Genomic DNA, 115343 nt, shown 5'->3' with positions numbered 1-115343 from the left:
TGCGTAAGATTCCGGCGATCCTGGCCACCGTCGCCCTCGCGGGCCTCGGCGTCATCGTCCCCACGGCCACCGCGCAGGCGGCCGTGGGCTGCAGTGACAACTACACGAACATGCCGTCCGGATACATGGCCGCCTACAACGGCGCCAACTGCGAGGAAGAGCTCGGCAGGTCTGCGGGCGACGACTTGAACTGGGGCAACAGCACCGGCTCCTTCCAGGGCTGGGAAGACAACGAGGCGTCGTCCATCCTCAACAAGGGGAACGACTACGAGGTCAAGTTCTACAGCCTGGCGGACTATGCGGGCGGCCACATCTGCCTGTCGAGGGACGAGGCATACGCCTCCGACCTCTCCAACGACCGCATGCACAACGAGGTCCACGCGAACAACACCATCAGTTCGCACGAGTGGGTGAGCGCGAGCCGCTGCTCCGAGTGGGCCACGTGACCAGTTGGTCATGAGTGGCACAGTGCTCTGATGGTCCTGGTGGGCGCGGCGGTCTCCGTCGCGCCCACCAGGCCTGTGCGGGAAGGACTGGCGGCGGCCCCCTCACCTGTCTTGAAGGAATTCTGAAGCGGCCGGCGTCATGCTCCGCCCCGACCAGATACCGGCCATCTGCCGCCGGTTCGGGGGTGAGCGACGCGATGCGGAGGGCAGAGGGCTGGATACCGTATCGCTGTTCGATCGGCGGGTCGCGGCGGTCGAGGTCCGGGAGTGCGGAGAGCCGCTGATCGATCTGCGCGAGGTCGACGCGCTGCGGCTGGACCGGCGGCCGGCCGGCCGGCGCGACGACGCACCCGTCAGGCTGCGGCTCGGCGTCGTCGACCGCCTGGTCACCGCGCAGACGCTGCTCCCGGCGGGCTTGCGCCTGTACGTGGCCCGGGGCCACCACCCGGAACCGCCGGAGTCCCCACACGCCACGGGCGCCGCCGTCGACCTCACCCTGTGCACCGCCGAGGGCGTCCCCCTGTGGGTGGGGTCCGATCCCCGGGGCGCGCGGTCACCGCACCGCACCGTGGAGGTGTCAGCCCCTGATCCCGTCGCCGCCGAGAATCGCGGACACCTGCGGAGAGCCATGACTGTGGCGGGGTTCATCAACTACCCTGCCGTATGGCGGCATTGGTCCTACGGTGATCGTTACTGGGCTTGCGTGACGGGGATACGGTTCGCAGGCTATGGCCCGGTTCGAGGGCCGGGCCGCCGCTCCGGGTGACCCCGCCGCGACAACAGGCGGTCGTACCGGCGACGTTGTGGGGGCAACGTGTTTCAGATCCGACTGCTCGGCCCGGTCGAAGTCCATGCGGCACACCAGTCGATTCCGCTGGGCGGCAGCAAACCGCGCGCCCTGCTCGCGGCCCTGGCGCTGGAACAGGGTCATGTGATCTCCACCGAGCGCCTCATCGACGTCGTCTGGGAGCACGACCCTCCTGACAGTGCCCGCGCCCTCATCCAGACGTACGTATCGACCCTGCGCAGGGCGTTCTCCGACGCCGGCCATCCCGAGGTGATCGCCTCCCGGAAGCCGGGATACGCGGTCCTGCCGGGAGCGGTGACGGTCGACGCCGCGCACTTCGCCGCCCTCCTGGCCGAGGCGAGGCGGCATGCCGAGGCCCGGGAACTCGTCCCGGCGGCCGCGCTGCTGCTCGACGCGGTGGCCCTGTGGCGGGGGCCCGCCCTTTCCGGTGTGGAAGGGTCGCTGATGTCGGGCGAGGCCGGAAGGCTCGACGAGCTGCGGGTCACGGCTCTGGAGGAGCGCTTCGGTGTGGAGCTGGCGCTGGGCCGGCTCGATCACCTGGCCGAGCTGACCGGGCTTGTCGCGCGGCACCCGGCCAACGAGCGGCTGCGCGGGCAGCTCATGGTGACGCTGTACCGGCTGGGGCGTCAGGCGGACGCGCTGGCCTGCTACCGGGAGGGACGGGCCGCGCTCGTCGAGGAGCTGGGCATCGAACCCGGCCAGGAACTCGCCGCCCTGCATGATGCCCTGCTGCGCGGCGACGGCGACGGAGCGTCCGGGGCACGGGCGCTGTGGCCCTTCCAGCCGCACCAACCAGTCCGGCCTCTCCAACCGCCTTCATCGCTCCAGGCGCTCCAGGCGCTCCAGCCGCACCAGTCCAGCCCGCCGCTCCAAGCACGAGCTCCCGCGCACCTTCCCCCCGCCCCCGCCGACTTCACCGGCCGCACGGAGGAACTGGCCACCCTGACCCGCGCCCTCACCGAGAGCGCGGACTGCCTCCATGTCGTGACGGGCCCGGGCGGCAGCGGGAAGTCGACGCTGGCGGCGTACGCGGCCCACCAGGTCGCCGTCTCCTTCCCGGACGGCCAGCTCCACGCCGAGCTGCGCGGTCTCGCCGACACCCCCGCCGAGCCCGCCGTGGTCCTGGGAAGGTTTCTGCGCTCCCTCGGTGTGGACGCCGAGCGGCTGCCGGACAGCCTGCAGGAACGTACGGAGCTGTACCGCACCCTGCTCGCCGACCGCCGCCTGCTGATCGTCCTCGACGACGCCGCCGACGAGCGGCAGGTCAGGCCGCTGCTCCCGGGCGGCCCTGGCTGCACCGTCCTCGTCACCTCGCGCGACCGGCTCGGCGGACTGGCCGGAGCCAGGCTCGTCGAACTGGACGTGCTGGCACCGGCCGAGGCCCTGGAGCTCCTCGCCCGTATCGTCGGTCCTGAGCGGGTCGCGGCCGAACCACAGGCCGCCGCCGGCATCCTGTCCGCCTGCGGCAACCTGCCCCTGGCCATCCGTATCGCCGGCGCGCGACTCGCCACCAGGAGCCGGCTGCCGCTGAAGGTCCTCGCCGACCGGCTGACCGACGAGCGCCGACTGCTCGACGAGCTGGCCGTGGGCGACCTCGCGGTGCGCAGCACGATCGGACTCAGCTTCCAGTCCCTGGACCGGCTGCCCAGGGCAGCCCTGGAGCGCATGGGATTCTTCGGTCTCCCCGAGTTCTCACCCTGGGTCGTCGGCCGCCTGCTCGACATTCCGGAGCCGGAAGCCCAGCGCCTGCTCGAACTACTCGTGGACACCCAGCTCGTCACCTTCGCGGGGGTGGACCGGACAGGTCTCTGGCGCTATCGCCTCCACGACCTGGTACGGATCTTCGCCCGGGAGCAGGCCGAGGCCTCCGAGTCGGCCTTCGAGCTGTTCGAGGCCGTCGCCCGCGTCTTCCGCGGCTGGATCTCCCTGCTGCACCGGATCGCCGCGAGCAGTCCGTCGCCCCAGGTCAGCTGGCGTCCTGCCGCGCCGCAGCCGCTGGGGACGATGTCGGACGAGGTCGGCGACCGGGTCCTGCGCGACCTCGCCCTCGGGGACGCCTTCGGCTGGTTCGACGGCGACCAGGCGGCGCTGACCGTGGCCGTCGACCGCGCCGCCGCGATGGGCCTGGACCACCTCGTGTGCGACCTGGTCTCGGCGTACAACACCGTGGATCTGCGTACCAACCACTTCGGGTTCCGGACCCGGATCACCGGCGCCGCGCTGGCCGCGGCGCGGCGCATGCAGGACCAACGGTGCGAGGCCGCCATGCTGGCCGAGCTGGCCCAGCTCTGCTACGACCAGGACCGGTTCACCGACGCACGGTGCCACTTCGGCGAGGCGCTCAGCAGATTCCGTGCCCTGCACGACGTGCGGGGACAGGCCTTCGCCCTGGCCGGCCTCGGCACGGCATGCCGTGAGCCCGGACGTCTGACCGAGGCGGTCCACTTCCTCGACCAGGCCGCCACGCTGCTGCACGCCCTCGACGACCACCGCGGCGTCGGCCACGTCCTGCGGACCCGGGCATCGGTACGGCTGGAGCAGGGGGAGTACGGTGCTGTTCGCGCCGACCTCGACACGGCGCTCGACGCGTTCCGCAAGGGTGGCAGCCGCCGCGGCCTGGCGCTGACCCTGCGCTCGATGGGCCTGTACCACCGGGCCGTGGGCGAGTACGAGGCCTCACTGGGCCTGTGCGCCGAGTCGGCCGCGATCTTCGCCGAGCTCGGCGACGAGTTCATGCACTCGTACGCGGTCCGTGCCCATGCCAAGGCACAGATGCGGCTCGGCCACCGGACGGAGGCGCTGCCCCGACTCGAACGGGCACTGGCCACGGCACGCGCCTGCCACGACCGCTTCGGACAGGCGGTCACCCTGCGGGTCATCGGGCAGCTCCATCTGGCCGACTCACGCCTCGACCTGGCGCGGAGCTGTCTGGACGCGGCCACGTCCATGTGGGATGCCATGGACACCCCTCTCTGGCGGGCACGCACGGAGTATGACCTCTCCTTGGTGCACGAGGCCCGCGGTGAGACCGAGGCCGCCCTGGCGGCTCGGACGCATGCCCTGGTCGTCTTCCGGGAGCACGGCGCGCGGGAGTACGCGGAGCTCAACGCCGCTGTAGAGGCGCCTGCAGGTTCCTTGAAGGGCAGTTGAAGAGGCGGCGCGGAACCTTCTCGGTGAGAAGCAGCCACCTCACCGAGAAGGACAGCCACCCATGCGTACTCCGCTCAGACGCGTCACCGCCGCTCTCACCACACTCTTCGCCCTGGGCAGCCTGGCCGTCGGCACCACCGTGATCTCCGAGGTCGCGGCTCCGTCGGCCGCGTACGCCGCGGCGTCGTCCACGGTCGGCGGCTCGATCACCCGGACCGAGATACTCGACCGGGCGAAGTGGTGGATCGACACCTACGGCGTCATCTACAGCCAGAACCAGTCAGACGCGAAGGCCTCGGTCACCGGCGAGAAGTACCGCCCGGACTGCTCCGGCTTCGTGTCCATGGCCTGGCGGCTCCCCAAGAAGAGCGACGGATGGGACCGCAACACAGGTGACCTCGACGCCTTCGGGGACACCACGTACGTCTCCCTGGACAGCCTGCAGCCGGGTGACGCGATCCTCGGCAGCGGCCATGTCGCCCTCTTCGACAAGTGGACGGACTCCAGTAAGACGCAGATGTGGGTCTACGAGGAGTACAGCACCGGCGACGCCGGCCACCACGTCATCAAGACCAAGGCGCACTACTCCTCCAACAACTTCAAGGGCCTGCGCTACGACAAGGCCACCAAGCCGGGGAAGGCCGAGCCGGCCACCGCGTACGACCAGGGTGACGGCACCATGCGGATCTACCGCTGGACCTCCACCGGCAGCGCCTTCGACCGCGCCACCGACTACGACTCCGCCAGCTTCTCCCTCGCCAACGTCGATGACCGCATGGCCTCCGGCGACGTCAACGGGGACGGCAAGGACGACGTCGTCATGGCCTACCAGTACAACGACGGCACCTACGGCCTCTACACCTTCCTGAACGGCAGGACGTACGACGGCATCTGGTTCACCGGCGGCAGCTACAACCTCGGCAAGGTCGGCGGACGCCTCGTCCTCGGCGACTGGAACGGCGACGGCAAGGACGAGCCGGCCATGGCCTACGACCAGGGCGACGGCACCATGCGGATCAACCGCTGGACCTCCACCGGCAGCAGCTTCAACCGCGCCACCGACTACGACTCCGCCAGCTTCTCCCTCGCCAACGTCGGCGACCGCATGGCCTCCGGCGACACCAACGGGGACGGCAAGGACGACATCGTCATGGCCTACCAGTACAACGACGGCACCTGGGGCCTCTACACCTGGCTCAACGGCCTCACCTACGACGGCATCTGGTACACCGGCGGCAGCTACAACCTCGGCAAGGTCGGCGGACGCCTCGTCCTCGGCGACTGGAACGGCGACAGCAAGGCGGAACCGGCCACCGCGTACGACCAGGGTGACGGCACCATGCGGATCAACCGCTGGACCTCCACCGGCAGCAGCTTCAACCGCGCCACCGACTACGACTCCGCCAGCTTCTCCCTCGCCAACGTCGATGACCGCATGGCCTCCGGCGACACCAACGGGGACGGCAAGGACGACATCGTCATGGCCTACCAGTACAACGACGGCACCTGGGGCCTCTACACCTGGCTCAACGGCCTCAACTACGACGGCATCTGGTACACCGGCGGCAGCTACAACCTCGCCAAGGTCGGCGGACGCCTCGTCCTCGGCGACTGGTAAGCGCCCCTTGCGAGAACCGCACCACGGACTGCGCTGACAGGAGGCCGGGCTGCCATTGAGCGGCCCGGCCCCTCCCTCGCCGCGCCACCGCTCAGCCGCACCGCGTGCGTCGCCGGGCGGGGCAGCAGATCCGGTCCCGACAGGCGCGGCTCACTTCCCGCCGGGTCATCCGTCATCACGAACGGCCCCGGATACCGCCCGAGGGGGCGTCAACAAGGGCGCAGAATTCAGCACGGTGTGGGGCGTGTCACACGCAGGAGCCGCGGGATCGCCGTGGGATCATCGCCGTGGTTCCACACCCAGGTTCCACCTAAAACCCCAGGTCAAGAAGGTTCGGGCCCGGCGACACAAGCCAGGGGCGCCCGCTTCGCCTCACCAACGTGAGGTGAGCGCCGCACGCGAAACCACCCCTCCAGGGGCGTTTTCGCAGGTCAGAACGTTTTTCTGTGGTGGGGCGGGTGGGACTCGAACCCATTTCGGTGACGCGCCTCACCTACGACGATGCCGAAGGGCCGGACATTTCTATCCGTTTCCATCCGGCTGCATCCCCCTCGATCCTGCTCGATCGAGAACCGTGCAGCGTTCGCTGCACCGCTGTCGCCGCTCCCCTGCTCCTGCGGAACTCGGGACGACTCTGCCCGCTGGCGGTCCCCGTCATCACTGCGCGAGCCGCCAGGGTCCGTCCGCGCACCAGCCAGGTGCACTCGGCGCGAGCCGTCACGCTACGTAATGCATCTGCCGCTGGCACGTCGGCTCGTTCCCGGCCACCGGCAGCTGGCTCGTCAGCGCGTGCCGGTCTCCGGTTCGGGCTGGGGCAGCTCGTCCAGGTCGAGGGTGAAGGTACGTCCGTCGGCCAGGTCGATGGGGAGATTGCCGGTTCCGTACTTGTGCGTGTGCGCCGCGATGTATCCGGTTCCGGTGGGCTGGGTGTGGACGACGACCTCCGCCGCATACGGGTCGACCACCAGGTAGACGGGGATGCCGTAGCGGCCGTACTTGGCGGTGCAGTCGTCGTAGTCCGCATCCACCCGGGTTCGAGCCGTGCGATCTGAGGGGGCTCCGCCGTGGTTGCCGCGGCCTTCGGTGACGAGTAGCCGCGGCGCGCAGTGGTCCCGGAGTCGTCCTCCAAGCCGACCCGTGCGAGGAAGTCGGGGGCGGTCACGGAGAAGTCCAGACCCGTCGTCGTCCCCGCCGGCTCCAGCGTGCACGAGCACCCGCAGGCCGCCTTCGTGCCCCCGCCTCCAGGGCCTGCCCCGCCGCCAGCGCGGACAGGGGTACGGCGGCGGCCGGACCGGGCTCGGGCGGCACACTCGCCTAGACCCACCCGAGAAGGTCCAGCTCGGCAGGCCACGTCGCCGTCGGGCTGCCGCAGGTCGGGGTGGAGGAGTACCAGAAGTCGGCGCGGTTCCTGGCCGACGCCTGGCGGTGCACGCGGGTGTCCGTGCTGCCGGACGGCCCCGGCCGGGTGGTGATCCGGGGCGTGCGCTCCGACCCCCTGACCACGCCGACCGCACACCAGCCGACCGGCCGGCCGCCCACGGATCTGACGCGCTGGGAGCTGGGCGTGGACGAGTACGCCGCCAAGGTGTGCGTGTCTTTGGCCAACGTGCCCGGCGTGACCGTGGCCGGCACCCCCGGCTCGGGCAAGACCTCGACGGTCAACAAGTTCGTCTGCGACTTCTCACCCTCCCCGGCCGTGCAGATCGTGACTGCGGACGGCAAGGTGTCCCGCGCCTCCGAGGGCGACTACGCCGACCTGGTCAAGCGAATGTTCACGTTCTGCGGGGACGACCTCGACGAAGCCAACGCGCTGTTCAAGCGGCTGGTGGAGCTGCGTCGACGCCGGTCCTCAACCATCCGTGACGTGCTGGGCGTGAAGAACATGTGGCACGTCGGCCCCTCGCCGCAGTGGCCGCTCACGGTCCTGATCATCGATGAGGCGCATACGTACTTCCGTGAGTACAAGGGCAGCGACGCCGAGACGAAACGTTTGGGCGTCCTGACGGCGGAGAACGCCCGGCTGGTAGAGGACCTGGTCAAGAAGGGCCGCAGCGTCGGCACCCTGGTGATCCTGATCAGCCAGAAGACCACCGGTGACGCTCTGCCTACCTTCATCCGCGACGTGTGCCCCATCGGGTTGTCGTTCGCGCAGAAGACCGTGAAAGCCGCGGTGGCCGCGCTGGGCGACGACATCCGCAACTGGCCCGACGCCAGCCCGGTCACCTTGCAGGACCCCGCCTACGTCGGCGTCGCGGTGATGGCGATGCGGGGCCGCCCCGGCTACACCCGCATCCGCACCCCCTACGTCTCCGACGCCGACGCCGCCCGCGTCGCCGAGGACACCTCGCACCTGACCGCTGATCCGGATCTGTGCCTGGACACTCTTCTCCGCTCGACCGGTCGGACGGCAACACCCCCGTCCCCACTCACCAAGTGACGCCAAAAAGTACACTCCAGAAAGGATGTTGAAGGCATGGCGGAGGAACGGTTCACCCGGTGCACCGTGACCGTGGTCATGGCGGTCATCACCGCGCTGGCCTTCGTCTTCTCCTTCGGCAACGTCTGGGCGCTCGCCCTGCGGCTCGGCGTCCCCCGCCCCATTGCGCCGCTGATCGCTCCCATGGTGGACCTGTCAGTCGTCGGGCTACTGGTCGCGCTGCGCTTCCTCGCCCTGCGCGGCGTCCCGAAGGCGGAGTTGCGGGCCGGTACCCGGCTGCTGCACCTGTGCGGCCTGCTCACCCTCGCCCTGAACACCGCCGAACCCCTGCTGACCGGACGCTACGGACGGGCCTGCCTGGACACCGTCGCCCCGCTCCTGCTCCTCGGCTGGGGCCACGTCGGTCCCGCCTTCCTCGCCCAGTTCCACACCCACACCCGCCCCACCCCGCGTCTGGAGACCGCCCCCACCCCTACTCCTGAGCCGGTGCCCGACGAAGTGCCCTCGCCCGAACCGGTACCCACGATGACCGTCCCGGCCGTCGTCACTGCTCCGGCCGAGGAACTGGAGCCTGCTCCGGCTCCGGCCGCCGTTCCACCGGTCGCCGTCGCCAAGACGGCTCGTCCCGCCCCCGGCCCGGCCCTGCCGGCCGCCCTGCTGGACGCGGCCCGGCGCATCGCGGACGCCCACCGCGCCGAGCACGGCTCACCGATCAGCGCCGCCCACCTGGGAACGCGTATGGGCGTCGCCCTGCCGGTGGCCACCGCCGCACTCGCTCAGCTCTGAGCCCCGGCCCTCACCGGCCGCATCCCCCTCGCTGAACCCACGCCCGCTCCCGGGGCTGGTTCGTCATGCCCCGAGCAACACCAACACGCCTCCTTGACGGACTAGTTGTTGCTCGGGGCCCCACCCGAAAGAAGGGACACGCCCCGAATGGTCACCCTGGACCTGCGCCACGTGGCAAGCCCCGCCGTACGGGACCTCCTCCACCTCGTCAACCACCCCGACTTCGACCGCACACAGCAGCAGATCGAACGCCTCGGCGGCTGCACCGAACCCGTCCGACTGACCGGCCACACCACCACCCTCGACACCACGACCGGTGAAGTCCTGCGCTCCTACACCACCGACACCGAGCCCACCGGCAGCCTGCTCACCGCGTGCGGAAACCGCCGCGCCTCCCGCTGCCCAGCCTGCTCCCGCATCTACGCCGCCGACACCTACCACCTCATCCGCGCCGGCCTCTCCGGCGGCAAGACCGTGCCCGACACCGTCCGCACCCACCCCCGCGTCTTCGTCACCCTCACCCCGCCGTCCTTCGGCCCCGTCCACAACCGCCTCACCACCCCCGGCGGCGACATCCGTCCCTGCCGCTGCCGCAAGCTCCACGAACTTAACGACGCCCTGATCGGGACGCCGCTCAACCCCGCGACGTACGACTACGAAGGCGCGGTCCTGTTCAACGCCCACGCCTCCACCCTGTGGGCCCGCTTCACCACCTACCTGCGCCGCGAGATCGCCGCCGGGCTCGGCATGACCCAGAAGGCCGCGCACGCGGTCCTGCGGCTCTCCTTCGCGAAGGTCGCCGAATATCAGCAGCGCGGCCTGGTCCACTTCCACGCCGTCATCCGCCTCGACGGCCCCGACGGCAACACCACGTCCCCGCCGCCGTACGCCACCATCGCCATACTCACCAAGGCCGCCCGCGCAGCCGCAGCACGGGTCCGCGTCACGGTCGAGTCGGATGCGACCGGGGATCGCGAACTCGGCTGGGGCGAACAGTTCGACGTACGCGAGATCGCCTCCTTCGGCACCGACGCCGAATTCACCGACCAGGCGGTTGCCGCCTACGTGGCGAAGTACGCCACCAAGTCCGCCGACGCCTCCGGCACCCTCGACCGCGCCCTGTTCTGCCGCCCCTGCCAGGGACGCGGCGCCATCCTCCTGCCCCACGGAACCCCGCTCCCCTGCACCACCTGCGACGGAACCGGACAGGCCCGCCCGCTGCCCCGCCTCGCCGTCGCCCGGCACGTGCGACAGATGATCCGCACCTGCTGGGAGCTCGGCAGGCTGCCGGAATTCACCGCCCTCAAGCTCTGGAAGTGGGCACACATGCTCGGCTTCCGGGGCCACTTCTCCACCAAGTCCCGCCGCTACTCCACCACCCTGGGCGCGTTGCGGGCCGCCCGCCGCGCCTGGCGCACCGAACAGGCCCGCGTCCACGCCGGCCTGCCCGAGCCCGACCTGGACACCACCCTCGTCGTCGGCCACTGGGCCTACCAGGGCTCGGGCTACAGCCCCGGCGGCGCGCTCCTCGCCGCCCACGTCTGGCACCGCCGGGAACTGGAACGCCGGTTCGTCGCCGAAGGTGGCTGCGGATGAACGCGCAGGAACCCGCCCCGATCCGGCGGCGACTGAGTACGCCGGAAGAGCTGCTGACTGTGCCCCAGGTCATGGAACGCCTCCAGCTCGGCCGCTCCGCCGTCTACGACCTGCTCCGCACCCGCCAGCTCGCCTCGATCACCCTCGGCCGCGCCCGCCGTATCCCCGCCCACGCGCTGGCCGACTTCATCCGCACCCGCCTCGACCAGGAAGCCGCCTGATGACCACGCCCCGAGACACCTCCGCCCCCCGCCGCGTCCGCGCCAACGGCGACGGAACCGTCTACCAGCGCAAAGACGGCCGCTGGGAAGCCGCCGGATACGTCCTCGCCCCCGGCAACACCCGCCGCCGGGTCCGCGTCTACGGCACCACCCGCAAGGAAGCCCTGGCCAAGCTCACCGAGAAGATCGCCACCAGCAACCGCGGCCTCCCCGTCCCCTCTGCACAGGGCAGCGTGGCCGCATACCTGACGTACTGGCTGGAGAACGTCGCCGTCCACCACCTCCGCGAAACCACCCACACCCGCTACACGGCCTGCGTCGACCGGTACCTCATCCCGGGCCTGGGCAAGAAGAAGCTGGCCAAGCTCACCGCCAAGGACGTTCGCACCTGGCTCAACCAGCTCCGCACCGCGTGCCAGTGCTGCGCGCGTGGCATCGATGCAAGCCGTGATGAGCCCCGTTGCTGCGCCGTCGGAACGTGCTGCTCCAAGCGGCTGTCTCCGCTGACGCTCACCTACATCCACTCCGTGCTCAAGTCCGCCCTGGAGCACGCCGTCCGCGAGGAAGAGATCCCGCGCAACGTCGCCCGCAACGTCCGCACCGGCACCCCGCGGCCCCAGCGCTTCGAACCTTTCACCGCCGACGAAGCCCGCCGGCTCCTCACCACCGCCCAGGGTCACCGGTTGCACGCGCTGTTCGAACTCGCCCTCCACACCGGACTCCGCAAGGGCGAACTCCTCGGCCTGCGCTGGGAAGACCTCGACCTCGACGCGGGCACCGCCGCGATCCGCCGCACCTTGCAGCGCACCGCCGCAGGCGGGCTCACCACGCTGCCCACCAAGACGCGGGCCTCCGAGCGCCGCATCGCGCTTCCCACCCGCTGCGTCCAGTCGCTGGAGCTCCACCATGAGCAGCAGAAGGGCGAGCGTGATGCCGCGGGCACCACGTGGCAGCACGACGGGCACGTGTTCACCACGGCGCAGGGCCGACCGATCGACCCGACCAACCTCACCCGCGCCTTCATCACGCTCCTCCGCAAGGCTGGCCTCCGCCGCATCCGCTTCCACGACCTCCGGCACTCGACTGCCACTCTGCTCCTGGAGCAGGGGGTTGAGCTGGTCGTGATCAAGGAACTTCTCGGTCACGCCCACATCGGCGTCACCGCCACCGTCTACGCGCACGTCCGACTCCGCCTCCAGCGAGACGCCATCGACACCCTCAGCACCGCACTCGGCAGCCCGGAGACCACCAAGACGGTCAGCTCCGACGGCGACGAGCCGCCACCCTGCGCCGCCCTCGTCCGCTGACGTTGCCGTCAACTACTGCCGTCACCCCACGCAGAAGCCCCGCCAGGACGCACCTGGCGGGGCTTCATCTTTGCTGAGGCTATCTGACTTGAGTGCGATGAAATCGCTTTGAGCAACCACGTCTTGCGACTCAGCATTCGCAGAGTTTAACGCTCCGTAAACATCTTACGGAGATTCCCCGTCAGGTGTTCACGAATGCGGAACCCCTCTTGACCAGAGTAAGGCAGGTTTTCAACAAACGAAACCCTGACCAATTCCCTGACTGCGCAATCGCCATGCACGTACGCATCCTCGATGAAATTGATCAACCGAATCCCGGTGGCTTCCTCGGTCGAACTCTGGCCAGCCTCACTGAACAAACCTACCGCCCATCGGACGACGTCTGCCAGGAAAACATGGGAGAGGAACTCCTCGTAGAACTCCACATGCTCGGCATGCAAGCTCTCAAGCTGTGGAAAGTTCTGAAGGAGGCCATGAAAGAACTGATCTTCGTTCATCTCCATCAATTCCCTGCGAGGGCCGACTTGAGGTCGGCAAGTAGGCTTCTCGCCACGATCAAGTCGTGCGGGTCGCCGTCTCTGTGATTCCTTGATATCCACTTATTCAGCGCCTTGGCGTACTGGTTCCCCTTGGCTACATGGTTGCGGCCATGTACGAGTTGACCTGAGCTGAGCTCCTCGCGAATCGCCGACATCGTCGTACCATCTCCAGTTCGGGCCGTATTAGTCGTCCCCTTATAGAGATCGTCAACCAAGTTCTGAAGCTTGGAATCAGAGACGCTTGGCGTTGGCAGGATGCCGCAGTTGCTGTTGTGAACGAGTACCGGCGTCTTGCCCGCGAGCACATAGTACGTGTGCAGGTCATCGACGGTGAGGTTGTACGTGCGGGCGCGCTCACTGAAGGCCTTGTTGGCCGTGACGACAACCGTATCACCGCTGTCGGTGAGGAGAGTCATTCCGGGCTTGAGGTCGTCGGCCTCTATCCAGTCACGCTCAGATGGCGACCAGAAGGGGTGCTCATACGTTGCCGTTAGCTGTTCGACTCCGTTCTCTGTGGCGATAGACAGGGCATTGAAGTGCTTATCGGCCTCAGTCCTTATGAGTCGAGTGACTTCACGCGGCTCAGTCTCCCCGGTTATAGGGTCAGCTGCTAGAACAAGGTCACCGAGGCGAACATCCTCAATGTCCTTGACCGTCCCATCTCCCATGAGAACGCCTGTACCGGCAAGGAAGCAGTTACAGCCGGGCTTTTCGGGTGCCTTCTTCGAGTCGCCGAGGTCGTCGGCCTTCTTCACCTTAAACAGCCTGAGGAGCTTGAGGGTCTTGAGCAAGGGAAGCTCCGTTGCCGTCCATCCGCAATTCGCATTGATTCCGGGAGACTTTACGCATCCCTCGACTGCCTTAAAGTCGGGAAGAAAGAACTTTAGGGTCTCGAGTGCCGGATCGGTATGCGTTGACGGCGGATAGGGTCCGGGGGTCGGAGCAGCGTTGGGGCTTGGAGAGGGGGTAGGTCCACTGTTCGAAGCTCCGTCGCCGCCTCCACCGCCACCGCCTCCGTCGCCGCCTCCACCGCCACCGCCTCCGCCGCCGTTAGTGCCTGCATTCGTACGCTTCGGCGGCTTCGGTGTTTCGCCTGGCGTGGTGTTCTCGCAGTTCGCGCACGGACGGGTGGGGCAGTCTATTTCGGCGCACATGCCGGTCGGGTCGCTTGTGGTGACTGGGCTGTTGTTGGCGTAGCTGTATCCGTTGAGGGACTGGGGACTGTCAATCGCCAAGATCGGGTCGACGCTGATGAATTGGCCGAGGTTGGTGTCGTATTCGCGTGCGCCGATGTGGGTGAGGCCTGTGGTGTTGTCGATGTCGCCGCCGACGAAGCCCTTGGTGCCAGGCCAGAAGTAGGGGGTAGCTCCGCGCTGCCCACCGTAGGGAAGGCTCTTGCGGCGGTTGACCGCGAGGCTGCTAGCCGCGATGGACAGGGTGTTGGTGTTGTGGTGGTCGGAGACCAGGATTCGGACGCTGTTGTCCTTGCTTGTGCGGATCTCGGAGCCGCCGGGCACGCTGTAGTAGCGGGTGCCGTTGGAGATGGTGGCCGCGGTGGTGTCGACCTTGCGGGTGAGTTCGAGCTCTTGGCCGCCAGGCAGGTACAGGGTGGTCTTGGCCGGGTCCCGCTTGAGGATGCGGGTGCCTTCCGCGTCGTAGAGGAACGACGTGGCCTGACCGGAGATGCTCGATGTCTTGAGCTTGCCTTCCTCGTTCCAGGTCAGGTCCTGGACCGAGCCGCTGGCGGAGGTCTTCTTGGTGAGATTGCCGGTGGTGTCGTAGGTGTAGGTGTCGATTCCGGCCGCGCCGCCACTCGCGGTGACGGTGCGTACAGCGTGAGCCTGGGCGGCCCCGGCGGTGGTGGGGTAGGCATAGGTGCGGGTGGTGTTCGCTGTGATCGAGCCCGCCTTGTGCTGGGTCTCGGTCTTGCGCTGGCCGGTGTCCGTGAACGTCCAGGACGTCCGGTACGGGTCGGTCGTGCCCAGATTCGGGGTGCCGGTGCCGTTGACGGACTTTGTGAGGCAGTCGTCACCGGACGACCAGGCGTCGGTGAGACGGCGGGCCCAGTCGTAGGTGAAGCACTGGTCGTCGGTGATGGTGCCGTCGTTCTGCGCGTCCCGGATCGACGTGATGTTGCCGGCCTGGTCGTAGCCGTAGTCGATCCTGGACAGGGTGGCGGGGCCGGTGGCCTCGCGGTTGATCTGATTCTTGATCAGACGCCGGGTCGACGTCTCGTAGGTGAGGGTCTGGGTGACCAGCCTGCCGAGGTTGCCGAGCTGGGCCTGGGCCAGTTCACCGAAGGGGGTGTAGCCGGCGCCTCGCAGGTAGGCGTGGTCGAGCGAGCTGTCGACGATCGCGAGGGTGTCGTTCGCGCCGTAGTGGTTGGTGACCGTCTCTGCGGGCAGGTCGGTCGTGGCATTGGTGTTGTTGGTGCTGTACGTCGCCGTCAGCGGCATACCGCTGACCGGTGTCGCAGTGGTGGCCACGGTGTAGGTGCCGGCGAGAAGCTCCTCGCCGGTGACCTTGGGAACGGTCACCTTGGTACCTGCTGGCTGACCGGTCGTGCTGTAGCCGGTGACTTCGGTGGTGTAGGCGGCGCTCGCTTTGTCTATGTCGTATCGGGTCGACTTGTGAGGAAGACCCTTGCCACCCGTGGCGGTGTCGTAGGTCCACTCGGCGAGCTTGGTGCCGTCGGCGGAGCCGACGTGCAGGGTGGTCTTGCGGCCCAGCTCGTCGTAGGTGGTCGCCAGGGTGCCACGCGAGTCCGTGGTGGTGTCCGCGCGCCCGTTGGCGTCGTAGTGGGTGGTGGAGTTCCTTGTCCGGGTCAGCTGTGGTCAGCTGGCGACCGCGCAGGTCGTAGGTGTAGCGCCACGTGTTCCGCTCGGAGGAGTCGGTGAGGGACGCAAGCAGGCCAGCTGCGTTGTACGTGCGCGTGGTCTTCTCGTACTGGGTCGTGGCCGCGCCCGGGACGGGGTTGCGGTCCTTGTACTGCCGCTCCTCGACGGTCCGGCCACGCACGTCCGTCAGGGTGAGAGTCGCGGTGCCGCCGTTGGGCGGAACGCTGGCGGTCCAGTAGTCGCCGTAAGTGTTGGTGGTCTCCCACGGCGGACTATACGGATTGTTCAGGGAGAGCTGGGAGACCGCGGAGACACGACCGCGGCCGTCGTACTTCGTCTCGAACGCCTGCGGTACCTGGTTCGGAACGACGGTGAACATCGAAGTCGTCGAGACGGCGACGCTGTTGTAGTACGGGGCATTGGTCCGAAACGCGCGGCCGTGGGTGTCGTAGTAAGTGTCGCTGACAACTCGTCCATTGACGCCGAGGGAGTCCGTCTGGGTCTGGCGAGCGCGGAGCAGGGAGTCGTAATAGGTGACGCTGGTGCCCCACAGGCCGTCCTCGTAGAGAGTCTTGGTGACGACGGTGGAGGGGGCGGTTGAGGAAAGGTTGTAGGTGAAGGTGACGTTGGGCGGAAGGGTCTTCGCCCGCCCCGTGCTCCATCCCTTGGTCAGGCGGCCCAGGGTGTCGTAGTCGCTGCTACTCGTGCGGCCGTTGGCATCCGTTGTGCTCAGGGCAAGACCACGCAGGCCGTCAAAGACCGTGGAGGACTCGTGGTTCTTGACGTTGGAGACCTTCACCGTGGTCGGCTGGGCACCGGCGGCCGGAGTGTACGTGGTGGTGACGGGCTGGTCGTCCTGGCCCTTGGCGGCGAGGACACGACCGTACTGGTCATAGGTGGCCTGGGCGACAGTCTCCCACACGGGTGTGTTGTCGCTCTCGTGCCGGGCGAGCTGCTCGATCTTAGTGGCGTTGGCCTTGCCCGCGTCCGGGGTGGCGCCGAGGGTCTTTCCGTCGTAGTACGTGCGGATGCTGCTGGTGATCTCGCCGGGGCGGGTCAGGCAGGCGGTGTTGTCCGAGGTGGTGACCTCGCTGGGGTAGGAGATCCGCCAGTTGGTGGTGTCCGGGGTGACGTAGTCGGTCACCGTGCAGCGGGCTTCGACGGTGCCCGCACCGTCGTCGGTCTGCTTGGTGAGAAGACCGTAGGTGGTGTCGTAGGTGCGGGTGGTGGTGAGGGTGCGCCAGGTGGTCCGGTCGTCGAGAAGGGTGCCGCTCTTCTCGGTCGCGGTGCCGGACAGATACGCCGTCTTCGCCGGGAGCGTGGGGGCCGGGTCTTCGGGCTTGTCTGGGTCGGTGATGCCCTTGACCGGCTGGGTGGCGGTGGCCTCGGATTGCCACGGGATATAGGTCGTCCGGGCGACGATCTTTCCTGCGGCGCCCTCGACGTCCCAGGTGTTGGAGCTGGCGACACGGCCCGCGAAGTCTTCGCGGTCGGTTATGCCGTTGATGGTGGCGGCCGGGCGAGTACTGCCGTCGGCGAGGGTGTCGCCCGCCATGCCGGTGAAGTGGACCTTGGAGGTCCTCACTCGGTTGGTGTCGCCGCCGCTGAAGGTGTTGACGGTGACGTAGCCGCGGAAGACGTTCCATGTGCGGTGCTTGTCGAGGGTGAACTCGCTGGTGTCACGCCGCCAGTGCGGGCCGCCGGAGTAGGTGTAAGAGGTGGTTTTGATCGGAGAGCCGCTGCCACCGGTGGTGTCGTCTTCGTCGATGCGGGTGACAAGGTACTTGTGGAACCAGTCCCTGGTCTCCTTCACCGCTCCGTCCGGGGTCCACCAAGCCGGGAAGCAGCGCATGTTGTTGGCATCTGCTGTAGGCAGGTTGGTGGGGGTGCACTGGGGCGCGGTGTAGGTGACGAGGGTCTGGCCACCGGTCTCGTTGGTGATCTTGGTGATGCGCTTGCGGTTGAGCGCGGGCCGGCCTTCGGCGGCGTCGACCCGGTTGGCCATGAGCACGCCCTCGAATATGACCGGGTTCAGCTTGATGTCCGCGGTGGGTCCGGCCTTGCCGGTGCGCTGGACGGAGTCGAGCCACATGGCCGGGGTGGAGGTGTCACCAGTCGCCGGGAAGGACTGGTCCAAGGCCCAGCTGTCGACGCCGACCATGCCGGTGCCGACCAGGGAGAAGGTGTTGATCCCCGTCAGGCGCTGCTTGGACCAGAACGATGGCGAGGCTTGAAGGCACTGGGTGCCGGAGGTGCAGTTGAGGTCGACGGGGGTGTCGGGAAAGTTGGCCTTGGTGAAGGCGCAGTCCGTCTCCTTGCAGCGCGGTGCGGTCGTGAAGCTGACACGGCCGGCCGGGTTGGTGGTGCTATACACGGCGCCGGCGCGCAGACCGTAATCGATGCGGTCGAGGTAGCCGCCGCGAGTGTAGGCCTTCGGATCGTCGATCTTGCTGTTCTGCGCGTAGTAGCCCCGTTCCTTGGTGTAGTACAGGGCCATGGCGTTGTCGTGGGGGTCGACGACGTAGTCGAGGTTCCAGCGCCAGCCCTGCTGCTCGGCGGAGGAGGCGAAGTCCGTGGCGTGTCCCTGCTCACCGCTGTGGTTGCCGTAGACCGGGACGGAGAAGACGGAGTTCGTTTCGGTCTTTCCGTCCGCCCAGCCGGGAAGACGGTTCTTGCCGAACCAGTACTGGGTGCCGTCGAGGGTGGTTACCTTCCAGTACTCGAAGTCCTCATCCCCGGAGTCCTCGACCCCGGAATGGTTCGGCTTGGTGTCGTATACGCGCTCGACGAGGGAGCCGTCGTCGCTCTCTAGCTTCCAGGTCTTCCTGCCGGCGTCCCAGATCAGCTCGCTGGAGGAGCCGTTGAGGGAGAGTGTGGCGTTCTCTGACTTCCAGCACAGGTCGCCGGACTTGACGGTTTCGTTGTTGCCGCCCTGCTTGTCGTTCTCGCAGGAGGCGTAGCGGCGTTCGATGAAGCCGGGCGAGTACTCCCAGCCCTCACCGATCCAGGACGCCTGGTTATTGGTCGAGGCGGTACGGCCGTCGACGGAGGAGGAGTTGTAGGACAGGGCAACGTTGGGCGTCAGAACACCGGGCGCGGCGGGGACGTCGATGGGTACGGTCCAGCCGAAGCCGCCGGAGTTGCCGCCCGCCGACCACGTTCCGGACGGTGCCAGGGAGGACGCCTTGTAGGAACCGTCGCTGCCGCTGGCGCCGGCAGTGGCGGCCAGAACGGTGACACCCGTCGTGCTGGCGGTGAATGCAGTGGGCGCCGCTGCCGTGGTCTTCGCCGACTCGGCGGCGCTGCCCTTCGTGGGCGAGGGCGCGGTGAGTGTGGCGGTGAGGGTGTGGTCGCTGGTGTTGTTCTCGGTGGCCAGCGGGGTCTGCTTGCGGCACTCAGGTTTGTCCGGAGACGTCAGAGCGCACGCGGGAAGGGTGACCAGCCGCAGGCGGGAGGACCAGCCGGCGGCGTAGGCGCCACGGATGGAGCTGTAGTCGACTTCGATCTCGACCGGACCGGCGGACGGGGCCGTCGCGTCCGTGGGACGTACGGCCAGGAGCAGACCGTCGACACCGGCCGCACGAGCGGCGGCACGGTCCTTGACTGATACCTCCGTCTTCCCCGGGGCTGCGGCGTTCTTCGAGGCGCGGGTGGAGGGCGCGGAAAGACGGATGGGCAGACCTCCGACCATCCGGGCTCCGCTAGCCGCGGTGTGCGGAGTAAGTGCCTCGGTGGCGGCAGTGGGCCAGCTGACGGCCGGTGCCTTCCACGGCGTGGACGGCTGCGGCTTCCTGTGACCCTGCGGCTTGAAGTCGGTTCCCTCGACGGACTCGGTCTTCGGCACCGCCGGTATTCCGGGTCGCTCGCCTGGTGCCGACCAGGTCGGAGCGGTGAGAAGGGAAACGCTCAGTGCCACAGTGAGTGTGCCGACTATTCCTGTCTGCATCGACAGGCTGCTTCGTCTTCTTCTGCACCTATAAATGGGCATGGCGAAGCCATTACGGAACAACATAGAAAGATCCCCACCCCGGTAGTACACAAAAGTTTGATGATCAAGCGGATCCAACACGACGCCACAGGCTCTCCACAACTACAAGCGAGAGGTTGCGCTCCAGTTCGTCAGGTCTAGACCGCCCTTTCTCGGGGCGAGTCTTGCCAAGTCCGGCCAAGGCTCCAGACAGCTGCTTTAGGGATGACTGCTGGCGCAAGCCGCATCTCAACGGCACCTGCCTGCCCCTCGCTCACGCACACTCGCTCCACTTAGGGAGATTCTTGCCAGCGGGTTGCGTATGAGTTGCGACTTGTGGAGACCTGGTGATCGGAATGTGCCTCCCGCAGGTTAGAGTGCCCGCCCAGGAGGAGCAGGAATTGTTTCCGCCGATGAGGAATGTTGCGCTCTCCGGAAAGGCATCAGTTCATGAGAACGACCAGATTCAGACGCGGACGCAAAGGGTTGGCGCTGGCGATAGCCGCGGCAGTGGTCCTGCCGGCTTCCGCTGCAGTCGCCCTGCCCGCCACTTCGTCTGCGGCCGCGCCCTCGACGGCAGAGACGGAGACGTCTCCGACGCCGTCCGCACTGTTCGAAGAGGTCGCCTTCGAGGAGGCGGCCAAGACGGGCAAGGTCATCGAGATCCTTGACCGCCGGGAGGAGAGCACCGAGTACTTCGCCAACCCCGGCGGTTCGACCACGCGCCGGTCCTACGGCATCCCGAAGTGGACGCGGTACGACGGCATGTGGCGTCTGACTGACGCCAAGCTCGTGCGGCAGTCCGATGGATCGGTCGCGCCGACGGCTCCCAGCTTCCCGATCACCTTCTCCGGCGGCGGTGACCAGCCGCTGGCGACGATGGCCAAGAAGGGCAAGAAGCTTGCTCTGACCTGGCCCACCGCACTTCCCGAACCGGTCCTGGACGGCACCACCGCCACGTATTCGTCGGTCCTTCCCGGTGTCGACCTCAAGCTCACCGCCGAGGTTGATGGCTTCGCCCAGCACCTGGTCATCCACACTCCCGAGGCCGCCGCCAACCCGGCATTGAAGAGCGTCGAACTCGGCCTGGTGACCGACGGTGTCACCCTCACCGAAGGGGCCGGCGGCAAGCTGCAGGCCAAGGACGGGAACGGCGAGACCGTCTTCAGTGCGCCCAGCCCCAAGATGTGGGAGCAGCCCGCGGTCCCGGCCGATGAGTCGTCCGGGACCACGTCGAGGACAGCAAGGCTCTCCGCCGCCTCCGAGCCGGTGCAGCCCGACAGCGCGCCAGTGAACGTGGACATCAGGGCCGACACGCTGACCCTGACGCCCGACGCCGAACTGCTGGCCTCCGCCGACCAGTTCCCGCTGGTCATCGACCCCGTCTTCTCGGGCGGATACCGCGAGAAGTGGGCTGTGGTGTACTCGGCCACACCCAACGCCGCCTACCCCAACGGCTCGGGCTGGAACTCCTCCAACCCGGAAGACGAACCCCGGGTCGGCTTCAACGACACGGGCAACACCGCGTCGTTCTTCGCCATGAACACCAACGGCCTCGAAGGCGCGACCATCAACAGCGCCACGTTCGCCGTCATGCAGACCCACTCCTACGTCTGCGAAGACTCCGCCGCAGGCCCGACCGAACTGTGGTCCGCCGGCGGTATCGTCGAGACCACCCCGACCTGGAACACCCAGGTCTGGGGCGACAAGCTCGACTCCCGTACCTTCGCGGGGGGCAACAACAATTGCCCAGAGACGGCAGGTGACGTCGGCAAGGACTTCTTCAGTGAGGCACTGAAGGCGTTCGTCCAGGAGGCCGCCGACAAGCACTGGGGCACCGCCACCTTCGGCCTGCGCCCGCCGGCCAGCTACCTGGGCAACCACAACGCCTACAAGCGGTTCAGGAACAACCCGGTGCTCGAGGTCGACTACAACTACGAGCCCGTCGTCACCGCCAAGGCCGCCTACGAGGGCTACTACGTCGAGTCCGGCGACGGAAACGTCCCCGTGGCCTGCGGCGGACGCATCGGCAACAGCGGCATCAGCCTGACCGCCAAGGTGAAGGACCAGGACAGCGGCCAGGTCACCGCCAACTTCCGCGTCAGGAACTCCAGCGGCACCTCCCTCACGTTCGCCCCCAACGAGAACCACGACATCGTTTACGGATCCGGCGAAGCCACCGTCACCATGCAGGCCCGCAACCTGCCCAACGGCACCTACACGTGGACCGTGTACGCCACGGACAACGAAGGCACCAGCAGCGCCGTGACGGCCCCGTGTTCCTTCTCCGTCGACCGGATCGGTCCCGATAAGCCGGTGACCGTCTACGACATGGACGGCACCTTTGCCGGCCAGTCCACCGACAGCTACAAGGCCCGTGTACCGCGACAGTTCAAGTTCACCAACCCGGTGAGCGACGTCGACGGATACTGCTTTGCGATGGACCGCCCCCTGTCCGCCGCTTCGACACCCCGCTGCCCCAACGGCACCTGGGTGGACGCTGGCACGGACGCCAAGCACACCGCCACGGTGACCATCACACCGTTCGACCATCCCGTCAGCACGATCAACGTCATCGCCTACGACAAGTTCGGCAACCGCTCTCCCGTTGCCAACGGCGACGACCAAGTCAACCTCACCACGACGAAACCGTCGTTCGTGTACGAGACCAACACCAATCCCGTAGACAACAAGTACGTAGCCGACCGGCCCGGTGACCTCGACGGCGACGGGTTCGCCGACTTTGTCGCGACCGACCCCGACGGCAAGCTCTGGTTCTACGGCGGCGACGGCCACCTCGGCTCCCCGGAGGCCCGGGAGATCGCCGGATACGGCGGCTGGACCGGCGCGCTCATCGCCCACCGCGGGGACCTGAAGGGCATGAGGTCCCGCGATTCGGTACCCGACGGCTACGAGGACTTCCTCGTCCGCCTGCCCGACAACAAGCTCTACGTATACCCCGGCAACGGCGTGGGCACGCCCTGGGTCTACACCCGCAAGGAACTCGGGCACCCGTCCCAGAAAGAGGACTGGCGTGGCCTGCGCCAGATGCTCCTTCCCGGCAACGTCGACGGAAAGCTCGGCAACGACCTCATCACCGTGGAATGCATCTGGGACGATGTGAACCTTCCACCGGAGAAGCGGAAGTGCGTCAACGCCCGTCTCATCCTGTACAGCGGCAACTGGATCGGCGGCGGCAGCAACGGCGGCCAAAACCAGACGGCGCCCTTCAACTGGGGCGCCCCTATCACCCTGGGTACCGGCGGCTGGCGCGACCTCACCAACCTCGCCGTCAGCGATGTCAACGGCGACTCCTACGCCGACCTCGTCGCCCGCGACCCCAGCGACGGCACGCTTTACCTTTACCGCGGCTGTGTCAACGACGCCGTCTCGTGCCCCGGCAGCGCCTACACGTTCCTCCCCCGCACCGTGTACGGCAGCGGCGGCTGGAACCAGCGGCCCTACCTGGCCTCTCCAGGCAACACACAGGGCACCCTGCAAAACGCCACGGTAGTGGAGCCGGCGTCGCCGGACATTCCCGGCTCCGTGGATGTGACGCACCAGTACAAGCGGTTCATTCCGACCGCAGGCCAGGAAGCCGGCGACATCTGGGCCACCACCCCTGCGGACCCCGACACCCCCGTCGAGTACGTCGACGCCGCCGGCATCGCGAAGAGCATCCTTTGTCCCTCTGGATGCCTGCTCATCTACCCCGGTGGCAAGACCTCGCACGGCGCACCGCGCCTCGCGGGGACCGCCGGATGGGCTACGACCATCCGCGGCATCTTCTAGCCGGCCATCAGTCTTGACGGCAGGCGTGGCACGTCTCCCCCGAGGCGTGGCACGCCTGCCGTCAAGCAAGGCCTTCGTCACCACCACAACCCAGCCGCAGCGCCACATCGCCGCGGACACCCACACCCCTGCGAAGGACTCATGAGACGTCTCATCCGCCGCACGGCCACGCTCGCCGCGGCCGCCGGTCTCCTCACTGCGGGAACCCTCCTCGCCCCGCCCACCGCATCCGCGGCCGACGAGCTGCGCCTGACGGGATACGACGTGGTGGCAGGGCCGGGCTCCATGCCCCGCTTCTTCCCGATCATCGAGTCGGGCACGACCCTCTGGGGGAAGGTCGTCATCACCGTCGGCACGAAGCCGATGACCGATCCCGCGGGCGCCGGGGCAGGACTCCCCAAGGGATACCTCGTCCACGCCAACAGTTGCACCCAGCCCGCCGGATACACGGGCGTCTTCGTCTGTGAAACGCCGATGACCGGCGACCCCGACGCCACCGTCCCCGCCGACGCCACCGACACCACCCTGTACTGGGGCTTCGCCTACATGCCGGACGGTGGCAATCTCGCCACGGCGGTGAAGGAGGCCCGCAGCGCGGGCAGCCTCCCGGCGGACGGGGGGCGCGGCACTGCCAAGGTCACGGTCAAGTCCGCTGCATCCGCCGCACTCAACACCGTCGCCTTCGACACCCCGCCCGTCCCGGACGGCGGCACGGTCCGACAGCAGCTCCGCATCCACGCCGCGGACGCCGGAACGCTCGCCCTGCGCTTCACCAAAGCCCCGGGCCAGCTCCTCAGGGCTACGCCGGTCATCCGCCTCGGCAAGCCGACCCCCGACGCGGGCGCCGAATGCAGCGTGCCCATTCCCGAACTCGACTCGGGGACAGCTGGGGCCAATCTGTACTGCGAGCTCGAACCCGGCGATCACGTCATCAGCTACGAGCTCACCAGCGCGCCGGGCCAGTACGCCCAGAAGTACGTGGCCTACACCAACTACAACCTCTACACCGCTGCCACTCCCCCCGAGGCCGACGTCCGCCAGACCAGCGCCCCGTTCACCGTCCAGGGCAGCCCGGTCCGCCCCTTCCACGGGCTCATGGCCCGCGACAGCACCGGCAAGCTGTGGAAGTACTCCGGCACGCGCAACGCCGAAGCGCCGCTCGCCTTCCGGGACCTGATCGGATCCGGCTGGCAGGCGTACACGGCCCTCACCTCGTTGTCCCCCTCCACGCAGGCCCCCTACGTCCCCGGCAGCGTGAAGCCGTCCGCCGTCACCCGGGGCCTGGGCGACGTCGTCGCCCGCGACTCCTCCGGCACCCTCTGGTACTACGACCGCCAGCTCGTCGCCGACAAGCCCTTCGCACCCCGCGTCCGCGTCGGCACCGGCTGGAACACCTACGATCGCATCAACGGCGCCGGTGACCTCGACCGGGACGGGTACGTCGACCTCCTCGCCCGCGACAAGGCCGGCGTGCTGTGGCTGTACAAGGGGACCGGCCGACTGGTCGACGGCAATCGGTTCAAAGCGCGGGGCCGAGTCGGCGCGGGCTGGGGCGGTTACGACCGGCTCGCCGGCGGCGACGATCTGACCGGCGACGGGCGCCCCGACCTCCTGGCCCGGGACAAGGCCGGTGTCATGTGGCTATACAAGGGCACGGGTAGCGGTACGGCCCCGTACGCCTCCCGGACCCGTGTCGGCGCGGGCTGGGGCGGTTACGACCAGCTCGTCGTCACCGGCGACCTCACCGACGACGGCCGCGCCGACGCGGTCGCCCGCGACAGGGCGGGCGTCCTCTGGCTCTACAAGGGCACCGGCAAGGCGACCGCCCCGTTCGCCTCCCGGACCAGGATCGGCGGCGGCTGGGGCGAGTTCAACCACCTGTTCTGACACCAACGGCACCACCACAAGCGGCCGGGGCTTCTACTCCTGACCAAAGGCTGTGAAGCTCCGGCCCCCTCCACGACCATCAAGGCTCCGCTCACCACTTGCTCAACGCGCAAGCGGTGGATCGTGGATCAGGGCCTCGTCGCTCGGCGGGGCCCGCTTCTTCCGGTACCCGTCCATGCCGTACCCCTCCCTGCGGGTGGTCGATGCCGTCGCTGTCGACAGCGGGGTCGGCGGCGAGCTTGCGGGCGATCGTCAGCCAGTCCACGCCGGCGAGGCGGCGCGCGATGGCGTCCGAGCGGCAGCGCGCGATGCCCGCACACGCGGCCTTGCCGTGCGTCCCACGTCGAGGTCCTTCGCGGCTCAGATGCGCCCCCAACCTCACAGGGCATTACAGCTAGGGCGTCGAGACGATGACACAGGACTCTCGGGACCGCGCTGGAGCGCATGCAGGGGAGGGCGGCGAAGCCCCGTCATCTCAACGGCCCCCGCACCCCTGCCGACAAGCGTCCGCCCGTCTGACCGCCAGAGCGTCGACAAGGGTGAAGATATTCGGCGTGGTGTGCGGCGTGTCACACCCGGGAGCCGTGGGATCGCCGTGGGATCATCGACCCGACTCCACATCCACACTGCACCCGAAACCGCAGGTCAAGAAGGTACGACCCCTGCAAGGCAGGCCGGGTGCGCTCGCTTCGCCGCACCGATGAGAGGCGATCGCTGCACGCGGAAACACCCCTTCAGGGGCGTTTTCGCAGGTCAGAACGTTTTTCTGTGGTGGGGCGGGTGGGACTCGAACCCACGGCCGACGGATTATGAGTCCGCTGCTCTAACCGGCTGAGCTACCGCCCCGAACGGTGAGGCGCGTACATGTGTGCGCGCCGTCTGCCGCAGCATAGCCGCTCATACGATCTCCTGCTCCGGAAGATCGGCTCTGCTGACCATGTAGACCACGCCCCGCCGCGCATGGTTCCCCGACACGCGAAAAAGGACCCCGAAGGGTCCTCTTCGTTCTGCTCCCCCGACTGGACTCGAACCAGTAACCTGCCGGTTAACAGCCGGCTGCTCTGCCAATTGAGCTACAGGGGATCGCGCTCCCCCGACTGGACTCGAACCAGTAACCTGCCGGTTAACAGCCGGCTGCTCTGCCAATTGAGCTACAGGGGATTGCTGCGTTGCACCGAACGTACCCAGTCCGGCCGAACCGGGAGGGCGCTTGCTCGCTGCGAGACATACATTAGCGCAAGCAGGGGGGTGCTCCGCCAATCGGTATCCCCAGGGCCTCCAGGGAAGGATCGCAGCCGTGCGGTACAAGCTGACGTTCGTCGTGGGACTCGCCCTCGGTTACGTGGTCGGCACGCGGGCCGGACGCGAGCGCTACGAGCAGATGAAGAAGTCCGCGAGGGACCTCGCGCAGAACCCCGCCGTCCGCAACGCCGCCGAGTCGGCGGCCCAGACCGGGCGCGAGGTCGCGGGCAAGGCCATGCACGCCGTGAGCGACACGATGGGCGACAGGCTGCCGTCGTCCGTGACGGACCGGGTCCACGCGCTGCGCGACCGCGGCCGGAGTAACGGGCGCGTCGAGGAAGACGACTGGGGCACCAGCAACACCTGATCCCCGTTCCGCCCCCGCGTGCGGCAGAATCACCTGTCATGGGGATAGTCGCCGGACTGGACAGCTCTGCTGGGTTCACACGCATCGTCGTCTGTGACGCGGACACGGGCGCCGTGCTGCGCCAGGGATACGCCCCCCACCAGGGCGACCCGAAGGCGGCCGAGGTCGATCCGCAGACCTGGCTGCTCTCCCTCGGGGAGGCCGCCACCGGCGGGCTCCTGGAGGGCGTGCAGGCCATCGGCGTCTCCGCCCAGCAGCACGGGCTCGTACCGCTCGACGCGCAGGGCGGTCTCGTGCGGCCCGCGCTCGTCGGCAACGACAAGCGGGCGCAGGTCGCCGCCGCCGATCTCGTCGAGTCGCTCGGCGGGCGCCAGGCGTGGGCCGAGGCCGTCGGCTGTGTGCCGGGCGCCGGGCAGCCGGTCGCCAAGCTGCGCTGGCTGGCCCGTACGGAACCCGAGAACGCGCAGCGGATCGCGATGGTCCTCCAGCCTCACGACTGGCTCGTCTGGCAGCTCCTCGGGCGGCCCGCGCGGCGCATCACCGACCGCGGCGCCGCCTCCGGCACCGGCTACTGGTCGGCCGGCACCGGCGCGTACCGCCCCGATCTCGTGGAACTCGCGCTCGGCCACCAGGCCGTACTGCCCGAGGTCCTCGGCCCGGCCGAGGCCGCCGGCACCACCCCCGAGGGGCTGCTCATCTCCGCCGGTACGGGCGAGACGATGGCCGCCGCCCTCGGGCTCGGGCTCGGCCACGGCGACGCGGTCGTCTCGCTCGGCGCCTCCGGCTCCGTGATGGCCGTGCACCACGAGGCCCTCGCCGATCCGAGCGGCATGATCACCTCGTTCGCCGACGCCACCGGCATGCACCTGCCCGTCGTCGCCACCTCCAACGCCGTACGGACGCTGCGCGGCACCGCCGAGATGCTGGGAGCGGAATCTCTCGAGGAGCTTTCCGCGCTCGCCCTGAAGTCGACGCCGGGCGCCTCCGGGCTCGTCCTGCTGCCCTATCTGGAGGGCGAGCGGACCCCGGCCCTGCCGCACGCCGCGGGCACGCTCAGCGGGCTGCGGCGCGAGTCGATGAAGCCCGAGCACCTGGCGCGGGCCGCGTTCGAGGGCATGCTCTGCGCGCTCGCCGACGCCCTGGACGTCCTGCGCGGCCGCGGGGTCGAGGTGCGGCGGATCTTCCTCCTCGGCGCCGCGGCCGGCCTCCCTGCCGTACAGGCCCTCGCACCGGCCCTCTTCGGCGCGCAGGTCGTCGTCCCCCAGCCGGCCGACTACGCGGCGCTCGGCGCCGCCCGGCAGGCCGCCTGGGCCCTCGGGGTCGCGCGGGGCACGCTGTCGCCGTCCGCTCCCCCCGCCTGGCAGGGGGCCGCCGCGCAGGTCCTGGAGGCGGGCGGTGACGAGCCGGCCGCGGGGCAGGCCGTGCGGCAGCAGTACGTGGCGACTCGGGAGCAGATCCACCCCGGCGCGTTCGACGCCTAGGACCCACACCCCCGGTTCGTAAAGTCTTCGCCAGGGCTCGCACCGCACCCCGAAACCGAGTCGTCTCGCGGAGGGGTGCGGGCGATAGTAGGTCCCGTGCTCATAAGACTTCTCCGAACCCACCTGCGGCCCTACCGAAAACCCATCGCGCTGCTCGTCCTGCTCCAGTTCCTGCAGACCTGCGCGAGCCTCTACCTGCCGACCCTGAACGCGGACATCATCGACAACGGTGTCGTCAACGGGGACACCGGCTACATCCTGCGTTTCGGCGCGCTGATGGTCGGCGTCTCCGTCGTGCAGGTCGTCTGCAACATCGGGGCCGTGTACTACGGCGCTCGGACGGCGTCCGCACTCGGCCGGGACGTGCGCGGTGCGATCTTCGACCGCGTGCAGTCCTTCTCCGCACGGGAGCTGGGGCACTTCGGCGCGCCCTCGCTGATCACCCGTACGACCAATGACGTGCAGCAGGTCCAGATGCTGGTCCTGATGGCGTTCACCCTGATGGTCTCCGCGCCGATCATGTGTGTCGGCGGCATCGTGATGGCGCTCGGTCAGGACGTGCCGCTGTCGGCCGTGCTGCTCGCGGTGGTGCCGGTCCTCGGTGTCTCCGTGACCCTCATCGTGCGGAGGATGCGGCCGCTCTTCCGGACCATGCAGGAGCGCCTCGACACCGTGAACCGGGTGCTGCGCGAGCAGATCACCGGCAACCGCGTCATCCGGGCCTTCGTGAAGGACGGGTACGAGGAGGAGCGGTTCCGCCGGGCCAACGCCGATCTGACCGACGTGTCGATGTCGACCGGCCGGCTGATGGCGCTGATGTTCCCGGTCGTGATGACCGTCGTGAACGTCTCCAGCGTGGCCGTCGTCTGGTTCGGCGCGCACCGCATCGACAGCGGCGGGATGCAGATCGGTGCGCTGACGGCCTTCCTCGCCTATCTGATGCAGATCGTGATGGCCGTCATGATGGCCACCTTCATGTTCATGATGGTGCCGCGTGCCGAGGTGTGCGCCGAGCGCATCGAGGAGGTCCTCGCGACCGAGTCCAGCGTCGTACCGCCGGCCGAGCCGGTGACGACCCTCGACCGGCGCGGGCACCTGGAGGTCAGGAGCGCGGACTTCCGGTACCCGGGCGCCGAGGAGTCGGTCCTGAAGGACGTCGGGCTCGTCGCCCGGCCCGGGGAGACCACCGCGATCATCGGGTCCACGGGCAGCGGCAAGTCGACGCTCCTCGGGCTCGTCCCGCGGCTCTTCGACGCGACCGGCGGCGAGGTCCTCGTCGACGGCGTCGACGTGCGGAAGCTCGACCCGGCCCTGATGGCGAGGACCGTGAGCCTGGTGCCGCAGAAGCCGTACCTGTTCTCCGGGACGGTGGCGACGAACCTGCGGTACGGGAAGCCGGACGCGTCCGACGAGGAGCTCTGGCACGCCCTGGAGGTCGCCCAGGCCGCCGACTTCGTCCGCAAGCTCGAGAACGGGCTTGACGCCCCGATCGCGCAGGGCGGCACGAACGTCTCCGGCGGTCAGCGGCAGCGGCTCGCGATCGCGCGGACGCTGGTGCGGAAGCCGGAGATCTACCTCTTCGACGACTCCTTCTCCGCCCTGGACTACGAGACCGACGCCCTGCTGCGCGAGGCGCTCCGGCGGGAGACGGCGGACTCGACGGTGGTGATCGTCGCCCAGCGGGTGGCGACCATCCGGGACGCCGACCGGATCGTCGTCCTCGACGAGGGCCGGGTCGTCGGCACGGGCCGGCACCAGGAGCTGATGGCGGAGAACGAGACGTACCGGGAGATCGTGCTCTCCCAGCTGACCGAGGCGGAGGCAGCCTGATGGCCGGTCCTGGCGGACGCATGATGGCCGGTGGCGGCCCCGACCAGCGGTCGATGGACTTCAAGGGCTCGGGCAAGCGGCTGCTCAAGCAGCTGGCGCCCGAGCGCGCCACGCTCTGGGTGATGCTGCTCGCGGGTGTGCTGTCGGTGGCGGCCTCCGTGGTCGGGCCGAAGATCCTCGGCAAGGCGACGGACCTCGTCTTCGCGGGTGTCGTCGGGCGGCAGACGGCCGATGTGGCCTCCACGAAGGCGGAGGCGATCGCGGGGCTCCGCGCGTCGGGCGACTCCGGCATGGCGGACATGCTGTCCGGGGTCGACTTCATCCCCGGGCAGGGCATCGACTTCGGCGCGGTCGGCGAGGTCCTGCTCTGGGTCCTCGTGATCTACGTGGCGGCGGGGCTGCTCATGCTGGTCTCGACCCGTCTGTCGATCAAGGTGATCAACCGGACGGTCTTCCGCATGCGCGAGGACGTCCAGACGAAGCTGGCGCGGCTGCCGCTGTCGTACTTCGACAAGGCGAAGCGCGGCGAGGTGCTGTCCCGGGCGACCAACGACATCGACAACATCTCGCAGACGCTCCAGCAGTCGATGGGCCAGCTGATCAACTCGCTGCTCACGATCGTCGGCGTGCTCGCGATGATGTTCTGGATCTCGCCGCTGCTCGCGCTGGTGGCGCTGGTGACGGTGCCGGTCTCGGTCTTCGTCGCGGCGAGGATCGGCAAGCGCTCGCAGCCGCACTTCGTGCAGCAGTGGAAGTCCACGGGCACGCTCAACGCGCACGTGGAGGAGATGTACACCGGGCACAACCTGGTGAAGGTCTTCGGCCGGCAGGACGAGTCCGCGAAGGACTTCCGCGAGCAGAACGAGGCGCTGTACGAGGCCGGGTTCAAGGCGCAGTTCAACAGCGGTGTGATGCAGCCGGTGATGTTCTTCGTCTCGAACATCAACTACGTCCTGGTGGCCGTGGTCGGCGGTCTGCGGGTGGCGAGCGGCACGCTCTCCATCGGTGACGTGCAGGCCTTCATCCAGTACTCCCGCCAGTTCTCGATGCCGCTGACACAGGTCGCGTCGATGGCGAACCTGGTGCAGTCGGGCGTGGCCTCGGCGGAGCGGATCTTCGAGCTCCTCGACGCCGAGGAGCAGGAGCCGGATGCCCCGCGGAGCGAGCACCCGGCGGACCTCATGGGCAAGGTCGCCCTGGAGGGGGTGTCCTTCCGGTACGAGGAGGACAAGCCGCTCATCGAGGACCTGTCGCTCACCGTGGAGCCGGGGCAGACGGTCGCGATCGTCGGCCCGACGGGCGCCGGCAAGACGACCCTGGTCAACCTCCTCATGCGGTTCTACGAGGTGACGGGCGGCCGCATCACCCTGGACGGGACGGACATCGCGAAGATGTCCCGCGAGGACCTGCGGAAGGGCATCGGCATGGTCCTCCAGGACACGTGGCTCTTCGGCGGGACCATCGCGGACAACATCGCGTACGGCACGACGCGCGACGTGACCCGGGCGGAGATCGAGGAGGCGGCGCGGGCCGCGCACGCCGACCGGTTCGTCCGCACCCTCCCTCAGGGGTACGACACCGTCCTCGACGACGACGGGGCGGGGGTCAGCGCGGGCGAGAAGCAGCTGATCACCATCGCCCGGGCGTTCCTGTCCGATCCGGTGATCCTCGTCCTCGACGAGGCCACCAGCTCGGTCGACACCCGCACCGAGGTGCTGATCCAGAAGGCGATGGCCCGACTGGCCCACGGGCGTACGTCGTTCGTCATCGCGCACCGGCTCTCCACGATCCGGGACGCGGACGTCATCCTGGTCATGGAGAACGGCTCGATCGTCGAACAGGGCACGCACAAGGAGCTGTTGGCGTCCGGCGGGGCCTATGCCCGGCTGTACACGGCGCAGTTCGCGCAGGCGGTCGTCGAAGTCGACTGACCCGGCACGTGACCCATGCCGCATGATGTGCGGCATGGGTCACATAACCAAGAATTCCTGGGTGCCGTCGGTCCCGCTGCGGGTGAGCGCCCAGGGCGTGGAGTTGGCGGCGCTGCTGCTCGGGGCGGACGGCCGGGTCCGGGGGGACGCGGACATGGTCTTCGAGGGGCAGCCCGTCCATCCGTCGCAGGCGGTGCGGCACGAACCGGCGGAGTTGGTCCTCGTGTTGCACGAGGTGGAGGCGTCCGTCGAGCGGATCGTGATCGCAGGTACCGCGAGCGGTGGCGCCCTGACGACGGTCGCCCCTGACGGGGCGGCCGTCGCCTCGTACACGGTGACGGAGGCGCCGGACGCGACCGCCGTCGCCTTCGCGGAGTTCTTCCGGGAGTCGGGCGGCTGGAAGTTCGCCGGGGTCGGGAAGGGGTACGTCTCCGGGCTCGCCGGGCTCGTCACCACGTATGGGGTCGAGGTCGCGGAGGAGGAGCCGGTCGTCGCCGGGCCCGTACCGCTGACCGGTGTGGTGAAGATGCCGGGCGAGGCGCCGCCCGTGGAGGGTGTGCCCGCCGCCGGGGAGTCGGTCGGGACGCCCGTCGCCGGGGAGTCGGCCGCGACGCCCGCCGCCGGGGAGTCGGCCGCGACGCCCGCCGCCGCGGGGGCGGTCGCGACGCCCGCTCCTGCGGGGCCGTTCCCGCCGGCCGACCGGCCGTACGAGCTCGTCGAGGGATGGGAGTTCGGCCCCGTCTTCGAACCCTTCGTCGCCGAGGGGCTCGGCAACGACGTGATCGCCCTGGACGACCGGGTCGGAGACGGCCCCGTCCTCGTCGAGCTCGCCCAGGAGGACCGCGGGTACCTGGGCCTCTTCACGCTCGACCGACGCAACAAGGACGAGACCGCCTACCTCTTCAACGACCTCCTGCCCGACTTCCGGGGCGGCACGTTCGCCCAGGTCCCCAAGGGCCGGCCGCTGCGCATGCGGCTCAGCGCCGAGAACCGCTGGATCCTGCGGGTGAAGCCCCTGGCCGCCGCCCGCCGTCTGGAGGGAACGCTGCACGGCTACGGCCCCGAGCTGTTGCTCTACCTCGGCAACGGGGCGGACCTCCGGGTGGACTTCCAGCCCAGTCCGGAGGACGGCCGCGGCTATGCCGGCATCCAGAGTTACGGGGTCGAGGGACGCACCGGCGGACGCCTGCCCGATATGGACCTGCTGCTCAACGAGATCGGGCCGCTCCGGCAGACCGTCCCGGTCCCGCGGGGACCGCAGCTGCTGCACCTCCGCGCCGAGGGCGCGTGGACGTTCACGGTCAAGGAGCTCGACTAGTCGAGATAGCCCCGCAGTTGGTCGGCGTAGGCGTGGTCCCGGAGTTTGCTGAGGGTCTTGGACTCGATCTGGCGGATGCGTTCGCGCGTCACGCCGAAGATGCGGCCTATCTCCTCCAGGGTGCGGGGCCTGCCGTCGTCGAGGCCGTAGCGGAGCTGGACGACCTTCCGTTCGCGTTCGCCGAGGGTGGAGAGCACGTCCTCCAGGTGGCGGCGGAGCAGCAGGAAGGCCGCGGACTCGACGGGTGAGGCGGCGTCGCCGTCCTCGATGAGGTCGCCGAGGGCGACGTCGTCCTCCTCGCCGACGGGGGCGTGCAGGGAGACCGGTTCCTGGGCGAGGCGGAGGACCTCGCCGACCCGCTCGGGGGCCAGGTCGAGCTGGGCTGCGACCTCCTCGGCGGTGGGTTCGTAGCCCCGCTCCTGGAGCATGCGGCGCTGGACGCGGATGACCCGGTTGATGAGTTCGACGACGTGGACGGGGACGCGGATGGTCCGGGCCTGGTCGGCGAGGGCCCGGGACATGGCCTGGCGGATCCACCAGGTCGCGTACGTGGAGAACTTGTAGCCGCGCGCGTAGTCGAATTTCTCGACGGCTCTGATGAGGCCGAGGTTGCCCTCCTGGACGAGGTCCAGCATGGTGAGGCCGCGCCCGACGTATCGCTTGGCGACGGAGACGACGAGGCGGAGGTTGGCCTCGATGAGTTTGCGTTTGGCGATCCGGCCGAGGACGACGAGCCGGTCCAGGTCCCCCGCCAACCGGCTGTCCAGGTCGGGGGTGTTGGCGAGTTTCTCCTCGGCGAAGAGTCCGGCCTCGACGCGCCGGGCCAGGTCGACCTCCTCCGCGGCGCTGAGGAGCGGGATGCGGCCGATCTCGCGGAGGTACTGGCGGAAGAGGTCGGAGGAGGGCGCGTTGCCACCGAGGTCGGTGCGGCGCCGCTGGACCGGGATCTCGGGCTCCTCGTCGAGGTCGGGCTCTGGTTCCGCCGGGCGCGGTGGCTGTTCCTGGGACGCGGACACGGACTCGGTCGGGGTCTCGGTCTGGGTCTGCACGGGGGGCGACCTCCAGGGCGGGTGATCGCTGCCGGTTCGGAGGGGGCATGCGGCAGCAGGACGGCACCGTCGACCAGTGTGGGGTACGACACATCGCCGCCACGAGGGGCGTGCGGTGACTTTTTGAATCCGCCCCATCACCGACGGTCAGAGGCACCGCCGGGTCAGGGGCGACGGTGAGCGGTACCGACGGTCAGCGGTACCGACGGTCAGAGAGCCCCGGCGCCGTTGTTCCGCAGGGACTGGCCGTACTGCGTGAGCACCCACAGTTCGTTCTGCACGGCCGAGAGCTGTTCCGGGTCGGCGTTCGAGCCGAGCCGGGCCAGGGTGCCCTGGACGTCGCGGATGCGGCGGTCGACGGCGCGCAGCCGGACGGTGACGAGCTGGTCGCCCGCGTAGGCCTCGTCGACGGACTTGGCGAAGATCGTCTCGACGGCGAGTTCGGTGACTAGGGCGCGGACGCTGTCGTTGGGGGCGGCCTCGCGGACGGTGGCGAGGTAGTCGGAGGGGGCGCCGGTGGCGCCGCCCGCGTCCTGGACGCACTGGCGGACGGCCGCGTAGGGCGGGGCGGTGAACTCGTCGATGCCGTACGCGTCGAAGGCCGGGGAGACCAGTTCGGGGCGCTGGAGGGCGAGCTTGAGGAGTTCGCGCTCGGTGCGGTGGGCGGGGCTGCGCAGGTTGAGCGCGGGGCCGGAGGTGGCGGCGGACGGGGCCGGGGTGTCGTAGCCGCGCTGCGGGGCCGGCTGAGCGGGGCCCTTGCCGCCGCGGTCGCGGGCCCAGCGGGCGAGCTGGGCGACGCGCTTGACGACGAACTGGGTGTCGAGGATGCCGAGCATGCCGGCGAGCTGGACGGCGACCTCGTGCTGCGCGCCGATGTTCTTGATGCGGGCGACGACGGGGGCGGCCTCGTCGAGGGCGGCGGCGCGGCCGGCCGGGGTCTCCAGGTCGTAGCGCTTCACGATCTGGCGGAGCGCGAACTCGAAGAGCGGGGTGCGCGGCTGGACGAGTTCGGCGACGGCCGCGTCGCCCTTGGCGAGCCGGAGTTCGCAGGGGTCCATGCCGTCGGGGGCGATGGCGATGTACGTCTCAGCGGCGAACTTCTGGTCGTCCTCGAAGGCGCGCAGGGCGGCCTTCTGGCCGGCGGCGTCGCCGTCGAAGGTGAAGATGACGCGGGCCGAGCCGTTGTCCATGAGGAGACGGCGGAGGATCTTGATGTGGTCGCCGCCGAAGGCGGTGCCGCAGGTGGCGATGGCGGTGGTGACGCCGGCGAGGTGGCAGGCCATGACGTCGGTGTAGCCCTCGACGACGACGGCCCGGCTGACCTTGGCGATGTCCTTCTTGGCCAGGTCGACGCCGTAGAGCACCTGGGACTTCTTGTAGATCGGCGTCTCGGGCGTGTTGAGGTACTTGGGGCCGTTGTCGTCGTCGCGGAGCTTGCGCGCGCCGAAGCCGACGACGTCGCCGCCGACGTCCCTGATGGGCCACATGAGGCGGCCGCGGAAGCGGTCGATGGGGCCGCGGCGGCCGTCCTGGGAGAGGCCGGAAAGGATCAGTTCCTTGTCGGAGAAGCCCTTGCCGCGCAGGAAGCGGGTGAGGTGGTCCCAGCCGGCCGGGGAGTAGCCGACGCCGAAGTGGGCGGCGGCTGCCTGGTCGAAGCCGCGCTCGGCGAGGAACTTGCGGCCGATCTCGGCCTCGGGCGAGTCGAGTTGGTCGATGTAGAACTGGGTGGCGACCTTGTGCGCCTCGACCAGGCGGATGCGCTCCCCGCGCTGGTGGCCGGGGTTGTAGCCGCCTTCCTCGTACCGCAGGGTGATGCCCGCCTTCGCGGCGAGGCGCTCGACCGTCTCCGAGAAGGAGAGGTGGTCGATCTTCATCACGAAGGCGAAGGTGTCGCCGCCCTCCTGGCAGCCGAAGCAGTGGAAGAGTCCCTTGCTGGGGCTGACCTGGAAGGAGGGCGACTTCTCGTCGTGGAAGGGGCAGAGGCCCTTGAGGTTTCCGCCGCCCGCGTTGCGCAGCTGGAGGTACTCGGACACGACGGCGTCGATCGGGACCGCGTCCCGGACCGCCTTCACGTCGTCATCGTTGATCCTGCCTGCCACGCATGAAGTGTACGGGGGTCCGGGGGTCGCCCCCCGGGAAATGTCGGGGCCGGGGACGGACGGGCTACGAGACCAGGCTCTCCAGGGGTACGGAGGGGTCGGCGAGGGCCTCCGGGTCCACGGCCGCACGGGAACGGATGAGCTTCTGGATCGGCTCTGTGACGTCCCACACATTCACGTTCATGCCCGCGAGGACGCGGCCCTCCTTCAGCCAGAAGGCGATGAACTCGCGCTTGCCGGTGTCACCGCGGACGACGACCTGGTCGTACGTGCCCGGGGGCGCCCAGCCGGAGTACTCCATGCCCAGGTCGTACTGGTCGGAGAAGAAGTAGGGCACCCGGTCGTAGGAGACGGTCCGGCCGAGCATGGCGCGGGCGGCGACGGGGCCGCCGTTGAGGGCGTTGGCCCAGTGCTCGACGCGGAGCCGGGTGTGGAGCAGCGGGTGGTGGGCGGCGGCCACGTCCCCGGCGGCGTAGATGTCGGGGTCGGAGGTGCGCAGCGACTCGTCGACGGCGATGCCGCCGCCGTCGGCCCGGTCGACGAGGGCGAGCCCGGAGTTCTCGGCGAGGGCGGTACGGGGCGCGGCGCCGATCGCGGCGAGCACGGCGTGCGCGGGGTGCTCCTCGCCGTCGTCGGTGCGGACGGCGAGGACCATGCCGTCCTGGCCGACGATCTCGGTGAGCTTCACGCCGAAGTGGAAGCGGACGCCGTGGTCGGTGTGGAGGTCGGCGAAGAGCTGGCCGAGCTCGGGGCCGAGGACGCGGTGGAGCGGGGTGGGCTCGTACTCGACGACGGTGACCTCGGCGCCGTAGCCGCGGGCGGCGGCGGCGACCTCCAGGCCGATCCAGCCGCCGCCGGCGATCACCAGGTGGCCGTTGTCCCGGCCGAGGGTCGCGAGGACCTGGCGGAGCCGGTCGGCGTGGGCGAGCCGGCGCAGGTGGTGGACGCCGGCGAGCTCGGTGCCGGGGACGTCGAGGCGGCGGGGCTCGGCGCCGGTGGCGAGGAGCAGCTTGTCGTAGCGGATGACGGTGCCGTCGCCGAGGCGCACGGTGCGGGCCTCGCGGTCGACGGCGGTGACGGCCTGGCCGAGGTGGAGCTCGATGTCGTTCCGCGCGTACCAGGCGGCCTCGTGGACGAAGACCGTGTCCCGCTCCTTGGCGCCGGTGAGGTAGCCCTTGGAGAGGGGTGGGCGCTCGTAGGGGTGGTCGCGTTCGTCGCCGATGAGGATCACCCGGCCGTTGAACCCCTCGGAGCGCAGCGTCTCCGCCGCTTTGGCCCCTGCCAGTCCTCCGCCCACGATGACAAAGGTCTGATCTGCGTCGACCACGTCGATTCCTCCTCGTTGCGACCGGTTCCAACCTACGCCCCCCGGCGTTCGTCCGGCCGTACCGCCTCGGGGCGTGCATGCGAGCGTCCCGCACGGAGCCGGGGGACGGAAGAGGCCCTGCGACACCCCCTACGCGTGGTGGGGGCGGAGGCGGGCGTGGAGGGCGCGGGCGGAGGCGTCGGTGAGGGAGGCGATCTGGTCGACGATGACGCGCTTGCGGGCCCGGTCGTCGCGGGCCGTGTCGAACGCGGCCCGGAACTGCGGTTCGAGGCCGTCGGGGGCGCGGACGACGAGGGCCTCGGCGAGTTCGGCGACGACGACGCGCTGGTCGGCGCGGAGCACTTCCTGTTCGGCGCGCTGCATCACGTACCGGTCGGCGACGGCCTTGAGGACGGCGCATTCGTTGCGCGCCTCGCGGGGGATGACGAGTTCGGCGCCGTACCGGGTGAGGCGACCCGAGCCCCATGTCCGGCGGGTGGCGCCCTCGGCGGCGAGGCAGAGGCGGCCGATGAGCTGGCTGGTGGCGTCCTTGAGGCGGGCCTGGGCGACGGCCGAGCCGTCGTAGCCGTGCGGCCACCACTCCTGGTCGACGAGTCGGTCGAGGGCCTCGGCGAGCTCCTGCGGGTCGGTGTCCTCGGGGACGTAGCGGCCGATGGCGACGGACCAGATGTCGGCGCGCTCGGGCTCGGAGAGCAGCATGTTGGGGTCGATGTGGCCGGCGTGCAGGCCGTCCTCGAAGTCGTGGACGGAGTAGGCGACGTCGTCGGCCCAGTCCATGACCTGGGCCTCGAAGCACTTGCGGTGGGCGGGGGCGCCCTCCCGGATCCAGGCGAAGACGGGGAGGTCGTCCTCGTACACGCCGAACTTGGGCGAGCCGGGGTCGTCGGGGTGGCCGCCGCGCGGCCAGGGGTACTTGGTGGCGGCGTCGAGGGCGGCGCGGGTGAGGTTGAGGCCGACGCTGACGAGCTCGCCGTCCGTGTCCTTGACGAAGCGCTTGGGCTCGATGCGGGTGAGGAGGCGGAGCGACTGGGCGTTGCCCTCGAAGCCGCCGCAGTCCTTGGCGACGTCGTTGAGCGCCTGCTCGCCGTTGTGCCCGAAGGGCGGGTGGCCCATGTCGTGGGAGAGGCAGGCGGCCTCGACGAGGTCGGGGTCGCAGCCGAGGGCGGCGCCGAGCTCGCGGCCGACCTGGGCGCACTCCAGGGAGTGGGTGAGCCGGGTGCGGGGGCTGGCGTCCCAGGCGTGGCTGCGGGTGCCGGGGGTGACGACCTGGGTCTTGCCGGCGAGCCTGCGCAGCGCGGCGGAGTGCAGTACGCGGGCGCGGTCGCGCTGGAAGGCGGTGCGGCCGGGGCGCTTGTCGGGTTCGGCGGCCCAGCGCTCGGTCGCGGCGGAGTCGTAGCCGGGGGTGTCGGCGCCGGGGCCGCCGGTGCCGACGGCGTCGCCGGTGCCGACGGTGAAGCCGGTGCCGCCCGTGACGTCGGTGCCGGTGCCGACGGCGTCGTCGGTGCCGCCCGTGACGTCGGTGCCGCCCGTGATGTCGCTGATGCCGCCGTTGCCTTCGATGCCTGCCGTGCCTTCGTTGCCGTCCATGCCCCGAAGGTAACCGGAGGGACCGACAGATGAGCTCAGACGGCGGCGAGTTCCCGCGTGGGGGTGGTGGTGACGCCCGCGAGGGCCCGGTCGTAGCGGTGGAGGACGAGGCGGGCCAGGGCCGGGTGGGCGCCGAGCGGGGCGGCGGCGATCCAGGGGGCGTGGGCGGCGCTGCGGGTGGCGAAGAGACCGGGGGCGGTGAAGCAGGAGGCGACGGCGACCCGGTGGCGGCCCCGGGCCGCGAGGGCGCGGACGGCCTCGGGGACGGTGGGCGCGGCGGCGGAGGCGTACGCGGGGAGGACGGGCACGCCGCCGAGGCGCTCGCCGAGGAGGGCGGCGATGCGGCGGATCTCGGTGCCGGACCGGGGGTCGCGGGAGCCGGCGGAGGCGAGGACGACGCCGGTGGCGCGGGAGGTCCCGTCCCCGGGGCTCCAGCCGGCCTCGGCGAGCCGGTCGGCGAGGGCCTCGACGAGGAGGGGGTGCGCGCCGAGCGGCTCGGCGACCCGGGCGCGGAGGCCGGGTGCGGCGGCGAGGGCGGCGGGAAGGTCGTGGGTGACGTGGTGGCCGGGGGCGAAGAGGAGGGGTACGAGGACGGCGTCCCGGCCCTCGGCGGCGAGTCCGGTGAGGGTGTCGTCGAGGAGGGGTGCGTTCAGCTCGATGTGGGCGAGGCGCACGTCGAGCCCGGGGCGCAGTTCGCGGACCCGGTCCAGGAGGCGGCTCAGGGTGGCCCGGGCGCGGGGGTCGCGGCTGCCGTGTCCGACGGCGACGAGGGTGGGTGCGCCGGGCGCCTGCGGGACGGGGGTGGGTGCGTTCATGGGCGGGCGCGTCCTCGGGAGGGGGAGGTGGCTGAGCCGCGCCCCGAGCTGCTCGGCGATGCCGCCGAGCCACTCGGGTGCGCTGTCGAACGTGCTGTCCGGCTCCGTCATGCACCGATCCTGAGGGCTTCAGATTGCCTGCCCGTTGCGCGGGGGTCACGACTGTTTGCCGTGACCTCACGCGCGCCCTTCGGCGGGTGTCAGGCGCCGAGCCAGACCCGCAGCGCGCCGATCTCCTCGAAGCCGGCGGCGAGTGCCGGGGGCAGGTCGTCGCCGGATTCGTAGCCGACGACGGGCCGGTCGTCGGGGGCGGCGGCGAGGACGCCCGCCCAGGTGTGGGAGGAGTCGGTGTCTCCCGTGGCGAAGAGGTTGGAGACGCCGGTGACGCCGTCGCTCGCGCTGAGGACCGCGCCGCCGAGGATCCGGCCGTCGGCTGCGTATCCCGCGACGATCGTCGTCGCCGGGTCGGCGAGGAGCTCGGGGCGGAAGAGCGCCGCGTCGTCGGCGTCGTCGCCGCTCCAGGCGAGAGCCCAGGCGGCGAGCTCCTCCGGGGTGCGGACCGGGCGCCACTCGCCGGTGACGGGCTGCGCGGGGAGGCCTGCCGGGCGGTGGATCCAGCCGGCCTCGAAGAGGAGGCGGAAGCCCTCGGAGGCCAGGTCGAGGCGGGCGAAGCTGTCCTTGACCGAGGCGCCGGGGGTGGTGTGGTCGATGCCGGACAGGACGTCCTTCACGTCCGCGTCCTCCGTCAGCGTGACCGCGTCCGGGTAGTAGAGCGGGGTACGGCGGGCGTTGGTCCAGGCGCGGGGCCCGAAGGCGCCGGGGTGTCCGTGGGCGCGGCACATGGCCTGGCACCACTCGGCGTTGTTGCGGACCGCGTCCCCGAGGACGGCATCGACGATCATGGGCGGATCGTAGGGCCCGAGGCCGTGTCCGGAAAGCAGCGCCGTCTGCCCGGCTCAGGCGGGACTTTCCGGAAACGCCCTAGGGCGGCGGCGGGCGCGAGGTCCTCACCTCCGCCGCCGCCCGGCCGCCGGGGGCTCCTCAGAGCTCGGGCCGGTCCGGGTGCCACACGTACCGGATGTCCGGCTCCCGCTCCTCGTTGCGACTGCCGTCGGTGCGCTCGGCGGCGACGAAGCCGTGCCGTTCGTAGAAGCGGCACGCCGGGGCGTTGACCTGGAACGTCCACAGCGTCAGCCCGGTCGGCCGGCTCTGCTTGGCCTGCTCCACGAGTCGGTCGCCGATGCCCTGGCCACGCCACGGCGTATCGATGTAGAGCTGATCCAGGTCTTCGTCGTCCAGGACCATCATGGCGACGACCGAGCCGTCGACCGTGGCCACCCAGGTCTCCTGGTTCGGTACGACGATCTCCCGGAGCCAGTACCGGACCTCGTCGTCCGTGTGCGCGCGGCGCACGCTCGGGAGCGCCGCCGTGTACGAGCGGAGCCATACGTCGGCCACCGCGGCGGCATCGGAATCGGCCGCACGGCGTATGTCAAAGTTTTCGATCTTCACGGCTCGGATGGTACGGGCCCGCGCACCTCTCCCTCTCCTCTTTTTTCCTTCCGAATCACGGAATATCTTTTCCGCTATGAGAATGTCCCCGCCCTCTCTCCCCCGGCGCACCGCCGCCGAATTCATCGGTACCGCCGCCCTCGTCGCCGTCATCGTCGGGTCCGGCATCCGCGCCGACTCCCTCAGCCAGGACATCGGTGTCCGGCTGCTCGCCAACGCCGCCGCCTCCGCCCTCGGCCTCGGCCTGCTCATCGCCCTCATCGGCCCGCTCTCCGGGGCCCACTTCAACCCCGTCGTGACCCTCTCCGAGTGGTGGTCGCGGCGGCACGAGCGCGGCGGGCGCGAGGCCCTCGCCTACATCGCCGCCCAGGCCGCCGGAGCCGTCACCGGCGCCCTGCTCGCCGAGGCCATGTTCGGGCGGGCGCCCGGCTCCTGGGCCACCGAGCCCCGCGCGGCGCTCCACCTCCTCCTCGGCGAGGCCGTCGCCACCGCCGGGCTCGTCCTCGTCGTGCAGGGCCTGCGCCACATCGGCCGCCCCGGGCTCGCCCCGGTCGCGGTCGCGGGGTACATCGGCGCGGCGATCTGGTTCACCTCCTCCGGCTCCTTCGCCAATCCGGCGGCCACTCTCGGCCGCGCGTTCTCCGACTCCTTCACCGGGATCGCCCCCGGCTCCGTGCCCTCCTACGCCGCCGCGCAGCTCCTCGGCATGGTCATCGGCCTCGGGCTCGCCGGTGTGCTGTACGGAACACTCCCGGCCTCAGGCGAACCGAAGCCGGCCGATCCGCGTCGGACGGGGTGACAGCACCACACCCAGCGATGGAGGTTCCCGCATGCCGGCTCGGCCGATCCGCTGGCCCCGCACGACCCGGGGCCGTCGCCGCACCGTCCAGGCCGTCATGCTCGGCGTGGTCCTCGCGCTCGCCCCGGCCACCTGGATGCACACGGTCGCCGAGCCCCGGCTCCGTACCACCGCCGACGTGCCCGCCCGGGACGTCGGCGTCGTCTTCGGCGCCGGGCTGTGGCAGGGGCGCCCCACCCCGTACCTCGCGCACCGGCTCGACACGGCCGCCGAGCTGTACCGCGCGGGCAAGGTCCGGGTCCTGCTCGTCACCGGCGACAACAGCAGGACCGCGTACGACGAGCCCAGCGCCATGCGCACCTACCTCACCGAGCGCGGGGTGCCCGAGGACCGGATCGTCAGCGACTACGCGGGCTTCGACACCTGGGACTCCTGCGTCCGGGCCAAGAAGGTCTTCGGCGTCGACCGGGCCGTCCTCGTGACCCAGGACTTCCACATCAAGCGGGCCGTCGCGCTGTGCGGGGCGGCGGGCGTCGACGCGTACGGGGTCGGGGTCGCCGAACCCCACGACCGCACCTGGTACTACGGCACCACCCGGGAGCTGTTCGCGGCGGCCAAGGCCGCCCTCGACGCGGGCCTGCGCCCCGACCCCCACTTCCTCGGACCGAAGGAACCGGGCGTCACGGAGGCCCTCGCCTCACCTCGCGACCGGCGGTGAGCTGAGCGGAGAGCCCCGCGTCCGTAATACGCGGCGCCGCCCCGCGTAACACGTCTGACGCACGCTGGCCGTATGTCCGAGGTCACCGCCGTTCCCACCCACTGCCCCTACTGCGCCTTGCAGTGCGGCATGTCGCTCCGCCCCACCGGCACCCCGGAGCTGCCCGCCGAGGTGGTCGACCGGACCGATTTCCCCGTCAACCGGGGCGCCCTGTGCGGCAAGGGCCGCACCGCCCCCTCCGTACTCTCCTCCCGGGTCCGGCTCTCCGAACCCCTGGTCCGATGCCCTGACACGGGGGATCTGCGGCCCGCGACCTGGGAGGAGGCACTCGCCGCCGTCGCCGACGGACTGAGCAGGACCCGCGCCGACCACGGTGCCGATGCCGTGGGGGTCTTCGGCGGCGGCGGGCTCACCAACGAGAAGGCGTACACGCTGGGGAAGTTCGCCCGGCTCGTGCTCGGCACCTCGCAGATCGACTACAACGGCCGGTTCTGCATGTCGTCCGCCGCCGCCGCGCACGGCAGGGCCTTCGGCCTCGACCGGGGACTCCCCTTCCCGCTGGAGGACATCCCCAAGACGGGCTGCGTGATCCTCGTCGGCTCCAACCTCGCCGAGACCATGCCGCCCGCCCTGCGCTACCTCACCGAGCTGAAGGAGAACGGCGGGAAGCTGATCGTCGTCGACCCGCGCCGCACCCGCACCGCCGAGCAGGCCGACCTCCACCTCGCGCCCCGCCCCGGCACCGACCTCGCGCTCGCCCTCGGCATGCTCCATCTCGTGGTGGCCGAAGGACGCGTGGACGACGAGTTCGTGGCGACTCGCACCGACGGCTGGGCGGCGGCCCGCGCCGGCGCCATGTCCCACTGGCCCGAGCAGGTCGAGCGGATCACCGGCGTCTCCGTGCCGGAGCTCCGCGAGGCGGTCGCGATGTTCTGCGACGCCGGCACCGGCATGGTGCTGACCGCGCGCGGCCCCGAGCAGCAGTCCAAGGGGACGGACACGGTCGGTGCCTGGATCAATCTGTGCCTCGCCACCGGAAAGGCCGGCCGGCCGCTGAGCGGCTACGGCTGCCTCACCGGCCAGGGCAACGGCCAGGGCGGCCGCGAGCACGGCCAGAAGGCCGACCAGCTGCCCGGCTACCGCAAGCTCGACGACCCGGCGGCCCGCGCGCACGTCGCCGGGGTGTGGGGCGTGGACCCGGAGTCGCTGCCGGGGCCCGGGCGGAGCGCGTACGAGCTCCTCGACGCGCTCGGCGGCGACGTGCGGGCCCTGCTCCTCATGGGCTCCAACCCGGTCGTCTCCGCGCCGCACGCCGCGCACGTCGAGGGGCGGCTGCGCTCGCTCGACTTCCTCGCCGTCGCCGACGTCGTCCTCTCCGAGACCGCCGCGCTCGCCGACGTCGTCCTGCCCGTCACCCAGTGGGCCGAGGAGACCGGGACGATGACGAACCTGGAGGGGCGGGTGCTGCTGCGGCGCCGCGCCCTCACCCCGCCCGCCGGGGTACGCAGCGACCTGGAGGTGCTGCACGCGCTCGCCGGACTCCTCGGCTGGGAGAAGGGTTTCTCCGCCGATCCGGAGGAGGTCTTCGAGGAGCTGCGGCGCGCCTCGGCCGGCGGCCCCGCGGACTACGCGGGCATCAGTTACCGGCGGATCGAGGACGAGCAGGGCGTCTTCTGGCCCTGCCCCGACGAGGACCACGCCGGCACGCCCCGGCTCTTCCTGGAGCGGTTCGCGACCCCCGACGGGCGGGCCCGGTTCGTGCCGGTGGTGCACCGGCCCGCGGCGGAGGAGACGGACGCCGAGTACCCGGTCGTCCTGACCACGGGCCGGGTCGTGTCCCAGTACCAGTCGGGCGCGCAGACCCGGCGGGTCGCCGAGCTGAACGCGGCGGCGCCCGGGCCGTTCGTGGAGCTCCACCCCCGGCTCGCCGAGCGGCTCGGGGTGGCCGAGGGCGAGCGCCTCGCGGTGGTCTCGCGGCGCGGGCGGGCCGTCGCACCGGCCCGGATCACGACGGCCATCCGGCCGGACACGGTCTTCATGCCGTTCCACTGGGCGGGCGAGGGCCGGGCGAACACGCTCGTCAATCCGGCGCTCGACCCGGTCTCCCGGATGCCCGAGTTCAAGGTGTGCGCGGTCCGTCTGGAGCGGGACGTCTGAACCAGTCGCCGGTGGGGATGAGGGGGCCGAGCTCCGTGTCCGGGCTCGCGACGTAGGTCCAGACGCGGACCGTTCCGCCGTCCCGGAGCCGGACCACCTCGACGGCGGTCCGCTCGTACCCGGCGTCGCCCTCCATCCGGTCCAGTACGCCGAGCAGTTCGCCGTACGCGTCGGGCGCCGCCGTCACGAGCGTGCCCGCGACCGTGCCGTCGCCCGGCACCGCGTACGGGTAGCCGGGGCCGTCGTGCAGGAGGGCGCCCGGGAGCCGGGCGTCCTCCTCGGCGGCCGTCCGGCCGAGGAGGAGCCGGTCGTGGTGGTACGCGCCGGGGCGCAGCGTCCCGTAGACGAAGAACGGGAGGGCCGTCGGCGCGGTCACGGGTGCGCCACCTCCCTGCCGAGCCAGGCCAGGTAGGCGGAGGAGGCCCGGACGACGGGGGTGGCGATGATCTCCGGGGTGTCGTAGTCGTGGGCGGCGAGGAGGTGGGCCTCCAGGGCCTCGTAACGGGCCTCGGTGGTCTTGAGGACGACCTGCCACTCCTCGGCGGTCTCGATCGCCCGCTGCCAGTGGTAGACGGAGGTGACGGGCCCGGAGACCTGGGCGCAGGCGGCGAGGCGGGCCTCGACGGCGCCGCGCGCGAGCGCCTCGGCCTTCTCGGCGCTGTCGGTGGTCGTGAGGACGGTGAGGGCGAGAGTGGTCACGCCCTCACCGTACTGAGCGTTCACGCCGCCGCGAACTGGGCTTCGTACAGCCGGGCGTACGCACCGCCGGCCGCGAGCAGTTCCTCGTGGGTGCCCTGCTCGGCGATGGATCCGCTCTCCATCACCAGGATCGTGTCGGCGTCCCGGATCGTGGAGAGCCGGTGGGCGACGACGAAGCTGGTGCGGCCCGCGCGGAGGGACGACATGGCCTGCTGGACGAGGAGCTCGGTGCGGGTGTCGACGGAGCTGGTGGCCTCGTCGAGGACGAGGATCACCGGCTCGGAGAGGAACGCCCGGGCGAGCGTGACCAGCTGCTTCTCGCCCGCGCTGAGGCCTCCCCCGTCCTCGTCGAGGACGGTGTCGTACCCGTCGGGGAGGGTCCGGATGAAGCGGTCGGCGTGCGCGGCCCGCGCGGCCTCGACGATCCGCTCCCGGGAGACCTCGCCGGGCAGCCCGTACGCGATGTTGTCGGCGATGGTCCCGCCGAAGAGCCAGGTGTCCTGGAGGACCATGCCGATCCCGGCCCGCAGCTCCTCGCGGGTCATCGTCGCGATGTCCGTCCCGTCCAGGGTGATGCGGCCGCCCGTCACCTCGTAGAACCGCATGAGGAGGTTGACGAGGGTCGTCTTGCCGGCGCCCGTCGGGCCGACGATCGCGACCGTGCGGCCCGGCTCCACGGTGAGCGACAGGTCCTCGACGAGCGGCGTGTCGGGCTCGTAGCGGAAGGCGACCTTCTCGAAGGAGACCCGGCCCCTGACCTGGGCGGGGCGCTGCGGCTCCGCCGCGTCCGGGGACTCCTCGTCGGCGTCGAGGAGGTCGAAGACCCGCTCGGCGGATGCCACCCCGGACTGGAGGAGGTTGGCCATGGCGGCGACCTGGTTGATCGGCCCGTTGAACTCGTACGAGTACTGGATGAAGGCCTGGACGTCGCCGACGGTCAGGGTGCCGCTCGCCACCCGCAGGCCGCCGACGACCGCGAGGACGACGTAGTTGAGGTTGCCGACGAACGTCAGCGCGGGCTGGATGAAGCCGGAGACGAACTGGGCGCGGAAGCTCGCCCGGTACAGCTCCTCGCCGATCTCGTCGAAGCGCCGCACGGCCTCGGCGCGGCGGCCGAAGGCGACGACCTCGGTGTGGCCGGTGATCATCTCCTCCGCGTGGCTGCCGAGCCGGCCGGTGACCGCCCACTGCTTCACGAACTGCGGCTGGGCGCGCCGCCCGACGAAGGCGGCGACGGCGACCGAGACGGGCACGGTGGCGAGGGCGACGAGGGCGAGGAGCGGGGAGATCCAGAACATCATCGCGAGGACGCCGATGAGGGTCAGCAGGGCGCGGGTCATCTGGCTGAAGGTCTGCTGGAGGGTCTGGGTGATGTTGTCGATGTCGTTCGTGGTGCGGGAGAGGACCTCGCCGCGCGGCTGGCGGTCGAAGTACGTGAGCGGGAGCCGCGCCAGCTTGTGCTGGGCCTGCTCGCGGAGGCGCCGCCCGGCCCGCTGGACGACGGTGGTGGCGATCCGCAGCTGGATCCAGGTGAAGAGGGACGAGCCGGCGACGACCGCGACGGAGACGGCGAGGAGCAGGCCGACGCCCGCGAAGTCGACCCCGGCCGGGCCGGTGGCGCCGGTGACGACGAGGTCGGTGGCGCGGCCGAGGAGGAGGGGGCTGAGGACGCCGAGGGCGACGGCCGTGGCGCCCATGGCGAGGACGGCGAGCAGTAAGGCCTTGTCGGGGGCGAGGGTGCGCAGGAGGCGGAGGCCCGAGGCGCGGAACGCCAGGGAGCGTTCGAGGGCGGGGGTGGGGAGGCCGGGGCCGCGCTCCTTGGACGGGGGGCCGCTGCGGGCGGGGGCGGTGCGGGGTGCGTTCGCGGTGCGGGTGGTCGTCGCCGTACTCATGCGGCTTCCTCCTCGGTGAGCTGGGAGAGGACGATCTCCCGGTAGGTGGCGCTGTCCCGCATGAGGGACTCGTGGGTGCCGGTGCCGACGGTCCTGCCCCGGTCGAGGACGACGATCCGGTCGGCGTGCCGGATGGTGGAGACCCGCTGGGCGACGATCACCACGGTCGCGTCGGCGGTCTCCCGCCGGAGCGCTTCGCGGAGCCGGGCGTCGGTGCGGGCGTCGAGGGCGGAGAAGGAGTCGTCGAAGAGGTAGAGGCGGGGGCGGGCGACGAGGACCCGGGCGATGGCGAGCCGCTGGCGCTGACCGCCGGAGAGGTTGGTGCCGCCCTGGGCGACCGGGGCGTCGAGGCCGTCGTCGAGGGCCCGGACGAAGTCGGCGGCCTGGGCGGTCTCCAGGGCGTGCCAGAGCTCCTCGTCGGTCGCTTCGGGATTCCCGTACCGCAGGTTCGTCGCGACCGTCCCGGAGAAGAGGTAGGGCTTCTGGGAGACGAGGCCGACGGTCCTGGCCATCAGGGTGGGGTCGAGTTCGCGGACGTCCACGCCGTCGACGAGGACCTCGCCGCCGGTGGCGTCGAAGAGCCGGGGCACGAGCCCGAGGAGCGTCGACTTGCCGCTGCCGGTGGAGCCGATGATCGCGGTGGTCTCGCCGGGGCGGGCGACGAGGTCGACGTCCTGGAGGACGGACTCCTCGGCGCCCGGGTACCGGAATCCGACGCCCGTGAGGTCGAGGTGTCCGGCGCCCTGGAGGACGCGGACGGGGTGGGCCGGCGGGGTGACGGAGAGCGGGGTGTCGAGGACCTCGCGGATGCGCTCGGCGCCGACCTCGGCGCGCGGCATGTGCATCAGGAGGAAGAGGACCATCATCACGGACATGGAGGTCTGGAGCAGGTAGCCGAGGAAGGCGACGAGCCCGCCGGGCTGGAGGGCGCCGACGTCGATGCGGTGGGCGCCGACGTAGATGAGGGCGACGGTCGTCAGCTCCCAGACGATGAGGACCGTGGGGAACATGAGGGCCTGGAGCCGGCCGGCCCGGAGGCCGACGGTGAGGAGTTCGTCGTTGGCGGCGGCGAACCGTTCCCGCTCGTGCCGGTCGCGGACGAAGGCGCGGACCACGCGAACGCCGGTGATCTGCTCGCGCAGCACCCGGTTGACCCGGTCGACGCGCTCCTGCATGCCGCGGAAGAGGGGCCGCATCCGCAGGACGACGGCGCCGACGGCGCCGGTCATCACGGGCAGGAAGAGGAAAAGGACCAGGGCCATCGGCACGTCCTGGCGCAGGGCCATGGCGAGACCGCCGAAGCAGAGCAGGGGCGCGGCGACCAGCATCGTCAGGACGAGGACGGTGAACGTCTGGACCTGCTGGACGTCGTTGGTGGTCCGGGTGATGAGGGAGGCGGCGCCGAACCGGCCCCGCTCCTGGGCGGAGAAGTCCTGGACGCGGCGGAAGACCTCGGAGCGCAGGTCTCGGGCGACGCCCATCGCGATCCTGGCGCCGGTGTAGGTGGCGGCGGCCGCCGCCGCGGCCTGGAGGAGGGTGACGCCGAGCATCTCGGCGCCGCCGCGGAGGACACGGTCGGTGTCCCCGCGGAGGACGCCCTCGTCGATGACTCCGGCGTTGAGGGCGGGCAGGGCGAGCGAGGCGAGGGACTGGACGAGCTGAAGGAGGACGAGGAGGGCGAGGAGGGCCCGGTAGGGCCTGAGGCGGGGAGCGAGGAGTCTCAGCAGCACGGTGTCGGTCCCTCACGCGGCGTACGGACGGATGGACTTGGCCTCCTTGAGCGCGAGCGCCCACCAGGCGAGCTGGTCGAGGAGGACCTTGGCCGCGCCCTCGGCGCCGGCGGGGTCCCTGTGGCGTCCGTCCTCGTCGAAGAGTGACCAGGCGGAGTGGAAGGAGACGGAGTCGCGGACGGTGACGGCGTGCACCTCGGCGAAGACCTGGCGGAGCTGCTCGACGGCTCGCAGGCCGCCGGAGATGCCGCCGTAGGAGACGAAGCCGACGGGCTTGGCCTGCCACTCGGTGAAGTGCCGGTCGATGAGGTTCTTGAGGGCGGCGGGGAAGGAGTGGTTGTACTCGGGGGTGAGGACGACGAAGGCGTCGGCGGCGGCAAGGGCCGGGGAGACCTTGGCGAGTTCGGCGCGGACGGCCGGGGACGGGTGGTAGGAGAGCGAGGTGGGGAGGTCGACCTCGGCGAGGTCGACGACGGTCACGGCGAAGTCCTCGCGCTCGTCGAGCAGGGAGCGGAGCCAGTCGGTGATGACGGGGGCGAAGCGGCCTTCGCGGTCGCTCGCGACGATGAGGGCGAGGGCGAGCGGGGCGGCCGAATCGGCGGGCGAGGTGGAGTTCGTGATGTCCATGTCGACGATCCTGGTACCTCAAGTTTGGTTGAGGTCAAGCGGTGATCGCGACGACTTCCCCAAGGGCCCTTCCTCGCACGTACGGTGAGGGCATGACGACGCCGCACGTACCCCCCGCCCCGCCCACCCACATCGAGATCGACGGGGTCCCGGCCGCCGATCCCGAGCTCCTCGCGACCCTCATGAGCGGCTTCGGCCACTTCACGGCGATGCAGGTGCGGGACGGGCGCGTGAAGGGACTCGGCCTCCACCTCGAACGGCTCGACCGCTCCACCCGCGAGCTCTTCGACGAGGAACTGCCCGGCGACCGGGTCCGCGCCCTGCTCGCCGGGGCCGTGGCGACCTCGGGACGGGTGGACTGCTCGGCCCGGGTGTACGTGCACGACGGCGTCCGCGTCACCGTGGTCGTCCGCGAGGCGGCCCCGGACGCGCCCGGCGCGCCGCAGCGCCTGATGAGCGTCGACTACCTGCGCCCGGCGGCGCACATCAAGCACCTGGGCGGCTTCGGCCAGGACTACCACCGCACGGCGGCCCGGCGCGCGGGCTACGACGAGGCCCTGCTGACCTCCCCGAACGGCGACATCGCCGAGGGAGCGGTCACCAACATCGCCTTCTGGGACGGCACTTCGGTGGTCTGGCCGTCGGCGCCCCACCTGACGGGCATCACGATGAGCCTCCTCGAACCGCTGCTCGGCTCGGTGCGGCGGCCGGTGTCGCTCGGGGACCTGGGCGGTTACCGCGCGGCCTTCGTGACGAACTCCCGGGGAATCGCACCGGTTTCGGGCATCGACACGGTCGGCTTCGCGGTGGACGAGGACCTGATGAAGAGGGTCTACTCGGCGTACGAGTCGGTGGAGTGGGACGCGCTGCAGGCGTGACAGGACCGTAGGAGGCGAGGAGAACGATGACCGCGAAATACCTCGTCTCGCCGCGGGGCGGCCGCCGCGCCTACCGCGACATCACCTCCGCGCTCCGCGCCGCGGAGGTACGGGGCCGGGCGGCGCTGATCGAGATCGCGCCCGGCCACTACGAGGAGGCGCTCACCGTCCGGGGCGAGGTCCGGCTGGTCGCGGCCGAGGGCCCCGGCACCGTCCTGGTGAGCCGGCCGCGCGGCGCCGTCCTCGACGCCTTCGGCACGGTCTCCGTCCACGGCCTGACGCTGGCCGGCCGGGGCGCCGGTATGGACATCGTCGGCTGCCACACGGGGAGCCTGACGCTCGACCGCACGGAGGTCCGGGCGCACGACGGCGTCGCCGTGCACGCCCGGCCGCACACCTCGGTCACCCTGCGGGACAGCGTGGTCCTGTACGGCCGCACCGTCTTCACCGGCTCGGCCGGACTGGCCGAGCGGTGCCGGTTCACCGACGCCGCCGACAACGCCATCGCCGCGCTCGAAGGCGCCCGCGTCACGGTCCGGGGCAGCCGGATCGAGGGCAGCCGGATCCACGGCCTGCGCGTCTGCGACGCGTACGCCGAGATCACCGGCTGCGAGGTGACCGGCACCGGGCAGGCGGCGGTCGTGGCGGACACCCGCGGGGAGCTCGCCGTGGTGGAGTGCGCGATCAGCGCCACGCACGCGGAGGGGATCATGTTCATCGAGCAGTCCCGGGGCTCCGTGGACCGCACCCGCGTCACCGACGCCCTGCACGGGGTCGTCACGAAGAGCGGCGCAGGACCGGTGGTGCGGGGCTCCGTGTTCGCCGACTGCCGCGACACCGGCATCAACGTCCAGGACGCGGGCCTCGGAACGTTCGAGCACTGCCGGGTCCTCGGCGCGCGCAACGTCGCGGTGTTCTCGACCAAGGGCGGCGCGCCCGAGCTGCGGGACTGCCACGTCTCGGGCGGGAACGTCGGGATCGCCGTCACGGACGGCGGCAGGGGCCGCTTCACCCGGGTCGTGGTCGAGGACCTGACGGGCACCGCGCTGCGGGTCTACGACGAGGGCGGGGCCGCGTTCTCGCACGTACGCGTGGAGCGCTGCCCGGCCGGCCTGGAGGCCCGCGGGAACGGCGGCACGACGGCCGAGGTCACCGATTCGGTGTTCCGCGACATCGACATGGGGGCGGTGGCCATCGACGGCCAGTCGCGCGTCACGCTCAGGAACGTGACGGCGGAGCGCGGCGGCATGGTGGGCTTCACCGTCGCGGGCGAGGCCATGCTCCAGATCACCGACAGCGACATCACGGGGGTGAGCAGCGGCGGGATCGGCGCCCTCGGCAGCGGGCGGCTCGTCGCGCGGAACGTCACCGTGACCGGCTCGGAGGGCCTGGGCGTGTACGGGACGGGCACCGCCTACGTGGACGTCACGGACAGCACCTTCACCGACTGTGCGTTGGCGGGGGCGAGCTTCGACGAGAAGGCCGCGGGCCGGCTGGCGGACTGCGCGGTGGACGGTACGGGCGCGCTGGCCGTCAGGCACAACGGCCTCGTCGACCTGACCGCGCTCCGCACGTCGCTCCCGGTGGTCCGGCACAAGGAGAAGCCGGCCGGACCGCCGCCGCAGGTCGTCCAGATCCTCAGCGACCCCGTCTTCAACGGTCCGGTCTTCAACGGCCCCGTGCACGATGTCCAATTGGCCTGGAACAACGACCACGTCGTCCAGCAGCAGACCGAAGGGGACGGTACGCACCCATGAGCGACCCGCAGAACGTCAACAACCACCACGGGCCCGTCTTCAACGCGGGCGTCTCCCACGCCCAGTTCGCGTGGAACAACGAGACGGTCACCCAGAACCAGCAGAGCAACGGCGGCAGCACCGTCGCGCCCGGCTACGAGGCACTCGCCGAGCTGATCACCGGCCTGCTCGGGCAGCTGCCGCAGGCGGGCCTCGCCGACCGGGACCGCGAGGACGCGGAGGCGGCGGCGCAGGAGGTCCTCACGGAGATCACCCGGACGGACGCCGCCCCGGAGGAGGGCCGGCTGCGCCGCGCGCTCGCCGGGCTCAGGGGGGCGCTGGCCCCGGTGGCGACGGGTGTCGTGGCCGGGACGACGGTGGGGGCACAGGAGTGGGCCCTGGCGGCGATCACCGGCCTGACCGGCGCGCTGTGACCCGGCGGGGGCGCGCGCTGTGACCCGGCAGGGGGCGCGCGCTGTGACCCGGCGGGGGGCGCCGGTGCGCCGAGGGACGGTGAGCCGCGAGGGGGACGGAGGGCGACACGCCGTGTCACCCGTTCGGCACGGGCCGTCAGCTGACGCGACGTAACCGGCTCTGACCTGCGTAAACGTCGGAAATCCAGCCGACACACCGCACCGGACGGCGCAATCCTGATGCCCCATCAGCAGGCGGGGGGCGCGGGGCGGCTCTTATCTCGGTCACAGAAGGTCCGTTCCGGGAAGTCCCTCCCGGGAGGACCCCCGGCATGACCGGCATGACCGCTCGCGCGCCCCGGAGGACCCCATGCGCACCACTGCCCGCCTGTTCACCGGTACCGCGCTGGCGGTCGCCGCGATCGGGGCGTTCGCCGCCCCCGCGGCGTACGCCGGCAACGAGAACAACAACGACTGGGGGTCGCTGGAGGTCTACCCGTCCTCCGCCTCCCCGGGCACGACCGTCACCGTCAACACCCTGGCCTGCGGCAAGCACGGCCGCGGTGTCGGCGACGCGAACTCGCTGGGCGCCGGCGATTTCAAGCTGGAGCCGAGCACCCACAAGGAGGTCGTGGTCGGCCAGTTCCGGGTGCCGGAGCACGTCAAGCCCGGTACGTACGGCATCAGTGTCGCCTGCGACAACGGGAAGACGGCCCGGGGAGACCTGACCGTCAAGCACCGGAATCCGAGCGGCCACGTCCAGACCGGCGTCGGAGGCAGTGTCGGCCCCGACTCCGCCCAGGTCACGGCGGGCGCGGCGGTGCTGGCCGCGGCTGCCGTCGGCGGTGTCTGGCTCCTGCGCCGCCGGGCGAGCGGCGCGCAGGGGCACTGAGGACCACCGCCCGTCCTGCCCCCGCCGCGCGCCCGCATACGGCCCGGCGGGGGCAGGGCCACATCACCACCGGAAGCACGTGAGCGAATCCAGGGGAATCCAGGTGAGCAACAGGAGCAAGGGCTGGGGCATAGCCGTGGCCGCCTGCGTCGGGCTCTGGCTCGTCCAGAACGGCTCGCAGGACGTCACCCCGCCCGTACCGTCCGCGGCCCAGGCCTTCGCGGCCGGGCCGAGCGTGCACACCGACGCCGCCGCCGACCCGCTGCCGCCCTCGGCCCCCGTACGGCTCCGCATCCCCGAGACCGACGTGGACACCCCGATGACGCGGCTCGGCCTGGCGGCGAACGGCTCGCTCGACGTACCGCCGGCCAAGGACCGGAACCTGGCCGGCTGGTACGGGGACGGGACCCCGCCCGGGGCCAAGGGCACGGCGATCGTCGCGGGCCACGTCGACAACGCCGCCGGTCCGGCCGTCTTCTACACGCTGGGCGCGCTGAAGAAGGGCCACCGCATCGAGGTGGACCGGCAGGACGGCCGTACCGCCGTCTTCACGGTCGACGCGGTCGAGGTGTACGCGAACAAGGACTTCCCGGACGAGAAGGTGTACGGGGAGACGGACCGCGCCGAGATCCGGGTCATCACCTGCGGCGGCGGCTTCTCGAAGAAGAACGGCTACCAGGGGAACGTGGTCGCCTTCGGCCACCTCATCGGCGTGCGGTAGGCCGCCCTCACGCCCACTGGTCGAAGGCGAGCTTCGCGACCAGCGAGAAGACCACGACGAGCAGCACCCCGCGGACGAACTCGGCACCCTTGCTGAGCGCCATCCGCGCCCCGACCATGCCGCCCGCCAGGTTGAAGACGGCCATGACGGCCGCCAGCTGCCAGAACACGCTGCCCTGGTAGGCGAACATGGCGAGCGCGCCCGCGTTCGTGCAGACGTTGACGATCTTGGCGGTGGCGGAGGCGGTCACCAGGTCCAGGTGGAGCACGGCGGTCAGGGCGAGGACCAGGAACGTGCCGGTGCCCGGCCCGAACAGACCGTCGTAGAGGCCGATCCCGCCGCCGACGACCACGATCGCGGTCACGATCCGGGCCCGGGTCAGCGACGCCCGGTCCACCCCCTCGGGCTTCGCGCCGAAGGACGGCCGCAGCATCACGAAGGCTCCCACGGCGACCAGCACCACCATGATCACCGGGCGCAGGACGTCGCTGCTGATCCCGGCGGCGAAGAACGCGCCGGCCATGGAGCCCGCGAGGGCCGCGAGCCCGATCCGTACGGCCGTCCAGACCTGGACGGGCGCCTTGCGGACGTAGGTGACGGCGGCCCCGGCGGTGCCCACGATCGCCACGGCCTTGTTGGTGCCGAGGATGTGCGCGGCCGGGACGTGGGGCAGCCCGAGCAGGAGAGCGGGAAGCAGGAGGAGCCCTCCGCCGCCCACCACGGCGTCGATCCAGCCGGCCACGAGCGCGGCGAGGCAGAGCAGGACGAGGGTGGTCAGCGTGATCTCGGGCATGGCCGAGAGCCTAGGGAGACGATCGTTGCCCCGTCCATCAATCTCGTGATCGTTGAGCTACGTCTGAGGTTGCGGCGCCCGGTTCGCGGTCGGGCGCGGGCGGGGCGGCCGGGGCGACGGCGGCCGTGAGCAGGGTCGCGGCGAGCGCCCCGGCGCCGAGGAGCGCGGCGGCGAGACGCCGCCGGGCCCGCTGTTCGCCGGTGGTCGCCGGACGGGCTCGGTGTCTAGCCATGGTCGAAGTCCTCGCTGTGGATACGGGAGGCGGGCACCCCGGCCCGGATCAGGGAGTCGGTCGCGGCGCGGGCCATCGCGGGCGGGCCGCACAGGTACACGTCGTGGGCGGCGAGGTCGGGCACGAGATCGCGCAGCGCGCGGGGGGCCAGGGGGTCGAAGGGGCCGTCCGACGGGCCGAGCAGGAAGTGCAGGGCCGCCCTGCGTTCGCGGGCGATGGCCTCCAGCTCCGCGCGTAGGACGAGGCCGCCCGCGTCGGAGGCCCGGTAGAGGAGGGTGACGTCGCCGGGGCCGCCGGGCAGGGTCTCGAAGAGGGCGCGCAGCGGGGTGATGCCGACGCCGCCCGCGAGCAGCAGGACCTTGCGGCGGGTGCGGCGGTGGGCGGTGAGCGCGCCGAACGGGCCGGAGGCCAGGACCCGTGTCCCGGGGCGGAGGCGCCGGATCCGGCGGGTGTGGTCGCCGAGCGCCTTGACGGTGATCCGCAGGGTGTCGTCGCGGACGGGTGCGGAGAGCGAGAAGGGCAGGGCGGTCGCCCAGAGCCCCCGCCGGAGGAAGCGCCAGCGGAAGAACTGGCCGGGTTCGGCGCGCAGCCGGGCCACTCCCCTGCCCTGGACCAGGACGGAGACGACGCCGGGCCCCTCGTCGCGGACCTCGGCGACCCGCAGGTCGTGCCGGAGGGCGGCGCGGACGGGGACGACGATCCGGTACCAGACGAGGAGGACGCCGACGGTGGCGTGGGCCATCGACCAGAGCCAGACGGTGAGGAGGTTCGCGGCGACGTCGGGGCCGGCGAGCTGGTGGACGAAGCCGAGCGCGGCGGCGAGGAGTCCGCTCAGGTGGACGGCCCGCCAGGTCTCGTGCCGGACGCGGCGGCGGACGGCCCGGGCGGAGGTGACGCCGACGGCGACGAGGAGGGCGGTGCCGGCGGTGGCGGCGGCGATCGCCCCGTAGGAGAGGAGGTCTCCGGTGGCGGTGACGAGGTCGGTACGGGTGTGCACGGCGTACCCGCAGAGGGCGAGGAGGGCGTGGGCGCCGATGAGGCCGAGGACGTACCGGCCGCCGAGGGCGTGCCACCGGGCGAGCCGGTCGGCGCCGACGCCGTGCTCGACGGCCGGGACGCGGGCCATGAGCAGGAGGAGGACGAGGACGCCGTACCCGGCGAGGAGCCCGGTGAGGTGGGCGCCGGTCGCGAAGAAGGCGTCGAGGCGGGCGGAGGGGCGGGCCTGGAGGCCCCAGAGGAGGGCGACCGCTCCGGCACCGGCGACGATCGCGGTCCGCAGCCGCTCGGGGGCAAGCCGGAGGGCGGGAGCGGGCCGGGGAGCGGAGACGGGCCGGAGGGCGGGAGCGGGCCGGGGAGCGGAGACGGGCCGGGGAGCGGAGACGGGCCGGGGAGCGGAGACGGGCCGGAGGGCGGGAGCGGGCCGGGGAGCGGAGACGGGCCGGGGAGCGGAGACGGGCCGGGGGGCGGCGGCGGGCCGCGGGATGGGGGCGGGGGCGGTCGCTGCTGGAACGGGCGCGGGGGCCGGCTGGCCGGGGAGCGGTACGTAGAGAGGGTGGTGGCTGGCCTCGGTGGTCACATCCGGCACCCTAGGTCCGCCCCGATACGGGAATCCGCGGCTCGGGCCCCTCCGCCGGATCCTTAAGGCGGGCTTGAGCCGAGCCTCACGGCTGGTTAACCTCGACCTTCTGTGACGGACCGTCAACTGACCTGGCCGGGCCGTTTCTCGCGGGGCGGCGGCGGCCACGGCGGGTCCTGCCCCATGGCTTGTAGACGGACAGTGCCGTCGCCGAGACCAGCAGCACCAGCGCGACGCTCATGCTGATCACCAGCTGCAGGCCGACGGATTCGGAGGCCGTGCCCACGTCCGCCTGTTCGCGCAGCCAGTGCTGGAGGAGGAAGTGGCCGTCCAGCATCAGGGCGACGGTGATGACGAGTTTGGCCGCGATCCAGTAGTGCTTCAGCAGGCCCCACTGGGTCGCCAGCGCGAGGAGCAGGCCGGACAGCAGGGTCATCCAGGCGACGCCGACGATCAGTTCGATCCCGAGGATCTCCATGACGACACGCGTCGCGCGTACGACGTCCGGGTCGTCGGTGGAGAGGCCGATCAGCCCGAGGAGGAGCTGGGCGATCTCGACTCCCACCCAGCCGACCGCCACCGTCACATGGAGGGTGAGGATCGCCTTGCGCCGGCGCGGGGACAGGCGCGGAACCCTTCCGGCGGCGGGCGTTGTTAGGGGACGGCTCATGTGTCCTGCCTCCGGTCGTCGTCGGGGCCGCCGGCGAGGACGGCGCGGTGCGAGCCATGGGCGGGTGCCCGCTCGCCGGGCCTGCCGGAACGGCGGTCGTCCCGTACGCCCGGCGATACGCCGAACACCAGGAACGCTGCTGCGGGGATCATCGTGACGCCGGCGCTCACCGCGGCCGTGGTGGCCGGGGAGGCGAAGGCGAGGCCGACCGCCGCCGCGGCGGTGACCAGCGCGACGACGGCGCCGTACGCGGCGACGGTGACGCGGATCAGGCGGAGCCGTTCCGCCTCCGGTCGTCGGGTACGGCTCAGCAGCCAGGCCAGGGAGGGCAGCAGCAGGACGGCGTGCATGGTGACGGCATGGGCGGGGCGCAGGAAGCCCGCCGACCGGTAGGCCTCGGCCGCGCGGCCCGCGCCCTCCAGTGTCAGCCCGTAGGCGATCATCACCGCTCCGGCCGCCATGGAGCCGGTGAGCGCCACCAGTCCGGCACGGAGCGCGAGCCGCATGCTGGGGGCGATGGTCGGGGTGGGGGCAACGGTCGGGGTGGGGGCGCCGGTCGGATTGGGGGCGCGGGTCGGGCTGGGGCGCAGGGCGGCGACGGTGAGTGCGACGACGACCGCGACGAGGGTGACGCCGCCGGCCGCGAGGGCGCGGGTGACGACGGTGTCGAAGGTGGTCTCGGTGTTGAAGTGCGAGGGGACACCGCGCCATGCCTGGAGGGTGATCAGACCGGTCTCCAGCAGGGACGCCGCGGTGAACGCGCCCAGGAGGAGCGTGCGGGTGCGCGCGGCGAGCGGGAGGAGCCCGCAGATCCAGGTGACGGTCAGCACGCTGACACCGAAGGACAGCCCGAAGGTGATCGGCTTCCGCCAGGAGACGGGGCCGTCCCACGGGCCGTCGGCCAGCACGAGGACGACGGTGTGGAAGGCGGCGGAGGCGAGCATCAGGAGGCCCGCGCCGACGGGGATCAGCCAGGCCGCCGGGCGCCCTCGTACGGGCGAGGCGGCGGTCATGCGTGCACGACCGGTGCGGCCGGGCGCGAGCGGACCAGCGTGACCGCGGCCCAGACCAGCCAGGCCGTGCCGCCGAAGCGGACGACGGGCAGCAGGTAGCCGAAGTCGAGGGCGAGGAGCGTGAGGGTGGCGGCCAGTCCGGCGGCGGCGATGACCAGCCCGGTGGTGGCGCAGGCGCGCGGCAGGAGCCCGCTCCTCCGGGCCGCCAGGCAGACGCCTGCCGCCAGGAGGGCGAAGGAGACGGCGTATCCGAGACCGCCGGCGAGGAAGGACAGGTCGGCCAGGGCGCGGGCGAGGGCCGCTGGCGCCTCTTCCGGAAGCCGGCCGAGGGTCCAGGTGAGCGCGGCACTGGAGGCGAGCGCGCCGCCGGCCAGTACTCCGCCGGCGAGGACTGTCGCCGCCGCGGCGCCGTGGTCCTGTCCCTGCCCCCGTCGCACCAGCCGGGCCAGGGTGGCGGCGACGGGCACCAGGAGCACGGCGGCGACGAGCAGCAGGAAGGCGCCCAGGCTGATCGCCGTGCCGTTGTCGCGTACGTACTCGCGCAGGATGTCGCCGCCGGGGGTGTCGGGCTGCGGGGTGGCGCGGTTGGTGACGACGTACGCGGCGGTGAGTGCGGCGTAGGAGAGCGAGCCGGTGAGCAGCGCGACGGCGCCGCGCGAGGGCGTGGCCGCCTGGGACTCGCGTACTGATGTGGGCATGACAGCTCCTGGATCATCGGTGAAGGGAATCGTCGCGGGGCCCCGGTGGCGGTGCGGGCGGGACCCCGGCGGGCGGTGTGTGGCGTGGCGCCCCGGTGGGCGGTGCGGGCGTGGACTCCGGTGCGTGATAGCCAGAATGCCGCCGCGTGGGGGCCGTGGTCGTCCCGCGGCGGGAGGCGGTACGACTACTCCGCGGGGAGTAGCCCGCGCCGGGGCGGTCGGCCTGGACGCGAGCCGTATACAGCTCGCGTCATCGGCACGCTCGGATACGAACTGCGCCCCCGCTTCGACGCGTTCCGCGGCCGCTGCCCCGGCAGCGACGTGCAGTCACCGAAGTCGTGGGCAGCGACCCGTTCGCCTCCCTGCGCACCGGAGAGACGGAGGCGAACGTGCTGTGGCCGCCCGTCGCCGAGGCGGACCTCGCCGCCGGCCCCACCGTGGCCACCGGAGGCCGCGCACCGGCCGAGACCGCGTCCTGGCCGAGACCGCGCACCGGCCGAGACCGCGTCCTGACCGAGGCCGCGCACCGGCCGAGACCTCGGCCGCCGTCGGCCCCGTCCCCCCGTGACCGCTGGGCCTCACAGCGCCCAGGACCGGAGACGGAGATCAGCGTTCCGTACGGGAAACAGTCGGGATGCCGCCGGGTAACACCGGCCGCGCACGCTTCCCGGTATGAGTACACGGATCGTGGTGGTCGGGGGCGGAACGGCGGGCGCCCGGCTCGCCCAGCGCCTGCCCGTCACCCTCCTCGGCGAGGAGCCGCACGCCCCGTACAACAGGGTGCTGCTCGCGGACGTCCTCGCCGGGCGGTACGCCCCCGAGGTGATCGCCCTGCCCGGGACCCGGGAGCCGGTACGGCTCGGGGTGCGGGCGGTACGGATCGACCGGGCGGCGCGGACGGTGGAGTGCGCGGACGGCTCCCTCGTCGGCTACGACCGGCTGGTCCTGGCCACGGGCTCCAACCCGGTGCTGCCGCCGCTGCGCGGCCTGCGCGGGGCGGCGCTGCCGGAGGGCGTCCACCCCTTCCGTACGCTCGACGACTGCCTGACGCTGCGCGCGCTCGTCCGGCCCGGGGTGCGGGCGGTGGTCATCGGCGGCGGGCTCCTCGGGGTCTCGGCGGCGCGGGCACTCGCGGCACTGGGCGCGGAGGTCGTCCTGACCCAGCAGGGCGAGCGCCTGATGGAACGCCAACTCGACGTCCAGGCATCGGCCTTGCTGCGCGACCACGTGGAGTCCCTCGGCGTCGAGGTGCACACGGAGTGCCGGGTGAGCGGCCTGCGGCAGCGGGACGGGGCGGTGACGGCGGTCGAACTCGCCGACGGCTTCGTGCTGGACGCCCAGGTCGTGGTCCTGGCCTGCGGGGTCAGGCCCCGGACGGCCCTGGCGCGGGAGGCGGGCCTCGACGTCGGCAGGGGCGTCCTGGTCGACGACGAACTGCGCACCTCCGACCCGTACATCCACGCGATCGGCGACTGCGCGGAACACGCGGGCCGCGTCTACGGCCTGGCGGGCCCGGCCCTGGAACAGGCGGACGTCCTGGCGGACGTCCTCCTGACCGAGGCACCCACGACGGACGCCCCGCCCCGGTACACCGGCACCCGCGCCCTCACCCGCCTCACTCTCGGTGGCACCCACCCCCTCGACCTCGCCGCCTTCGGCGACGCGACCGCCCAGCCGGGCGACGACGTCGTCCAGCTCACCGACGCCACCCAAGGCGCCTACCGCAAGGTCGTCGTCCGCGGTGACCGGCTCGTCGGGGGCGTCCTCCTCGGCGACCTGGCCGCTGTCGGCGCGCTCGCCCGGGCCTGGGAGGGCGACGAAGCCCTCCCGGAGGCCCCTCTGCTGCACCTGCTCACCCACGACGGAGGCTCCTGACATGAGCGCTGACATGACGACGCCCGCGCCCACCCCCACGATCGTCCTGGTCGGCCACGGAATGGTCGGCCAGCGGTTCCTGGAGGCGCTCGCCGACCGTGGCGTCACCGAGCGGGCCCGGATCGTGGTCCTCTGCGAGGAGCCGCGCCCGGCCTACGACCGCGTGCAGCTGACCTCGTACTTCTCGGGCAAGAGCGCCGAGGACCTGTCGATGGTCGAGGCCGGTTTCCTGGAGAAGCACGGCATCGAGCTGTACCTCGGCGACCCGGCGGAGTCGGTGGACCGGGAGGCCCGTACGGTCACCGCCCGCTCCGGGCAGGTCTTCGCGTACGACACGCTCGTCCTCGCCACCGGCTCGTACCCCTTCGTCCCGCCGGTCCCCGGCAAGGACGCCCGCGGCTGCTTCGTCTACCGCACGATCGAGGACCTGCTCGCCATCGAGGAGTACGCGAAGACGGCGACGACGGGCGCGGTCGTCGGCGGCGGGCTGCTCGGTCTGGAGGCGGCGGGCGCGCTCAAGGGGCTCGGACTCGACACGCACGTCGTGGAGTTCGCGCCGCGCCTGATGCCGGTGCAGGTCGACGAGGGCGGCGGCGCGGCGCTCCTGCGCACGATCGAGCGGATGGGCCTGAGCGTCCACACGGGGACGGGCACCCAGGAGGTCGTGACGGCGGACGGCGCCGTGACCGGGATGAAGCTCTCGGACGGCTCCGAACTGGCCACGGACATGGTCGTGTTCTCGGCGGGCGTACGCCCCCGGGACCAGCTGGCCCGCGACTGCGGCCTGGACGTCGGCGAACGCGGCGGCATCGCGGTCGACGAGCAGTGCCGTACGTCGGACCCGGCGGTGTTCGCGATCGGCGAGTGCGCGCTCGCCGTGGACGGCCGGGTGTACGGCCTGGTCGCGCCGGGCTACGAGATGGCGCAGACGGTGGCCGCGGCCCTGGCTGACGAGGCGGGGGACGGGGACGGCTTCACGGGCGCCGACATGTCGACCAAGCTCAAGCTCCTCGGCGTGGACGTGGCCTCCTTCGGTGACGCGCACGGCACGGCCGAGGGCTGCCTCGACGTCGTGTACTCCGACTCCCGCTCGGGCGTCTACAAGAAGCTGGTGATCTCCGGTGACGGGGTGCTGCTCGGCGGTGTCCTGGTCGGCGACGCCGAGCAGTACGGGCTGCTGCGGCCGCTCACCGGTTCCGTACCGCCCGTCTCCGCCGAACAGTTGGTGCTCCCGGCGGGCGCGGGCGCGCCGGTGGCGCTCGGCCCGTCGGCGCTGCCGGACGACGCGGTGATCTGCTCCTGCCACAACGTCACGAAGCACGCGATCGGCCAGTGCGAGTCGCTGGCCGAGGTGAAGAAGTGCACCAAGGCCGGTACGGGCTGCGGCAGTTGCGTGAAGGTGATCGAGAAGCTGCTGCCGGCCGCCACCGACAAGGGGCTCTGCGGCTGCTTCTCGTACAACCGCAGCGAGCTGTACGAGATCGCCCGCACGCTCCGGATCACCTCCTTCGCCGCGCTGCTCGACTCGCACGGGCGGGACGGGGCGAAGGGCGGGGAGGGCTGCGAGGTCTGCAAGCCGACGGTCGGCTCGATCCTGGCCTCGCTCGCCCCGGCACTCGGCATGGGCGGATACATCCTCGACGGCGAGCAGGCCTCCCTCCAGGACACCAACGACCACTTCCTCGCCAACATGCAGCGCAACGGCTCGTACTCGGTCGTGCCGCGCATCCCCGGCGGCGAGATCACCCCGGACAAGCTGATCGTGATCGGCGAGGTGGCACGGGACTTCGGTCTCTACACGAAGATCACGGGTGGCCAGCGGATCGACCTCTTCGGCGCCCGGGTGGACCAACTCCCCTCGATCTGGACCCGCCTGGTCGACGCGGGCTTCGAGTCGGGGCACGCCTACGGCAAGTCGCTGCGCACGGTGAAGTCCTGCGTCGGACAGACCTGGTGCCGGTACGGCGTCCAGGACTCGGTGAAGATGGCGATCCAGCTCGAACTGCGCTACCGGGGCCTGCGCGCCCCGCACAAGCTCAAGTCGGCGGTCTCGGGCTGCGCCCGCGAGTGCGCGGAGGCCCAGTCGAAGGACTTCGGGATCATCGCGACGGCGAACGGCTGGAACCTGTACGTCGGCGGGAACGGCGGCGCGACCCCGCGCCACGCGGACCTGCTCGCGCAGGACCTCTCGGACGCCGAACTCGTGCGTCTGATCGACCGGTTCCTGATGTTCTATATCCGGACGGGAGACCGCCTGGAGCGGACGTCGACCTGGCTGGAGCGCCTGGAGGGCGGGCTCGACCACCTCAAGGACGTGGTGGTGCACGACTCGCTCGGGCTGTGCGACGAGTTGGAGGCGCTGATGTCGGCGCACGTCGCGGACTACCAGGACGAGTGGGCGCAGACGCTGGACGACCCGGACCGGCTGCGGCGCTTCGTCTCCTTCGTGAACGCGCCGGAGGCGCCGGACCCGTCGGTCCGGTTCGTTCCGGAGCGCGACCAGATCAAGCCGGATCTGACGATCCTGACGCTCGGCCCGACGAACAGCACCCTGGAAGGGGCTTCCCGATGACGACGCCCGGCTCGACGACACTCACCTCGACGACGCTCACCTCGACGACGCTCGAACTCTCCCCCTCCCCCGACACCTGGATGACGGTCTGCGAGGAGTCCCGGCTGACCCCGGGCCGGGGCGTGGCGGCGCTGCTGCCGGACGGCCGGCAGGCGGCGGTCTTCCGGGACCGGTCGGGGCGGACGTACGCGATCGACAACCGCGACCCGTTCACCGGGGCGCAGGTGCTGTCCCGGGGGCTGATCGGCTCGGCGGACGGGCGGCCGTTCGTGGCCTCGCCGCTCCTGAAGCAGCGGTTCGACCTGGAGACGGGCCGCTGCCTGGACGACGACGAGATCACGGTCGAGGTCTACCCGATCCGCTCCACCTCCCTCTAGCCCTCACCCCCTTTAGCTTGACCGATCGTTCCAGAAAGACATACGGTCTCTCTGTGGCCAGGACCAAGGAATTCGATCCCGACGCCGCGCTCCAGGCCGCTCTCGACCTGTTCTGGGCGCGCGGCTACGAGGCGACGACGATGTCGGACCTCGTGGAGCACCTCGGGGTGGGCCGGGCCAGCATCTACGCGACCTTCGGGAACAAGCACGACCTGTACATGAAGGCGATGGACCGCTACCTGGAGACCCGCGACCCGGAGCTCGTCGAGGAGCTGTCCACGCCGGGCCCGGCCCTGCCGGCCGTGCGCGGGCTCGTCCGCCGCTTCGCCGCCCAGGCGGCGACCGAGGGCGAGCGCCTGAGCGGCTGCTTCGTCACCAACTCGGCGGCGGAGCTGGCACCGCACGACGTGGCCGTCGCGCGCCGGGTCGAGCTCAGCTGGGAGCAGGTCGAGACGCTCCTGTACGGGGCGCTCACCCGGGCCCGGGCCGGGGGCGAGCTCCCGGCGGACCGGGACCCGCGCGCCCTGGCCCGGATGCTGCTCGTCCTGCTCCAGGGGATCAGGGTGGTCGGCAAGGCGTCGACGGACCCGGGCAGGGTCCTGGACGCGGCGGAGCAGGCACTGCGACTGCTGGACTGAGGAGCCGAGAAGCGGGCGCCCGCAGGGGTGCCCTTTCTTCGGGACTCATATTGGAATGTACGGTCAAGTACAGCACCACTCGGGGGGATGGGTCATGCAAGCGACGCGGACACGGGAGCACGACAGAGCGACCGGCCACGACCGGCCCCGCACCCGCGGCGGGTTCGTCCTGCTCGGCGGCGTGCAGATGACGCTCATCTTCACGCTCGCCGGCCTCGCCGTCCCCCTCCCCCGCATCGGCGCCGAGTTCGGGCTCGACCGCGCCGACCTGATCCTGCTGAGCGCCGCCTACGGCCTGACCTTCGCCGGGCTGCTCCTGCTCGGCGGCAGGCTCGCCGACCGGTCCGGCGGCCGCCGGACCCTCACGGCCGGGCTCCTGGTCTTCGGCGTCGCCTCCGCCCTCGCACCGTTCGCCCCCGGGTACGAGGCGCTGCTCGCCGCCCGCTTCGGACAGGGCGTCGGCGCGGCGCTCGTCGCCCCGGGCGCGATGGCCGTCCTCCGGGCACTGTTCCCGGCACCGGCCGCGTACGGCAGGGCGATGGCCACCTGGGGCGGGCTCTCCGTGCTCGGCGCGACCGCCGGGAACCTGCTCTCCGGGGTGATCGCGGCCGCCGTCTCCTGGCGCGGCACCTTCGCCGTACCGGTCGCCGTGACCCTCGCGGCGCTGCTCCTCGCACCCCGGCTGCTGCCCGCGACCCCGCCCGGTACGGGCCGGGCCCTGGACCTGCCCGGCGCACTGCTCGCCACGGCCGGGCTCACCCTCGCCAGCTTCGGGCTCGTCCTCACCGACGCCCACCCCTGGGGCTCCGCACCGGTCCTCGTCCCGCTGCTCACCGGCCTGGTCTTCCTCGCCGCCTTCGCCGCCGTGGAACGGCGGACGGCCGATCCGCTCCTGCCGCCGGACTTCCTGCGCGACGGCCGCCGCGTCCTGGGCCTCGCGGCGGTGGGGCTCACGGCGGCCGGGACGGCCACGGTCTTCGTCCTGCTGTCCCTCGCCCTCCAGGAAGGGCGCGGCTGGTCCGCGCTGCTCACCTCCGGCTCCTTCGTGCCCTTCGCGGTCGCCCTGCTCGGCGCGGGCCGGCTCGCGGGCCCGCTGATCGGGCGGTACGGCCCCGGCCGGGTGACCGGAGCCGGGCTCGGCACGGCCGCCGCCGGGCTCGGGCTGCTGGCCGCGACCGGCTTCGACGGCTCCGTCCCGTACGCGTACGGGCTACTGCCCGGCCTCCTGCTGCTCGCGGTCGGTAGCGCCCTGTCCTTCGCGGGCGCCGCCGTCCTCGCCACCGAGCACGTCCCGGCACACCGCGCGGGGCTCGCGGGCGGCGTCCTGAACACGGCGATGGAGCTCGGGCCGACCGTGGTCTTCGCCGCCCTGCTCACCCTCGGCGGCGACGCGGTGTCGCTGGCGGCCGCGGCCGCCCTGTTCACCGCCCTCGCGGCCACCACGATCCGCACCAAGTAGAAGCACCGCAAGAAGAAGCACCGCAAGCAGAAGCCATCACTGGGGAGTCGACTCACATGTCCGCGTCATCCGCACGCTTCACCGACCGCACCGTCCTCGTCACCGGCGCCGGCTCCGGCCTCGGCCGGGCCATCGCGCTCGCCTTCGCCGCCGAGGGGGCGAAGGTCGTCGTCGCCGGCCGTACCGCCGAGCCCCTCGACGCGACGGTCGCCCTGATCGAGGCCGCCGGGGGCACCGCGGCCGCGGTCACGGCCGACGTGTCCGGCGCCGAATCCACGCGGGAGCTGGTCCGGCGCACGGTCGAGCTCTTCGGGGGTCTCGACGTCGCCGTGAACAACGCCGGGGTCTTCCGCGGCGGCCACAGCGCGGCCGACTTCCCCCTGGAGGACTGGCAGACGCTGCTCGACATCAACGTGACGGGGGTGCTGCACGCCCTCCAGGCCGAGGTGGCGCACATGCGGGCGCACGGCGGCGGGGCGATCGTGAACATCTCGTCCAACCTGGGTCCGCACGTCCGGATCCCCGGGGTCTTCGGCTACCAGGTCTCCAAGGCGGCCGTGTCGGCCCTCACCAGGGCCGCTGCCCTGGACCACATCGCCGACGGGGTCCGGATCAACGCGGTCAGCCCGGGCGCCGCGGAGTCCTCGATGTCACTCCAGCCGGGCGAGACGGAGGCCGAGCGGGCGGTCCGGATGAAGGAGCAGTCTCCCCTGGGCCGGATCTCGTCCGCCGCGGAGGTGGCGGCGGCGGTCCTGTACCTCGCCTCGGACGCGGCGGGCTCCGCCGTCGGCACCGACCTGGTGATCGACGGCGGGGTCTCCGCCTGACGTACGCCGAGGGTCCGGGGGGCTCAGCCCTGGGCCGCCGCCGGGTCCATCCAGAAGACCTCCCAGTGGTGGCCGTCCAGGTCGGTGAAGGAGCGGCCGTACATGAAGCCCATGTCCAGCGGCTCCTTCGCCGGGCCGCCACCGGCGGCGAGGGCCGCGTCGGCCAGCTCGTCGGCCTTCGCGCGGCTCTCGGCGCTCAGCGTGATGAGCACCTCGGTGGCCTTCGTGGCGTCGGAGATCTCCTTGCCCGGGGCGGTGAAGCTCCTGAACTTCTCCTCGGTGAGCAGCATCGCGAAGATCGTGTCGCTGATGACGACGCAGGAGGCGGTCTCGTCGGTGAAGGCCGGGTTGATCGAGAAGCCGATCTTCTCGAAGAAGGCCTTGCTGGCGTCGAGGTCCTTCACGGGCAGGTTCACGAAGATCATCTGCGGGGCCATGGCGCTCTCTCTTCCGTCGGGCGGCCGGGGCGCTCGGTGCGTTCCGGCGCTTTCGAGAGGTAGGACGGGCGTGCCGCCCGTAACTCATCGCTCTCCCGAGGATCCTTTTCGCTCAGGCCGCGGAGCGCAGCTCCAGCGCCGCCAACGGTACGAATCCGCCGCCTCCGCCGCCGGTCCCGGCGTCGGGTCCGGCGAGCCTGCGCAGCATCGCGACGGCGATCCGCTCGCCCTGTGCCTTGGCCCGCTCGGCCCTCGGCCCTTGGTGCGAGCCGTCGACGGCGGCGTGCCAGAGCTGGACCCAGCGGCCGAAGTGGGCGGCGGTGAGCGGCCGCGCGGAGTGGAGGGCGGCGTGCGGCGCGAAGGCGTCGCGCCCGTAGTCGGCGGTGCGGAAGAGGGCGCGCTCCCAGAAGTCGGTGATCCGCGGCAGATGGACCTCCAGGTCCGTACCGGCGATCTCCGTGAAGAAGGGTCCGATGAGCGGGTCCGCGAAAGCGGCGGTGTAGAACCGGCGCAGGACGACGTCGAGGTCGTCGCGGTCGCTGATGTCCCGGGTGGCGCGCATGCCCCCAGTGTCCCCGCCCGGGCCCCGCTCCCCCAGTGCCGAACGTCCCGGGTGCGGTCGGTGAACGCCTCGGCGGCCCGGGTCGCCGAGGCGTCCGGGGACGGGCCCTGCGCCTCCCCCACCTGCGGTGCCACCTCTCCCTCACCTGCGGTGTCACCCCCTCCTGACCTGCGGCGCCGCCCCTCCCTCACCTGCGATGCCCCTCCCCCCCCCCACCTGCGGTGTCACCCCTCCCTCACCTCCGACGCCGCCCTCCCCCACCTGCGGCGTCACCCTTCGCCCCGTGCCCGCCTCTTCCGCTTCATCGCTTGTTGATGCACCGTCAACTCCGTACTCCTAGGTTCCGGAAGCGCGCGACCCCGCCGCCGACCGGCTTGGCGGGGCGGTTCATCACCCTCTTCAGGAGTGAGACGTGGAGCGACGCAGTTTCCTGCGTGGAGCGGTCATCGGCACGTCCGCCGCCGCCTTCGGCGGCAGCCTCTGGCACGGGGCGGCCTTCGCCGCGCCCGCCCAGCCCGGCGCGGGCCCCTACGGGGCGCTCGGCGCGGCGAACTCGCACGGCATCCAGCTGCCGGCCGGTTTCACCAGCCGGATCATCGCCCGGTCCGGCCAGACCGTGACGGGCACCTCGTACACCTGGCACAACGCCCCCGACGGCGGCGCCTGCTTCGTCGACGGCACGGGCTGGATCTACGTGTCGAACTCGGAGATCAACCCGAGCGGCGGCGCGAGCGCCGTGCGGTTCGACTCCGCGGGCACGATCACCGGCGCGTACCGGATCCTCTCCGGCACCCGCCAGAACTGCGCGGGCGGCGCCACCCCGTGGAACACCTGGCTCTCCTGCGAGGAGGTGTCCCTCGGCTACGTCTACGAGTCGAACCCCTGGGGCGGCACCGCCTACCGCCGGGACGCGATGGGCAAGTTCAAGCACGAGGCCGCCGCCGCCGACCCGGTCCGCAAGGCGATCTACCTGACCGAGGACGAGTCGGACGGCTGCTTCTACCGCTTCGTCCCCACCACCTGGGGCAACCTCTCCTCCGGCACCCTCCAGGTCTTCAAGGCCGGCACGGCCACCTCCGGCACCTTCACCTGGCAGAACGTGCCGGACCCGGACGGCGCGCCGACCACCACCCGTAACCAGGTCTCCGGCGCCAAGCGCTTCAACGGCGGCGAGGGCTGCTACTACGCGGACGACACCGTCTGGTTCACCACCAAGGGCGACAACCGCGTCTGGCAGGTCAACCTCGCCGCCGGCACCTACGAGCTGGCCTACGACGACTCGCTCGTCTCCGGCACCGCCCCGCTGACCGGCGTCGACAACGTCACCGGCACGACCTCCGGCGACCTGTTCGTCTCCGAGGACGGCGGCAACATGGAGATCTGCGTCATCACCCCGGACGACATCGTCGCCCCGTTCCTCCGCGTCAACGGCCAGTCCGGCTCCGAGATCACCGGACCGGCCTTCTCCCCCGACGGCAAGCGGCTGTACTTCTCCAGCCAGCGCGGTACGACGGGCAGCTCGTCGGGCGGCATCACCTACGAGGTGACCGGCCCGTTCCGCGCGTAACGGCACAGGTCGGCCTTCCGTAGGTCCACCGTCCGTTGGGCGCCGCCGAGCAGGGCGGCGCCCAACGGCGTCAGCGTGTGCAGGACGGCGTTGCCGTGGCGCAGGGTCGCGATGAGCCCGGCCTCCCGGAGCACGCCCGCGTGCTGGCTCGCGGAGGCCAGCGAGACCCCGGCCCTGCGCGCGAGCTCGCTCGTCGTACCGCCGTCCCCGATGGCGTGCAGGACCGCCGAGCGGGTCTGGCCGACCAGCTTGGCGAGCGAGGAGCCGCCCGGCGCGCTGACGGTCGGCGCCTCCCCGTGGGTGACGGGGTAGACGAGGACCGGCGGCAGCGCGGGGTCGCGCAGCACCACCGGCGTCCCCCGGCAGAAGTACGAGGGCTGGAGCAGCAGCCCCCGCCCGTCGAGGTGGACGTCCCGGTCGACCGGGTAGTCGGCTTCCAGGACGGGCGCGCGCCAGCGCAGCATCGGCGGCAGCGACGCGAGCAGTTCGTCGGCGCCGCCGTCGAGCAGCGCCCGGCCGCGGCGGGCCCTGTCGGCCTCGACGCGGGCCCGGATGTGCGGCCAGTACGGCTCGATCGCGGCCCGGTGATAGCTGCGCAGGGCCCCCACGAGCCGGTCGAAGGGCTCCGCGCCGCCGTCGGCGAGGGCGCGCAGCGAATGGGGCACGGTCCGACCGCCGGAGCGGTCGGCGGCGAGCAGGGAGAGCTCGCCGCGGAGCCGGCCGGAGTCGGTCGCGCGGATCGCCCGGAGGCCCTCGTCGAGGCCGTTGACGCCTTCGGCGGGCGTCAGGAAGTCGGGAAAATAGCCGCGACTGGGAACGAGGGCGGCGAGGAGACGGGTCTCACCGCCGAGCCGCATCCGGGCGTCCGAGCGCCATTCCCGGTAGACGACGGATCCGCGCCGGTCCCTTAAGCGGTGAAAGCTGAGAACGGTTTCCCACAGAACATCCGGCCGGGCGGCCGTCCGCACCCCCGCCAAGTCGTTTCCGGTGAAATGAATCCGCAGCATGACGTCCCCACCTGTGCACTCGCAACCACCCCCGACGACGAGTATGCACAGCATCACAGCACGTTACCAGGGTGTTTCAGGCACAGTTGAAAAGCATCGCGGCGATCAGGGGAGAAACGAAAAGCTGTGCGGGTCGGGCAGGAAACCTTCAGGACCGAGGTGACGTGGCGAAGACCGTGGGGGGCTTTGCACGTCCGGCGGCGGTCGGCGAGGTTGCGGCTCACCTGCCCGACATCGGTAAAGGGCGCGGCCTCCGGGTGGGGATCCGGGGGTCGCGCCCACCCCGTTCTTTGCGGCGAGGAAACAGAAAAGTTCAATGGCCAATAATTCAATCGGCCGAAATTGAACAGGAACTCACATCCGGTCGACGACCAAGCAAAATGAGCGGCCGCGTTCGGGATGAAATACGACGGGGCGGACACCTCCGCACAAAGGTGTCCGCCCCGTCTCTCTTTGGTACCCGGAGCCGCCGCCCGTCGGTGAGGGTCGAAAGTGACCGACGGCGGCCCCGGTGGTTCTGGTGGTTCTGGGGATTTCCGCTGCTGAACGGGGGTTCAGCAGCGGATCGGTACTGCTGCTGAACCGGGGTTCAGGAGGGCCCGACCGCCGCTCCTGACCCCCGGTTCAGCAGGACTCAGCGGCTGTCGCTGCCCTTCGACTCGGCCGCCGCGCGGCCGGCCTCCAGACGCGCCACCGGGATCCGGAAGGGCGAGCAGGAGACGTAGTCGAGACCGACCTCGTGGAAGAAGTGCACCGACTCCGGGTCGCCGCCGTGCTCGCCGCAGACACCGAGCTTGATGTCGGGGCGGGTGGCGCGGCCGGCCTGGACGGCGCTGCGCACGAGCGCGCCGACACCGTCCTTGTCGATGGTCTCGAAGGGGCTGACGCCGAAGATGCCCTTCTCCAGGTACGCGGTGAAGAACGAGGCCTCCACGTCGTCGCGGGAGAAGCCCCAGACCGTCTGCGTCAGGTCGTTCGTACCGAAGGAGAAGAACTCCGCGGCCTCGGCGATCTGGCCGGCGGTCACGGCGGCGCGCGGCAGCTCGATCATGGTGCCGAGCGCGAGCTTCAGGTCCACGCCGGTCTGCGCCCGGACCTCGGCGATGACCTGCTCGGCCTCCTCGCGGACGATCTCCAGCTCCTGGACGGTGCCGACGAGCGGGATCATGATCTCGGCGCGCGGGTCACCCTTGGCGTCGATGCGCTGGGCCGCGGCCTCGGCGATCGCCCGGACCTGCATGGTGAACAGGCCGGGGATGACCAGGCCGAGGCGGACGCCGCGCAGACCCAGCATCGGGTTCTGCTCGTGCAGCCGGTGCACGGCCTGGAGCAGGCGCAGGTCGTTCTCGTGCGGCTCCTTGCGGGACTCGGCGAGGGCGACGCGCACCGACAGCTCGGTGATGTCCGGCAGGAACTCGTGCAGCGGCGGGTCGAGCAGCCGGACCGTGACGGGCAGCCCGTCCATGGCCTCGAACAGCTCGATGAAGTCCTGCTTCTGCAGCGGCAGCAGGGCCTCCAGGGCCTGCTCGCGCTCGACGTCCGTGTCGGCCAGGATCAGCCGCTCGACGAACTGGCGGCGCTCGCCGAGGAACATGTGCTCGGTGCGGCAGAGGCCGATGCCCTGGGCGCCGAAGCGACGGGCGCGCAGCGCGTCCTCGGCGTTGTCGGCGTTGGCGCGGACGCGCAGCCGGCGGACGCGGTCCGCGTAGGCCATGATCCGGTGGACGGCGGCGACGAGCTCGTCGGCGTCGTCGGCGCCGGCGTGCATGCGGCCCTCGAAGTACTCGACGACCGGGGACGGTACGACGGGTACCTCACCGAGGTACACCTTGCCGGTGGAGCCGTCGATGGAGACGACGTCGCCCTCCTCGACGACCTGGCCGTCGGAGGTGGTCATCCGGCGGCGCTTGGTGTCGACCTCGAGCTCCTCGGCGCCGCAGACACAGGTCTTGCCCATGCCGCGGGCGACGACGGCGGCGTGCGAGGTCTTGCCGCCGCGCGAGGTGAGGATGCCCTCGGCGGCGATCATGCCGTCCAGGTCGTCCGGGTTGGTCTCGCGGCGGATCAGGATGACCTTCTCGCCGGAGCGGGACCACTTGACCGCGGTGTACGAGTCGAAGACGGCCTTGCCGACGGCGGCACCCGGGGAGGCGGCGATGCCGCGCCCGATCTGCTCGACCTTCGCGTCCTCGTCGAACTTCGGGAACATGAGCTGGGCGAGCTGGGCGCCGGTGACGCGCTGGAGCGCCTCGGCCTCGTCGATCAGGCCCTGGTCCACGAGCTGCGTGGCGATGCGGAAGGCGGCACCGGCGGTGCGCTTGCCGACCCGGGTCTGGAGCATCCAGAGCTGGCCGCGCTCGATGGTGAACTCGATGTCGCAGAGATCCTTGTAGTGGGTCTCCAGCGTGTTCATGATGTGCATGAGCTGGTCGTACGACGTCTTGTCGATCGACTCGAGGTCGGCCAGCGGCACGGTGTTGCGGATACCGGCGACGACGTCCTCGCCCTGCGCGTTCTGCAGGTAGTCGCCGTAGACGCCGGCGTGGCCGGAGGCGGGGTCGCGGGTGAAGGCGACGCCGGTGCCGGAGTCCGGGCCGAGGTTGCCGAAGACCATCGAGCAGACGTTGACGGCGGTGCCGAGGTCGCCCGGGATGCGCTCCTGGCGGCGGTACAGCTTCGCGCGGTCGGTGTTCCAGGAGTTGAAGACGGCCTCGATGGCGAGGTCCATCTGCTCACGCGGGTCCTGGGGGAAGTCGCGGCCGGTCTCGGCCTTCACGATCTTCTTGAAGTGCTTGACGACCTTCTTGAGGTCGGCGGCGTCCAGGTCGGTGTCGCTGGCGACCTTCTTCGCGGCCTTGGCCTCGTCGAGGGCGTCCTCGAAGAGCTCGCCCTCGACGCCGAGGACGGTCTTGCCGAACATCTGGATGAGCCGGCGGTACGAGTCCCACGCGAAGCGCTCGTTGTCGGCCTGGCGGGCCAGTCCGACGACGGACTCGTCGGAGAGGCCGATGTTGAGGACCGTGTCCATCATGCCCGGCATGGAGAACTTGGCTCCGGAGCGGACGGAGACGAGCAGCGGGTCGTCGGCCTGGCCGAGCTTCTTGCCCATCTGCTGCTCGAGAGCGTCGAGGTGCGCGCTGACCTCGTCGCGGAGCTCGACGGGCTCCGAACCGCTCTCGAGGTAGACCTTGCACGCCTCGGTGGTGATCGTGAAGCCGGGGGGAACCGGCAGGCCGAGGTTGGTCATCTCGGCGAGGTTCGCGCCCTTGCCACCGAGCAGGTCCTTCAGGTCCCTGTTGCCCTCGGTGAAGTCGTAGACGAACTTCTGATCATTGTTTTCCGACACGGGTCCCGACTCCTCGATGACTCGGTTGGCTGCCCTGACGGCGAGGAACATACCCAGATCGAAGGCGTCTGTGGAGGTACGCCTGCCGGTCACATGGTCTTAACCACCCGTCCGCCAGCACATCGAAAGTAACTGAGAGGTAGCTTCCGCTTTCAGGCCCCGAAGCTCAGATGACCAAAAGCAGAGGTTCTACGCTCGAATGAGCGCCCATCCGAGCATCTGCGTTCACTTCTTGAACGCAAAAAGGATGGCACCCGGTGCCACCCTTCAGGCGATGCAGTCGTCCGTAATCTGCTCATGTGAGCGCCACCCCCCTCAGAGGTGGCGAGGATCACTCCCCAGGGAAGGCCGATTCCCGCGCGGATCTCACCCGCCGGACGTGTCCAGCTCGGCGTCCTCACTCACCCCTGAGCAGTCGTACGGGTCCTTCAACCAGCCGTCCGGCAGGACAACTCGGTTGTTTCCGGACGTACGGCCCCGAGGGCCGTCCGCACCCACCGGCCACGACTGGTCCAGGTCCAGCTCGCTCAACTGAGCGCTCAGTTCGTCGAGGGAAGAGGTGATCGCCAGCTTCTTGCGCATCTCGGAGCCCACCGAGAAGCCCTTCAGGTACCAGGCCACATGCTTGCGGAAGTCGATGACACCGCGTGCCTCGTCGCCGAGCCACTCGCCGAGCAGCCGCGCGTGCCGCACCATCGCGTCCGCGACCACCCGCAGACCCGGCTGGGCGTACGTACCCGTCCCCTCGAAGCCCGCCACCAGGTCGCCGAAGAGCCACGGCCGGCCCAGGCAGCCGCGCCCGACGACCACGCCGTCGCAGCCCGTCTCCCGCATCATCCGCAGGGCGTCGTCGGCGGACCAGATGTCGCCGTTCCCGAGCACCGGGATCTCCGGCACGTGCTCCTTGAGGCGCGCGATCGCGTCCCAGTCCGCCGTACCGCCGTAGTGCTGGGCCGCCGTCCGCCCGTGCAGGGCGATCGCCGTGACGCCCTCCTCGACCGCGATCCGGCCCGCGTCGAGGAAGGTGATGTGGTCGTCGTCGATGCCCTTGCGCATCTTCATCGTGACCGGCAGGGCGCCCGCGTTGCTCACGGCCTCGTTCAGGATCGCGCGCAGCAGCGGCCGCTTGTAGGGCAGGGCCGAGCCGCCACCCTTCCGGGTCACCTTGGGGACCGGGCAGCCGAAGTTCAGGTCGATGTGGTCGGCGAGGTCCTCGTCGACGATCATCCGGACGGCCTTGCCGACCGTCACGGGGTCCACCCCGTACAGCTGGATCGAACGCGGCTTCTCGGTCTCGTCGAACCGGATGAGCTGCATCGTCTTCTCGTTGCGCTCGACCAGGGCGCGCGTCGTGATCATCTCGCTCACGAACAGCCCCTTGCCACCGCTGAACTCGCGGCAGAGGGTACGGAAGGGGGCGTTGGTGATGCCGGCCATCGGGGCGAGCACCACCGGCGGCTGCACGATGTGCGGCCCGATGGCGAGGGGAGAGAACGCGGTCATTGAGCCATTGTCGCGCACCGCGGCGGTCATCAGTCAGCCGTACTATCCGCACATGCCCGAGCTCACACGCTCGCGGCCACCCCGGGGCCGGGAACGCGTCGTCCTGGCGATCTCGGAGAGTGCTTGCGCTGTGAGGGCTCGCCCCGAGCGGGCACGTCCCGAGCCGGATCGCCCCATGCCGAGTCGTCCCGAGCGGGATCGTCCTGAGCCGGATCGCCCCAAGCCGGACCATCCCGATTCGAATCGTCCCAATCCGAATCGTCCCGAGCGCCTTCGGCCGCGGCGCGCGTCTCCTCCTCGATCACGAGGGCGAGGAGGCGCTCGACGCCCGCCCGGGACTTCTCGTCCACGGGGACGTACGTCACGAGGCACGGTCCGGAGGTCGGGCCGAGCCACAGGTTGGTGTGCTCGAACCGGAGCACGCCGACGCGGGCATTGTGGATGACCTTGGTGCGGCCGCCCGGGGCGACCACGTCGTGCCGGGCCCAGATCTCCCGGAACTCGCGCGAGGCCCCTTCGAGCCGCTGGACGAGCGCCTTCCAGGCGGGCTCCGCCAGGTGCTCGGCCATGGCGGCGCGGAGCTTTCCGGCGAGGAGGGGGAGGAGGTCCGGCAGGTCGGTGGCGGCGGCCCGGAAGTCGTCGTTGGTGAAGGCGAGCCAGAGGGAGTTGCGGTCCTCGCGGGGCAGGGCGTCCAGGTCGCAGAAGAGCTTCCCGAAGGTCCGGTTGTGGGCGAGGAAGTCGAACCTGCTGTTCTGGACGGCGGCGGGCAGCGGTTCCAGCTGGTCGAGCATCCGGCGCAGCGCGGGCGTGACGGCCGATGATGTCGTCCCGGGGCGCGGGTCGGACTGCCCGGCGAGGGCGAAGAGGTGGCTGCGCTCGGTCGGGTCGAGGAGCAGCGCGCCGGCGAGGGCGTCGAGGACCTGCGGGGAGACCTGGATGTCGCGGGCCTGTTCCAGCCAGGTGTACCAGGTGACGCCGACGGCGGAGAGGTGCGCGACCTCCTCGCGGCGCAGACCGGGCGTGCGGCGGCGCCTGCCTCGCGGGAGGCCGACCTGTTCGGGGGTGATGCGCTCGCGCCGGCTGCGCAGGAAGGCGGCGAGCTCGTGCCGCCGGGTCCCGGGCGACGCCGCTGCCGTCGTCGTCATGGTCGTCACTGCTCCAGGGTGCCGGGGCGACAGGCCGGTTGCCAGGTAGTGCTTCTACCAGGATAAGAAGACTCTGGTACCAGGCTGAGTGTGGCCGGATCGTCGAACACGTGACTTCGACCTCCACCTCTCCCTCTCCCTCCCCTTCCCCCCGGGCCGGCGCACCGGCCGTCGGCCCCGGCCCCGGCCCCGCGGCGCTCGGCTCCCTGGGCCTGTTCACCGTTCTCCTCGGCGCCTCGCTGCCGCTGATCGACTTCTTCATCGTCAACGTCGCCCTGCCGTCGATCGGCCGGGAGCTGGCGGCCGGTGAGTCCCTCCTCGAACTGATCGTGGCCGGGTACGGCCTGTCGTACGCCGTCCTCCTCGTCCTCGGCGGGCGCCTCGGCGACCTCTTCGGGCGCCGTCGCCTCTTCCTCGTCGGGATGACCGCCTTCGGCCTGACCTCGCTGGCCTGCGGGCTGGCACCGGACGCCTGGACCCTCGTCGGGGCCCGGGTGGCCCAGGGCGCCGCGGCGGCGCTGATGCTGCCGCAGGTGCTCGCGACCATCCACGCCTCGACGGCGGGAGCGCGCCGGGCGAAGGCGCTGAGCCTGTACGGGGCGACCGCCGGCCTGTCGATGGTGACCGGTCAGATCCTGGGCGGCGTCCTCGTCGCCGCCGACCTCGCGGGCTCGGGCTGGCGGGCGGTCTTCCTGGTGAACGTGCCGGTGGCGGTGGCGGGCCTGCTGCTCGCCCTGCGGACCGTGCCGGAGACCCGCTCGGACCGGCCGGCGCCGGTGGACGTGCCCGGCACGCTCCTCCTCGCGGTCGCGCTGCTCACGCTGCTCGCCCCGCTGACGGAGGGCCGAACGGCCGGCTGGCCGCTGTGGACCTGGGTCTCGCTCGCGGTGTTCCCGTTCGCGGCGGGCGCCTTCTGGCGGGTGGAGCGACGGGCGGAGCGCCGGGGCGACACCCCGCTCGTCCCGCCGAGCCTCCTCGACCTGGTCTCGCTGCGGCGCGGGCTGCTCCTCATCCTGCCGCTGTCGGGCGGCTTCGGCGGCTTCATGTTCGTGATCGCGGTGGCGCTCCAGCAGGGCCTGGGCCTGGGGGCGGTGGCCTCGGGCCTGGCGCTCGTCCCGATGGCGGTGGCCTTCTTCGGGGCCTCGCTCGCGGGTCCCCGGCTCGTACGGCGCTGGGGTACCCGGGTGGTTCCGGTGGGCGCCCTGCTCCAGGCCCTGGGTCTCGGGCTGCTCGCCCTGACGGCCTGGCGTTCCTGGCCGGATCTGTCGGTGGGGAGCCTGCTTCCCGGCATGGCGCTCGCGGGGCTCGGGCAGGGCCTCCAGCTTCCGGTGCTCTTCCGGGTGGTGCTCTCCGAGGTGCCGCCGGAGCGGGCGGGTGTGGGCGGCGGGGTCATGGTGACGACCCAGCAGACGGCGCTGACCCTGGGCGTCGCCACCCTCGGCACGCTGTTCCTGAGCCTGTCCGCCTCGGACTCGACGGGCACGGCCCTGACAGTGACGCTGCTCCTCCAGCTCGCGATGGCGCTCCTGACGGCGGTGCTCGCGCTGCGGCTGCCGAGGCAGGTGGGGTGAGGCGGGGAGGGTGACGCGCGCGGGCCCGAGGTGTTCACGACCTCGGGCCCGTTTCACACGGTGACCGCTACTCCCGGCCGGTCTCGGCGGTCTCGGCGGTCTCGGCGCTCTCGGCTCCCTGCGCGCGCTCGCGCATCTTCTTCAGGAGCTCCTGCTTCTGTTCGTCGGCCGTGCGGTGGACGGCGCCGCGGCTCCGTCCGGTGCCGTGCTGGTCGGCGCGGGACAGCTTTTTGCGCTGTCCGCCGACTCCGAGGAGGTCGTTGCGGCTCTTGCCCATGGGGGTTCTCCCGAATCAGTTCAGTGAGGTGGTCGGTGGTCGGTCGGCCTGTACGGCGCGCTCACTCGTAGATCTGGAAGAACAAAGACATGCCGACGACGCTACCCCGGCGCCGAGGCGGCAGCACCCGTTTTTCCCCACCCCACCCAAGCGAATGACAGATATTGAAATCTGTCATCGGTCATGTCATGGTTGTTCTGTCGCACCCTCCCGCCATCCCCCAGGAGATCGCCATGACCACCACCCGGCACCCCGTCCCCACCCGCCCGCTCGGCGCCACCGGCCCCGCCGTCTCCGCCCTCGGTCTCGGCTGCATGGGCATGTCCGCGCTGTACGGGGAGAGCGATCGCGCCGAGTCGATCGCCACCGTCCACGCCGCCCTGGACGCCGGGGTGACCCTGCTCGACACGGGCGACTTCTACGGGATGGGGCACAACGAACTGCTGATCGCCGAAGCGCTGCGGAGCGCCCCCACGGCCGCCCGCGAGCAGGCGCTGACCAGCGTGAAGTTCGGCGCGCTGCGCACGGTCGAGGGCGGGTTCACCGGATACGACGGCCGACCGGCCGCGGTGAAGAACTTCGCGGCGTACTCGCTCCAGCGCCTCGGCACCGGCCACATCGACATCTACCGGATCGCCCGTGTCGACCCGGACGTGCCGATCGAGGAGACCGTCGGCGCCATCGCCGAGCTGGTCGAGGCGGGGCACGTCCGGCACATCGGCCTCTCCGAGGTCGGCGCGGACACCCTGCGCCGAGCGGCGGCGGTGGCCCCGATCGCGGACCTCCAGATCGAGTACTCGCTGATCTCCCGCTCCATCGAGGAGAAGATCCTCCCCGCCGCCCGCGAGCTGGGCATCGGGATCACGGCGTACGGGGTGCTGTCGCGCGGCCTGATCAGCGGCCACTTCACCCGGGACCGGGAGCTCGGCGCTGGCGACTTCCGCGGCATGTCCCCCCGCTTCCAGGGCGACAACCTCCACCGGAACCTCGACCTGGTGGACCGGCTGAGGACGGTCGCCGAGGCGAAGGGCGTGACGGTCGCGCAGACCGCGATCGCCTGGGTCCTCGCGCAGGGCGGGCGACAGGGCGCGGACATCGTCCCGCTGGTCGGCGCCCGACGCCGGGACCGGCTGGCGGAGGCGCTCGGCGCCCTGGACGTCACGCTGGACGCCGCCGACCTGGCGGCGATCGAGGAGGCCGTCCCGGCGGGGGCCGCGGCCGGCGAGCGGTACCCGGCGGCGCAGATGGCCCACCTGGACAGCGAGCACTGACAGGTAGTGTCATTCCATGGCCGCCACCGAGACCCTGACCGCCGAGCGCATCCTCGAAGCCACGGAGGAGGTGCTCCGGCGCTACGGCCCCGCGAAGGCGACCGTCGTGGACGTCGCCCGGGTGCTCGGCGTCAGCCACGGCAGCGTCTACCGCCACTTCCGCACGAAGGCGGCCCTGCGCGAGGCGGTCACCGAGCGCTGGCTGGAGCGAACGGTCGTGGAGCTCCTCCCGCACGCGGAGGGCACCGGCCCCGCCGACGAGCGGCTGACCGCGTGGCTGACGGCCCTCTTCGCCCTCAAGCGCCACAAGGCGGGCGGCGACCCGGAGCTGATGGCGACCTTCCAGGTCCTCATCGGCGAGAACAGCGCGGTCGTCGACCGCCACGTGGAGCACCTGGTCGGGCAGATCGCCCACATCATCGAGGAAGGCCGCCGCGACGGTGTCTTCGCGGCCTTCGAGCGGGACCTGACGACGACGGCCCGGGCGGTCTTCGACGCGACGGACCGCTTCCACGACCCCGCCCATGCCGCCGACTGGTCCGCCCCGGAGATCGAGACGGCGTTCACGGCGGTCGTGTCCCTGGTTCTCCGCGCGCTGCGCCCCTGACACCTACGGATGACACCTACGGAAGGGCGCCGGATCCCGTACGGATCCGGCGCCCTTCCCGCTGTCAGTGCGTCACTCCGATTCGGCCTGGTCGTCCGGCTTGTGGAGCTGCAGGCTGGTGAAGACGGCGAGAGCCGCGCCCCACATGCCGCTCCACGTCTCGCGCCCACCGTAGAGCGGCGGGTAGGAGACCTGCCCCGCCAGCTCTTCCAGCCCGCTCACGGAGGCCTTCGCGTTCTCCAGTGCGAGCCGGAGGTCCTTGCGCAGGGCCGCGATCTGCTGGCCGGGCGGCAAGGGCTCCTCGTCCTGCGCCGGTTCCTCTTCCACCGCGAACGCGTCCACGCCCTCCTCGGCCCCCGCCGCATCGCCCTCGCCGGCGTCGTCGCCGCCGTCGCCGCCGCCCGCCGCGGGCGGCTCGGGCGCCTCGGGCGCCTTCACCTTGTCCGGGTGGGCCGCGGCGACCACGTCCCACTCCAGGAGCGGTACGGGTTCCCCGTCGTCCCGCAGGATGCGGTCCTCGGCCTCCAGGTCGACGGCGTAGTGGCCGTAGCCGTCGGTGGCCGGCAGCCCCTCCTGCTGGCTCGCGTTGCGCGGCAGGCCGTCGTCCTGGAAGCGCTGGGCGGCGAAGGCCAGCGTCCACAGCCCCAGCTCGTTGCCCTCCTTGGCCAGTCCCTCGACGACCTTGTGCGCGTCGCTGCGGACGGGGACCTTGCCGGGGGCTCGTACGGCTCCCAGGGCGGAACCGACGTTCCTGGTCAGCAACTTGTCCGCGATCAGGGCGGTCCCACCGGCGACGGCGAGGGTCAGGCGGGCGTTCTGGTCCCCACCGAGCGCGGGCTCCACAAGGGCGGTGAAATCGTCCGTGACCATGGGTGACCAGCCGTCCTTCAGTACCTCCTTGAAGAGCACGCCACCGTTGCTCCAGGCGTTGCGGGCCTGCGCGGCCGCGGCCTTCTTCGTCGCCCGCCACGGCTTGTCGACCACCGGCCCCAGGAGCGCCGCGTATCCCTTGTCGGTCATGCGCCGGTCGCCCTTGATCTCCTTCGCACGGTTGCGCAGGGCGTCGGAGATGGCGGGTCGAGTCAGGGTGTGGAGGAGGCGGACCGCGCGCCACAGGCCCGTCGGCGGCACGGCCGGATCGCCGTACACCTCAGGCGTCTGGGACGCGGTCCGCCGGCCGACGGCCAGCTCGTACACCGCGGTGAGGCCCTCGTCCTGCCGGCTCAGCACCACGTGCTTCAGGGCCCGCGTGGCCACCTCGACGTTCTGCGCGGCGTCGTCCCAGGCCTTGAACTCCACGTGGATGGAGGCGAGTACGGAGTGCAGGGCGTCATCGAACACGTCCCGCGCGTCGAGCGACGTACCACCGTTCGGGAGCACCCCGACGGCCACGTGGGCGGGCAGGGTGTAGGACTGTCCGATCTGGACGGCCTTGAGGAACTCCACCGAGTCCTGGGGCCGGCCGATCTTCTGGTGGAACTCCTCGCGGAGCTCCTTGCGCCGCAGCTCCCGGGCGAGCGCCATCCTCTGCGTGAGCGGCTTCGCCACCCCTCCCACGCCGGTCGCGAGTCGCGCCGTCAGGACGTCCGCCGCCAGCTCGGCCGCCTCCTCCGGCCCGCTCTCGGGTCCCGCGAGCACCCGCCACGCACTGGCCAGGCGGGTGATGCCGTCCCGCGCCACCAGCGCGTGGACCGGTTCCGTACCGTCGTCGAACTCGTAGATGACCGGGTGCGCGATCAGAGCCCGGGTGACGCGCCGGGCCAGGATGGACTCCGCGTAGGAATTGCGGCTCTGGGTGACCGAGATGGTCTGCCAGATGTGGTCCCGCAGATGCTTGAGGCTCTTGTAGCGGTAGCGCAGCACCGCCTGCGGACGCCCGGCCTCCGCCACGCCCTCCACGAGGGGGTCCTCGGTGCCCAGCAGCTCCTGGGCCGTGCGGGGCTGAATGCCGGGGAAGAGCTCGTACAGCCATATCCGGGAGTGGACGGAGCGAAGCAGTGCCCCGTCCACGGACTCCTCCAGGAGCAGACTGCTCTGGGCGTCGTGCGAGCTCGACAGTTGCAGTGCCGCGGTCGCGGGTGTCACCACGGCCCGGGCCAGGGCGTGCCAGGAATCCTCCGGCAGCACGGCGAGCGGGCTGTCGAGGCCCGCCTTCACCAGGGCGTGGCGGTCGTCGACGGCCGACGCGTCCGGAAGCTCCCGGAGCACGTCGGCCACCTCGATCCGCTGGCTGCCCCACTCGATCTCGACAGGCGCTCCCGGGTGGGAAGCGGGCATCGGACCCCTCCTGATCTCGGATGTGTATGGAAGACTGAAATCGCGGTTCTGGTCCGCCGAGGCGGACCAGGTCCTGCCCGCCGGCCCCCGGCCTCGCCGGGGGCCGGCCCTTCGTCTGCGCTCTTCAGTGCGCGCTCGGCCCCTCCGCGTGCGGGAACGTGGCGCCGAACCAGTGGGCCATGTCGATCCCCGCGTCCCGTTTGGCGACGGCCTGATGCCCCGTGTACGCGATCATGTCGGCCGCCTGGAGCAGGTCGTGGTCCCGGGACCGGCGGAACCGGACCCCGCCGGCGATCCGCCGCCCGCCGTCCGGCAGACGCGTGATCGCGTCGGCCAGTGCGCGCTCCGTCCCGTCTCCGTCGACGAGGACGATCCCGCGGGTGCCGGCCTCGGCCAGCTCCTCGTCGATCTTGGCGAGGAGGACGGCGAAGAGATCGGGCCGGTCCCGGCCGTACCGCTCGGTGCGCCGGTAGACGACACGCACCTGCCCGCTGGGCATGGTCGCGATGGTCTGGAGGCCGCGCAGGATCACGTCCCGGGTGTTCCTCTTGTGCACGGACCTGTCGGTGCTGCGGGAGACGTGGAGGTGGGGGCCGCGGGCGCGGGCCAGATCCACGGCGTGAAGCTGTGCGTGGGTGGGGATGAGCAGTCGGGGATCGGCCGCCAGCTCGGTGCGGAACCCCTGCCAGATCTGCCGCGCGGCGCGCACGAGGGGAAGGTCGAGACGTAAGGAGGCGAAGGAGATCAGGGAACGGCCGTCTCCTCCGTCATCGATCGCGTAGAGACGGGCGGCTCTGCTCCCAGGAGGCATGGAAGATCAACTCCGTGGGCACGTTCGGGGTGTTCCCGGCACCTTTGCCGGGGGCCCTCTCGCTTCCCCACGCCCGGTGAACGGGGATCGGCGAGCGCGGAGTGCACTGCTGCCGCGCACCGCGTGTACGTCCGCCACCCGGTGCGCAGATGTCACGGCGGTGCGGGATCAGACCTTGCGGAAGGTAACCACCCTCACCGGCGACAGCCCGGGCCGCCGCGAAGAAGCGCCCCGAGGCCTCCGAAGCCCTCCCCGGACCATTCCGTGGAGGACGTCGAACCCATGCGCACGACGCGGCCTGGTATCTCGGTCCTCTTACGGTAGCGGAATGATCGACTGTCGATCCATCAAATCCCTTATCCCTTCCCGTGGTTGACATGTCCTACACCCGTGACGGCACACGCCTCCCCCTCCCCCCACGCACGGGAAAGCCCCCGGCTCCTTCCGGAGTCGGGGGCTTTCGCGTGAAGACGAGCGGACCGCGAGCGGGGTCAGCAGCCGAGCAGGCGGCTGCCCAGGTAGCCCTGGATCTGGTCGAGGGAGACGCGCTCCTGCTTCATGGTGTCGCGCTCGCGCACGGTCACCGCGTTGTCGTCGAGGGTGTCGAAGTCGACGGTCACGCAGAACGGGGTGCCGATCTCGTCCTGGCGACGGTAGCGGCGGCCGATGGCGCCGGCGTCGTCGAACTCGATGTTCCAGTTCTGGCGCAGGTCGGCCGCGAGGCCCTTGGCCTTCGGCGAGAGCTGCGGGTTGCGCGAGAGCGGCAGGACCGCGACCTTGATCGGGGCCAGGCGCGGGTCGAGGCGCAGGACGGTGCGCTTCTCCATGACGCCCTTGGCGTTGGGGGCCTCGTCCTCGTTGTACGCGTCGAGCAGGAAGGCCAGCATCGCGCGGCCGACGCCGGCCGCCGGCTCGATGACGTAGGGGGTCCAGCGCTCGCCGGCCTCCTGGTCGAAGAACTGCAGGTCGTTGCCGGAGGCCTTGGAGTGCGCGTTCAGGTCGTAGTCCGTGCGGTTGGCGACGCCCTCCAGCTCACCCCACTCGCTGCCACCGAACGAGAAGCGGTACTCGATGTCCGCGGTGCGCTTCGAGTAGTGGGAGAGCTTCTCCGCCGGGTGCTCGAACCAGCGCATGTTCTCCTCGCGGAGACCCAGGCCGGTGTACCAGTTCCAGCGCTGCTCCATCCAGTATTCCTGCCACTGCTCGTCCTCGCCCGGCTTGACGAAGAACTCCATCTCCATCTGCTCGAACTCGCGCGTGCGGAAGATGAAGTTGCCCGGAGTGATCTCGTTCCGGAAGGACTTGCCCATCTGCGCGATGCCGAACGGCGGCTTCTTGCGCGAGGTCTGCAGCACCTGGCCGAAGTTGGTGAAGATGCCCTGCGCGGTCTCGGGACGCAGGTAGGCGACGGAGCCGGAGTCCTGGGTCGGGCCGAGGTGGGTGGAGAGCAGGCCGGAGAACTGCTTGGGCTCCGTGAAGGTGCCCTTGTTGCCACAGTTGGGGCAGTTGAGCTCGGTGAGGCCCTCGGGGAGACGGCCGTGCTTCGCCTCGAACGCCTCCTCCAGGTGGTCGGCGCGGAAGCGCTTGTGGCAGGAGGTGCACTCGGTCAGCGGGTCGGTGAAGGTGGCGACGTGACCGGACGCCTCCCAGACCTCGGTGGCCAGGATCACCGACGAGTCGATGCCGACGACGTCCTCGCGCGCGGTGACCATGTACCGCCACCACTGACGCTTCAGGTTCTCCTTGAGTTCGACACCCAGCGGTCCGTAGTCCCAGGCGGCGCGCTGGCCACCGTAGATCTCGCTGCACGGGTAGACGAAGCCACGGCGCTTGCTCAGGCTGACGATGGTGTCGATCTTGTCGGCGGCCACGGTGCTCTCTTCATTACGACGACGAAGTGCGAATGCCACAGGTTACCGGCGCCCGTACCCCCCGCATCAAATCGGTTCGGTGCCGGGGGCGCGCGAGGTCCCGCGTGGGCGGGGCCACACATATGACAATTGACAATCGTTTCCAATTTTGTTGAAAATGAGTGTCATGAACGTACGACGCCTGATACCCACCACCGCCCTCGCCGGAGCCGTCGCCCTCGGCATCGTCTCCCTGTCCGCCTGCGCCGGGACCTCGGACGCCGCGGACAAGGGGACCGGCGGCAAGCTGGACGTCGTCGCGTCGTTCTACCCCATGCAGTACCTGGCCGAGCAGATAGGCGGCGGTCATGTCGCCGTCACCACGCTCACCAAGCCCGGCGTCGAACCCCACGACCTGGAGCTCAAGCCGAAGCAGATCGGCGAGCTCGGCGAGGCCGACGTCGTCCTCTACCTCAAGGGCATCCAGCCCGCCGTCGACGACGCCATCGCCCAGGCCGGCGTCAAGAACACCGTCGACGCCGCCACCCTCACGAAGCTCGAAGCGCACGGCACCGAGGTCGGCCACGAGCACGGGACCGAAGAGCACTCCGCTGAGGAGCACGCGGCGGAGGAAGAGGGCCACGCGGCGGAGGAGAAGGGCCACGACCACTCCACCGAGGCCGGCACCGACCCGCACATCTGGTTGGACCCCGTGAAGTACGCCGAGGTCGCCAAGGGTGTCGGCACCGCCCTGGAGAAGGCCGACCCGGCGAACGCCGCGGACTACGAGAAGAACACCGACGCCCTGGTGAAGAAGCTCGGCGACCTGAACACCGAGTTCGAGACGGGCCTCGAGAACACCACCACGAAGACCTTCATCACCACCCACTCCGCCTTCGGCTACCTCGCCGAGCGGTACGGCCTGGAGCAGGAGGGCATCACCGGCATCGACCCCGAGTCCGAGCCGAGCCCCGCCCGCATCAAGGAACTCCAGGACATCGCGAAGAAGGACAAGGTCTCCACCGTCTTCTTCGAGACCCTCGCGAGCGACAAGACCGCCAAGACCCTCGCGGGCGACACCGGTCTGAAGACCGACGTGCTCGACCCGCTGGAGGGAATCACGGACACGTCCAAGGGCGATGACTACATCGAGGTCATGCAGTCCAACCTCGCCGCGCTGAAGAAGGCCCTCGGCGCCAAGTGACCGCAGCAGCACAGCAGGAGGCAGGAGCCATGGCAGCGCTGGAACCGGACCCCGTCATTTCCGTCCGCGGAGCCACGGCCGCCCTCGGCGGCCGGCCCGTCCTCCGGGGCGTCGACCTCACCGTCCACCGCGGTGAGGTCGTCGCCCTGCTCGGCGCCAACGGCTCGGGCAAGTCCACCGCCGTCCGCTCCGTCATCGGCCAGGTGCCGCTGACCGGCGGCCGGATCGAGCTGTTCGGCACGGAGCAGAAGCGGTTCCGCGACTGGGCCCGCGTCGGCTACGTACCGCAGCGCACCACCGCGGCGAGCGGCGTCCCCGCCACCATCCGCGAGGTCGTCGCCTCCGGCCGGCTCTCCCGTCGCCGCTTCGGCCTGCTGACGAAGGCCGACAAGGCCGCCGTCGAGGCGGCCATCGAGCTCGTCGGTCTCGCCGACCGCGCGAAGGACTCCGTCGCCGCGCTCTCCGGCGGCCAGCACCAGCGCGTGCTGATCGCCCGCGCGCTCGCCTCCGAGCCCGAGCTGCTGATCATGGACGAGCCGATGGCCGGCGTGGACCTCGCGAGCCAGGAGATCCTGGCCGCGACGCTGCGCGAGCAGGTCGCGGGCGGTACGTCCGTCCTCCTCGTCCTGCACGAGCTGGGCCCGCTGGAGCCGCTGATCGACCGGGCCGTCGTCCTCCGCGACGGCTGCGTCGTCCACGACGGCCCGCCGCCCGAGGCCGTCGGCCAGCACGCGCTCCCCGGCCACGACCACGTCCATCCCCACGCGGCCGGTGAGCCGCTCCGTACGGGTCTGCTGACCTGAGACAGCCGACCCTAGGAAGCTGACCTGATCATGGAAATGCTCGATCTCGCCTTCATGCAGCGCGCGCTCCTCGCGGCCGTGCTCGTCGGCATCACCGCGCCCGCCGTCGGCATCTACCTCGTCCAGCGCCGCCAGGCGCTGATGGGCGACGGCATCGGCCACGTCGCCATGACCGGTGTCGGTCTCGGCTTCCTGCTGAACTCCAGCCCGGTCTGGATGGCGACGATCGTCGCCATCGTGGGCTCGGTCGCCATGGAGCTGATCAGGGCGTACGGGAAGACCCGCGGCGACCTCGCGCTCGCCCTGCTCTTCTACGGCGGCATGGCCGGCGGCGTCCTGCTGATCAACCTCTCGCCGACCGGCTCCAACGCCAACCTCAGCTCGTACCTCTTCGGCTCGCTCTCCACGGTCTCGTCCGAGGACATCACCGCGATCGCGATCCTCGCCGCCTTCGTGGTCCTCGTCACGGTCGGTCTGCGCCGCCAGCTCTTCGCCGTCAGCCAGGACGAGGAGTTCGCCCGGGTCACCGGCCTGCCGGTGCGCGCCCTGAACCTGTTGATCGCGGTCACGGCCGCGGTCACGGTCACGGTCGCCATGCGGGTCGTGGGCCTGCTGCTCGTCAGCGCGCTCATGGTGGTGCCGGTGGCGGCGGCCCAGCAGCTGTCGAAGTCGTTCCGTACGACCTTCGTCCTCGCGGTGGCGACCGGGATCACGGTCACCCTGGCGGGCACGGCCACCTCGTACTACCAGGACGTCCCGCCCGGCGCGACGATCGTCCTGTACGCGATCGGCGTCTTCGTCCTCCTGACCCTCCTCGCCGCCCCGCTCGCCAAGCGGCGGGCCCGGGCGGCCGAGGCGGGCGCGGAGAACTGCGACGCCCCGCTGCCGACGACCCGGCGCCCGACGGACGACGTGAAGGTCTGATCCTCGGCGCTGAATCCGGGGGCACGGGGGACTGGCAGAATGGCGGGGGCAGACAAGCACTCAAGGAGGCCCTCGTGGTGACGGCAGGACCCCCCGTACGAGGCCGCTCGACCAAGCAGCGGGCCGCCGTGTCGGCGGCGCTGAACGAGGTGGACGAGTTCCGCAGCGCCCAGGAGCTGCACGACATGCTCAAGCACCGCGGCGACTCGGTCGGCCTCACCACCGTCTACCGCACGCTCCAGTCCCTCGCGGACGCGGGCGAGGTCGACGCGCTGCGCACGAGCGACGGCGAGACCGTCTACCGCCGCTGCTCGACCGGCGACCACCACCACCATCTGGTCTGCCGCGTCTGCGGCAAGGCCGTGGAGGTGGAGGGCCCGATGGTGGAGCAGTGGGCCGAGACGATCGCCTCGGAGCACGGCTTCGTGAACGTGGCGCACACGGTCGAGATCTTCGGCACGTGCGCGGAGTGCGCGATGAAGTAGCCCCTGTACGGATACGAGAGCGGGCCCGTACCGAATCCCTTCGGTACGGGCCCGCTGCTCGTCGTCTCAGACCTTGCTGGTGTTCCGGTCGAGGACCGCCCGCAGCCGGTCCACCTCGCCGGGCTCCGTGAGGCCGCGCTTCGGCAGATAGGCGAAGCCGCTGCCGGACTGCTTGGCCGTGAGCAGGACGAACAGCCGGGGAGTCTCCACGTACCGGGGCAGCAGTGCCCACCGGATCGTCGTCTCGGTGTCCCGGGAGCTCCAGCGCGCCCCGTCCTCCTCGACGACGGCCGTGGCCTCGCCCTGGGCCCTGACCACCGCGAAGTAGCTCCGGGCGACCGCCCAGGGCGCCAGCTCGGCGGCGGCCACGGCCACGAGGCCGAGCGCCGTCATCCTGACCGCCTCGCCCGGCTCCGGCGAGGGCGACAGCAGGGCGAGACCGGCGACGAGGAGGGTGAGGACGAAGGCGCCCCACGCCGCCCACCGCACCACCCGCCACCAGAGGATGGCCAGCATCCGGATCCGTACGGCCTCGCGCACGTCCTCGAAGACCACCGGGTAGCGAATCTCGATCCGCTCGTTCGTCTCCATGACCGTCCCCCCTGGTTTCGGTCAGGCCTTGTCGAGGACGGCCATGTCGGCCGGGTCGACGCCGCCGAAGCGGCGGTCGCGCGAAGCGTATTCGACACAGGCGCGCCACAGGTCACGGCGGTCGAAGTCCGGCCACAGGACGTCCTGGAAGACCATCTCCGCGTACGCGCTCTGCCAGATCAGGTAGTTGGAGGTGCGCTGCTCGCCACTGGGCCGCAGGAAGAGGTCCACGTCCGGCATGTCCGGGTAGTACAGGTACTTCTGGATGGTCTTCTCGGTGATCTTCGCGGGGTCCAGTCGGCCCGCCTTCACGTCCTCCGCGAGCGCCTGCGCCGCGTCCGTGAGCTCCGCGCGACCGCCGTAGTTCATGCAGAAGTAGAGCGTGAGCTTGGTGTTGTCCTTGGTCTGCTCCTGCGCGACCTGGAGCTCCTTGGCCACCGACTTCCACAGCTTGGGCATCCTGCCGACCCATCGCACCCGGATGCCGAGCTCGTCGAGCTGGTCGCGGGTCTTGCGGATGAAGTCGCGGTTGAAGTTCATCAGGAAGCGCACCTCCTCGGGCGAGCGCTTCCAGTTCTCGGTGGAGAAGGCGTAGAGCGAGATCGACCCGACGCCCATCTCGATCGCGCCCTGGAGCACGTCGAGCACCTGCTCGGCGCCGACCTTGTGCCCCTCGGTGCGGGGCAGGCCGCGCTCCTTGGCCCAGCGGCCGTTTCCGTCCATGACGATCGCGACGTGCTCCGGGACGAGCTCCGACTGGAGCTTCGGCGGGCGGGCGCCGGAGGGGTGCGGCTCGGGGGTGCTGTACTCCCGGCGCTGGCGACCGAGCAGTCGTGCGATGGCCATGACGTGGTCTCTCCTACCTAGCTTTTCTCTACGTACCGCAGCGAGCGCAGGCCGCGCTCCAGGTGCCAGTGCAGATAGGCGGACACGAGTCCGCTGCCCTCCCTGACGTGACGCGGCTCGCACGCGTCCGCCGTCGCCCAGTCGCCGGTGAGCAGCGCGCTGAGCAGGCCGATGGCCTCCGCAGAGGGTACGACGCTTCCGGGCACCCGGCAGTCGCCGCATATGACCCCGCCCGCCCCGACCGAAAAGAACCTGTTCGGGCCGTGGAGTCCGCATTTCGCGCAGTCGTCGAAGCTGGGCGCGTAGCCGTTCACCGCGAGCGAGCGGAGGAGGAAGGCGTCGAGGATGAGGTGGGGCGCGTGCTCGCCCCGCGCGAGGGTCCGCAGCCCGCCCACCAGCAGGAGGTACTGCTGCACGGCGGGTTCGCCCTCGTGGTCGGTGAACCGTTCCGCCGTCTCCAGCATGGCCGTGCCGGCGGTGTACCGGGCGTAGTCGGTGACGATCCCGCCGCCGTACGCGGCGATCGTCTCGCTCTGCGTGCAGAGCGGCAGCCCGCGTCCGACCAGCTCACTCCCCCGGGCGAAGAACTGCACGTCCACGTGCGAGAACGGTTCGAGCCGCGCCCCGAACTTCGACTTCGTCCGCCGCACCCCACGCGCGACGGCACGTACGCGCCCGTGACCGCGCGTGAGGATCGTGATGATGCGGTCCGCTTCACCCAGCTTCTGGGTGCGCAGCACGATGCCGTCGTCGCGGAACAGACTCATGGGCCCATTCTCCCGTACGGCGGGGGCGGCCCGGCCACGGGCCGGATGTCTGGCCGGATGTCGGGCCGGGTCCCGGGCCGGGCCTGGGGCCGTGCCTCGGGCCGCGCCTCGGGCCGCGCCTCCGCTCGGGCCTCGGACCGGGCCTCCGGTCGGGCCTCAGGCCGGACCTCGGGCCGTGCCTCCGGTCGGACCTCCGCTCAGGCCTCCGGTCGGACCTCGGGCCGGGCCGCCGGTCGGACCTCAGGCCGGACCTCGGGCCGGGCCGCCGGTCGGACCTCAGGCCGGACCTCAGGCCGTGCCCCCGGTCGGACCTCGGGCCGGACCTCGGGCCGGACCTCCGGGAACGCCTTCCGCATACGGGCGAGGAGGGCCGCGGCCGCCGGGGCGGCGGGGCCGTCCGCCGGCCAGGCGAGGGCGACCCGGCCGCGGAGGTCCGGTGCGGTGAGGGGAAGGGTACGGAGGCCCAGCTCGGCCGCCGCCTCGTGCGGGAGCTCCGGCAGGACGGCGACACCGAGGCCACGCGCGGCGAGGCGCGCGAGGACGTGCGGCGCGGCGGCCTCGAAGGCGACCTGGGGCCGGAAGCCCGCCCGCGTACAGGCGCGCTCCAGGACGCCGCGCAGGCCGGTTCCGCGCGGGAGGCTGATGAGGGGGCGGCCGGCGAGCGCGGCGAGCGGGAGTGACGTGGGGCCGTCGGGAGTGAGCAGCGGGTCGTCCGGGGCCATGGCGGCGACCAGGGGCACGTCCACGAAGACCTGGAGGCCGACGCCCTGCGGGGGCTCCTCGTCGGCGAGGCCGATCACGGCGAGGTCGAGTTCGCCTCGGCGCAGGGCGGCGAGCATCCGCTCCGAGGTGTCCTCGGTGAGGGATATCTCGACCTGCGTGTGGTCGTCGTGGAAGTCGGCCAGGACGGCGGCGACGTCGAACCCGTCGGCGGCGGCGCCGGACACGAGCCCGATCGTGACCTGCCCCCGGACGAGCCCCGTGAACTCGTCGACGGTCCGCCGCATCCCCTCGACGGCCGCGAGCGCCGCCCGCGCGAAGGGGAGGACCGCCTCACCGACGGCGGTCGTGGTCACGGTCCGGCCGGACCGGTCGAGGAGCGGCTGCCCGAGCTCCCGCTCCAACTGCCGGATCTGGGCGCTCACCCCCGGCTGCGCGAGGTGGAGCCGGGCGGCTGCCCGGGTGAAGTTGGCCTCCTCGACGACGGCGAGGAAGTACTGCAGCTGGCGAAGCTCCATAAGCAGGAATGCTAGCGGCGAGAAGAACCCGCTCTTGGACTTCTGACGAACCCCTCGGCACGCTGGTGATCATGGAGACCACGGCGGCGGAGATGCGGGCGGAGATCGCGGGCGAGCGGCGCGAACTGGCGGACGTCCTGGACGGACTGACCGACGAACAGTGGGACGCGCCGTCGCTGTGCGACGGGTGGCGCGTGCGGGAGGTCGCCGGCCACATGAGCATGGGGTTCCGGTACGCGTTCGGCAGCACGGCGCTGGAACTCGCCCGCGCGCGCGGCAACCTGCACCGGATGACCGACCGCCTCGCGCGCCGCGACGCCGCCGCCCTCACCCCGCGCGAACTCGCGGCGGCACTGCGGGACAACGCCCATCACCCCTGGAAGCCGCCGGTCGGCGGCCTGGAGACGGCCCTCGGTCACGACGTGATCCACGGCCTGGACATCACCGTCCCGCTCGGCCTCGGACGCCGGGTTCCGGAGAAGCGCCTGCGGATCCTGCTGGAGACCGTCACCCCTCGGACGATCCGCTTCTTCAAGGCGGACCTCGAAGGCGTCACGCTGCGGGCCACGGACCTGGACTGGTCGTACGGGACGGGCGCGGGCGCTCGGGTGGAGAGCCGCCCCGCCCAGGAACTCCTGCTGCTCGCGTACGGACGCACGCTCCCCCGGCCGGCGTGACGGCCGGGGGACGCGGAAGGTTTCAGGGCACCTCGCCCCGGCTCCGGGCGTTGACGTGAGCCGTGGCGGCGCTCAGTCGTTCGGACGAGGTCGCCTCGCGTACGCCCTCGGGCTCCACGTCCCACTCGCGCCCGCCACCGAGCGGCCGGATCTGGACGTACGGGCCCTCGTGGCCCATCACTCTCCCGACCCGTCCGGTACGGATCTCCACGACGTACGACCCGATCGGCAGTGTCATGTCCCGCTCTCCTCGCCCGGCAGTAGGGCGGCCGCGATGAGCCGTGCCGTTTCCGCCGTGCAGCATCCCAATTCGACGAGCGGCCTCGGAGGGTCGGCGGCGAGGGTGACGACGTCGAGCCCTAGCGAGGGGAGCGTGATTCCCGCCCTCGCGAGCGCCTCGCGCAATTCCGTCACTGCCTCTTGTGCGGCTTCGATGGCCCCCGCGGTCGTCTTCATGATGTCTTCCTTCACCAACGTATGCCTTTCTGAATCCATTTCCTGCTTCGCCTCTCCAGGGTGGGGCGGGATCCGTAGAATCGGCAGACGCGCAGGCTGTACAACTGCGGCGTAGGGTTGGGGAGTTAATCCATGGCCAAGGGCAAGCAGGACGAGACGTGGGAGTTCTTCGGGGAGCTCCTCAAGGAGCGCCGCGAGGCGGCGGGGCTCTCGCAGGGCGAGCTGGGCGGACGCGTGTTCGTGTCCGGCGGATACATCGGGCTGTTCGAGCAGGGAATTCGAAAGCCGCAGCTGGATGTGGCGCAGAGAATCGACGAGGTACTACAAACCGGCGGTATTTTCGAACGCACGGTACGCAAACTCATCAACAAGTCGCCGTACGCCTCTTATTTCCACGAGGTGGCGGAGCTGGAGTCGGTGGCGACGAGGATCTGCGAGTTCGCGCCGCTGGTGGTTCCGGGGCTGCTCCAGACGCCGGAGTACGCACGGGAGGTGACGGTCGCGGCGAACCCGTTCGCCACGGAGGAGTACATCGAGGAGAAGGTCACCTCGCGACTGGCCCGGGCCCGGATCCTCAAGGACGCTACAAGGCCCGAGTTCTGGGTCGTGCTCCACGAGAACACGGTGGTCACCCCTGTGGGCGGCCCCGCGGTCATGGCGGAGCAGCTCGACCACATCGCAAGACTGATCCGGGACCGATGGGTCCTGGTGACGGTGATCCCTCGCTCGGCCGGAGCACACGCCTCCATGAACGGCATGCTGCAACTCATGGAGTTCGAGGACCAGCCGCCAACGGCCTATACAGAGACCTCGTTTTCGGGGACGCTGCTCGACGATCCGGCAGTGGTGAAGCGCGCACAGCGCGCCTACGATCTGCTCAGGGTCACCGCCTTGTCGCCGGCGGAGTCCCTGGCCCTGATCGAGTCGGCGGCGGAGGACTTCAGACGATGCGCGCGTACGACCTGAGCAACGCCCACTGGTTCAAGAGCTCCCACAGCAACGGCGAGGGCGGCGAATGCGTCGAAGTCTCGTACGACTTCGTGGACGCCGCCTGGCGTAAGAGTTCCTACAGCAACGGCGAGGGCGGCAGCTGCGTCGAGGTCCTCGACGACGTCCCCGGCGTCGTCCCCGTCCGGGACAGCAAGGTCACCGACGGCCCCGTCCTGATCGTGCCCGCCGCCGCCTGGTCCGCCTTCGTCACCGGTATCGCCGGATGACGACCACCCCTCCCTCGTCCTGCGCGGCAGCGGCTCCACCGTCGTCCGCTTCGAGGGAGGGGCCGCCGGTTCACCCCTGAAGGGCCGATCGCCCCGGCGGACAGAGGCTTCACCGGCCGTCGGCCCGCCCCTACGATCACCCCCATGTAGATCACTCCGTCCATACCCGTCATCCAGGGCAGCGGGAAGTCCTCCCTCCAGTACGAGGGCGACGCCCTGCTCCTGACCCGTCGTCACGACGAGGCACGCATCCCCCTCGCCGCCATCGCGCGGGTCCGCACCGAGGGGCGGTCCCTCACGGTCGAGCTGACGGCGCCGGCCGGAGCGACGTCGTACACGCATCGGATCGACGGGGTGAGCGAGGCGTCGGCCGCCATGTTCGCCGCGGCCGTGAACGCCGCCCTGCCCGAGGCCGTCGGGCGGGACACGGCGGCCGACGGGACCGCGCTCGTCGAGACGCACACCCGGCCCGTCAGCGGACGGGAGCGGAATATCCGGCTCGTCAAGTGGTGGTCGGCCGCCACCATCGCCCCGGTCGTCCTCCTCTGCGTCCTCATCGGCGTCGCCGGACAGCCGGCCGGCATCGTCCTCTTCGTACCCCTGGGCTTCGTCGCGGCGGCCTCCGCCGTCACGAGCCTCATCTCGCTGAACAGCTGGTATCGCGAATTCCGTCTCACACGGCACGGCATCACCACCCTCGCCGTGGAGGCACCGGACCGGCCGGGGATGTATCTGTACACGGACCCCGCGGGCCTGGTCCGTCACGTGCTCACCTGGCCGGGCAGACTGTCCACCACGATCAGCTACGACCCCGCGAACCCGGCGGATGTGATCCTCCCCCGGTCCACGTTCTTCCGGCGCGGAGAGCTCTGGTTCGGCCTGTTCTGCGCCCTCTGCGCGGTCGGCATGTACGCCACCATGATCGCGATGGTCGTCCAGACCTTCACGGGTAGCCTCGACCTCTCGGAACCCGCCTAGCCACACTTATGGAAGTCATAAGTTCGCCTTATGAGTCCATAGACCGGGCCCGGGTACCACTTCGCGTGTGTTGTTATTTAGGGTGACCTAAGTGTCGGCGGCTTCGCCGCCACCTCGCTTGCGAAGGGAATCCCGTCATGCCCCGCCCCCTCCGGGTCGCGATCGTCGGCGCCGGCCCCGCCGGAATCTACGCCGCCGATGCGCTGCTGAAGTCCGAGGCCGCCGCCGAACCGGGCGTGTCCATCGATCTCTTCGAGCGGATGCCGGCCCCCTTCGGCCTCATCCGCTACGGCGTCGCCCCCGACCACCCGCGCATCAAGGGCATCGTCAACGCCCTTCACCAGGTCCTCGACAAGCCGCAGGTCCGCCTCTTCGGCAACGTCGACTACGGCACCGACGTCCACCTCGACGACCTGCGCTCCTTCTACGACGCCGTGATCTTCTCGACCGGCGCCATGGCCGACCGCGAGCTCCGCATCCCCGGCGTCGAGCTCGACGGTTCGTACGGCGCCGCCGACTTCGCCTCCTGGTACGACGGCCACCCGGACGTCCCGCGCACCTGGCCCCTGGAGGCCGAGAAGGTCGCCGTCCTCGGCGTCGGCAACGTGGCCCTCGACATCGCCCGCATCCTCGCCAAGACCAGCGACGAGCTGCTCCCGACCGAGATCCCGGCGAACGTCTACGACGGCCTCAAGGTGAACAAGGCCGTCGAGATCCACGTCTTCGGCCGTCGCGGCCCGGCCCAGGCCAAGTTCAGCCCCATGGAGCTGCGCGAGCTGGACCACTCCCCCACCATCGAGGTCATCGTCAACCCCGAGGACATCGACTACGACGACGGCTCGATCGCCGATCGGCGCAAGAACAAGCAGACCGACATGGTCGCCAAGACCCTGGAGAACTGGGCGATCCGCGACGTCGGCGACCGCCCGCACAAGCTCTTCCTGCACTTCTTCGAGTCGCCCGTCGAGATCCTCGGCGAGGACGGCAAGGTCGTCGGTCTCCGCACCGAGCGCACCGAGCTCGACGGCACCGGCAACGTCAAGGGCACCGGCGTCACCACCGACTGGGACGTCTCGGCCGTCTACCGCGCCGTCGGCTACCTCTCGGACGAGCTGCCCAAGCTCCCCTGGGACACCACCACGGGCACCGTGCCGGACGAGGGCGGCCGGGTCATCGAGGAGACCGGCGCGCACATGGCCTCCACGTACTGCACCGGCTGGATCCGGCGCGGCCCCGTCGGCCTCATCGGCCACACCAAGGGCGACGCCAACGAGACCGTGGCGAACCTCCTGGACGACTTCGCGAACGGCCGTCTGCTGACGCCCGAGACCCCGGAGACGGACGCGGTCGTGTCCTTCCTGGAGGACAAGGGCATCACGTACACGACGTGGGAGGGCTGGTACGCCCTGGACGCCGCCGAGAAGGCGCTCGGCGAGCCGCAGGGCCGCGAGCGCGTGAAGATCGTCGAGCGCGAGGACATGCTGCGCGCGAGCGGCGCCATCCAGTAGTCGCGATCCGTCCGTCACGGACGGGCCCTCGCCCCTTCCCGGTCCTACCCTGAAAGGACCGGGAAGGGGCGAGACCATGTCCGCACCCACACTGCACACCGCCCATACGGCCGACGCCACGGCCGACGTCGTCGAGCGCGCCCGGGACGCGGCCGAGCGGGAGTCCTGGGCCGAGGCGTACGCGCTGCTCCACGCCCACGACCTGCACCCCTCCCGCGGTCTCACCGCCGACGACCTGTCCGTGCTCGCCGACGCCGCCTGGTGGTCGGGGCACATCGACGAGTCCGTCACCGCCCGCCTCCGCGCCCACGCCGCCTTCCTCGCGGCCGGTGACCACCGGGGCGCCGGGCTCGCCGCCTGGTGGCTGCACTACGAGTACGGGAGCCTCGGGCGGCCCGCCGCGGCGGCCGGCTGGCTCCACCGGGCCCGGCACCACCTGGAGGACCTGCCGACCTGCCCCGAGCAGTGCTTCCTCGCCTGGACGGACGCCGAGGAGGCCGGGCAGCACGGCGACCGGGCCGCCGCCCTCGCCGCGGCCCGCCGCATGACCCGCCTCGCCCTCCGCTCCGCCAGCCCCGACCTCGTCGCCCTCAGCCGCCAGGCCGAGTCCGCCGTCCTCCTCGCGAACGGCCGCAGGACCGAGGCCCTCGCCCTCCTCGACGACGCGATGTGCTCGGTCACCGCGGGCGAGCTGAGCAGCATGTTCACGGGCTGGCTGTACTGCCTGGCCCTCACCCAGTGCATGGAGGCGGCGGACTTCGGCCGGGCCGTGGAGTGGACGAACGCGGCGATGGAGTGGTGCGCGCCCCCGTGGACGGGCCGCCGTCCGGCGGAGCCGAAGCCGGAAGCCGGTGCGGAGACCCTGACCGCTACGGAGACCACGACCCCGGCCCCGACCCTGCCCCTGACCCCGACCCCGACCCTGACCCCGGCCCTCACCCCTGTCCCGGCCTCCGGCGAGAACCCCTTCCGGGGCGTCTGCCGGGCCCACCGCGTCGAGGTCCTCGACCTCCTCGGCGCCTGGGCGCTCGCCGAGGAGGAGGCGCGGCAGGCCTGCCGTGAGGTGCCGGTGGACTGTCTGGAGTCGGCCGCCGCCTCGTTCTACGCCGCCGGGGACGTCCAGCGGCGGCAGGGCCGCCTCGACGAGGCCGCCGCGTCGTACGCGCACGCCCATGAGCTGGGCCGGATCCCGCAGCCCGGGCTCGCGCTGCTGCGCCTCGCGCAGGGCAGGGCGGACGCGGCCGTCGCGGGCGTCGACCTCGCCCTGGCCTGCCAGAGCGACCCGCGCCACGACCTGCTGGGCCGGGCCCGGCTGCTCGCCGCCCGTACGGAGGTGGCCCTCGCCGTCCGGGACGTGCCGGGCGCTTCCCGGGCGGCGGCGGACCTGGACGCGCTGGCCGGGGACGTACCGCTGCTGCGGGCGATGGCCGACACGGCGCGGGGCGCGGTCGCCCTGGCCGAGGCCCGCTCGGGCCCCGCGCTGCGGCTGCTGCGGGCGGCGCTCGCCGGCTGGCTGGAGCTCCGCGTCCCGTACGAGGCCGCGCAGGTGCGGATGCTGCTCGCGGCGGCCGACCGGGCGGTGGGCGACGAGGAGGCGGCCCGTCTTGAGCTGGGGGCCGCGCGGGCGGTGTTCGAGCGGCTCGGGGCCGTACCGGACGCCCGGCGCGCGGCGGCGCTGTTCACCGGCGGGAAGCGGCGCCGGCTGCCGGGCGGCCTCACGGCCCGCGAGGCGGAGGTCCTGCGGCTGGTCGCCGGGGGCGGGACGAACAAGGACATCGCCCACGCCCTGGTGATCAGCGAGCACACGGTCTCCCGGCACCTGAACAACATCTTCGCCAAACTGGACGTGAGCTCCCGCTCGGCGGCGACGGCCTACGCGTACGCCCACGACCTGGTCTGACGCGGCACCTCCACGCGACCGACCGCCGGACCCCGGCCGGCCCCCACGCCACGCGTCCGCTCCGCCCCGGCCGTACCCCCGGCCCGCCGATTCCGCCCGTCACGCCCCGGACCAGCCGACGGGTCGACCCCACCGGCCCCACCCGGCCTCCGCCCCCGCCCCTGTGTCCCCCAGCCCCGCCGACTCCGCCCGGCACGCCCCGGACCCACCCGACCCAGCCGACCAGTCGACCTCAGCGGCCCCGCCCTGCCTCCGCCCCGTCCCGGCCCCCGACCCCGCCGACTCCACCCCGCACGCCCCGGACCCACGCGGCCCAGCCGGCCCGTCGACCTCAGCGGCTCCGTCCGGCCTCCGCCCCGTCCCGGCCCCCCAGCCCCGCCGACCCCGCCCGGCACGCCCCGGACCCACCCGACCCACCCGACCGGTCGACCTCACCGGCCCTACCCGGCCTCCGCCCCGGCCCCCGGCCCCGCCGATTCCACCCCGCACGCCCCGGACCCACCCGGCCCACCCGGCCGGGCGGGACGGCGTGGGTCGAACGGCCCAGTCGGTGCCACCGCCGCGGTTGGGCGGTACGGGCGATGCCCCGCCCGGCTCCCCCGGGCTACACCGGAACCATGACCACCACGACCAACCCCCTGGACACGCTCCGCGGTGCCGTGCGCGGCACCGTCGTGACCCGCGGCGACCCGTCGTACGACGTCGCCCGCCGGGTCTACAACGCCCTGCACGACCGCCGGCCGGCCGTCGTCGTCCACGCCGTGGACGCCGCCGACGTCATGGCGGCGGTGCTGTACGCCCGGGAGCACTCCCTCCCGCTCGCCGTGCGGGGCGGCGCCCACTCGGTCGCCGGGTTCGGCACCGTGGACGACGGCCTCGTCGTCGACCTGTCCCGGATGCGGGGCGTGCGGGTCGACCCGGAGGCCCGTACGGCCCGGGCCGAGGGCGGCGCCACCTGGGGCGACTTCAACCACGCCACCCACGCCTTCGGGCTCGCCACCACCGGCGGGGTGATCTCCACGACCGGCATCGGCGGCCTGACGCTCGGCGGCGGCATGGGCCACCTGGCCCGCCGCTGCGGGCTGAGCTGCGACAACCTGATCGCGGCGGACGTCGTGACCGCCGAGGGCACGCTCGTCTCCTGCGACGCCGAGCGGCATCCGGACCTGTTCTGGGCGCTGCGCGGCGGCGGCGGGAACTTCGGGATCGCCGTCTCGCTCGCGTTCCGGCTGCACCCGGTGTCGGACATCTTCGGCGGCCTGACCTGCTACCCGCTCGGCCCGGACGTGGCCCGCGCCTGGCAGCGGATGAACGAGGACGCGCCGGTCGAGCTCAACACGATCCTCGTGATCGCGCTCGGCCCCGAGGAGCCGTTCCTGGCGGAGCGCTGGCACGGCCGCCCGATCTGCGCCGCCTTCACCTGCTTCAGCGGCCCGGCGGCGGACGACGACAGGGTCCTCGCCCGCCTGGACGGGCTCGGCCCGGTCGTCGGCCGGTTCATGGAGCGGATGCCGTACCCGGTGATCAACACCGTCTTCGACGAGCAGCTGCCGCCCGGGCTCTTCCACTACTGGAAGGGCAACTTCAGCCGCGGGCTCACGGACGGCGCGATCGACGCCCACATGACGTACGGCGAGACGATGCCGTCGATGGAGTCGGACACCGCGATCTTCCCGATCGACGGGGCCTGCCACGAGGTGGGTCCCGAGGAGACCGCGTTCGCCTACCGGGACTCCGACTACTCGCACTCCATCGGCGCGACCTGGTCGACCGGCGCGGCGGACGCGGAGGCGAACATCGCCTGGACCCGCGCCTACGACAAGGCGCTGCGCCCCCACACCGAGGAGGGCGGGTACGTGAACTTCATGGACACCGACGACCAGGACCGGGTGCGGGTCAACTACCGGCAGAACTTCGACCGGCTGCGTACGGTCAAGCGCCGGTACGACCCCGACAACGTGTTCCGGCTCAACCAGAACATCCAGCCGTGAGGGAAGCCCTACGGCACCGTCCGCGCCGAGGCGAGGAGGCGGACGGTGTCGTCGGGGGCCAGCGCGAGCGCGTTCCCGACGGTCCCGAGGACCTCCATCTCGGTCGGCCTGTAGACGCCGTCCGCGAGGGCGATCCGGGCGGCCTGGAGCAGGATCGACTCCCGCCCGGCGGGCGCCAGGTGCGGGGTGAGCGGCTCCAGGGCCTCGTGGAGTTCGATCGCGAGAAGGCTGCCCTCGGGGTTCACCTCGGGCATGAAGCGTCCGGTGTCGGCCTCCAGGGCCTCGACGAGGTCGACGAGCTGGACGGCCGTGCACTCGGCGTAGCCGGCGGACCGGACCGCGCTCACGGCCCGGTCGAGGACCGCGCGGGAGTCGGTGCCGCCGGCCGCGAGCACGGCCAGGGCGACGGTGTGCACGCCGTCCCGCAGCATCGCCGAGAAGCGGCTCGTCGTCGGACGGTCGAGGACCTCCGTACCGAAGTGCGTGTGACAGGCGGCGCACTCGACGACGGGGCCCGTACAGCCCCGGGGCAGGACCGGGACGCCCAGCACGGCGAACCTGCGGCGGCCGGTGCGCCGCCGGTAGTTCCGGTCGCCGCCGCACTCCTCGCAGAAGAACTCGCCGTCTCCGACCGTGTTCCAGGAGGTGCGGATTCCGCAGACGCCCACTTTCCCGCCACGTGAATTCCGGGCAGACCGCACACGCACCTCCTCAACGGCCCGGCTGCACTGCCGGCGTTGGCGTGATGTTAGCCACATCCTTGATGTGGCGTCAGCACCCCGTCAGCAGATCGACGTGGAGATGGCCGAGACACGACGCCGTCCGCGAGGCCTCAGGAGGCGCGGCGGCGGCGCTTTGCGAAGGCCAGGAAGCCTCCGCCGACGAGGACGGCGGCCGCCGCGGCACCGATCGTGCCGGGTCCGATGGCCGAACCGGTCGTCGCGAGATCACCCTCCGGGGTGGCGGGCGGAGCCGTCGAGGGCGAGGCCGGGGCGGTGGTGGCCTCGTCGGGCGTTCCCGGGGCGGCCGGGGTCTCCGAGGTGTCGGGGGTGCCGGCCGGGGCCGACGGGGACGCGGAGCCGTCGGGCGTCTCGGAGGCGCCCGGGGTCTCCGGGGTCGCGGGGGCCGTGGGCGTCCCGCCGCCCTCGCTCGGGGTGGGCTCGGGGGTCGCGGGCGGGGTGGGGACGGCCGTCTCGGTCGGCGTCGGCGGCTCCGGGGTGACGACCGGGCCCGGCGTGGTCTCCTTCGGGAGACAGCCGGCGAAGTTCATCTGGTGGGTCTCGGCGCCGGGGACGGTCTTCAGGGACTCGGCGATGACGGAGCCGTTGACGTGGCCGGGGCCGATGTTCTCGCCGCCCATCTCGACCTTGGCGTTCGGCGCGAGGATCGTGCCCGGCCAGGAGGTGTAGTTCTTCTTCACGCTCTCGGCCTGCGGGAAGTTCCACAGCAGCTTGGAGCGGATCCGGCGGAACTCGTCGCTCGCCAGGTCGTAGTCGTCGATGACCGGGGCCGTGCCGTCCGCACCCTGGTAGTAGACGCCGTAGGTGGCGGACGTGCTCATGTCGTACGAGGCACCGAGGACGTTCACGAGGGTGGAGGAGCCGGCCGGGACCTTGAGCGTGATCGCCCGGGCCTTCTCCAGGTCGGCGGCGTCCACCGCGAAGACGTTGAGCTCGGTGCTCGTACCGGTGAGGAACAGGCCCTGGGCGTCCTTGTCGCCGGCCACCGTGCCGTTGGGCGCGGTGCCCGCCCAGCCGGTGGAGAGCGCGCGCAGGTCCGCGAACTCCTTGGCGAAGTCGATCGGGGAGGTCGGCGAGGCGCCCTCCTTGACCTTGTCGCCGTCGACACCGAAGCCCTGACCTGGGGTGGAGCGGTCGACGACCTTGCCGGCCACGCCCGTGCCGTTGTCCAGGACGACCTGGTTCGCGTACAGCGTGCCGCCGACGACGAGGCTGTGGCCGCCGGGCAGCTTCGCGAGGTCGGCGCCGGTGAGCTTGTGGCCGATCGAGAAGCCCGAGGGCTGCTTCGGGTCGCCGAAGGTGGCGTCACCGCCGACCGCGACCGCGCCCTCGGAGTCGGAGTGGCGGACGGAGTCCTTCTCGACGAACTCGGCGTAGAGGCCGGCCGTGCCGAGCGGATGCGTCGCGCACGACGTGGCGGGGGTGGCGGAGACGGCGGGTGCCCAGGCGAGGGCGGTGCCGGTCACCGCGAGGACGGCGGCCACAGCAGCGGTCGTGCGCATGCGAAACTCCAGGTCAGGGAGGTGCGAAGGGGGCGCGTGGGGGGAGTGTCCGAGGGGACGAGCCGACCTTCCGCCATTCCCCGATGTGCCGTCAACTCACCTGATATGACGCTGATTCCGACATGGCGGCATGATCTTCCTTAAGCGAACCTGAAACCGTGACGCGGCTCACAGACGAAGCTGCCCCGCACTCTCCGGGAGGAAGGGTGCGGGGCAGCGGCCTGAGCGCGTCAGCGGACCGACGCGACAGCGGGCAGTGCGTCAGCCGGTCAGCGGGCGGAGCGGTTGACCGCCGAGATGACCGCCTTCAGCGAGGCGCGGGTCGTGTTGGCGTCGATGCCGATGCCCCACAGGACCTGCCCGTCGATGGCGCACTCGATGTACGAGGCGGCCTGCGCGGACGCACCCTCGCTCATCGTGTGCTCCTGGTAGTCCAGCAGGCGGGCGTCCACGCCGATCGACTGCAGCGCGGCGAAGAAGGCCGAGATCGGGCCGTTGCCGGAGCCGGACAGCACGGTCTCGGCGCCGTCCACGACCGCCTCGACGGTCAGCGTGTCCGTGCCGTCGGTGTCGGAGGTCGTCTGACCGGAGCGCAGCTGGATGCGGCCCCAGGCGTTGTCCGGGTTGGGCAGGTACTCGTCCTGGAAGACGGCCCAGATCGCGGCCGGCGTGACCTCGCCGCCCTCGGTGTCGGTCTTCTGCTGGATGATCTTCGAGAACTCGATCTGCATCCGGCGGGGCAGGTCCAGCTTGTGGTCGTTCTTCAGGACGTACGCGATGCCGCCCTTGCCGGACTGCGAGTTGACCCGGATGACGGCCTCGTAGGAGCGGCCGACGTCCTTCGGGTCGATCGGCAGGTACGGGACCGCCCACTCGATGTCGTCGACGGTGACGCCCTTGGCGGCCGCGTCGGCCTCCATCGCGTCGAAGCCCTTCTTGATGGCGTCCTGGTGGGAGCCGGAGAAGGCGGTGTAGACCAGGTCGCCCGCGTAGGGGTGGCGCGGGTGGACCTCCATCTGGTTGCAGTACTCGCTGGTGCGGCGGATCTCGTCGATCTGCGAGAAGTCGATCTGCGGGTCGACGCCCTGGCTGAACAGGTTCATGCCCAGGGTGACCAGGTCGACGTTGCCGGTGCGCTCGCCCTGGCCGAACAGGCAGCCCTCGATGCGGTCGGCGCCGGCCATGATCGCCAGCTCGGCGGCGGCCACGGCCGTACCGCGGTCGTTGTGCGGGTGGACCGACACGCAGATGTACTCGCGGCGGGTCAGGTTCCGGGACATCCACTCGAACCGGTCCGCGTGCGTGGACGGCGTCGAACGCTCCACGGTGGCGGGCAGGTTCAGGATGATCTCGCGGCCCGGGCCCGGCTGCCAGACGTCACAGACCGCCTCGCAGACCTCCAGGGCGAAGTCCAGCTCGGTGTCGGTGAAGATCTCGGGGCTGTACTGGTAGCCGAAGGTGGTGCGCTCGTCGAGCAGCTTCTCCGCGTACTCCATCACCAGGCGCGTGCCGTCCACGGCGATCTGCTTGATCTGCTCCTTCGAGCCGCGGAAGACGACCCGGCGGAAGGTGGGCGCGGTGGCGTTGTACAGGTGGACGGTGGCGCGCTTGGCGCCGACCAGGGACTCCACGGTCCGCTCGATCAGGTCCTCGCGGGCCTGGGTCAGTACGGAGATGGTGACGTCGTCCGGGATCGCGCCCTCTTCGATGATCGAGCGCACGAACGCGAAGTCGGTCTCGCCGGAGGACGGGAAGCCGACCTCGATCTCCTTGTAGCCCATGCGCACCAGCAGGTCGAACATCTCGCGCTTGCGGGCCGGGGACATCGGGTCGATCAGGGCCTGGTTGCCGTCGCGCAGGTCGGTCGACAGCCAGCGGGGCGCCTTGGTGATGCGCTGCTCGGGCCAGGTGCGGTCGGGGATCCGCACGGCCTCGTACTGGCCGTACTTGTGGATCGGCATCCCGGACGGCTTCTGCAGCTGCGTCGCGTTGGTGACGGGCGTGGGGCGGCTGACGAAGGGGGACTGGCTCATTGCGTTGAGCTCCTCGGAAACTGCAAGTGGGGGTCCCCCCTGCTCATTACGAGCTCGGGGGAGGCCGACTTTCGACGCAACACCAGGTCCCGCGGGGAGGGGGTCGGCCTACGACTACAGGCCCTCGCCGCGGCAGCTAAGGAGAAGCAGCCCGAAACGCATGATGTGCCGCAGCCTAGCTCAGGGACGTCGGAGACGGACGTCCTGTTCCAGTATGCGGGACGGCCCGCGCGTCAAGGCTGATCAGTGACGCATCACTCCATTTCGCCAATCCTCGTCACATCTCGTGACAGCGGGGTCACGCGGTGCCACATTGCGAGGATGACTCCCCACACGCACCACTCCGCCCCGGTCTTCTGCTCGATCGTCCCGCCGCACCTCCTGGAGCACCTGGCGCGCTCCTCGAACCCGGCCGTCGCCGCCGTCGCCCGCCGCACCCTCATCGCCGACGCCTCGGCCCGTACGAGCCGGGTGCTGCCGCTGCCCGGCAGCGCGCCCACGCTCGCCCCCGCCGACGTCGGCCGGCCGCACCGCACCGTGTACGACTGCGAGCGCGGCACCGAGCTGCCGGGCGTCCGGGTCCGTGCCGAGGGCGAGGAGGCGACCGGCGACGCCACCGTCAACCGCGCGTACGCGGGCCTCGGCGCCACCTTCGACCTCTTCCTGAACGCCTTCGGGCGGGACTCGATCGACGGCGCCGGGCTGCCGCTGCTGGCCTCCGTCCACTACGACGAGAACTACGGCAACGCCTTCTGGAACGGCGAGCAGATGGTGTTCGGCGACGGCGACGACGAGATCTTCCTCGACTTCACGCTGCCCGTGGACGTCATCGGCCACGAGCTGGCCCACGGCTTCACCCAGTACACGGCGAACCTGGAGTACTTCAGCCAGTCCGGCGCCCTCAACGAGTCCGTATCGGACGTCTTCGGCTCCCTCGTGAAGCAGTACGCGCACGGGCAGACCGCCGAGCAGGCCGACTGGCTCATCGGCGAGGGGCTCTTCCACCCGAACGTGGAGGGCACGGCCCTGCGCTCGATGAAGGCCCCGGGCACCGCGTACGACGACGACGTCCTCGGCAAGGACCCGCAGCCCGGCCACATGGACGACTACGTCCGCACGAGCCGGGACAACGGCGGGGTGCACATCAACTCGGGCATCCCCAACCACGCCTTCTACCTGGCGGCGACCGAGCTCGGCGGGAACGCCTGGGAGCGGCCCGGGCAGATCTGGTACGACGTGATGACCGGCGGGACGCTCACCCCCGAGACCCGTTTCTCCGAGTTCGCGGCGGCCACGGTCGCGGCGGCCAAGGCGCGGTACGGCGACGGGGAGGAGATCCAGGCCGTCCTGAAGGCCTGGGCGGCGGTGGGGGTGCCCACCGACTGACCCGCTGGTACACAGGTCCCATGCGGATTCGAGTGCGGCGCACGGGCGGTTTCGCGGGCATCGAGCGGTCGGCGGAGGTGGACACCTCGGGCGTGCCCGATGCCGACGACTGGCAGGCCCTCGCCGGGCGGGTCCTCGACGGGGGCAGCGACGAGGGCCGGGGCGTGCCGGACGGCTTCGCGTACGAGATCACGATCGACGACCGTACGATCCGCTGCCGCGACCCCCGCCTCACGGACGCGCAGAGGACCCTCATCACGAGGGTCCTCAAGGAAGGCGCCTGAGCCGTGTCCCGATCCCGCACGGCTGCGCCGGCCTCCGGCCGGACGGTGGAGGGGTGCCCTAGAAGCCCAGCTTCCGCAGCTGCTTCGGGTCGCGCTGCCAGTCCTTCGCGACCTTCACGTGGAGGTCGAGGAAGACCGGGGTGCCGAGGAGCGCCTCGATGTGCTTGCGGGACTTCATGCCGACCTCCTTGAGGCGGCTGCCCTTCGGGCCGATGATGATGCCCTTCTGGCTGGGGCGCTCGATGTACACGTTCGCGTGGATGTCGAGCAGCGGCCGGTCCGCCGGGCGGTTCTCGCGCGGGATCATCTCCTCGACGACCACCGCGATCGAGTGCGGCAGCTCGTCCCGTACGCCTTCGAGCGCGGCCTCGCGGATCAGCTCCGCGACCATGACCTGCTCCGGCTCGTCCGTGAGGTCGCCCTCCGGGTAGAGCGGCGGGGACTCCGGCAGCATCGGGACCAGCAGGTCGGCGACGAGCTGGACCTGCTTGTCGCCGACGGCCGAGACCGGGACGATCTCCTGCCACTCGAAGCCCAGCTCCTTGCCGAGCTGGTCGATGGCGATGAGCTGCTCGGCGAGCGTCTTGGAGTCGACCAGGTCGGTCTTGGTGATGATCGCGACCTTCGGGGTCTTCTTGATCGCGGCGAGTTCCTTGACGATGAACTTGTCGCCGGGGCCGAGCTTCTGGTCGGCCGGCAGGCAGAAGCCGATCACGTCGACCTCGGCCCAGGTGGTGCGCACGACGTCGTTGAGCCGCTCGCCGAGGAGGGTGCGCGGCTTGTGGAGGCCGGGGGTGTCGACCAGGATCAGCTGCGCGTCCGGGCGGTGCACGATGCCCCGGACGGTGTGCCGCGTGGTCTGCGGCCGGTTCGAGGTGATGGCCACCTTCTGGCCGACCAGAGCGTTCGTGAGGGTGGACTTGCCCGCGTTGGGGCGGCCGACGAAGCAGGCGAAGCCGGCCCGGTGGACGGCTTCGGTTTCTTGGTTGCGAGCGCTCATGGAGGCCATTGTCCCCGATGAGCGCCCGCCTCACGCACTCAGTACGCCCCGGGGCCTGCCTCAGGCCTCGCTCAGGGCCCGGCGGCGGTGCATCCGGAGGCCGAGGAATCCGGTCACGGCCGCGACGAGGAGGGTCCCGGCGGCGAGCCAGGGCAGGGCCATGAAGGACACCGTGCCGGTCTCCTTCACGTCCTTCGCGCTGGCCGTGAGGGTCACGTCGCCCCAGTCGAACTGCGGGGAGCCGCTCCACCGCTCGGTGAGCCGGATCTTCTGGCGGGGCAGCAGCTCGGCGGGCACCTTCGCCAGGTCGCGGTCGAGGAGGGTGCGGCCGAAGAGCCCCTCGGCCTTGAGTACGACCTTGGGATTGAGGGTGACGTTGCCCCGGTTGTGGAGGGTGTACGTGACGAGGGCGCTGCTCCCGCCGACGCCGGGGACGAGCGGCCGGTCCTGGTCGAGGATGACGTCCTCCACGGCGAGGGCGGGGACGGTCGGCCCGTTGACCCGGAGGTAGACGCGGGCGCCGACCGCGCGCTGGACGCCGACGGCGACGGAGCCCTGTCCGCTCGGGCTGACCCGCTCGTCGAGGGCGACGAGGGCGCCGGGGTGGTCGCCGGGATCGGCGTCGGCGGGGACGGTCAGCGTGTACGGGACGGTGACGGCGGAGCGCGGCGGGACGGTGACCCGGGTCCGCTCGGGCTTGATCCAGGCACCGGCCCCGGTCTGCTTCTCCGCTTGCGTCCGGATGGCGAAGCCGCCGTCCCGGTCGGTGTTGTAGGCGTCGGCACCGTACAGCCGGAAGGTGAGCGGGGCGGCCGTCTTGTTGGTGACGGTGACGCGTTCGGTGAGCGAGGTGCCGGGGTCGACGGAGAGGTAGTAGTACGGGCGGCTGCCGGGCTTGGCGGCGGCCGGGTAGACGGCCCACTCGCCGTTCTCGGCGGCGGTGGCCTGTGGCGCGGCGCCGAGGAGCACGAGGAGCGCGGCGACCGCGCTCAGGAGGAGGACGTACGGCTTGCTGCGCACAGTGCGGAGAACCCCCGGGTGCGGAGCGGGGGGGGCGGGCGGGGGCCCCGGCCCCCCCCGGCCCCTCCTTCGTGCCGTCGTCAGGCGCCTTCGTGCCGTCGTCAGGCGATCGGGGCGTCAGGCGAGCGGTGCGAGCCGCACCTCGTGCACGACCTCGCCGCCGAGATCCCGCATCGTGAGCACGAGCTCCTCCGCGGAGGCGACGCCGTCGATCCACGCGGCCGCCTCATCGGAGGTCGTCTCGGCGTCGGGCCCGCCGCTGATGAGCTGAGCGTACGGGAACTCCTCGGTCGCGGGGAGCGACGCCCGGTAGTGAGTGTGCCCCGACACCACGATCTGGGCGCCCCACTCGACGAGGGCGTCGTGCCAGGCGTCGCGGCTCATGCGGCTGAACCAGTCGTAGCCGTCGGCGTCGTAGTCGACGACGGTCTCGTCGATCCACCGCAGGGGGATGTGGCAGAACACGACGCGGTACGGGGCATCCGCGAACTCGGGCCGTGCGGTGACGTCGCGCAGCCATTCCGCCTGCTCGGCGCGGAGCGGCTCGAACGCGACCCGACCCTCGAAGGTCGGGTGGGCGTCGGGCTTGTCCTCGCCGGTGTGCAGCACGATGCAGGCGACCGGGCCGATGCGGAACGCGGTGAACGGCCGGCCCTCCGGCGTCGCCACGAAGTCCTCGAGCTGGTAGGCCCAGGCGCCTCGCACGTCGTGGTTGCCGACGACGATCGCGAGCGGGCGGCCGGCGCTCACGTCGAGGCCCGCCGGGTTCAGCACCGTCGAGGTGAACCACGACGGATCCTTCCAGTCGTTGCAGAGGTCGCCATTCCAGATGAGCACGTCGACCTCGGGGGTGGCCTCGTGCAGCGCGCGCAACGTGTCGTCGCGCTGATGGGTGTCGTTCCAGACGGCGAAGCGAGCGGTGTCGGATGCCGCGTCGAGCGTGCGCACCGTCTTCCACTCGCTCTCGTGCCGGCGGAGGCGCCGGTCGACCGGTTCGGTGATCGCACGCACACGGATGGCGGTGCCGGCGGGAATCCCACCGGCTCGCACCCGCAGCACGCGATGGTCTTGGGGCACCATGCCGAAGGCGTCGCTCGTCACGGTGCCGTTCGAGCCGTCGGCGGCCTCCCACTCGATCCAGCCGCGGCTCAGTCCGCGCACGCCCCAGACGACCTCGAAGCCGTCGGAGCGGGGCGCCATCACGACCGGGGGACTGGTCACGATCGACGGGGTCACAGCGCGCCTCCGAGGTCTGCGCCCACGCCGAAGTCGAGCACGAAGCGGAACCGCAGGTCGTCGTCGAACCACATCGTGAAGTTCGTGCCCCACATGTTGTTGTGCAGGTTCACGTGCAGGCCGTCGCTCGGGTCGGGCACCGCGTTGTCGAACCGGTAGAGCGCGGGCCGGCCGACCGCGACGAGCGCCGCATCGAGGGGGCGGAGCGAGAAGGTCTTCGCCGCAGTGTGCGTGACGTCGGCGACCGCGTGCAGGCTGCGATTGCCGTTCCGCACGACGGACTGCGGGTCGACCGCCGTCTCGAGCTTCGTGAGCCGCCAGTCGCCGGGCCCGGTGAGCGGACGGAAGCCGAGCCAGCCCGCCTCGGGAAGGCGCGAGGCATCCTTGCCGCGGAGGTCGAGGGTCACCGTGATCGGCCCCGGCGCCGCCGGGAAGCGGTAGGCGAGCCGGATGTCCCGTGGCCCGCCCCATGACTCGCTCGCCGCATCGGGCAGCGCGAGTCTCAGCACTGCAACCGTGTCGGCGCCGTCGTCGAACCGCTCGGCGGACACCACTCGCGGCGCGAACGTCGTCGCGGGCAACGTCTCGGCGATCGCGAGGCCGGGCTTGGCTTGGTCGGGCACGGCCCAGAAGGCGGTCGCCTCGAGGTCGCGGCAGTACTCCTGGACCCATCGGGCCTCGTCGCGCTCGTCGAACGTCTCGTAGCGATAGGCGGCGAGCGGATGCTCCGGCCCCGCCCACTGCGTGCCGTCGCCGTCGACCAGCGAGACGAGTGAGCCGTCGTCGGCGAAGCGAACGCGGTAGGCGCCGACGTGCAGTTCGGCGTCGAGGTCGATCGGCTCTGCGCTCGCCGCCGTGCTCGGGCGATCGTCGTGGGGGACGGTCTCGGCGATCGCCGTCTCGGCCTCGGCGCGGAGTGCGGGCGAGAGTGCCGCGAGCGCGCGATCGAGGTGGGCGCGCTGCTCGGCCCATGAGCGTTCGAACGCCGAGTATCGCAGGCCCTGCGGACTCGGGTGCTCGCTGTACGCCCAGGCGTACTGGTCGAACTCGATGGGGTTCAGGGCGGGGTCGATGACGTCGGCCGCACGCGCACGCTGGAAGTCGGCCTTCTCGTAGTTCACGTAGTCGGGCAGGTACGTCTTCAGGTCCTCTCCCCACGTGTGCTCGGGCACGAGCAGCAGGCCGTCGCTGAACGCGTCGCACTCCTCGGTGCCGGGCACGAGCACGCCGGCGTCGATCCATGCGGTGCGCAGGCGCAGCAGCGCTCGCAGTCGCGCGGTCTGCACGGGGTCGCTCGCGACGCCGTGGATCCATGAGTCGCCGATCTCCTGCGTGACGACCGGCAGGCTCTCGCGGGCCGCGACGGCCTCGCGGCTGAAGGCGTCGAGTGTCGAGGCGATCACCTTCGCCCCGGGGTGGGCGGCCTGGAGCTCGGCGAACAGCGTCTCGACGTCGGCCGCCGAGGGCGGGCCGAAGTTGTCGCCCGTGTGCGCGAGGTGGAGGGCGTCGGTGCCGCCGGGCACGACCGCGACGCCGAGTTCGGTGGCGCCGTAGCTCCGTGCGTAGTTGACGACCACCTCGCTGCCGTCGGGCGCGCGCCACACGAAGAACTCCGGAACGTCGGGCACGGCGGATGCCCCGTTGACCCCGAGGTGCAGGAAGTCGAGGCCGCCCCGGTCGAGCAGCGGCACGAGGCCGATCGTGTGGCCTGGGACATCCGTCATCTTCGCCGCCCGCGTACGGTGGCCGAAGCGGGCGTCGAGCTTGCGGCCGATCGCGATGCCGTGCTCGACGAGACCGGCATCCATGAGCTCGGTGTGGGTCGTCATCGGGAGCCCGTGCCAGGTCACGTGACCGGCGCGGATCGCGCGCTCGAGTGCCGCTCGCTCGTCGGCGTCGCCGAGCCGGAGCGCCTCGTGGATCATCCAGGAGCCGGTGGTCCAGATGAAACGGGCCTCGCCGCCGCGGCGTTCGAGCTCCTCGGCCAGCGCGATCGCGCGCGGGAGGTACTCGTGCACGTACCGGTCGGTGACGTTCGCGGCCGTGTCGGTGAAGCCGAGGTCGAGGTGCGTCTTGAAGACGACGTGGACGGTGGTGATCATGCGTGCATCCAAACTGCGGTGTCGGGTTCGAGGGTGTCGGCCTGGGTCGGGGAGCTCGCGAGCAGGACCTCGCCCGCGGGAAGGCGGACCGCCTCGCCTCCCATGTTGATGAGCACGGTCGTGGTCCCGTTGCGGAACGCGAGCACGTGCGAGGGGTGGGCCGGGAGCCATTCGAGAGTGCCCGCGCCGAGCGTACGCGAACGTCGCAGCGCGATCGCGTCCTGGTACAGCGTCAGCGTCGAATCGGCGACGTTCTGCTGGCGGTCGCGTGCGAGCCGGGCCCAGATGGCGGGCTGCGGCAGCCACGAAGCATCCGTCGGACCGAAGCCGTACGAGGGTGCATCAGCCACCCACGGGAGGGGCACGCGGCATCCGTCTCGGCCGTACTGCTCGCCCTCGGTGCGAAGGAAGGTGGGATCCTGCCGCGCCTCGTCGGGGATGTCGGCGACCTCGGGCAGGCCGAGCTCCTCGCCCTGGTAGACGTAGGCCGCGCCCGGCAGTGACAGCGTGAGTAGTGCCAGGGCGCGGGCCCGGGGAAGCGTCTCGTCATACGCCGGGATGCCGGTCGAGTCCGGCCCGAGGCCATTGGGACGCACGGACCTCGGGAGCGAGAGGCGAGTGGCCTGCCGCACGGTGTCGTGGTTGGAGGCGACCCAAGTGGAGGGCGCCCCGACCGCCGAGAACGCGGAGATGGTGTCGTCGATGATGCCGCGGAGCTTCGGGGCGTCCCAGTCGTCGAAGAGGTCGTTGAACGCCTGGTGCATCTCGTCGGGACGCACCCACTCGGCGCGCCGCGTGAGCGGCTTGATCCAGGACTCGGCGACGAGCACGCGGTCGCCGGGGTACTCGTCGAGGAGTGCGCGCCAGTCGCGGTAGATCTCGTGCACGCCTGGCTGCCCGGTGCACGGGGCGAGATCCTCATGGAGGGTGTAGTCGCGGTCCGGCAGTCCCTCGGCCTTGACCAGACTGCTCGCGACGTCGACGCGGAACCCGTCGACACCGCGGTCGAGCCAGAAGCGCAGGATGCTGCGGAACTCCTCGCGCACCTCGGCGTTCGTCCAGTCGAAGTCGGGCTGCGAGCTGTCGAAGAGGTGCAGGTACCACTGGCCGGGCGTTCCGTCGGCTTCGACGATGCGGGTCCACGCCGGCCCGCCGAAGTGCGACGGCCAGTTGTTCGGCGGCAGCTCGCCATCGATGCCGAGACCCTCTCGGAAGAGGTAGCGGGCGCGTTCGGCGCTGCCGGGCGGCGATGCGAGCGCGGCTTCGAACCACGGATGCCGGTCGCTCGAGTGGTTGGGCACGATGTCGGCGATCACGCGCATGCCGCGAGCATGCGACTCATGCAGCAGGGCGTCGAAGTCGGCGAGGGTGCCGAAGAGCGGGTCGACATCGCAGTAGTCGGCGACGTCGTAGCCGCCGTCTCGCTGCGGCGAGGTGTAGAAGGGCGAAAGCCAGATCGCGTCGATCCCGAGCTCCTGCAGTGCGTCGAGTCGGGAGGCGATGCCGGGCAGATCGCCGACCCCGTCTCCGTCGCCGTCAGCGAACGAGCGTGGGTACACCTGGTAGATCACGGCGGTGCGCCACCACTCCCGGTTCACGGACTGAATCGAGCGTTTCGATGCTCGAAGAATCACGGGATTCTGGGCCGATTCGACCACTTCGGTCATGCGTGACTCCTTCGTGACATTCGGGATTCGCGATTCTGTTTGCGCAAACATCATCTTCACCTATACTCCGATGGGAACGCAAACATTCACGAAGGAGTGCGTACGCGCATGACGAAGACGTCGCAAAACCGAGGCGTGGGAAGGGGCCACCGATGACCGCGGCTCATGTTCACGCCCAACCCCCTGCAGGTGTCTCGACCGAGACCTACGCGACGGTCGCCGCTACGGCGAACGGCGCTGCCGGAACGGCCGGAGCAGCCGGGGGTCGCCGCAGGCGAGTGCGCCGCGACTGGGCGGGCTGGTGGTTCGTCGGCCCCTTCATGCTCATCTTCGGGCTCGTGTTCGTCGCGCCGCTGGTCTACGCGATCTACCTGTCGCTCTTCCGCGAGACGCTCATCGGCGGCAACTCCTTCGTCGGCCTCGAGAACTACGCCAAGGCGCTGGTCGACCCGAAGTTCTGGGAGGCGATGCTGCGCGTCTCGATCTTCCTGCTCGTGCAGGTGCCGATCATGCTCGGGCTCGCCCTGTTCGCGGCCCTGGCGCTCGACAGCGCGCGGCTCCGGTGGGTGCCGTTCTACCGGCTCTCGATCTTCCTGCCCTACGCCGTGCCCGGCGT

At 71.2% G+C, this 115343-nt stretch carries 91 protein-coding genes, 3 tRNA genes and 3 pseudogenes (1 of these 97 running past the window's edge); 48 read left to right on the top strand and 49 right to left on the bottom strand.

Annotated elements, in window-relative coordinates; genetic code table 11:
* From ACFWWU_RS29935 to ACFWWU_RS29920, 4 genes are all read left to right on the top strand, one after another.
* Window positions 1-446 carry the 3' portion of a hypothetical protein gene (locus ACFWWU_RS29935; RefSeq protein WP_384149757.1) on the top strand. 1 nt of this gene lie to the left of the window's left edge, so only the last 446 of its 447 coding nucleotides appear in the window; the start codon is cut by the window's left edge — 2 of its three bases fall inside, at window positions 1-2; the stop codon is at window positions 444-446.
* 139 nt (window positions 447-585) lie between these two features.
* A complete protein-coding gene (locus tag ACFWWU_RS29930; protein ID WP_384149754.1) occupies window positions 586-1212 on the top strand; it encodes a M15 family metallopeptidase in 627 nt (208 codons plus the stop codon).
* Between the two features lie 48 nt (window positions 1213-1260).
* Complete coding sequence (locus ACFWWU_RS29925; protein ID WP_384149751.1) at window positions 1261-4404, top strand: BTAD domain-containing putative transcriptional regulator; 3144 nt, start codon at window positions 1261-1263, stop codon at window positions 4402-4404.
* 61 nt (window positions 4405-4465) lie between these two features.
* Window positions 4466-6022 (top strand): hypothetical protein, encoded by a 1557-nt coding sequence (locus ACFWWU_RS29920; protein ID WP_384149748.1) that lies wholly within the window; start codon window positions 4466-4468, stop codon window positions 6020-6022.
* Window positions 6023-6804: 782 nt separating this feature from the next.
* On the opposite strand, the gene ACFWWU_RS29915 is transcribed toward ACFWWU_RS29920, so the two are convergent.
* Window positions 6805-7050 carry a hypothetical protein gene (locus ACFWWU_RS29915; protein ID WP_384149745.1) on the bottom strand — a complete coding sequence of 82 codons (246 nt, stop codon included), beginning with the start codon at window positions 7048-7050 and terminating at the stop codon, window positions 6805-6807.
* Window positions 7051-7385: 335 nt separating this feature from the next.
* Between ACFWWU_RS29915 and ACFWWU_RS29910 the strand changes: the two are divergent.
* The 5 genes and pseudogenes from ACFWWU_RS29910 to ACFWWU_RS29890 form a co-directional block, all read left to right on the top strand.
* Window positions 7386-8459 (top strand): annotated as a pseudogene (locus ACFWWU_RS29910) (FtsK/SpoIIIE domain-containing protein); the annotation flags it as partial.
* Window positions 8460-8495: 36 nt separating this feature from the next.
* Complete coding sequence (locus ACFWWU_RS29905; protein ID WP_384149742.1) at window positions 8496-9245, top strand: DUF2637 domain-containing protein; 750 nt, start codon at window positions 8496-8498, stop codon at window positions 9243-9245.
* A gap of 147 nt (window positions 9246-9392) precedes the next feature.
* A complete protein-coding gene (locus tag ACFWWU_RS29900) occupies window positions 9393-10841 on the top strand; it encodes a replication initiator (RefSeq protein ID WP_384149739.1) in 1449 nt (482 codons plus the stop codon).
* Complete coding sequence (locus ACFWWU_RS29895; protein ID WP_384149736.1) at window positions 10838-11062, top strand: helix-turn-helix domain-containing protein; 225 nt, start codon at window positions 10838-10840, stop codon at window positions 11060-11062. Before ACFWWU_RS29900 ends, ACFWWU_RS29895 begins: the two co-directional genes overlap by 4 nt.
* Entirely contained in the window at window positions 11062-12369 is a 1308-nt protein-coding gene (locus tag ACFWWU_RS29890; protein ID WP_384149734.1) for a tyrosine-type recombinase/integrase, read from the top strand. Before ACFWWU_RS29895 ends, ACFWWU_RS29890 begins: the two co-directional genes overlap by 1 nt.
* Before the next feature lie 146 nt (window positions 12370-12515).
* Here ACFWWU_RS29890 and ACFWWU_RS29885 read toward each other — a convergent pair whose 3' ends face one another.
* From ACFWWU_RS29885 to ACFWWU_RS29875, 3 genes are all read right to left on the bottom strand, one after another.
* Window positions 12516-12866 carry a hypothetical protein gene (locus ACFWWU_RS29885; RefSeq protein WP_359383029.1) on the bottom strand — a complete coding sequence of 117 codons (351 nt, stop codon included), beginning with the start codon at window positions 12864-12866 and terminating at the stop codon, window positions 12516-12518.
* Between the two features lie 5 nt (window positions 12867-12871).
* Window positions 12872-14704 carry a polymorphic toxin-type HINT domain-containing protein gene (locus ACFWWU_RS29880; RefSeq protein WP_384149844.1) on the bottom strand — a complete coding sequence of 611 codons (1833 nt, stop codon included), beginning with the start codon at window positions 14702-14704 and terminating at the stop codon, window positions 12872-12874.
* 496 nt (window positions 14705-15200) lie between these two features.
* Window positions 15201-19436: an RHS repeat domain-containing protein gene (locus ACFWWU_RS29875; RefSeq protein WP_384149730.1), complete on the bottom strand. Its 4236-nt coding sequence runs from the start codon at window positions 19434-19436 to the stop codon at window positions 15201-15203.
* A 762-nt stretch (window positions 19437-20198) separates the two neighbouring features.
* On the opposite strand from ACFWWU_RS29875, the gene ACFWWU_RS29870 reads away from it, so the two are divergent.
* Window positions 20199-23504 (top strand): FG-GAP repeat domain-containing protein, encoded by a 3306-nt coding sequence (locus ACFWWU_RS29870; RefSeq protein WP_384149727.1) that lies wholly within the window; start codon window positions 20199-20201, stop codon window positions 23502-23504.
* 141 nt (window positions 23505-23645) lie between these two features.
* Window positions 23646-25391 (top strand): FG-GAP repeat domain-containing protein, encoded by a 1746-nt coding sequence (locus ACFWWU_RS29865; RefSeq protein ID WP_384149724.1) that lies wholly within the window; start codon window positions 23646-23648, stop codon window positions 25389-25391.
* Window positions 25392-26160: 769 nt separating this feature from the next.
* On the opposite strand, the gene ACFWWU_RS29860 is transcribed toward ACFWWU_RS29865, so the two are convergent.
* The 3 genes from ACFWWU_RS29860 to ACFWWU_RS29850 form a co-directional block, all read right to left on the bottom strand.
* Window positions 26161-26237 (bottom strand) — tRNA-Ile (locus ACFWWU_RS29860).
* Window positions 26238-26401: 164 nt separating this feature from the next.
* Window positions 26402-26474: transfer RNA gene (locus tag ACFWWU_RS29855), tRNA-Asn, on the bottom strand.
* 5 nt (window positions 26475-26479) lie between these two features.
* Window positions 26480-26552 (bottom strand) — tRNA-Asn (locus ACFWWU_RS29850).
* 136 nt (window positions 26553-26688) lie between these two features.
* Between ACFWWU_RS29850 and ACFWWU_RS29845 the strand changes: the two genes are divergently transcribed.
* The 5 genes from ACFWWU_RS29845 (at window position 26689) to ACFWWU_RS29825 (ending at window position 33560) form a co-directional block, all read left to right on the top strand.
* Complete coding sequence (locus tag ACFWWU_RS29845) at window positions 26689-27000, top strand: YtxH domain-containing protein (RefSeq protein WP_384149722.1); 312 nt, start codon at window positions 26689-26691, stop codon at window positions 26998-27000.
* Between the two features lie 38 nt (window positions 27001-27038).
* Window positions 27039-28481: an FGGY family carbohydrate kinase gene (locus ACFWWU_RS29840; RefSeq protein WP_384149719.1), complete on the top strand. Its 1443-nt coding sequence runs from the start codon at window positions 27039-27041 to the stop codon at window positions 28479-28481.
* Between the two features lie 96 nt (window positions 28482-28577).
* Window positions 28578-30311 (top strand): ABC transporter ATP-binding protein, encoded by a 1734-nt coding sequence (locus ACFWWU_RS29835; protein WP_384149716.1) that lies wholly within the window; start codon window positions 28578-28580, stop codon window positions 30309-30311.
* Window positions 30311-32242 (top strand): ABC transporter ATP-binding protein, encoded by a 1932-nt coding sequence (locus tag ACFWWU_RS29830; RefSeq protein WP_384149713.1) that lies wholly within the window; start codon window positions 30311-30313, stop codon window positions 32240-32242. The genes ACFWWU_RS29835 and ACFWWU_RS29830 overlap by 1 nt, the downstream gene beginning before the upstream one ends.
* A 34-nt stretch (window positions 32243-32276) precedes the next feature.
* Entirely contained in the window at window positions 32277-33560 is a 1284-nt protein-coding gene (locus ACFWWU_RS29825; RefSeq protein WP_384149710.1) for a TerD family protein, read from the top strand.
* Here ACFWWU_RS29825 and ACFWWU_RS29820 read toward each other — a convergent pair.
* From ACFWWU_RS29820 to ACFWWU_RS29790, 7 genes and pseudogenes are all read right to left on the bottom strand, one after another.
* Window positions 33557-34658, bottom strand: a pseudogene (locus tag ACFWWU_RS29820) (sigma-70 family RNA polymerase sigma factor). The gene ACFWWU_RS29825 and the pseudogene ACFWWU_RS29820 sit on opposite strands and share 4 nt — an antisense overlap.
* A gap of 160 nt (window positions 34659-34818) precedes the next feature.
* A complete protein-coding gene (gene dnaG / locus ACFWWU_RS29815) occupies window positions 34819-36708 on the bottom strand; it encodes a DNA primase (RefSeq protein WP_384149707.1) in 1890 nt (629 codons plus the stop codon).
* Window positions 36709-36772: 64 nt separating this feature from the next.
* Entirely contained in the window at window positions 36773-38035 is a 1263-nt protein-coding gene (locus tag ACFWWU_RS29810; RefSeq protein ID WP_384149704.1) for an NAD(P)/FAD-dependent oxidoreductase, read from the bottom strand.
* Between the two features lie 129 nt (window positions 38036-38164).
* Complete coding sequence (locus ACFWWU_RS29805) at window positions 38165-39622, bottom strand: deoxyguanosinetriphosphate triphosphohydrolase (protein WP_384149701.1); 1458 nt, start codon at window positions 39620-39622, stop codon at window positions 38165-38167.
* Window positions 39623-39657: 35 nt separating this feature from the next.
* Window positions 39658-40548, bottom strand: coding sequence for a sirohydrochlorin chelatase (locus ACFWWU_RS29800; protein ID WP_384149698.1), 891 nt, complete (start codon window positions 40546-40548; stop codon window positions 39658-39660).
* 89 nt (window positions 40549-40637) lie between these two features.
* Entirely contained in the window at window positions 40638-41339 is a 702-nt protein-coding gene (locus ACFWWU_RS29795; protein ID WP_384149696.1) for a hypothetical protein, read from the bottom strand.
* A gap of 139 nt (window positions 41340-41478) precedes the next feature.
* Window positions 41479-41949, bottom strand: a complete 471-nt coding sequence (locus ACFWWU_RS29790; RefSeq protein WP_384149694.1) for a GNAT family N-acetyltransferase — start codon at window positions 41947-41949, stop codon at window positions 41479-41481.
* A gap of 76 nt (window positions 41950-42025) precedes the next feature.
* Between ACFWWU_RS29790 and ACFWWU_RS29785 the strand changes: the two genes are divergently transcribed.
* The 3 genes from ACFWWU_RS29785 (at window position 42026) to ACFWWU_RS29775 (ending at window position 45623) form a co-directional block, all read left to right on the top strand.
* Entirely contained in the window at window positions 42026-42748 is a 723-nt protein-coding gene (locus ACFWWU_RS29785) for an aquaporin (RefSeq protein ID WP_384149691.1), read from the top strand.
* A gap of 31 nt (window positions 42749-42779) precedes the next feature.
* A complete protein-coding gene (locus tag ACFWWU_RS29780; protein ID WP_384149688.1) occupies window positions 42780-43466 on the top strand; it encodes a vancomycin high temperature exclusion protein in 687 nt (228 codons plus the stop codon).
* A 72-nt stretch (window positions 43467-43538) separates the two neighbouring features.
* Window positions 43539-45623: a molybdopterin oxidoreductase family protein gene (locus ACFWWU_RS29775; RefSeq protein ID WP_384149685.1), complete on the top strand. Its 2085-nt coding sequence runs from the start codon at window positions 43539-43541 to the stop codon at window positions 45621-45623.
* Here ACFWWU_RS29775 and ACFWWU_RS29770 read toward each other — a convergent pair.
* From ACFWWU_RS29770 to ACFWWU_RS29750, 5 genes are read right to left on the bottom strand one after another with little or no spacing between them, the layout of a single operon-like run.
* Entirely contained in the window at window positions 45586-45999 is a 414-nt protein-coding gene (locus ACFWWU_RS29770) for a gamma-glutamylcyclotransferase family protein (protein WP_384149682.1), read from the bottom strand. The genes ACFWWU_RS29775 and ACFWWU_RS29770 overlap by 38 nt on opposite strands.
* Window positions 45996-46322, bottom strand: coding sequence for a divalent-cation tolerance protein CutA (gene cutA / locus ACFWWU_RS29765; protein ID WP_384149679.1), 327 nt, complete (start codon window positions 46320-46322; stop codon window positions 45996-45998). Before cutA ends, ACFWWU_RS29770 begins: the two co-directional genes overlap by 4 nt.
* 20 nt (window positions 46323-46342) lie before the next feature.
* A complete protein-coding gene (locus ACFWWU_RS29760; protein WP_384149676.1) occupies window positions 46343-48214 on the bottom strand; it encodes an ABC transporter ATP-binding protein in 1872 nt (623 codons plus the stop codon).
* A complete protein-coding gene (locus ACFWWU_RS29755) occupies window positions 48211-49944 on the bottom strand; it encodes an ABC transporter ATP-binding protein (protein ID WP_384149673.1) in 1734 nt (577 codons plus the stop codon). The genes ACFWWU_RS29760 and ACFWWU_RS29755 overlap by 4 nt, the downstream gene beginning before the upstream one ends.
* Window positions 49945-49956: 12 nt before the next feature.
* Window positions 49957-50571 (bottom strand): NADPH-dependent FMN reductase, encoded by a 615-nt coding sequence (locus tag ACFWWU_RS29750; protein WP_384149670.1) that lies wholly within the window; start codon window positions 50569-50571, stop codon window positions 49957-49959.
* Window positions 50572-50663: 92 nt separating this feature from the next.
* On the opposite strand from ACFWWU_RS29750, the gene ACFWWU_RS29745 reads away from it, so the two are divergent.
* From ACFWWU_RS29745 to ACFWWU_RS29725, 5 genes are all read left to right on the top strand, one after another.
* Window positions 50664-51449 carry an aminotransferase class IV gene (locus ACFWWU_RS29745; protein WP_384149667.1) on the top strand — a complete coding sequence of 262 codons (786 nt, stop codon included), beginning with the start codon at window positions 50664-50666 and terminating at the stop codon, window positions 51447-51449.
* Between the two features lie 26 nt (window positions 51450-51475).
* Window positions 51476-53206 carry a right-handed parallel beta-helix repeat-containing protein gene (locus ACFWWU_RS29740; RefSeq protein WP_384149664.1) on the top strand — a complete coding sequence of 577 codons (1731 nt, stop codon included), beginning with the start codon at window positions 51476-51478 and terminating at the stop codon, window positions 53204-53206.
* A complete protein-coding gene (locus ACFWWU_RS29735) occupies window positions 53203-53619 on the top strand; it encodes a hypothetical protein (protein ID WP_384149661.1) in 417 nt (138 codons plus the stop codon). The genes ACFWWU_RS29740 and ACFWWU_RS29735 overlap by 4 nt, the downstream gene beginning before the upstream one ends.
* A 349-nt stretch (window positions 53620-53968) precedes the next feature.
* Complete coding sequence (locus ACFWWU_RS29730; RefSeq protein ID WP_384149658.1) at window positions 53969-54490, top strand: hypothetical protein; 522 nt, start codon at window positions 53969-53971, stop codon at window positions 54488-54490.
* Between the two features lie 103 nt (window positions 54491-54593).
* Window positions 54594-55211 (top strand): class F sortase, encoded by a 618-nt coding sequence (locus ACFWWU_RS29725; RefSeq protein WP_384149655.1) that lies wholly within the window; start codon window positions 54594-54596, stop codon window positions 55209-55211.
* A gap of 7 nt (window positions 55212-55218) precedes the next feature.
* Here the strand turns inward: ACFWWU_RS29725 and ACFWWU_RS29720 are convergent, their stop codons facing one another.
* From ACFWWU_RS29720 to ACFWWU_RS29695, 6 genes are all read right to left on the bottom strand, one after another.
* Window positions 55219-56004 carry a TSUP family transporter gene (locus ACFWWU_RS29720; RefSeq protein ID WP_384149652.1) on the bottom strand — a complete coding sequence of 262 codons (786 nt, stop codon included), beginning with the start codon at window positions 56002-56004 and terminating at the stop codon, window positions 55219-55221.
* A gap of 37 nt (window positions 56005-56041) precedes the next feature.
* On the bottom strand, window positions 56042-56236 hold the full coding sequence (locus ACFWWU_RS29715) for a hypothetical protein (RefSeq protein WP_384149649.1): 195 nt from the start codon (window positions 56234-56236) through the stop codon (window positions 56042-56044).
* Window positions 56229-57812 carry a ferric reductase-like transmembrane domain-containing protein gene (locus ACFWWU_RS29710; RefSeq protein ID WP_384149647.1) on the bottom strand — a complete coding sequence of 528 codons (1584 nt, stop codon included), beginning with the start codon at window positions 57810-57812 and terminating at the stop codon, window positions 56229-56231. The genes ACFWWU_RS29715 and ACFWWU_RS29710 overlap by 8 nt, the downstream gene beginning before the upstream one ends.
* A gap of 85 nt (window positions 57813-57897) precedes the next feature.
* Window positions 57898-58482, bottom strand: coding sequence for a DUF2269 domain-containing protein (locus ACFWWU_RS29705; RefSeq protein WP_384149644.1), 585 nt, complete (start codon window positions 58480-58482; stop codon window positions 57898-57900).
* Entirely contained in the window at window positions 58479-59495 is a 1017-nt protein-coding gene (locus ACFWWU_RS29700) for a hypothetical protein (protein ID WP_384149641.1), read from the bottom strand. The genes ACFWWU_RS29705 and ACFWWU_RS29700 overlap by 4 nt, the downstream gene beginning before the upstream one ends.
* Window positions 59492-60193 carry a DUF4386 domain-containing protein gene (locus ACFWWU_RS29695; protein ID WP_384149638.1) on the bottom strand — a complete coding sequence of 234 codons (702 nt, stop codon included), beginning with the start codon at window positions 60191-60193 and terminating at the stop codon, window positions 59492-59494. The genes ACFWWU_RS29700 and ACFWWU_RS29695 overlap by 4 nt, the downstream gene beginning before the upstream one ends.
* A gap of 672 nt (window positions 60194-60865) precedes the next feature.
* Between ACFWWU_RS29695 and ACFWWU_RS29690 the strand changes: the two genes are divergently transcribed.
* The 6 genes from ACFWWU_RS29690 (at window position 60866) to ACFWWU_RS29665 (ending at window position 67941) form a co-directional block, all read left to right on the top strand.
* Window positions 60866-62068, top strand: a complete 1203-nt coding sequence (locus ACFWWU_RS29690; protein ID WP_384149635.1) for an NAD(P)/FAD-dependent oxidoreductase — start codon at window positions 60866-60868, stop codon at window positions 62066-62068.
* Between the two features lies 1 nt (window position 62069).
* Window positions 62070-64640: a nitrite reductase large subunit NirB gene (gene nirB / locus ACFWWU_RS29685; protein WP_384149632.1), complete on the top strand. Its 2571-nt coding sequence runs from the start codon at window positions 62070-62072 to the stop codon at window positions 64638-64640.
* Window positions 64637-65017 carry a nitrite reductase small subunit NirD gene (gene nirD / locus ACFWWU_RS29680; RefSeq protein WP_384149629.1) on the top strand — a complete coding sequence of 127 codons (381 nt, stop codon included), beginning with the start codon at window positions 64637-64639 and terminating at the stop codon, window positions 65015-65017. Before nirB ends, nirD begins: the two co-directional genes overlap by 4 nt.
* Window positions 65018-65070: 53 nt before the next feature.
* On the top strand, window positions 65071-65655 hold the full coding sequence (locus tag ACFWWU_RS29675; protein ID WP_384149626.1) for a TetR/AcrR family transcriptional regulator: 585 nt from the start codon (window positions 65071-65073) through the stop codon (window positions 65653-65655).
* A 94-nt stretch (window positions 65656-65749) separates the two neighbouring features.
* On the top strand, window positions 65750-67114 hold the full coding sequence (locus tag ACFWWU_RS29670) for an MFS transporter (RefSeq protein WP_384149624.1): 1365 nt from the start codon (window positions 65750-65752) through the stop codon (window positions 67112-67114).
* A 56-nt stretch (window positions 67115-67170) separates the two neighbouring features.
* Window positions 67171-67941 (top strand): SDR family NAD(P)-dependent oxidoreductase, encoded by a 771-nt coding sequence (locus ACFWWU_RS29665; RefSeq protein ID WP_384149621.1) that lies wholly within the window; start codon window positions 67171-67173, stop codon window positions 67939-67941.
* 23 nt (window positions 67942-67964) lie between these two features.
* On the opposite strand, the gene ACFWWU_RS29660 is transcribed toward ACFWWU_RS29665, so the two are convergent.
* Complete coding sequence (locus ACFWWU_RS29660; RefSeq protein ID WP_384149618.1) at window positions 67965-68378, bottom strand: VOC family protein; 414 nt, start codon at window positions 68376-68378, stop codon at window positions 67965-67967.
* Between the two features lie 112 nt (window positions 68379-68490).
* Entirely contained in the window at window positions 68491-68940 is a 450-nt protein-coding gene (locus tag ACFWWU_RS29655; RefSeq protein ID WP_384149615.1) for a group III truncated hemoglobin, read from the bottom strand.
* 412 nt (window positions 68941-69352) lie between these two features.
* Here ACFWWU_RS29655 and ACFWWU_RS29650 point away from each other — a divergent pair, with 412 nt between their 5' ends.
* Window positions 69353-70507: an alkaline phosphatase PhoX gene (locus ACFWWU_RS29650; RefSeq protein ID WP_384149612.1), complete on the top strand. Its 1155-nt coding sequence runs from the start codon at window positions 69353-69355 to the stop codon at window positions 70505-70507.
* On the opposite strand, the gene ACFWWU_RS29645 is transcribed toward ACFWWU_RS29650, so the two are convergent.
* The 4 genes and pseudogenes from ACFWWU_RS29645 to ACFWWU_RS29630 all read right to left on the bottom strand — a co-directional run.
* On the bottom strand, window positions 70477-71514 hold the full coding sequence (locus ACFWWU_RS29645; protein ID WP_384149609.1) for a helix-turn-helix domain-containing protein: 1038 nt from the start codon (window positions 71512-71514) through the stop codon (window positions 70477-70479). The two genes, ACFWWU_RS29650 and ACFWWU_RS29645, sit on opposite strands and share 31 nt — an antisense overlap.
* A 634-nt stretch (window positions 71515-72148) precedes the next feature.
* A complete protein-coding gene (gene ppdK / locus ACFWWU_RS29640) occupies window positions 72149-74860 on the bottom strand; it encodes a pyruvate, phosphate dikinase (protein ID WP_384149607.1) in 2712 nt (903 codons plus the stop codon).
* A 366-nt stretch (window positions 74861-75226) separates the two neighbouring features.
* A complete protein-coding gene (dusB, locus tag ACFWWU_RS29635; RefSeq protein WP_384149604.1) occupies window positions 75227-76363 on the bottom strand; it encodes a tRNA dihydrouridine synthase DusB in 1137 nt (378 codons plus the stop codon).
* 302 nt (window positions 76364-76665) lie between these two features.
* Window positions 76666-77508, bottom strand: a pseudogene (locus ACFWWU_RS29630) (helix-turn-helix domain-containing protein); the annotation flags it as partial.
* Window positions 77509-77714: 206 nt separating this feature from the next.
* On the opposite strand from ACFWWU_RS29630, the gene ACFWWU_RS29625 reads away from it, so the two are divergent.
* The gene (locus ACFWWU_RS29625; protein ID WP_384149841.1) at window positions 77715-79079 is read left to right on the top strand and encodes an MFS transporter; all 1365 of its coding nucleotides are present in this window, start codon (window positions 77715-77717) and stop codon (window positions 79077-79079) included.
* Window positions 79080-79146: 67 nt separating this feature from the next.
* Here the strand turns inward: ACFWWU_RS29625 and ACFWWU_RS29620 are convergent, their stop codons facing one another.
* A complete protein-coding gene (locus tag ACFWWU_RS29620) occupies window positions 79147-79356 on the bottom strand; it encodes a DUF6243 family protein (protein ID WP_384149601.1) in 210 nt (69 codons plus the stop codon).
* A 233-nt stretch (window positions 79357-79589) separates the two neighbouring features.
* Between ACFWWU_RS29620 and ACFWWU_RS29615 the strand changes: the two genes are divergently transcribed.
* Entirely contained in the window at window positions 79590-80627 is a 1038-nt protein-coding gene (locus tag ACFWWU_RS29615) for an aldo/keto reductase (RefSeq protein WP_384149598.1), read from the top strand.
* 16 nt (window positions 80628-80643) lie between these two features.
* Window positions 80644-81234 carry a TetR family transcriptional regulator gene (locus ACFWWU_RS29610; RefSeq protein ID WP_384149595.1) on the top strand — a complete coding sequence of 197 codons (591 nt, stop codon included), beginning with the start codon at window positions 80644-80646 and terminating at the stop codon, window positions 81232-81234.
* Window positions 81235-81306: 72 nt separating this feature from the next.
* On the opposite strand, the gene ACFWWU_RS29605 is transcribed toward ACFWWU_RS29610, so the two are convergent.
* From ACFWWU_RS29605 to ACFWWU_RS29595, 3 genes are all read right to left on the bottom strand, one after another.
* The gene (locus ACFWWU_RS29605) at window positions 81307-83511 is read right to left on the bottom strand and encodes a hypothetical protein (protein ID WP_384149592.1); all 2205 of its coding nucleotides are present in this window, start codon (window positions 83509-83511) and stop codon (window positions 81307-81309) included.
* A 124-nt stretch (window positions 83512-83635) separates the two neighbouring features.
* Window positions 83636-84322 carry a DUF3800 domain-containing protein gene (locus ACFWWU_RS29600; RefSeq protein WP_384149589.1) on the bottom strand — a complete coding sequence of 229 codons (687 nt, stop codon included), beginning with the start codon at window positions 84320-84322 and terminating at the stop codon, window positions 83636-83638.
* Window positions 84323-84813: 491 nt separating this feature from the next.
* Window positions 84814-86193: a glycine--tRNA ligase gene (locus ACFWWU_RS29595; RefSeq protein WP_384149586.1), complete on the bottom strand. Its 1380-nt coding sequence runs from the start codon at window positions 86191-86193 to the stop codon at window positions 84814-84816.
* Window positions 86194-86359: 166 nt separating this feature from the next.
* On the opposite strand from ACFWWU_RS29595, the gene ACFWWU_RS29590 reads away from it, so the two are divergent.
* From ACFWWU_RS29590 to ACFWWU_RS29575, 4 genes are all read left to right on the top strand, one after another.
* Entirely contained in the window at window positions 86360-87376 is a 1017-nt protein-coding gene (locus tag ACFWWU_RS29590) for a metal ABC transporter substrate-binding protein (RefSeq protein ID WP_384149583.1), read from the top strand.
* 29 nt (window positions 87377-87405) lie between these two features.
* A complete protein-coding gene (locus ACFWWU_RS29585) occupies window positions 87406-88179 on the top strand; it encodes a metal ABC transporter ATP-binding protein (RefSeq protein ID WP_384149580.1) in 774 nt (257 codons plus the stop codon).
* 30 nt (window positions 88180-88209) lie between these two features.
* Window positions 88210-89103, top strand: a complete 894-nt coding sequence (locus tag ACFWWU_RS29580) for a metal ABC transporter permease (RefSeq protein ID WP_384149577.1) — start codon at window positions 88210-88212, stop codon at window positions 89101-89103.
* Between the two features lie 74 nt (window positions 89104-89177).
* Complete coding sequence (locus ACFWWU_RS29575; protein ID WP_317595008.1) at window positions 89178-89588, top strand: transcriptional repressor; 411 nt, start codon at window positions 89178-89180, stop codon at window positions 89586-89588.
* Between the two features lie 66 nt (window positions 89589-89654).
* Here ACFWWU_RS29575 and ACFWWU_RS29570 read toward each other — a convergent pair whose 3' ends face one another.
* From ACFWWU_RS29570 to ACFWWU_RS29555, 4 genes are all read right to left on the bottom strand, one after another.
* Window positions 89655-90179: a YcxB family protein gene (locus tag ACFWWU_RS29570; protein WP_384149574.1), complete on the bottom strand. Its 525-nt coding sequence runs from the start codon at window positions 90177-90179 to the stop codon at window positions 89655-89657.
* A 21-nt stretch (window positions 90180-90200) separates the two neighbouring features.
* Window positions 90201-91025 (bottom strand): isoprenyl transferase, encoded by an 825-nt coding sequence (locus tag ACFWWU_RS29565; protein ID WP_384149571.1) that lies wholly within the window; start codon window positions 91023-91025, stop codon window positions 90201-90203.
* A gap of 17 nt (window positions 91026-91042) precedes the next feature.
* Complete coding sequence (recO, locus tag ACFWWU_RS29560; protein WP_055643554.1) at window positions 91043-91792, bottom strand: DNA repair protein RecO; 750 nt, start codon at window positions 91790-91792, stop codon at window positions 91043-91045.
* A gap of 197 nt (window positions 91793-91989) precedes the next feature.
* Window positions 91990-93030, bottom strand: coding sequence for a LysR substrate-binding domain-containing protein (locus ACFWWU_RS29555; protein WP_384149568.1), 1041 nt, complete (start codon window positions 93028-93030; stop codon window positions 91990-91992).
* 71 nt (window positions 93031-93101) lie between these two features.
* Here ACFWWU_RS29555 and ACFWWU_RS29550 point away from each other — a divergent pair, with 71 nt between their 5' ends.
* Window positions 93102-93707: a maleylpyruvate isomerase family mycothiol-dependent enzyme gene (locus ACFWWU_RS29550; protein WP_384149566.1), complete on the top strand. Its 606-nt coding sequence runs from the start codon at window positions 93102-93104 to the stop codon at window positions 93705-93707.
* A 22-nt stretch (window positions 93708-93729) separates the two neighbouring features.
* Here ACFWWU_RS29550 and ACFWWU_RS29545 read toward each other — a convergent pair whose 3' ends face one another.
* Both ACFWWU_RS29545 and ACFWWU_RS29540 read right to left on the bottom strand, forming a co-directional pair.
* A complete protein-coding gene (locus ACFWWU_RS29545) occupies window positions 93730-93945 on the bottom strand; it encodes a hypothetical protein (RefSeq protein WP_055643552.1) in 216 nt (71 codons plus the stop codon).
* On the bottom strand, window positions 93942-94163 hold the full coding sequence (locus ACFWWU_RS29540; protein WP_317595023.1) for a hypothetical protein: 222 nt from the start codon (window positions 94161-94163) through the stop codon (window positions 93942-93944). The genes ACFWWU_RS29545 and ACFWWU_RS29540 overlap by 4 nt, the downstream gene beginning before the upstream one ends.
* A 132-nt stretch (window positions 94164-94295) precedes the next feature.
* Between ACFWWU_RS29540 and ACFWWU_RS29535 the strand changes: the two genes are divergently transcribed.
* The 6 genes from ACFWWU_RS29535 (at window position 94296) to ACFWWU_RS29510 (ending at window position 101757) form a co-directional block, all read left to right on the top strand.
* On the top strand, window positions 94296-95129 hold the full coding sequence (locus ACFWWU_RS29535; protein ID WP_384149562.1) for a Scr1 family TA system antitoxin-like transcriptional regulator: 834 nt from the start codon (window positions 94296-94298) through the stop codon (window positions 95127-95129).
* Window positions 95111-95380 carry a DUF397 domain-containing protein gene (locus tag ACFWWU_RS29530; RefSeq protein ID WP_384149559.1) on the top strand — a complete coding sequence of 90 codons (270 nt, stop codon included), beginning with the start codon at window positions 95111-95113 and terminating at the stop codon, window positions 95378-95380. The genes ACFWWU_RS29535 and ACFWWU_RS29530 overlap by 19 nt, the downstream gene beginning before the upstream one ends.
* A gap of 354 nt (window positions 95381-95734) precedes the next feature.
* The gene (locus tag ACFWWU_RS29525; protein ID WP_384149556.1) at window positions 95735-96358 is read left to right on the top strand and encodes a hypothetical protein; all 624 of its coding nucleotides are present in this window, start codon (window positions 95735-95737) and stop codon (window positions 96356-96358) included.
* 137 nt (window positions 96359-96495) lie between these two features.
* Entirely contained in the window at window positions 96496-97866 is a 1371-nt protein-coding gene (locus ACFWWU_RS29520; RefSeq protein WP_384149553.1) for an FAD-dependent oxidoreductase, read from the top strand.
* 76 nt (window positions 97867-97942) lie between these two features.
* Complete coding sequence (locus ACFWWU_RS29515) at window positions 97943-99766, top strand: LuxR C-terminal-related transcriptional regulator (RefSeq protein WP_384149550.1); 1824 nt, start codon at window positions 97943-97945, stop codon at window positions 99764-99766.
* Between the two features lie 617 nt (window positions 99767-100383).
* On the top strand, window positions 100384-101757 hold the full coding sequence (locus tag ACFWWU_RS29510; protein WP_384149547.1) for an FAD-binding oxidoreductase: 1374 nt from the start codon (window positions 100384-100386) through the stop codon (window positions 101755-101757).
* Window positions 101758-101765: 8 nt separating this feature from the next.
* Here ACFWWU_RS29510 and ACFWWU_RS29505 read toward each other — a convergent pair whose 3' ends face one another.
* The 3 genes from ACFWWU_RS29505 to leuA all read right to left on the bottom strand — a co-directional run bounded on the left by ACFWWU_RS29505 (window position 101766) and on the right by leuA (window position 106032).
* Window positions 101766-102458: a TerB family tellurite resistance protein gene (locus ACFWWU_RS29505; protein ID WP_384149544.1), complete on the bottom strand. Its 693-nt coding sequence runs from the start codon at window positions 102456-102458 to the stop codon at window positions 101766-101768.
* Between the two features lie 131 nt (window positions 102459-102589).
* Complete coding sequence (locus ACFWWU_RS29500; RefSeq protein ID WP_384149541.1) at window positions 102590-103999, bottom strand: choice-of-anchor A family protein; 1410 nt, start codon at window positions 103997-103999, stop codon at window positions 102590-102592.
* 269 nt (window positions 104000-104268) lie between these two features.
* Entirely contained in the window at window positions 104269-106032 is a 1764-nt protein-coding gene (gene leuA, locus ACFWWU_RS29495) for a 2-isopropylmalate synthase (RefSeq protein ID WP_384149539.1), read from the bottom strand.
* 321 nt (window positions 106033-106353) lie between these two features.
* On the opposite strand from leuA, the gene ACFWWU_RS29490 reads away from it, so the two are divergent.
* A complete protein-coding gene (locus ACFWWU_RS29490) occupies window positions 106354-107418 on the top strand; it encodes a M4 family metallopeptidase (protein ID WP_384149536.1) in 1065 nt (354 codons plus the stop codon).
* Window positions 107419-107438: 20 nt separating this feature from the next.
* A complete protein-coding gene (locus tag ACFWWU_RS29485; RefSeq protein WP_384149532.1) occupies window positions 107439-107702 on the top strand; it encodes a protealysin inhibitor emfourin in 264 nt (87 codons plus the stop codon).
* Window positions 107703-107760: 58 nt separating this feature from the next.
* Here ACFWWU_RS29485 and era read toward each other — a convergent pair whose 3' ends face one another.
* From era to ACFWWU_RS29460, 5 genes are all read right to left on the bottom strand, one after another.
* Complete coding sequence (era, locus tag ACFWWU_RS29480) at window positions 107761-108711, bottom strand: GTPase Era (protein WP_384149529.1); 951 nt, start codon at window positions 108709-108711, stop codon at window positions 107761-107763.
* 51 nt (window positions 108712-108762) lie between these two features.
* On the bottom strand, window positions 108763-109722 hold the full coding sequence (locus ACFWWU_RS29475; RefSeq protein WP_384149526.1) for a WxL protein peptidoglycan domain-containing protein: 960 nt from the start codon (window positions 109720-109722) through the stop codon (window positions 108763-108765).
* A gap of 117 nt (window positions 109723-109839) precedes the next feature.
* The gene (locus ACFWWU_RS29470) at window positions 109840-110943 is read right to left on the bottom strand and encodes a metallophosphoesterase family protein (RefSeq protein ID WP_384149523.1); all 1104 of its coding nucleotides are present in this window, start codon (window positions 110941-110943) and stop codon (window positions 109840-109842) included.
* 11 nt (window positions 110944-110954) lie between these two features.
* Complete coding sequence (locus tag ACFWWU_RS29465) at window positions 110955-113060, bottom strand: DUF5054 domain-containing protein (protein WP_384149520.1); 2106 nt, start codon at window positions 113058-113060, stop codon at window positions 110955-110957.
* Window positions 113057-114727 carry a glycoside hydrolase family 13 protein gene (locus ACFWWU_RS29460; RefSeq protein WP_384149517.1) on the bottom strand — a complete coding sequence of 557 codons (1671 nt, stop codon included), beginning with the start codon at window positions 114725-114727 and terminating at the stop codon, window positions 113057-113059. The genes ACFWWU_RS29465 and ACFWWU_RS29460 overlap by 4 nt, the downstream gene beginning before the upstream one ends.
* A gap of 152 nt (window positions 114728-114879) precedes the next feature.
* Between ACFWWU_RS29460 and ACFWWU_RS29455 the strand changes: the two genes are divergently transcribed.
* Window positions 114880-115343: carbohydrate ABC transporter permease (locus ACFWWU_RS29455; protein WP_384149515.1), on the top strand; the 464-nt coding region annotated here is incomplete at its 3' end.

Source organism: Streptomyces sp. NPDC058650, assembly GCF_042717315.1.
In the GTDB taxonomy this organism is placed as follows: domain Bacteria; phylum Actinomycetota; class Actinomycetes; order Streptomycetales; family Streptomycetaceae; genus Streptomyces.
This window is presented reverse-complemented; position numbering and strand designations above follow the sequence as displayed.

What these genes read in the sequence shown, in the direction of transcription:
- ACFWWU_RS29590 (WP_384149583.1), top strand. Translation starts at nt 86,360, where the DNA reads ATGAACGTACGACGCCTGATACCCACCACCGCCCTCGCCGGAGCCGTC.
- ACFWWU_RS29565 (WP_384149571.1), bottom strand. Translation starts at nt 91,025, where the DNA reads ATGGCCATCGCACGACTGCTCGGTCGCCAGCGCCGGGAGTACAGCACC.
- ACFWWU_RS29585 (WP_384149580.1), top strand. Translation starts at nt 87,406, where the DNA reads ATGGCAGCGCTGGAACCGGACCCCGTCATTTCCGTCCGCGGAGCCACG.
- ACFWWU_RS29775 (WP_384149685.1), top strand. Translation starts at nt 43,539, where the DNA reads ATGTCCGAGGTCACCGCCGTTCCCACCCACTGCCCCTACTGCGCCTTG.
- ACFWWU_RS29515 (WP_384149550.1), top strand. Translation starts at nt 97,943, where the DNA reads ATGTCCGCACCCACACTGCACACCGCCCATACGGCCGACGCCACGGCC.
- ACFWWU_RS29580 (WP_384149577.1), top strand. Translation starts at nt 88,210, where the DNA reads ATGGAAATGCTCGATCTCGCCTTCATGCAGCGCGCGCTCCTCGCGGCC.
- ACFWWU_RS29895 (WP_384149736.1), top strand. Translation starts at nt 10,838, where the DNA reads ATGAACGCGCAGGAACCCGCCCCGATCCGGCGGCGACTGAGTACGCCG.
- ACFWWU_RS29715 (WP_384149649.1), bottom strand. Translation starts at nt 56,236, where the DNA reads ATGGCTAGACACCGAGCCCGTCCGGCGACCACCGGCGAACAGCGGGCC.
- ACFWWU_RS29840 (WP_384149719.1), top strand. Translation starts at nt 27,039, where the DNA reads ATGGGGATAGTCGCCGGACTGGACAGCTCTGCTGGGTTCACACGCATC.
- leuA (WP_384149539.1), bottom strand. Translation starts at nt 106,032, where the DNA reads ATGAGCCAGTCCCCCTTCGTCAGCCGCCCCACGCCCGTCACCAACGCG.
- ACFWWU_RS29780 (WP_384149688.1), top strand. Translation starts at nt 42,780, where the DNA reads ATGCCGGCTCGGCCGATCCGCTGGCCCCGCACGACCCGGGGCCGTCGC.
- ACFWWU_RS29690 (WP_384149635.1), top strand. Translation starts at nt 60,866, where the DNA reads ATGAGTACACGGATCGTGGTGGTCGGGGGCGGAACGGCGGGCGCCCGG.
- ACFWWU_RS29605 (WP_384149592.1), bottom strand. Translation starts at nt 83,511, where the DNA reads ATGCCCGCTTCCCACCCGGGAGCGCCTGTCGAGATCGAGTGGGGCAGC.
- ACFWWU_RS29510 (WP_384149547.1), top strand. Translation starts at nt 100,384, where the DNA reads ATGACCACCACGACCAACCCCCTGGACACGCTCCGCGGTGCCGTGCGC.
- ACFWWU_RS29545 (WP_055643552.1), bottom strand. Translation starts at nt 93,945, where the DNA reads ATGACACTGCCGATCGGGTCGTACGTCGTGGAGATCCGTACCGGACGG.
- ACFWWU_RS29720 (WP_384149652.1), bottom strand. Translation starts at nt 56,004, where the DNA reads ATGCCCGAGATCACGCTGACCACCCTCGTCCTGCTCTGCCTCGCCGCG.
- ACFWWU_RS29555 (WP_384149568.1), bottom strand. Translation starts at nt 93,030, where the DNA reads ATGGAGCTTCGCCAGCTGCAGTACTTCCTCGCCGTCGTCGAGGAGGCC.
- ACFWWU_RS29805 (WP_384149701.1), bottom strand. Translation starts at nt 39,622, where the DNA reads ATGGACGGCAACGAAGGCACGGCAGGCATCGAAGGCAACGGCGGCATC.
- nirB (WP_384149632.1), top strand. Translation starts at nt 62,070, where the DNA reads ATGAGCGCTGACATGACGACGCCCGCGCCCACCCCCACGATCGTCCTG.
- ACFWWU_RS29645 (WP_384149609.1), bottom strand. Translation starts at nt 71,514, where the DNA reads ATGCTGCGGATTCATTTCACCGGAAACGACTTGGCGGGGGTGCGGACG.
- ACFWWU_RS29825 (WP_384149710.1), top strand. Translation starts at nt 32,277, where the DNA reads ATGGGTCACATAACCAAGAATTCCTGGGTGCCGTCGGTCCCGCTGCGG.
- ACFWWU_RS29800 (WP_384149698.1), bottom strand. Translation starts at nt 40,548, where the DNA reads ATGACGGAGCCGGACAGCACGTTCGACAGCGCACCCGAGTGGCTCGGC.
- ACFWWU_RS29620 (WP_384149601.1), bottom strand. Translation starts at nt 79,356, where the DNA reads ATGGGCAAGAGCCGCAACGACCTCCTCGGAGTCGGCGGACAGCGCAAA.
- ACFWWU_RS29490 (WP_384149536.1), top strand. Translation starts at nt 106,354, where the DNA reads ATGACTCCCCACACGCACCACTCCGCCCCGGTCTTCTGCTCGATCGTC.
- ACFWWU_RS29875 (WP_384149730.1), bottom strand. Translation starts at nt 19,436, where the DNA reads ATGGTCGGAGGTCTGCCCATCCGTCTTTCCGCGCCCTCCACCCGCGCC.
- ACFWWU_RS29785 (WP_384149691.1), top strand. Translation starts at nt 42,026, where the DNA reads ATGAGAATGTCCCCGCCCTCTCTCCCCCGGCGCACCGCCGCCGAATTC.
- ACFWWU_RS29730 (WP_384149658.1), top strand. Translation starts at nt 53,969, where the DNA reads ATGCGCACCACTGCCCGCCTGTTCACCGGTACCGCGCTGGCGGTCGCC.
- ACFWWU_RS29865 (WP_384149724.1), top strand. Translation starts at nt 23,646, where the DNA reads ATGAGACGTCTCATCCGCCGCACGGCCACGCTCGCCGCGGCCGCCGGT.
- ACFWWU_RS29830 (WP_384149713.1), top strand. Translation starts at nt 30,311, where the DNA reads ATGGCCGGTCCTGGCGGACGCATGATGGCCGGTGGCGGCCCCGACCAG.
- ACFWWU_RS29530 (WP_384149559.1), top strand. Translation starts at nt 95,111, where the DNA reads ATGCGCGCGTACGACCTGAGCAACGCCCACTGGTTCAAGAGCTCCCAC.
- ACFWWU_RS29700 (WP_384149641.1), bottom strand. Translation starts at nt 59,495, where the DNA reads ATGACCGCCGCCTCGCCCGTACGAGGGCGCCCGGCGGCCTGGCTGATC.
- ACFWWU_RS29540 (WP_317595023.1), bottom strand. Translation starts at nt 94,163, where the DNA reads ATGAAGACGACCGCGGGGGCCATCGAAGCCGCACAAGAGGCAGTGACG.
- ACFWWU_RS29520 (WP_384149553.1), top strand. Translation starts at nt 96,496, where the DNA reads ATGCCCCGCCCCCTCCGGGTCGCGATCGTCGGCGCCGGCCCCGCCGGA.
- ACFWWU_RS29740 (WP_384149664.1), top strand. Translation starts at nt 51,476, where the DNA reads ATGACCGCGAAATACCTCGTCTCGCCGCGGGGCGGCCGCCGCGCCTAC.
- ACFWWU_RS29655 (WP_384149615.1), bottom strand. Translation starts at nt 68,940, where the DNA reads ATGCGCGCCACCCGGGACATCAGCGACCGCGACGACCTCGACGTCGTC.
- ACFWWU_RS29695 (WP_384149638.1), bottom strand. Translation starts at nt 60,193, where the DNA reads ATGCCCACATCAGTACGCGAGTCCCAGGCGGCCACGCCCTCGCGCGGC.
- ACFWWU_RS29660 (WP_384149618.1), bottom strand. Translation starts at nt 68,378, where the DNA reads ATGGCCCCGCAGATGATCTTCGTGAACCTGCCCGTGAAGGACCTCGAC.
- ACFWWU_RS29665 (WP_384149621.1), top strand. Translation starts at nt 67,171, where the DNA reads ATGTCCGCGTCATCCGCACGCTTCACCGACCGCACCGTCCTCGTCACC.
- ACFWWU_RS29600 (WP_384149589.1), bottom strand. Translation starts at nt 84,322, where the DNA reads ATGCCTCCTGGGAGCAGAGCCGCCCGTCTCTACGCGATCGATGACGGA.
- recO (WP_055643554.1), bottom strand. Translation starts at nt 91,792, where the DNA reads ATGAGTCTGTTCCGCGACGACGGCATCGTGCTGCGCACCCAGAAGCTG.
- ACFWWU_RS29900 (WP_384149739.1), top strand. Translation starts at nt 9,393, where the DNA reads ATGGTCACCCTGGACCTGCGCCACGTGGCAAGCCCCGCCGTACGGGAC.
- ACFWWU_RS29890 (WP_384149734.1), top strand. Translation starts at nt 11,062, where the DNA reads ATGACCACGCCCCGAGACACCTCCGCCCCCCGCCGCGTCCGCGCCAAC.
- ACFWWU_RS29460 (WP_384149517.1), bottom strand. Translation starts at nt 114,727, where the DNA reads ATGACCGAAGTGGTCGAATCGGCCCAGAATCCCGTGATTCTTCGAGCA.
- ACFWWU_RS29465 (WP_384149520.1), bottom strand. Translation starts at nt 113,060, where the DNA reads ATGATCACCACCGTCCACGTCGTCTTCAAGACGCACCTCGACCTCGGC.
- ACFWWU_RS29705 (WP_384149644.1), bottom strand. Translation starts at nt 58,482, where the DNA reads ATGAGCCGTCCCCTAACAACGCCCGCCGCCGGAAGGGTTCCGCGCCTG.
- ACFWWU_RS29750 (WP_384149670.1), bottom strand. Translation starts at nt 50,571, where the DNA reads ATGGACATCACGAACTCCACCTCGCCCGCCGATTCGGCCGCCCCGCTC.
- era (WP_384149529.1), bottom strand. Translation starts at nt 108,711, where the DNA reads ATGGCCTCCATGAGCGCTCGCAACCAAGAAACCGAAGCCGTCCACCGG.
- ACFWWU_RS29570 (WP_384149574.1), bottom strand. Translation starts at nt 90,179, where the DNA reads ATGGAGACGAACGAGCGGATCGAGATTCGCTACCCGGTGGTCTTCGAG.
- ACFWWU_RS29885 (WP_359383029.1), bottom strand. Translation starts at nt 12,866, where the DNA reads ATGAACGAAGATCAGTTCTTTCATGGCCTCCTTCAGAACTTTCCACAG.
- nirD (WP_384149629.1), top strand. Translation starts at nt 64,637, where the DNA reads ATGACGACGCCCGGCTCGACGACACTCACCTCGACGACGCTCACCTCG.
- ACFWWU_RS29795 (WP_384149696.1), bottom strand. Translation starts at nt 41,339, where the DNA reads ATGATCGTCGATGCCGTCCTCGGGGACGCGGTCCGCAACAACGCCGAG.
- ACFWWU_RS29485 (WP_384149532.1), top strand. Translation starts at nt 107,439, where the DNA reads ATGCGGATTCGAGTGCGGCGCACGGGCGGTTTCGCGGGCATCGAGCGG.
- ACFWWU_RS29610 (WP_384149595.1), top strand. Translation starts at nt 80,644, where the DNA reads ATGGCCGCCACCGAGACCCTGACCGCCGAGCGCATCCTCGAAGCCACG.
- ACFWWU_RS29535 (WP_384149562.1), top strand. Translation starts at nt 94,296, where the DNA reads ATGGCCAAGGGCAAGCAGGACGAGACGTGGGAGTTCTTCGGGGAGCTC.
- dusB (WP_384149604.1), bottom strand. Translation starts at nt 76,363, where the DNA reads ATGACCGCGTTCTCTCCCCTCGCCATCGGGCCGCACATCGTGCAGCCG.
- ACFWWU_RS29735 (WP_384149661.1), top strand. Translation starts at nt 53,203, where the DNA reads ATGAGCGACCCGCAGAACGTCAACAACCACCACGGGCCCGTCTTCAAC.
- ACFWWU_RS29615 (WP_384149598.1), top strand. Translation starts at nt 79,590, where the DNA reads ATGACCACCACCCGGCACCCCGTCCCCACCCGCCCGCTCGGCGCCACC.
- ACFWWU_RS29760 (WP_384149676.1), bottom strand. Translation starts at nt 48,214, where the DNA reads ATGAGTACGGCGACGACCACCCGCACCGCGAACGCACCCCGCACCGCC.
- ACFWWU_RS29920 (WP_384149748.1), top strand. Translation starts at nt 4,466, where the DNA reads ATGCGTACTCCGCTCAGACGCGTCACCGCCGCTCTCACCACACTCTTC.
- ACFWWU_RS29500 (WP_384149541.1), bottom strand. Translation starts at nt 103,999, where the DNA reads ATGCGCACGACCGCTGCTGTGGCCGCCGTCCTCGCGGTGACCGGCACC.
- ACFWWU_RS29670 (WP_384149624.1), top strand. Translation starts at nt 65,750, where the DNA reads ATGCAAGCGACGCGGACACGGGAGCACGACAGAGCGACCGGCCACGAC.
- ACFWWU_RS29930 (WP_384149754.1), top strand. Translation starts at nt 586, where the DNA reads ATGCTCCGCCCCGACCAGATACCGGCCATCTGCCGCCGGTTCGGGGGT.
- ACFWWU_RS29745 (WP_384149667.1), top strand. Translation starts at nt 50,664, where the DNA reads ATGACGACGCCGCACGTACCCCCCGCCCCGCCCACCCACATCGAGATC.
- ACFWWU_RS29905 (WP_384149742.1), top strand. Translation starts at nt 8,496, where the DNA reads ATGGCGGAGGAACGGTTCACCCGGTGCACCGTGACCGTGGTCATGGCG.
- ACFWWU_RS29550 (WP_384149566.1), top strand. Translation starts at nt 93,102, where the DNA reads ATGGAGACCACGGCGGCGGAGATGCGGGCGGAGATCGCGGGCGAGCGG.